Source organism: Rhizobium sp. 0TCS1.26 (genome assembly GCF_050455525.1).
Classification (GTDB): Bacteria; Pseudomonadota; Alphaproteobacteria; order Rhizobiales; family Rhizobiaceae; genus Neorhizobium.
On sequence record NZ_JBCIYV010000004.1, the window covers coordinates 220,823 to 332,372 of the forward strand.

Genomic DNA, 111,550 nt, shown 5'->3' on the forward strand with positions numbered 1-111,550 from the left:
ATCCAGGCGCCGGAACGCTTCGACGGCCGGGCAAAATAGTCGCCGAGGAACAGCGCCTTGAGGCTGCCCTCCTCGTCGCGCACCTCGAACACCCGCACGTCCGGATGATAGGCGGCAACGCCCTTCAGCTCGGTGATCGTCACGCCGAACAGCCGGGTGGCGACGTCGAAGCAGGCCTCGATGATCTTTTCGAGCTGCAGATAGGGTTTGAGCTCGGCCTCGGAGAAATCGAACATCCGCTCGCGCAGCTTTTCGGCGTAATATCGCCAGTCCCATGGCTGGATCGGTCCGTTGATGCCGTCTTCGGCCATCAGCCCCTCGAGGTCGGACGCCTCTTCGAGCGCCTTGGCGCGCGCCTTGTTCCAGACCTTCATCAGCAGATCGTTGACGTTGTCCGGGGTCTTGGCCATCGTGTCGTCGAGCTTGTAGGCAGCAAAGCTGTCGTAGCCGAGCAGGCTTGCCTTTTCCGCCCGCAGCGCCAGCATCTCGCGGACGACGGCCACGTTGTCACGTTCTCCACCGTTCTGGCCGCGCCTCACCCAGGCCTCGAACGCCTTCTCGCGCAAGTCGCGGCGGCTGGAAAAGCTGAGGAAGGGCTCGATCACCGAGCGCGACAGGGTGACCGCATAGGATCCGTCGGTTGCTCCGCGCTCGCGCGCCGCACCGGCCATCGCATCGCGCAGGAAGGCCGGCAGACCGGCCAGATCCTCGTCCGAAGCGATCGGCAGCGACCATTCCTTCTCGTCGCCGAGCACGTTCTGGCCAAACCGGGCGCCGAGCCCCGCAAGCGTCTCGTTGATGGCCGCCAGCCGCTCCTGCTGATCCCGCGACAGCTTGGCGCCGGACCGCACGAAGCCCTTCCAGTGGCGCTCCAGCACCCGCCCCTGTTCGACCGTCAGGTCAAGGGCCTCGCGACCGTTCCACAGCGCATCGACGCGGCGAAACAGCGCCTCGTTCATGGCGATGCGCGAATAATGGCGCGACATCTTCGGCGCGATGTCGCGCTCCAGTGCCTGGATGACGTCGTTGGTGTGGGCGCCGGCACGATTCCAGAACAGCGCCGAGACGCGGGACAGGTCGTCGCCCGCCACCTCCAGCGCGACGATGGTGTTGTCGAAGGTCGGTGCTTCACTCTGTGCCGCGATGCCGGCGATCTCTTCGTCGTGACGGGCAAGTGCCGCATCGAAGGCTGCAGCGAAATCATCGTCGCCGACGCGGTCAAAATGCGGCATGCCGTGTTGCCCGGTCCATTCCACGAGGGCGGGATTGATGGGCGGGTGATCGGTCATGAAGTTCGTCCTCTGCTGCTGGTGCTGGTGGCCGGCATCCAAGAGAAGAGCCGTCGGATGCGGAAGCTAAGTCAAGGCAATACAAGAAATATTAACTCATTATTAAGAATTGACCCCTTGCTGACCGCTGTCTAGACCCACCATCATATCCGATGATCATGGATATCGTGTCGTGGAAATAACTTCCTTGCACTGGTCGAGCAGCTTGCTTCATCGAGAGCAGGCTCGCAACACCAGAACAGAACATCCGCAGTTTACCGTTCCCACGGATACGCAGCCCGTATTCGAGGTGGGAGGCATTGCGCCGTCGGAACTGGATTATTCCGCCGTCTCGCCACGTCTGCTGCGCGAAGTCGCCTTGCAGAAATATGTCGCCGGCCAGATTCCGCAAGACGTCTACATTGCGCTTGCCCAGGAACTGCCGATGGAGGCGGTCGATTCCGCCGGCACGGTCCTCGACCTGTCCGGTGTTACCGACGATACCGAATTCGACTTCCAGTCCTACTTCCGCGAGCAGCGTGACCTGGCATCGGCGCTCGGCGACGGCGAGAACGCTTCAACCTTCACCTCCGTGCTGGCCTTCATGCGCAGCTGAGGCGCGATCACGCACGGCGCCTGCGCCGTTCACTTTCACGAGCGTCCCTGCGGCATCGCCGGTTATTGATTGTCTGCGGCGTGAAAGATAGTCAGGGTGCCTTATCAACCGGCACGGACGTATGGGCACTCAACCAGACATGCATATTCTCGGCTTTCTGCTGACCGACGGCGCCAGGCTGCTGCGCAACGGCTTCGAGCGGCGCATTGCAGACGCCGGGCTTGGCATCACCCCCGGCGAGGCCCGCACGCTGCTCAGCGTCCACACGCTGAAGGATTGCCGGCAGATGGAGATTGCCGCACGCATGGGCGTCGAGCCCATGACCGTATGCACGTACCTCGACAAGCTGCAGGCGATGGACCTGATCGACCGCCAGCCCGACCCGACCGACCGGCGCGCCAAGCGGATTACCGTGACGCCCGCCTCCGAACCGCTGATCGCCGCGCTGCGAACCGAGATTGCCGCGGTCGTGACGCAGGCCGTAGACGGCCTGTCCGCCGAAGAAGTGGCGTGTCTCCGGCATTCGCTGGAGACGATGACCGGCAATCTGCAGGCCGAGGCTGCCCCGGCAAACGACAAGACGGTCTCTCCGTGACCGTTGCGCATGACCCCCGCAGACCGCGCATGAGCGAGCGCCGGACAACCGTTCTCGGCGCGCTGCTGACGACACTCGGGCCGATCTCCATGGCGATCTACACGCCGGCCATGCCGCAGCTGGTGCTGGCCTTCGGCACCACCGAGGCGGCGATCAAGCTCAGCCTGTCGATGTTCTTCGCCGGCTTTGCCCTTGCCCAGCTGGTTGCCGGACCGCTGTCCGACGCCCTCGGCCGCAAGCCGGTGACGCTGGCCTTCCTGGTCATCTATCTCGCCGGCTCGCTGCTGGCGGCCTTCGCCCCAACGGTGGAGTTCATTCTTGCGGCGCGGCTGATCCAAGGCATCGGCGCCTCGGTCGGCGTGGTGGTCGGCCGTGCGCTTGTCCGCGACCTGTTCAGCGGACCGGACGCCTCACGCATCCTCAACACCATCGGCATCTTCCTCGCCATCGGCCCGGCCATGGGGCCGACGCTCGGCGGTCTGATGCTGGCGGCCTTCAGCTGGCATGCCGTTTTCCTGCTGATGATCGGCTTCGGGCTGATCGCCGCCTTCTCCACCATGCGCTTCCTGCGCGAAACGGTGCTGCCGGACAGATCGCGGCTGCAGCCGGCCCGGCTGATCGGCAATTATGTCGAGGTGGCGCGCAACCCCCAGTTCCTGGCCGCAGCGATGGTGCTTAGCGGGACGATCGGCGCGCTCTATGCCCAGGCCACCATGCTGCCCTTCGTGCTGATCAACCGCGTCGGGCTGGCGCCGATGGAATTCGGCATCGGCATGCTGATGCAGTCCGGCTTCTACCTGATGGGCTCGGTGGCGCTGAAGCTCGTCGTCGGGCGGATCGGCGGCCTGCAGGCAGCGCGAACCGGCATCCTGCTCTGCGGCATCGGGGCTGTGGCGATGGCGGCCTCCGTCGCCTTCCTGGAGCCGTTCTTCCTGTCGATCATGGGACCGGTGGCGATCTGCACCTTCGGCCTTGCCTTCCTCAGCCCCTACATCATCACGCTCAGCCTGGCGCCCTTTCCGCATATTGCCGGCTCGGCCTCGGCGCTGACCGGCTTCCTGCAGATGTCGGCGGGTTTTGTCGGCGGAACCGCAGCAGCGATCGTCGGCGACCCGCTGCACGCCTTCGGCATCATCATTCCGGTCATGGAGCTCAGCGCGGTGGCCGGTTTCATCTGGCTGAGGCAGCTCTCGCGATCCAGGCCGCAGACATGAAATAGCCCGCTGTCCAGGTGGAAAGCGGGCTATTTGGGTCGACAGCAGGCGCGGTTACTTGCCGAGATTGCGCTTGGCGAGCGTGCGCAGGCGCAACGCGTTCAGCTTGATGAAGCCGGCTGCATCCTTCTGGTCGTAGGCGCCCTGGTCGTCCTCGAAGGTGACGAGCTGGTCGGAATAGAGCGACTTCGCAGACGAGCGGCCGATGACCATGACATTGCCCTTGTAGAGCTTCAGCGTCACTTCGCCCTCGACATGCTCCTGGCTCTTGTCGATCAGCGCCTGCAGCATTTCGCGCTCCGGCGAGAACCAGAAGCCGTAATAGATCAGCTCGGCGTAGCGCGGCATGATCTCGTCCTTGAGGTGAGCTGCACCACGGTCCAGCGTGATGCTCTCGATCGCGCGGTGCGCCGACAGAAGGATCGTGCCGCCGGGGGTCTCGTAGACGCCGCGGCTCTTCATGCCGACGAAGCGGTTCTCGACGAGGTCGAGGCGACCGATGCCGTTGTCGCGGCCAAGATCGTTGAGCTTGGCGAGCAGCGTTGCCGGCGACAGGCGCTCGCCGTTGATCGAGACTGCGTCGCCCTTTTCGAAGCCGACCGTGATGGTCGTCGCCTTGTCGGGGGCGGCTTCCGGCGAAATTGTCCGCATGTGGACGTATTCGGGCGCCTCGACCGAGGGATCTTCCAGAACCTTGCCTTCCGAGGAGGAGTGCAGAAGGTTGGCGTCGACCGAGAACGGCGCCTCGCCCTTCTTGTCCTTGGCGACCGGGATCTGGTTCTCCTCGGCGAACTTCAAGAGGTCGGTGCGGCTCTTGAAGGCCCAGTCGCGCCACGGCGCGATGATCTTGATGTCCGGGTTCAGCGCATAGGCCGACAGCTCGAAGCGAACCTGGTCGTTACCCTTGCCAGTGGCACCGTGGGCAATCGCATCGGCGCCGGTCTTGCGGGCGATCTCGATCAGGTGCTTGGAGATCAGCGGACGGGCGATCGACGTGCCGAGCAGGTAGACACCTTCGTAGACGGCATTGGCGCGGAACATCGGGAAGACGAAGTCGCGGACAAACTCTTCGCGGACGTCCTCGATGAAGATTTCCTTGATGCCAAGCATCTCGGCCTTCTTGCGGGCCGGCTCGAGCTCTTCACCCTGGCCGAGATCGGCGGTGAAGGTGACGACTTCGGCGCCGAGTTCGGTCTGGAGCCACTTCAGGATGATCGAGGTGTCGAGACCGCCGGAATAGGCGAGAACGACTTTCTTCACGTCTTTGGGGAGTGCCATATCGTATATGTCCGTCTGCGAGTGGTGGCGGCTTCTGGTCAAGCCGTCATAGCGGGGATGCCGCACTTTTAGCGAGTTTGCCGCATGGCGCAAGGGCGCCAACCCAGCCGTTAGAGGTGCCGGGCTACCTGCATTCTGCGGTGAAGGATGCGGATCAAGACGACGGAGCGCGATCGCTCCCGATAAATCAGGTAGTGCGATCGGTAAGACAGAGAGCAGGCACCTTCGCGGATCTCATTGATGGACTTCCCCGATCTTGTTCCGCGACATACTTCTTCCAGAACGCTGCGGATCCCAAAGGTGTAATCCTCTGCCTGATCCTGCCCCCAGCGACCCTCGGTATAGTCGTAGATCTCATCGATATCCGCACTGGCACGCGGTGATATGACCAATGTCTTCATCGCGCGGCATTGCGACGGCGCTTCTCTTCTATGAAGGCATCAAAGTCGAAAGGCTGCGGCTCACCCGATGCCTCGCCTTCCTCGATCGCGGCGCGAAGCTCTTTAAGGGATGCCTCGTCGCTTTCCTTCAGCAGCCGCAGCGCGTCTTCGACAACCTCGCTTTCGGACGCATAGAGACCTTTGTCCACCTGCTGCCTGACGAAGGAGGCCAGGTCCTCATCCACAGTGATCGATGTGATCTCGCCCATCAGGTCGGCTCCCGTTCGAGATACCGTCATGTTGACGGATAGGCGGGATGTTACCATATGCCGCCAAGCCTTCAAACACACCAGAACTTTGAACCGACGCGTCGTCGAGGAGACTTCCATGGCCATCAATCATCCCGCTCTGAAGAAGGACAACGTCGCCGTCGTCACCGGAGCCGCATCCGGCATCGGACTGGCCGCAGCCAAGCAGTTTGCCCGGCTCGGCATGTGCGTCGTGCTCGTCGATCTCGAAGGCGACAGGCTGGCGGAAGCCTGCCGCACCGTGGCGGCACTTGCCGAAGACGGCGAGACCGACGTCGTGGCGATCGGCACCGACGTGGCGCGGATCGATGAACTGCAGGCTCTGGAGCGCGCCGTCATCCAGCGCTTCGGCCGCGTACACGTGCTGATGAACAATGCCGGCATCCAGCCCGGCAGCAGCCTCTTCGGCCCGCAGGCCAACTGGGACAACGTGCTGGCGGTCAACCTGATGGGCGTCGTCAACGGCACGCGCACCTTCGCGCCGAACATGATCGGCCATGGCGAGCCGGCGCTGATCATCAATACCGGATCCAAGCAGGGCATCACCACGCCGCCCGGCGACCCCGCCTACAACGTCGCAAAGGCCGGCGTGAAGGTGTTTACCGAAGCGCTGCAGCACGAGTTGCGCAACACCGAGGGCTGCAATGTCACCGCCCATCTGCTGATCCCCGGCTTCGTCTATACCGGGCTGACCGCCAACGGCCGCACCGAAAAGCCGGCAGCCGCCTGGACGTCCGAGCAGACCGTCGACTTCATGATGGAGCGCCTCGAAGGCGGCGACTTCTACATCCTCTGCCCGGACAACGACGTGGACCGCGTGACCGACGAGAAGCGGATTGCCTGGGCCGCCGGCGACATCATCAACAACCGTCCGCCGCTGTCGCGCTGGCACAAGGATTATGCGCAGGTGTTCGCCGATCACCTGAAGCAGTAGCAACTAGCGACCGGCGCCGCCGCAAGCCGATTGCCGTGGCGCCGGGATTGGCAAGACGGGCCGGTCCGGCTAAACCTCACGCAGCCAACGCTGTCGAGGCCGCCATGGACTTCCTGCCGAACATCGCCACCCTCATCGCCTTTACCGCCGCCGGCATGCTTCTGGCGCTGACGCCGGGGCCCGACATGACCCTGTCGATCAGCCGTGCGCTGGCGCAGGGGCCGAAGCCGGCGCTGTTCGTCGTCGTCGGAACCAGCCTCGGCGTCGTCTGCCACACGCTGCTGGTGGCGTTCGGCATTTCGGCGTTGATCACTGCCTCGCCGACCGCCTTCTTCATGCTGAAGACCGGCGGCGCCGCCTATCTTCTGTGGCTGGCGATCCAGGCGATCCGCTACGGATCGAGCCTGTCGGTAGAGCGGGTCGACCAGGGCGCCAGCAGCGCGCTCGCCAATATCTCGACCGGCTTCTGGGTCAATCTGCTCAACCCCAAGGTCATCATCTTCTTCATGACCTTCCTGCCGCAGTTCGTCACCGCCGGCGATCCGGGCGTCACCCAAAAACTGATATTCCTCGGCTTCTACTTCATCGTCATCTGCATGCCGGTGAACATTGGGGCGATCCTGGCAGCCGACAGGCTGGCGGGCTGGCTGCAGGCCAACCCGAAGGTGCTGCGCGGCATCGACTACACGTTCGCCGGCGTGTTTTCGGTCTTTGCCGCAAAGATCTTCCTGACGCAGGCGCGTTGATCAAGGCGCTGCCGGCTCAGCTGAGATCCAGACCCATCTGCCAGAAATCCGCCTCCAGGCGGGTGGCATCGCGGAACACCGTCGACAGGCGCTGCATCCGCGCATCATCGACCTGCGACAGCCGCGCATTCAGCCAGTCGAGCTCTGAACGTACCAGCGCCTGATAACCGTCGCCGGCATACATCTCGATCCAGTCCGCATAGGGATTTCCGGCGACACGGGTCGACGGCTGGCTGCGGATCCACACGGCAATCTCGCCGTAGCCGATGATGCACGGCGCCAGCGCCACATGCAGGTCGAGAAGATCGCCGCTCATGCCGGCATCCAGCACATAGCGCGTATAGGCGAGCGTCGCCCGGGATTCGGCAAGCCCCGCCAGTTCCGTCTCGGGGATGCCCCATGCGGCGCAGTAGCCGACATGCAGACCGATCTCGACGTCGACGATCGCCTTCAGGCTTTCCAGCCCCTGGCGGATTTCGGACAGATCGCGGCTCTTGTAGACGGCAAGCCCCCAGGCCCGGGCGAACTGGATGAGGAACAGGTAATCTTGGCTGAGGTAATGCCGAAACGACGCCTCCGGCAGCGTGCCGTCGGCGAGCTGGCGCACGAACCGGTGCTCGCAGTAGCTGCGCCACTCGACCGCGTTTTCCGCCTTCAGACGCTCGAACGGCGACGGCATGCGGATCAATCGTCCTCGCCGTGGCCGGCGATCATCATCGCCTCGAAAGCCATCCGTTCGGTCTTGCGCATCCGCTCGGATTCGGACTTCAGCTGACCGCAAGCGGCCAGGATGTCGCGACCGCGCGGCGTGCGGATCGGCGAGGCGTAGCCGGCCTGGTTGATGAAGTCGGCGAACTTCTCGATCGTCGACCAGTCGGAACACTGGTAGTTGGTGCCCGGCCACGGGTTGAACGGAATGAGGTTGATCTTCGCCGGCACGCCCTTCAGCAGCTTGATCAGCTCCTTGGCGTCTTCCAGGCTGTCGTTGACGTCCTTCAGCATCACGTATTCGAAGGTGATGCGGCGGGCGTTCGACAGGCCGGGATAGGTGCGGCAGGCTTCGATCAGCTCCTTCAGCGGATACTTCTTGTTGATCGGCACCAGCATGTCCCGCAACTCGTCGCGCACGGCATGCAGTGAGATCGCCAGCATCACGCCGATCTCGTCGCCGGTGCGGAAGATTTCCGGCACGACGCCAGACGTGGACAGCGTCACGCGGCGCTTCGACAGCGACAGGCCATCGCCATCGGTGGCGATCAGCAGCGCCGTCTTGACGCTCTCGAAATTGTAGAGCGGCTCGCCCATGCCCATCATCACGATGTTGGAGACCTTGCGGCCCTCGGCCGGCATGATCGTCCCTTGCGGCGCCGCGCGATCGGGAAAATCGCCCAGGCGGTCGCGCGCCAGCAGCAGCTGGGCAAGGATTTCCTCGGCTGTCAGGTTGCGCACCAGGCGCTGCGTGCCGGTGTGGCAGAAGGAACAGGTGAGCGAGCAGCCGACCTGGCTCGAAATGCACAGCGTGCCGCGGCCTTCCTCCGGGATGTAGACGGTCTCGACCTCGACAGGGCGGCCGGCACCGCGCGCCGGAAAGCGCAGCAGCCACTTGCGCGTGCCGTCGTTCGACACCTGCTCCTCGACGACCTCCGGCCGGGCGATCGTGAAGTGCTGCTTCAGCACCTCGCGCAAGTCCTTGGCAATGTTGACCATCGCGTCGAAATCGGACACGCCGCGCACGTAGAGCCAGTTCCAGATCTGGCTGACGCGCATGCGTACCTGCCGATCGGAGACGCCCTTGTCGCGCAGCGCATCGGCGAGCTCGTCGCGCGTCAAGCCGATCAGCGACGGCTTCTCGGACATCAGCTCCGGGCGCGCCACCAGGGGCTTCTTCACGGTATCCGCCATCACCATGGCTTCGGAAACAGACATGCTCATGATCCCGTTGAACGGATAGGCGGCGGCGTGAAGACGCCGTTGCGATCCGTGCTGTCTCGTGTGAATGTGCGTCGGCGGCCGGCACTACAGGGGGTCGGACCGCATCTCGTGGCGCCGTTTACCATCAAATCCGCGCCGCGTCACCATCCAAGACGAAAAGGCAGACCTGCACCAGACAGGGGCCAACGCCAAACGGCCGGCACTTGCAGGCCGGCCGCATCGCACATGGGGTCATCCGCTTACTTGCAGGATTCGATCTTCTTCAGCGCCTGCGAGACGCCGGCCAGCGAATAGGCATAGTTGGTCGTCGTACCGCGCAGCGAGGTTGCCTTGACGGTCATGCTGGAGCCCGTCTTCATGGCCGCGACGAGCGCCGGCTCTTCCGCCGCATTCTCCACCCATGCCGCCCGGTCCTTGACGAACAGGACGAAACTGCGTTTGTCGATGGTGACGTTGACCTTGGAATCGGCCTTCATCGTGTAGCCCATCATCGCCTGCGGCTCGTAGGAGATGTTCTGGCCGGGCCGCTGCGAGACGATGAAGAAGATATCGCCGTGATCAACCGAGGCCGGTTCCTTGGTGGTCGGCACCGACAGCACGTAGCAGACCGTGCTGTTGCCGGACTTGTACGAATAGGCGCCCCAGTTCTTGAACTGTTCGAGCCGGGTCGGCGAAGGCGCCTGCGCCGCTGCCACGGTGACGCTGGCGAGCAGAAGGGTCGACGCGATGGCAATCTGTCTTGGAAACATTGTGTCCTGCCAGTTTTCTCATTAACGGCTGACCGCGCGGCTAGGCGCCGGGCTTGGTCGCGATCCGTTAGACTTTGACTTAATTCCGGTTACCAAACCGTCAACGACGGCAGGGCGGAGGGCAAGTCAAAGGCAGGATTTCAGTTATCCACGAACGGCGCCTTCACCCCGACCTTGCTCCACAATCTCAAATGAAACGAGGATTTGGGCGAGAGTTTGGCCGCAATCCAGCTCAGCCGGCGGCCGGATGGGCTGCGGGATCATTATCGGACGGTTCGGCAAGCGCCAGGTCGGCGGCTTCGTAGTGCCGGTCGTGAATGTGCGACTGGATGAGCCGCAGCGCAGCGGCCAGCACCGCGACGTCATCGGTGAACCCGACGAAGGCAAACATGTCCGGAACGATGTCGATCGGCAGCACGAAATAGCCGAGTGCTGCAAGCAGCACGCCACGCACGCGCGTCGGCGTCCGGCTATCCATCGCGCAGTAGTAGGCGGCGACCAGATCGCGGCTGAAGGGGACGTAGCGGACGGCGCGTTTCAGCGTCGGCCAGAATTTCGACTGGACCTGCTTTTCCTGCCGGGCCTGGGTCTTCTCGTCGCCGGGGAGAAGAATTTCACCGATTTTCACGTCGTCCATGGCAACCTCCACTCAGCCGCATGCGGCACTCGAACCCGGATATGGTCCCGACAATGCCGATCGTCAATCGCCGCCGGCCGCCTTGTCCATCGCCCTGGCCAGTGTGAAATCGCGCTCGGTCAGGCCGCCACTGTCATGTGTCGTGAGGCGGACCTCGACAGTGGAATAGACGTTCGACCACTCTGGATGATGATCGAGTTTCTCGGCGGCAAGCGCTGCCTGGGTCATGAATCCGAACGCCTGGCGGAAGCTGCCGAACTTGAATGTCCGCTGCAGCGAACGCCCATCGTCAGAAACGTTCCAGCGCGGCGATGCGGCGCTCATCTCCGCCACCCGCTCCGGCGTCAGCAGTTCGTCGCGCATCGCGATCACCTCGCCTGGACCGCCCTCAGCGGCCGATCGATTCCGCATAGTGCTCGGAGGAGCCGTAATCGACGCGGCTTTCCTGAAGGGGAAACACCTCCTCCGTCAGGTAGGGGCCGCCACCGACCGATTCCTTCGACGACATCAGAACGAAGCGGGCGGCGGTGAACGGCATGGTGTGGAAGTTGCCGCGGCCCGCCAGATAATGGACGACATCCTCGACCCGTGCCGAGCGCAGCCGTGCCAGCGTCACATGCGGCGTGAACCTGCGTGGATCAGGAGCAAGACCGATGCGCTGACAGATCCGTTCGATCTCGGCCTGCAGCGCATTCAGTTCGGGCGACGGAGAGACACCGGCCCAGATGGAATGCGGCTTCTTGGATCCGAAGGATCCGATACCGCTCAGGCTCAGCTGGATTTCTTCACGGTCGATCCGGTCGAGACGGTTGACGATCTCGTCGGCGGTACGCCCATCCACATGGCCGATGAAACGCAGCGTGATGTGGTAGTTCTCGACATCGATCCATCTCGCGCCGGGTAGACCGCCACGCAGCAGGGACAAGCTCATGGCGGCATTGCGCGGGATTTCGAGGGCGGTGAAAAGTCTCGGCATAGCGAACCTCCTCGAATCTCTTGGCGTAACCTCAACAGCGGACCACGCAACGGTGTTCCGCGCAAGTGGCATTTTCCGCTCTGCAGCATTAGTTGGCCGAGGAAAGCCCCTTCAGGAATTGCTCGACCGCCGGCAGCGACTTCTCGACCATCACGCCCACCCCGTCGGCATTCGGGTGCATGCCGTCTTGGAGCTGCAGGCCGCGCTGCGTGACCACGCCATCAAGAAAGAACGGGTAGAGCGGCACGCCATATTCCTCCGCGAGGCTGCCGTAGATCGCGTTGAAGCGGGCACCGTAGTCGCCGCCCATGTTCGGCGGCGCCATCATGCCCATCAGCAGCACCGGGATCTTGCGGTCCTTGAGGCGCGACAGCATGGCATCGAGGTTCTTCTTCGTGTCGTCCGGCGAGACGCCGCGCAGCGCATCGTTGGCGCCAAGCTCGAGGATGACCGCATCCGTGCCGTCCGGCACCGACCAGTCGATGCGTGACAGGCCACCCGCCGTCGTATCGCCGGACACGCCGGCATTGGTGATCGCGACATCGAGCCCCTTCGCCTTCAGCGCAGCCTCCAGCTGGGCCGTGTAGGACTGCGCCGGCGGCAGCTGATAACCTGCCATCAGGCTGTCGCCGAAACCGACGAGCTGCAATGTTCTGGCCGACGCCCCGGCAGCGGAGGTCATCGCCAATCCGGCAATGACAATCACGTGAAGCAGCGCTGCTTTGAATTTCATCGTGGCTTTCCCTAGATTGGTGGGATGTGCCGCACTGCGGCAAACCCGGGTGTTCCGGTCGTCTCCCCCAGATATAGGACGGGTTCTCGTGACTAAAACCATCATCGAGCTCAAGCAGGCCGATCTGACGCTGGGAAGCGCGCCGGCTGCAGTCCATGTCCTGAAGGGGATCGACCTGAAGATCGCCGAGGGCGAGGCGGTCGGCATCGTCGGTCCGTCGGGGTCGGGGAAGTCGACGCTGCTGATGGTGCTGGCCGGGCTTGAGCGGCTCGACAGCGGCGAGATCACCATTCTGGAAACGCCGCTTCACGCGCTCGGCGAGGATGCGCTTGCCGATTTCCGCGGCCGCAACATCGGCATCGTCTTCCAGTCCTTCCACCTGATCGCCAACATGACGGCGCTCGAAAACGTCGCGGTGCCGCTGGAACTCGCCAACATCAAGAACCCGTTCGACATCGCCCGCCAGGAACTGACGGCGGTCGGGCTCGGCGAGCGGCTGAACCACTATCCGGGCCAGTTGTCCGGCGGCGAACAGCAGCGCGTGGCGATCGCCCGGGCGCTTGCGCCCTCGCCCGCCGTGCTGATTGCCGACGAGCCGACCGGCAATCTCGACACAGAGACCGGCCGGCAGATCGCCGACCTGCTGTTTGCCAAGCAGGCAGAGCGCGGCACCACGCTGCTGCTGGTAACGCATGACAATGCGCTGGCGGCCCGCTGCTCCAGGCAGGTGCGCGTCCGCTCCGGCGAGATCGCCGACGACGGTACGAGTGCGCGGGCACCGCAGGCGGTTACGGCATGATCGGCGCCCTCTCCTCGCGTCTGTCCATCTCGCTTCGACTGGCGCTGCGCGAACTGCGCGGCGGGCTGTCCGGCTTCTACATCTTCCTGGCCTGCATCGCGCTCGGCACCGGCGCCATCGCCTCGGTCAATTCGGTCTCGCGGGCCATCACCGGCGCGATCGCCTCGCAGGGCCAGACGCTGCTGGCCGGCGACATGCGCTTCGAGCTCGACAATCGCGAGGCGACGCCGGAGGAGCTGGCCTTCCTGCAGCGCTACGGCGAGGTCTCCATATCGACCGGCCTGCGCTCGATGGCACGGCTGCCGGACGGATCGCAGCAGGCGCTTGTCGAGGCCAAGGCCGTCGACGAGGCCTACCCGCTCTACGGCAAGGTAACGGCCGATCCGGACCGGCCGCTGTCGCAACTGCTGGGTCGCGACGGCGATGTCTATGGCGCATTGGCAGCACCCCTGCTGCTCGAGCGCCTCGGCATCCAGCCGGGAACCGAGCTGCTGCTCGGCAACCTGAAGGTCCGCATCACGGGGACGCTGGTGACGGAGCCGGATGCCATATCGGAAGGTTTCGGCTTTGCGCCGCGCCTGCTTCTCAGCCGCGAGGCGCTGATCGCCTCCGGTCTCGTGCAGAACGGCAGCCTTGTCGAGCACGCCTACAAGATCAAGCTGACCGATCCGGCATTGCGCGGCACACTGGCCACCACCGCCAACCGCGAACTGCCGTCGGCCGGCTGGTCGATCCGCACGTCGGACCGCGCCGCGCCGTCGCTGACCGAAAATGTTGACCGGTTCTCGCAGTTCCTGACGCTGGTCGGCCTGACGGCGCTGATCGTCGGCGGCGTCGGCGTTGCAAATGCGGTACGCGCCTTCCTCGATGCTAAGCGCACGACGATCGCGACCTTCAAGTGCCTGGGCGCTCCGGCAACCGTGGTGACGCTCATCTATCTCATCCAGATCCTGCTGATCGGCATGGTCGGCATCGTCATCGGCCTGGCGATGGGCGCCGTCGCACCCTTCGTGGCGCTCGGCTTCCTGCGCGACATCCTGCCGGTGCCGGCGGAAGCGACGATCTATCCGGCAGCGCTCGGGATGGCCGCCCTGTTCGGCCTATTGACCACCTTCGCCTTCGCCATCCTGCCGCTTGGACATGCGCGGCGGGTGCCGGCAACGGCGCTGTTCCGCGACCAGAGTTTCGACCAGGCCCGCCTGCCCTCCTGGCCCTACCTCCTGGCGGGCTCGGCAGCGCTTGCCGCGCTTGCGGGACTGGCCATCTATGCCGCCGACGACCGGTTCATCGCCATCGTCTTCCTCGGTGCCGTGGCTGCGGCCTTCGTGCTTCTGCGGCTGGTGGCAGCCGGCATCGCCGCACTGGCAAGACGCAGCCCGCGGGTTAACTCTCCGGCGCTCAGGCTGGCGATCGGCAATATCCACCGTCCGGGTGCGCTCACGCCGTCCGTCGTTCTGTCGCTTGGGCTCGGGCTTGCGTTGCTCGTGACGCTGGCGCTGATCGACGGCAACCTGCGCCGCCAGCTGACCGGGACGATGATGGAGAATGCCCCGAACTTCTTCTTCGTCGACATCCAGGGCAGCGAGCGCGAAGGCTTCGTCGATATCCTGAAGCAGAATTCGCCGCAGGGGACGATCCAGCAGGTGCCGATGCTGCGCGGCCGCATCCTCGCTTTCAACGGCCAGGACGTCAGCCAGATGAACGTGCCGCCCGGCGGACGCTGGGTGCTGCGCGGCGATCGCGGCATCACCTACCAGGAGAAGCCCCCGGAGAATTCGCGGCTGGCCCAGGGCGAGTGGTGGCCGGCCGACTATGCCGGCGAGCCGCTCGTATCGTTTTCAGCAGAGGAGGCGGAGGAACTTGGCCTGAAGCTGGGTGACACCGTCACCGTCAACGTGCTCGGCCGCAACATCACCGCCAAGATTTCCAACTTCCGGCAGATCGAGTGGGAATCGCTGTCGATCAACTTCGTCATGGTGTTTTCACCCAACACTTTCCGCGGCGCGCCGCATGCCTGGCTCGCCACGCTGACGGATGCCAATGCGACGCCGGCAGACGAAGGCCGCATCCTGCGCGCCGTCACCAACGCCTATCCGACGATTACCAGCGTGCGGGTGAAGGACGCGCTGGACATCGCCGAACAGCTGGTCGGGCAGCTGGCGACCGCCATCCGTGCTGCCGCTGCCGTCGCGCTTGTCGCCTCGGTCCTGGTGCTTGCCGGTGCGCTCGCCTCCGGCAACCGCGCCCGCACCCACGACGCGGTGATCCTGAAGACGCTCGGCGGCACGCGCCGCATGCTGATGCGCGCCTTCAGCTACGAATACATGATCCTCGGCGTCGCCACGGCGATCTTCGCGCTGGCCGCCGGCAGCCTGTCCGCCTGGTTCGTCGTTGCCCGCATCATGAAGCTGCCGGTGACATTCATGCCGGACGTCGCGGTGGTCACGCTGGTCGTGGCACTGGTGCTGACGGTGGGCATCGGCCTTGCCGGCACCTGGCGGATTCTCGGCCAGAAGGCAGGCCCCGTGCTGAGAGAGCTCTGATGCCAGGGCTGCTGCGGCAGTTCCTGGATTAAATTCTTGTCACCTTGGCGAATCGGACGGCAATCAGGGCCGATTCGGGGCTCGGCCACTTGAACCGGATGACCGATGCTCGCATATTCAATGCATGCTTGCTGAGGCTCCGCAGCGGCGCCAGGTGTCCTCGATGACGCCGACACCGTAGACATTCCGGAGCTTTGAGAGGACAAAATGGCTGAACCATACAACTTCCAGAACCGTACGGCACAGCAGCGTGCCCAGACGGGCGTCGAGATCGATGCCGGCCTGCGCGCCTACATGCTGAAGGTCTACAACCTGATGGCGCTGGGCCTGGTAATCACCGGTCTTGCAGCATTCGGGACATGGCAGCTTGCGGTCGACAACGGCCAGCTGACCGCTTTCGGCACGGCTCTCTATGCCAGCCCGCTGAAGTGGGTCGTGATGCTGGCTCCGCTCGGAATGGTGTTCTTCCTGAGCTTCCGCATCAACAAGATGAGCGTTGCCGCCGCCCAGACCACCTTCTGGATCTATGCGGCGCTGATGGGCCTGTCGCTGTCGTCGATCTTCCTGGTCTTCACCGGCCAGAGCATCGTGCAGACCTTCTTCGTCACCGCAGCCTCGTTCGGCGCGCTGTCGCTCTACGGCTACACGACGAAGCGTAACCTGTCGGCCATGGGCTCGTTCCTGATCATGGGCCTGTTCGGCCTGATCATCGCCTCGGTCGTCAACATCTTCCTCGCCTCGTCGGCTCTCGGCTTCGCGATCTCGGCCATGGGCGTACTGATCTTCGCCGGTCTGACCGCCTTCGATACGCAGAAGATCAAGGAGATGTATCTCGAGGGCGACGAAGTTGCCGTGGTCGGCCGCAAGGCGATCATGGGTGCGCTGACGCTCTACCTCGACTTCGTCAACCTGTTCATGTTCCTGCTGCAGTTCATGGGCAACCGCAACAACTGATCCGGCAGACACCATGACGATTTGCGAAAGGCGGCTCCAGGGCCGCCTTTTTGCTGTCAGGATGAAGGGGCTTGCGACGCGATTTCGACCGCCGTACTCTTCAAACTGCCCCGTTCCGAATGACAGATCCCGATGCCCTTCACGCTGCGCGACGCCACTCCTGCCGATCTTCCCGCCATCACCGAGATCTACCGCGACAGCGTGCTGAACGGCACCGCGAGCTACGAGATCACGCCACCCGACATGACCGAGATGCAGGCCCGCTTCGCCGCCATCGTCGACAAGCGCTACCCTTACATCGCCGCCGTCGATGCAGACGGCACCCTGCTCGGCTATGCCTATGCCTCGGCGTTCCGCACGCGCCCCGCCTATCGCTGGCTGGTGGAGGATTCGATCTATCTGGCGCCGGAGGCGCGCGGTCGTGGGCTCGGCAAGGCGCTGCTACGGGAATTGATCGAACGGTGCACCGTGCTCGGCTTCCGCCAGATGGCCGCCGTCATCGGTGGCGCGAGCCCCGCCTCCTGCGCCCTGCATGCGGGCCTCGGCTTCGAGATGGTCGGCACGATGAAGGGCACCGGCTTCAAGCACGGACGCTGGCTGGACACGGTGTTCATGCAGCGGGCGCTCGGCGACGGAACGACGTCGGAGCCGGATGCCGGCAGCTATCCGGGATCGCTGTTTGCCGGCTGATCCGACGGTTCGACAAAGAATTCGAAGGCCAGCCGATCAGTCGATCAGCTTCAGCACCTTGTCGAAGACCTTGAGCACCTGCGGCAGTTCATGGCCGCGCTTGAGGATCTTTCCATGCGTGTTGATCACGCTGTAGGCGCCCTGCCTGGCTGCAAGCTTCGGATCCTTCTCGATCCGGTAGAGCGGCATCTCGCCGGACCGCTTGAAGACCGAGAACACCGCCTTGTCCTTCAGGTGGTCGATCGCATAGTCCTTCCACTCGCCCTCGCCGACCATTCGCCCGTAGATCCGCAGGATCGCGTCGAGTTCACGCCGGTGGAAAGTCACCGGCAGCGGATCGTGCTTCTGGCGGTACTGGTTGAGTTCGACGACGACACCTTCCGCAGACGGCCCGCGCCCGGTTAAATCCGGCTGATCGGTCATCCAAGCTCCCGGGCTTGCAACATTTCCATGACAGTTTGCCTCACCGGCCGCAAAAAGCAAGCCGCAGCAGTCCCTGTAACAAGCGTGGCGGGCGGAAGATCCATGGCAGCAGAAGGCAGAGACGCAAACCGTCGAAACTCTCCGCTTTTGGCCTGATTTCGAACAAAAGGCTGCCGGAATCGGCGACCAGTGTAACGGTCATCCAGTTGGCGCCAGGCGCCATATGGTCCGGCCTCGAGTGATGACCTTACCCCCCAGCCCCCCATCGCTCAAGGCCGGACCTTCCTCTGGAGATCCTCCCAAGCATTGCGATCTCGGATTTGCCCTGCGCGTCAGGGGCTCGGATGGCCCTTGCGTCCGACCATGACGACGGCCGCGCCGAGGATTGCCGCCGGTTCGCCGTTGGCGCCGGACGTCTGCAGCAGGATCGCGCAGCCGTCTTTCTTGGTGCTGCCCATCGATTTCGCCGGCAGGGTGATCTTCAGCGCCTTGCCGTCCCACATGCCGACGGTCTGCACGTCATAGACGTTGTGCCAGTATTCCATCTGCTTGCCGCTGTTTTCGCCGCGCAGAACCTCGACCTGTTCCTTCTTGGTGAAATAGGCGACGACAACCTCGGCCCGGCCGGCGCCGGGGCCGATATCGATCGACATCTCGTCGCCCGTCACCTCGACGCCGACGGGAATGGTCATCCCCGTCCCCTTGCCGTTCATCCTGTCGACGGCGCTGTTGATCGCCGACAGGTCCATGCCCTTGACGTGCTCGCGACCGTTGATGATCGCCTGCGGCGTATAGACACCGCTGCGGCCCATCGAATGGGCGTAGCCGTATTGGCGCTCGGTGTTTTCCTTGCTGCTCAGCGTGTCGGCCCAGCCGAGATAGTTCCAGTAATCGACGTGGTAGGAGAGCGCCACGACGTCGCCCTGCTCGACAAGCTTCTTCAGCGCCTGGTCGGCCGGCGGACAGGAGGCGCAGCCTTGCGAGGTGAAGAGCTCGACGACGCCTTTCGGGGACCGGATCTCGCCGGCGATCGCCGGGCTGCAGACCATCGCCGCCGCCGCGATCCAGGCGCAGCGTTCGGCAAGCTTCAACATTGAGGTCAGGAGAGGCATCGGATGTCTTTGTTGCGAGGGAGCATTACGGTCCATGCGTCGAACCTACCTGCCGCCCGCTTCAAGCGGAAGTCACAAGCGGGTGAGACGCAGGGTGCCGGCGGACAGTGCGCAAAGGAAAGCCGCCGGACAAGCCTGTCCGGCGGCTTTTTTCTGTCACTTCGGGTGCGGCTCAGGCAGCCAGGTCACGCAGAACCGTCTGCAGGATGCCGCCATTGTTCATGTAGATCACTTCGTCGAGCGTATCGATGCGGCAGAGGATCTTGATCTCCTTCACCGAACCGTCGGCATAGGCGATCTTGGCAGTCATCCACTCGCGCGGCTTGATCTCGCCGTCGAGGCCTTCGATCGTCACGGTCTCGTCGCCCTTGAGGTCGAGGCTCTGCCAGTTGACGCCCTCGTCGAAGACGAACGGTACGACGCCCATGCCGACCAGGTTCGAGCGGTGGATACGCTCGAAGGACTGGGCGATGACGGCGCGTACGCCAAGCAGGTTGGTGCCCTTGGCAGCCCAGTCACGCGACGAACCGTTGCCGTATTCGACGCCGGCGAAGATCACCAGCGGCGTGCCCTCGGCCTTGTACTTCATGGCCGCGTCGTAGATCGACATCTCTTCCTTCGACGGATAGTGGACGGTGTAGCCGCCTTCCTTGCCGTTCGGGCCGAGCATGAAGTTGCGGATGCGGATGTTGGCGAACGTGCCGCGCATCATCACTTCGTGATTGCCGCGGCGCGTGCCGTACTGGTTAAAGTCGGCAACGCCGACGCCGTTCTCCATCAGGTAGGCACCGGCAGGCGATGCAGCCTTAATCGAACCGGCCGGCGAGATGTGGTCGGTGGTGATCTTGTCGCCGAACAGGCCGAGCACGCGGGCGCCGACGATGTTCGAAATGCCCGAACCGGTCTTGCCCATGCCGACGAAGTAGGGCGGGTTCTGCACGTAGGTCGAGTTGTCGTCCCAGGCATAGGTCTGGCCCGGCGGGATCTGCACGGCCTGCCAGTTCTCGTCGCCCTTGAACACGTCGGCATACTTGCTCTCGTAGAGCTCGCGGGTGACGTATTTCAGGATGAATTCCTGGATCTCGTGCGAGGTCGGCCAGATGTCCTTGAGGAACACCGGATTACCGTCCTGATCATGGCCGAGGGGTTCGGTGGTCAGGTCCTTCTGCACCGTGCCTGCCAGCGCATAGGCGACGACCAGCGGCGGGGATGCCAGGTAGTTCGCCTGGACGTCCGGCGAGATGCGGCCTTCAAAGTTGCGGTTGCCCGACAGAACACCGGCCGTGATCAGGCCCTTGTCGTTGATCGTCTTCGAGATCGGTGCCGGCAGCGGACCGGAATTGCCGATGCAGGTGGTGCAGCCGAAGCCGACCAGGTTGAAGCCCAGCGCATCAAGCGAGGTCTGCAGGCCCGACTTGGCGAGATATTCGCCAACCACCTGGGACCCAGGCGCCAGCGAGGTCTTCACCCACGGAGCCGATTTCAGGCCCTTGGCAACCGCGTTGCGGGCCAGGAGGCCGGCGGCGATCAGCACCGACGGGTTGGACGTGTTGGTGCACGACGTGATGGCGGCAATCGCCACGTCGCCATGGCCGATGTCGTAGCCTTCGCCTTCGACGGCGTAGCGGGCATTCAGCTGGCCCGGCTTCTTGTAGTCGTTCTCGAGAGCCGTTGCGAAGTTCGGTGCAATGGTTTCAAGCGCCAGGCGGCCTTCCGGACGCTTGGGGCCGGCCATCGACGGCACGACGTCGCCGAGGTCGAGCTCCAGCGTGTCGGTGAAGACGAGGTTCGAGCCGTCACCGTCGCGCCACATGCCCTGCGCCTTCGAATAGGCTTCGACCAGCGCGATGCGGTCCTTGGTGCGGCCCGACATGGTGAGGTAGTTGATGGTTTCGCCATCGACGGGGAAGAAGCCGCAGGTGGCGCCGTATTCCGGACCCATGTTGCCGATGGTGGCGCGGTCGGCAAGCGACATCGAATCAAGGCCGGGGCCGAAGAATTCGACGAACTTCGAGACGACGCCCTTCTTGCGCAGCATCTGCACGACGGTGAGCACGAGGTCGGTGGCGGTGACGCCTTCCTTGACCTTGCCGGTGAGTTTGAAGCCGATGACTTCCGGCAGCAGCATGGACACCGGCTGGCCGAGCATGGCAGCTTCGGCCTCGATGCCGCCAACGCCCCAACCGAGAACGCCAAGACCGTTGATCATCGTCGTATGGCTGTCGGTGCCGACGCAGGTATCCGGATAGGCAACCGTCTCGCCGTCCTCTTCCTTGGTCCAGACCGTCTGGCCGAGGTATTCCAGATTGACCTGGTGACAGATGCCGGTGCCGGGCGGCACGACGCGGAAGTTCTTGAACGCCTGCTGGCCCCACTTGAGGAAGCGGTAGCGCTCGCCGTTGCGCTCGTATTCGAGCTCGACGTTGCGGGCAAAGGCGGTCGGCGTGCCGAATTCGTCGACGATGACCGAGTGGTCGATGACCAGGTCGACGGGGACCAGCGGGTTGATCTTTTCCGGATCGCCGCCGAGTGCCACCATGGCATCACGCATGGCAGCCAGGTCAACGACGGCGGGAACGCCGGTAAAGTCCTGCATCAGCACGCGGGCCGGGCGATAGGCGATCTCGTTCTCGACCTTGCCCTTGTTGCTGAGCCACGCGGCGACCGCCAGGATGTGATCCTTGGTGACCGACTGGCCGTCTTCGAAACGCAGCAGGTTTTCCAGCAGCACCTTCATCGAGAAGGGCAGGTTTGCCACGCCCGGCAGGCCATTGGCTTCCGCCTTCGGCAGGCTGTAATAGACGTAGTCCTTGCCGTCGACGGTCAGGATGGACCGACAATTGAAGCTGTCGAGTGATTTGGACACGGAACATATCCCCGCTGATATAGAGCCAACACGCGCGTGCGGACGCCTATGCACTTCATGCACATCAGGATGCGGGTACGACCATTTCCGCTGTCCGCACGAGAAGATAGAATCCTCAGGTCCGGCGCAATGTGAAAATCACGCCGGCCGCTGGCGTGGTTGCGAAGCTTATAGATAATTTCTAAGAAAGGTTCCAGACAGTGTTTGGGACGATCGTCAGAATTTTTTTCGGCAAGCCTCCGACCGGCGGCAAACGAAGGCGGACCTCATGCGGCTGACCGCAGAAGATCTCTCGGCACGGCGTGGCGAGGATCTGCTTTTCTCCAACATTTCCTTCAGCTTGATCGATGGCGACGCGCTGCTGCTGACTGGCCGCAACGGTTCTGGAAAGTCGACGCTGCTGCGCGTTGTGGCGGGGCTGCTGCCGGCCGTCTCGGGGCGCCTGACCTTCGATGATCCGACTGCGGCCGAGGCGCTGCGGCCGGCCGAAGCCTGCCATTATCTCGGCCACCGCAACGCCATGAAGCCGGAGCTGACGGCAGCCGAGAACCTCGGCTTCTGGAAGGCATTCTTCTCCGGCAGCCAGACCGGCCGGGGACTGACGGTCGAGGGAGCGGCGGCCGCCGTCGAGCTGGAGAGCATCCTGCATCTGCCCTTCGGCTACCTTTCGGCCGGCCAGCAGCGGCGCATGGCGTTTGCCAAGCTGCTGGTGGCGCACCGGCCTGTCTGGCTGCTCGACGAACCGACGGCAGCCCTCGACACCGCCGCCGAAGCGCTGTTCTCGCGGCTGATCCGCGATCACCTCGCCGACGGCGGGATCGTTCTCGCCGCCACCCATCAGCCGCTGGATTTTCAGGCGACGCATCGTCTGGAGATGAAGGGTTTCGAGTACGCCGAGATGGAGGTGAGCGTATGATGCAAGGCACCTCAAGGCAGTCGACAAAATCTGCCCCTCATCGGCCTGCCGGCATCTTCTCACCGTTTGAACGGGGAGAAGGACCCTTGCGGCAACGGCAGATTTTCCCCTCTCCCCGCCTGCGGGGAGACGGTTGGGGTGAGGGGCAAGCAGCCGAAAAGGCACCCTCATGATCGCCCTCCTGCTGCGCGATCTAAAGCTTTCGGTGCGCGCCGGCGGCGGTGCGTTGATCGGCGTGCTGTTCTTCCTGACGGTGGTCGCCGTCATTCCTTTCGGGGTCGGGCCGGATCTCAACCTGCTCGCCCGCATCGGACCAGCGATCGTCTGGATCGGCGCGCTGCTGTCGGCGCTTCTCGGCCTCGACCGGCTGTTCCAGACCGAGCGCGAGGACGGCTCGCTCGATCTCCTGCTGATGCAGGAGCATCCGCTGGTGCTGACGGTGCTGGTGAAATGCGTCGCGCACTGGCTGGCCAATGTTTTGCCGCTGGTGATCGCCTCGCCGCTGCTCGGCCTGTTCATGAACATGGACGAGGTGGCGATCGGCGCGGTCATGCTGACGCTTCTGGTCGGCTCCCCTGCGCTGACCTTCATCGGTGCGGTGGGCGCGGCGGTCGCCGTGACCTTGCCGCGCGGCGGCCTGCTCGTGTCGATCCTGGTGTTGCCGCTCTGCGTGCCGGTGCTGATCTTCGGCGTCAGCGCCTCCTACGCGGCGGTGATGGACCCGGCTCCCTTCCTGCCGCCCTTCATGATCCTCATCGCCATCACGATGTTTTTTGCGGTGATCGGGCCGGCCGGCGCGGCACTGGCGTTGCGCAATGCCGGCGATTGACTAGAATCAAGCAGGCGGCCGATCCCCGCCGTAGAAGGACCGCATGACCGACAGCCTCGCCATCCGCAAATTCAGCGATCTGGCCAACCCGACCCGCTTTCTGGCGCTGGCGGCGCGCATCCTGCCCTGGATGGCCGGCCTGACCGCACTGTTGTTTGCCGTCGGTCTCACATTGTCCTTCGCGTCGGAGGGCGACTATCAGCAGGGCGATACGGTCCGCATCATGTACATTCACGTGCCGGCCGCCTGGCTGTCGATGATGTGCTACACGGTGATGGCGCTGTCGGCGATCGGCACGCTGGTCTGGCGCCATCCGCTGGCCGATGTCAGCCACAGGGCCGCAGCCCCGCTCGGCGCCGCCTTCACGCTGATCGCACTCGTCACGGGCTCGCTGTGGGGCAAGCCCATGTGGGGCACCTGGTGGGTCTGGGATGCACGCCTCACCTCGGTCTTCGTGCTGTTCCTCATGTATCTCGGCATCATCGCGCTCAACCGGGCGATGGACGATCCGTCGCGGGCCGCGCGCCTCAGCGCCGTGCTGATCCTCGTCGGCTTCGTCAACATCCCGATCATCAAGTTCTCCGTCGACTGGTGGAACACGCTGCACCAGCCGGCAAGCGTCATCCGTATGGACGGCCCGACGATCGACGGCGAATTCCTGCGCCCGCTGCTGGTCATGGCTATCGCCTTCACCTGTCTGTTCTTCACCCTGCACGTAATGGCCATGCGCAACGAGATCTGGCGGCGCCGCATCGCCACCCAGCGGCGCATGGCGGCCCGCATGGCAACACGGGGAGAGTGACGGTGAGCCACGCCTTCTACGTCTATTCCGCCTACGGCATCACCGCCGCCATCACACTCGGCGCCATCTGTCGCACCTGGCTCGACGGTCGTGCCCGCCGTCGGGAACTGGCCGAACTCGAAGCCGCCGGCCTGCGCCGCCGCTCGGCTTCGCAGGCCGCCGAGGCTAGCCGCACATGACGACGAACGGAGACGCCGAAAACGATGCACCGCAGGCCGAGCCGGCCCCTCGCAGCAAGGCGCGGTATGCCCTGGCGCTGATTCCGCTGGCGGTATTTGCCGGTTTTGCCGCCGTGGCCGGAAAGATGCTCTACGACCAGGACGTCAACGGCCTCGATGTCTCCGCCATTCCCTCGGCGCTGATCGACAAGCCGGCACCGACGCTTGCGCTGCCGCCGCTCGAGGGCGCCAACCTGCCGGCGCTGACGACGCAGGCGATTGCCGGCCGGCTGACGCTGGTCAACGTATTTGCCTCCTGGTGCGTGCCCTGCCGCCAGGAGCATCCCCTGCTGAAGCAACTGGCCACGGATCCGCGCCTCACGATCGTCGGCATCAACTACAAGGACCGCAACGACAACGCCCTGCGGTTCCTCGGCGAGCTCGGCAATCCCTACAAGGCGATCGGTGTCGACCCGAACGGCAAGGCGGCGATCGACTGGGGTGTCTACGGCATCCCGGAAAGCTACCTCGTCGGCGCCGACGGGACGATCCTCTACAAGCGCGTCGGTCCCTTCGACGAGCGCAGCGTGCGCGATGATCTGCTGCCCGCAATCGCCCGTGCCGCCCAGCGCGGCTGAGTGCGCTGAACGACGATCAGTTGATCGAGACGACCCGCAGCGACGGATTGGCAGCGCCGACGCTCTGGCCCTCGACGACCACCCGGTTGCGGCCGCCGCACTTTGCATCGTAGAGCCGCGCATCGGCTCTCTGGATCGCGTCGTGGACGGAATGATCGCTGGCGGCGAGCGCCGAGACGCCGAAACTGGCCGTGATCGGCACGCCGTCGTCGTGGAAGATCCACGCTTGCGCGGCAAACGCCTCGCGCAGCCGTTCAGCAAGCACGCCTGCCTCGGCTGCCGCAAGGCCGGGCAGGAAGACGACGAACTCCTCGCCACCGAAACGAGCGGCAAGCGCCCCCACCGGTATCGTGTCTCTCAGAAGATCGGCGAACCGGCGGATGACATCGTCGCCGGCGGCATGGCCGAAGTGGTCGTTGACGCGCTTGAACCGGTCGATATCGCCAAGCACCACCGCCCCGAGAGCCCGGGACCGTGTAGCGCGGCCGCATCCGAGGTCGAAACCCCGGCGGTTGAGGAGACCGGTCAGTGGATCCTGTTCGGCAGCCGTGCGGTGCCCCAGGACCGTGTCGTGGACGATCGTTGCCAGCACCGACAGCGCTAACAGGAAGGCCAGCATGCTGGCGCCCATCTGGACATAGAAGGCATAGGAGGAGGAAAGATAGCTCTCCGTCGAGAGACCCGCCGACGCGGACGTCATGGCGACGAACAGGACAAGCCGCAGCAGCGTTTCCGCCACCACCATCGCCGCAACCGCCACCAGAACCCGATCGACCGGCAGCACCGCCCGCCGCACGACACTGGCGACCGACGCGAGCAGCAGCAGCCCGCAGGCGAGATCGCCGGCGATGATCTCCTGCCGCAGGTCTGCTGCAATCAGCACGGCATGGCCGAGAAACGGCAGGGCGAGCAACACGACGAGCAGCCGGACACGCCGCAGGCGAGGCCCACCGAGCCGGTCGGCCAGCGCCTCGCCGTAAGCGAAGAAGGCGGTGAGGAACAGGAGGTTTGCGATCATCGCCGCCAGCGGCACCGGCAGAAAGGTCAGGACCGGCATGAGGAAGGCGACCGCCGCAGACAGGTAGCCGACGCCCCACCAGGTCGCGCGCGCTGCGCTCCAGGTGCCCGCAGTCAGGAAGATGATGCCGAACACCGCCATGAAGAACGGAAGGATGAATGCGAAGTGATCTGTCATCGTCCCGTGACCATCAATGCCCGTCGTGGCGCAGACCCATAAGCGGCATCCGCTAACAATCGGAAACCGCGGCCGCCGCTGTCACGGTGACGGTTGGTCAGAGCGCTGCCTGCCAAGCTTTCACGGCCTCAACCGGCCAGACCAGCATCAGCACGTTGAGCGTGAGGTTGTCGCGGATGACGATGGCGGTGATCAGCTCGAAGGCGATGGCCAGCAGCACCGTCAGCCAGACGGGGGCGCGTGCGGCAAACAGGAAGCCGAGCGCCATGAACACCGTGTCCATCGCCGAGTTGAGGATGCTGTCACCCTCGTAGCCGATCGCCATGGTCGCCGAACGGTAGCGGTCGATGATGATCGGTGAGTTCTCCAGCAGTTCCCATGCCGCCTCTATCAGCGTCGCGAGTGCCAGCCGCTGACCAAACCCGCCCCTCCGCAGGATGGCGCGGGCGAGAAGATAGAAGAGGAAGCCGTGAATGATGTGGGACGGCGTGTACCAGTCGGAGAGATGCTGCGAATTGCCGGGCGTGTTGACGCCCGGCTCGAACAGCTTGATCGTGCCGCACGAGCAGATCCACAGCCGCCCGAGCAGATGCTCCGAGATCACCTGGACGGCGAGAATGATGCCGACGACGGCAAACCAGAAGGAGCCGCTGGTGTCGCGCTGCGGCGCCGCGGCCAGGGTCACTTGATGTCTCTGGCGCTTGGATCGGCGGTCTTGTCGACGGAGTGGCGCATGATCAGCGGCATCTGTGCAAGGGTGAAGGCGATGGTGATCGGCATCGTGCCCCAGACCTTGAAGTTGACCCAGACGGCATCGGAAAAATTGCGCCAGACGACTTCGTTGATGACGGCGAGGAACAGGAAGAACACGCCCCAGCGAAGCGTCAGCTTGCGCCAGCCTTCGTCGGTGAGCTGGAATGCTGCGTTGAACACGTAGCCGAGCAGCGACTTGCCGAACAGCAGGCCGACCAGCAGCGTCACGCCGAACAGCGTGTTGACGATGGTCGGCTTCATCTTGATGAAGGTTTCGTCCTGCAGCCAGATCGACAGGCCGCCGAACACCATCACCACGACGCCCGAGACGAAAGGCATGACCGGCAGGTGCTTGAAGACGATCTTCGAGACGACCAGCGAGATCACCGTGGCGGCCATGAACACGCCGGTCGCCACCAGCAGCGGACCGCCGAGAGCAGACAGTGCCGGAAACCGCTCGACCAGCCACTCGCCGCGCAGGTTGGCGAAGAAGAACACCAGCAACGGGCCTATTTCGAGCGCCAGCTTGAGGCCGGGATGTTCCTTTTCCTGGCGCGTCGGCGTCGTGTCGCTTTCGAAGCTCTGCATGATCTGTCTTAATCTCGATCGGAGGGTTGCGGATGCAAACCCGGTTTCTGTGTCATCAATGCGTCACGCCGGCAATGGCCGCGGCGAAATCTTCGGCTTCGAAGGGTTCCAGATCGTCAACGCCTTCGCCGACGCCGATGAAATAGACCGGCAGCTTGTGCTTGGCGGCGATGGCGACGAGGATGCCGCCGCGCGCCGTGCCGTCGAGTTTGGTCATGATCAGGCCGCCGACGCCAGCCACGTTGCGGAAGATCTCCACCTGGTTCATGGCATTCTGGCCGGTCGTCGCATCAAGCGTCTGCAGCACCGTATGCGGCGCCTCGGGATCGAGCTTGCCGAGGACGCGCACGATCTTTTCGAGCTCGGCCATCAGCTCCGTCTTGTTCTGCAGCCGGCCGGCGGTATCGATGATCAGCACGTCGCACTTCTTCTGGCGCGCCTGCTCGAAGGCATCATAGGCAAGGCCGGCCGCGTCGGCGCCGAGCTTGGTGCCGATGAATTCCGAATTGGTTCGGTCCGCCCAGATCTTCAGCTGTTCGATAGCCGCCGCACGGAAGGTATCGCCGGCCGCCAGCATGACCTTCAGGCCCGACCCCGAAAGCTTGGCGGCAAGCTTGCCGATCGTCGTCGTCTTGCCGGTGCCGTTGACGCCGACGACGAGGATGACATGCGGCTTGTGGGCGAGATCGAGTGCCAGCGGCTTGGCGACCGGCTTCAGCACCTTGGTGATCTCGCTTGCCATGATCTTCGAGACGTCCTCGCCGGTGACGTCCTTGCCGTAGCGTTCGGACGACAGGGCGCCGGTGATGCGCATGGCGGTCTCGACGCCGAGATCGGCCTGGATCAAGAGATCCTCGAGCTCTTCGAGCGTCGCATCGTCGAGCTTGCGCTTGGTGAACAGCGCCGAAATCTGGCCGGTGAGTTGCGTCGATGTCCTGAGCAGGCCGGCGCGCAGGCGCTGGAACCAGGTGAGCCGCGGCTCTGCCACGACCTCGACCGGCGCCTCCTCGACGCGCGTTGCAAAGCCCTTCGGCAGAGCGACCTCGGCAACCGGCGCCTCGCTCTGCCCCTCGGCGGCCTCCGCCTCCAGCAACGAGAGCGGCACGACACCCATGTCCGACAGCGTATCGACGGCCGGCAGCAGCGGCGGCTCTTCGCGATCCGCATCCGCGTCAGTGTCGGCAACGATCTCGACCGTCTCTGTGGCCTCATCCGCTGCCGGGCCGCCGGCCGTCTCCATCTCGAGTGCCGCCACTGGATCGGCATCGGCGAGCGGCAGGTCCTCACTGCGAGAATGCGGCTCTAGCTCAGACGCGATCTGCGCAGCTTCCTGCGGGCTCAGCCGCTGCTCGGCCTCGCTGACCGACGGGATATTCTCCTCGACGGGCTTGTCGCCGAACGTGAAGACCCTTTTGATGAAGCTGATCGCCATGAAATTCCGTTCCGTCACGCCGCGCGGGCGGCGGCAAGCTGCATGGTGAGATGTTTGCCGTTGTGGCCGGTGATCTCCACATCGACCATGGCGCGGGGCGTGAGCCCGGAGGCTTCGACCAGCGTGAAGTTTTCCGTATGCGCGAAACCGCTCATCTCCACAAGAACCGTCTGGCGCGTGGCGATCATTCGGTCGAGATGCCGCCGCTGCAACGCCTCTCCGGTAACGCGAAGCCGTGCCGCACGTTCCTTGACGAGCGCCCGGTCCAACTGCGGCATTCGGGACGCCGGCGTGCCCGGGCGGGGGCTGTAGGGAAACACGTGCAGGAAGGACAGGCCGCAGTCCTCAGCATGGCGCACGGTGTTGGCGAACATGTCCTCGGTTTCCGTCGGGAAGCCGGCGATCATGTCGGCACCGAAACTGACCTCAGGACGAAGACGGCGGACCTGTTCGACGAAAGCGAGCGCATCGCTGCTCGAATGGCGGCGCTTCATCCGCTTCAGGATCATATCGTCGCCATGCTGCAGCGACAGATGCAGATGCGGCATGAAGCGCGGCTCGTCGGCGATGAGGTCGAGGAGGTGGCGGTCAGCCTCGATGCCGTCGATCGACGACAGCCGCAGGCGCAGAATGTCCGGCACCTGGCGCAGCAGCGTCCTTGCCAGCAGGCCGAGCGTCGGCTGGCCCGGCAGGTCGCCGCCATAGCTCGTCGCGTCGACGCCGGTGAGGACGATCTCGCGGTAGCCGCTTTCGACGAGCCTGCGCGCCTGGTCGACCACCGCACCCATCGGCACCGAGCGGGAATTGCCGCGGCCGTAGGGGATGATGCAGAAGGTGCAGCGGTGATCGCAGCCGTTCTGCACCTGGATGAAGGCCCGCACGTGCCCCTCGATGTGGCGGACCATCTGCGGCGCCGTCGCCTTGACGCTCATGATGTCGTTGACGCGCAGCTTTTCCTCCGCCGCAACGCCGAAGTCCGGCAGGCTGCGATAGGAGGCCCGGTTCAGCTTTTCCTCATTGCCGAGGACCGCATCGACTTCTGGCATCTGCGAAAAGATCGCGGCTTCGGTCTGGGCGGCACAGCCGGTGACGATGATGCGGGCATGCGGATTGTCACGTCGTGCCCGGCGGATCGCCTGGCGTGCCTGGCGCACCGCCTCGCCGGTCACTGCGCAGGTATTGACGAGCACGGCATTGTTGAGCCCGGCCTTTTCGGCTTCTGCGCGCATGATCTCGGATTCGTAGGTGTTCAGCCGGCAGCCGAAGGTTATGACGTCGACGCCGCTCACCGGATGACGGCCTCCGGCGCCGCCTCGCGCTCGAAGCTTCCGGTCACGGGATCGAGACGGCCCGACCATTCCCAGGCGGCAGGTCCCGTCATCACGACGTGGTCGTCGTCGCGCCAGTCGATCGTCAGCGTTCCGCGGTTGGGGCTGGAGGCAACGGTGATCGAGACCTTGCGACCGGTGCGGCCGGTGCGGGCACCGGAGACGCCGGCGGCACAGGCAGCCGATCCGCAGGCGAGCGTCAGCCCGGCGCCGCGTTCCCAGGTGCGGGTCACCATCTGCGACGGCGAGATCACCTGGGCAAGCGTGATGTTGGCCTTTTCCGGAAACATCGGATGGTTTTCGAGGAGCGGCCCGAAGCGCTCGAGGTCGAAGCTCATCGGGTCGCGGTCGACCCAGAACACCGCATGCGGATTGCCCATCGACATGGCCGAGGGCGAATGCAGGATCGGCGCGTCGATCGGCCCGATCTGCAGCTCGATGCGGCTGGTATCGAAGAACTCTTCCGATAGCGGGATCTTGTCCCAGGCAAACACGGGCTTGCCCATGTCGACGGAGATCGTCCCGTCCTCGTGCTCCTCAGCATTCAGAATCCCGGCGACGGTCTGGAAGGTGAAGGTCTTGGCGCCGGTCTCGGCGGCCAGTGCCTGGACGACGCAGCGCGTGCCGTTGCCGCAGGCCTGCGCCTTCGTGCCGTCGCAGTTGAGGATGTCGATATAGGCGTCGGTACCGGCAAGCTTCGGATCGTGGATCGCCATGATCTGGTCGAATCCGGTATCGGCATTGCCCGCCAGTGCGATGGCAGCCGCCGGCGTGACGCGATCGGTCCGGCCGCGCATGTCGACGACCAGGATCTTGTTGCCAAGCCCGTTCATCTTCGCGAATTGGACCGTCTCTGCCATGCCTGCCACCTTCCCGGGCGCCATCGCGCCGATCTGCAGCCTATATGGCCGAAAATCACCGATAATTCCAGTGTCGGCCCGCGCTAGAGCTGCCGCCGACGCTCGACGCATGGCGCCATGACGCAGAGCAGTTCGAAGAGGATGTTCGCTCCGGCAAGCGCGGTGACGCCCGCCACATCAAAGGGCGGCGCGACCTCCACCACATCGGCACCGACGATGTTGATACCGGCGAGAAGCCGCACCAGCTGCTGCGCCTCGCGGGTGGAAAAGCCGCCGATCTCCGGCGTGCCGGTTCCCGGCGCCATCGACGGGTCGATGCTGTCGATGTCGAAGGTGACGTAGGTCGGGCCGTCGCCGGCGATCCGGCGGGCTTCGGCCATGACGTCCTTGGCGCCACGCTCGACGAACTCTTCCATGTAGATGATGCGGATACCCTGCGCCTTCGCCCAGTCATGATCGGTCGTGTCGTAGATCGAGCCGCGGATACCGATCTGCACCATGCGCTTCGGATCGAGCAGCCCCTCTTCGATGGCGCGGCGGAATGGTGTGCCGTGGGTGTATTTGTTGCCGCCGAAATAGCTGTCATTGGTATCGGTGTGCGCATCGAAATGAATGAGCCCGACCGGACGGCTTTTCGCAACGGCGCGCAGCACCGGCAGCGTCGTCAGGTGATCCCCACCGACCGAGAGCGGCACGGCACCGGCCGCGACGATGGCGGCAATGCCAGCTTCGATGCGTTGCAGACCATCCATCAGATCGATCGGGTTGACCGACACGTCGCCGACATCGGCAATGTTGGCGATCGAGAACGGCTCTACGCCGGAGACATGATGCACGCGGCGGATCAGGCTCGACTGGTTGCGCACCTCGCGCGGCCCGTGCCGGGCGCCGGCCCGGTTGGTCGTTCCTCCGTCCCAGGGGATGCCGACCAGCGCGATGTCCAGACCCTCGGCCGAGGTGACGGCAGGCAGCCGCATGAAGGTGGAGTGGCCGGCAAAGCGCGGCACTTCGGCGGCATCGACGGGCTGGTGAAACTGAGTGCTCAAGCAAGGCTCCATGCGGCGAGGAAGTCGTCTGTCTTACTGGCAGGAGTGGAGCAGAGCCTGTCGCCGCTGTAAATGCCGCACTGCGAGATCGTCCGCCTCAGACGTCTGGAACGTCGAAAGCTTCGCCCGGGCGCATCGCCCGGAACCGCTCCGGCTTCATCTCGGCTGCCGAAAGCGCATTGCCGAGGGCCGCCAGCGGCTCCTCGATGCCTTCATCCGTCAGCTTGAAGGTGCCCCAGTGGTGACCGAGGGCGTAGGAGGCGCGCGCCAGCTGCATGCCGGCCACCGCTTCCTCCGGGTTCTGGTGCTGGGCCTTCATGAACCAGCGCGGCTCGTAGGCGCCGATTGGCAGGATGGCCAGCCGGAAGGGTCCGTGCCTTTCCGAGGCTGCGCGGTAGTTTTCGCCCTGGTGAAAGCCGGTATCGCCGATGTGGTAGATCTTGCCGGCGAGCGTCTCGATGACGAAGGCGCCCCACAGCGCCATGCGGCGATCGCCGACGCCGCGCGCCGACCAGTGATGGCACGGCTCGCAGTGAAGCGTGACGTTCTTTCCGACATAGGCCGTGTCGCCCCAGTCCATGACGGTGATGCGCGGATCGTCCAGCGACGGGCCGAAGATCGCATCATTGCCGAGCGGCGTGACAAACAGCGGCCGGTGCGCCTCGTGCACACGCTTCAGCGTCACAAGGTCGAGATGGTCGTAATGGTTGTGGGTGACGATGACGACGTCGATCGTCGGCAGATCCTCGAAGCGGATGCCCGGCTGGTTGACGCGCTTCGGGCCGGCAAAGCTGACAGGGCTGGTCCGTTCCGCCCAGACCGGATCGGTGAGGATGTTCAGGCCAGCCACCTGGATCAGCATCGACGCATGGCCGGCCATGGTGACCACCATGCGGTTGCCCGAAACGCGCTTTTCCGGCACCGCGGGTTCGACGGGGCTCGGATACGCGTCCGGCCAGCCGATGCTCTTGCCGTTGAGACGCCAGCGGAGCAGGCTCATCAGGCCTTCCGGCTGCTCGCCGTTCGGGTTGAAGAAGCGGGTGCCGTCGAAATGATCGGAGGCCGGACCGGAATAATAGCGATTGGCAGCCATGGCTCTCCCCGCGGCAAAGCCCCCACCCAGAAGGGCAAGACCACCGATGCCGGCCCGTTTCATGAATTGGCGTCTTTTCATGATGAAGGTATAGGAAGCGGTCTGAGAAGCCGCAAGATAAAGCGCTGCAAACACGCAAAGCCAGGCTTTGGCATCACGCAGGCTTGATATCCGTCAAGGCAAAATCATTGCCGACGAAAAGCAGCGGAACGTCGAGGCTGCGGGCAGAGGCGTAGGCAAAGCAGTCGCCGAAATTCAGCTTTGCCGGATGGCCGACGGCACGGCCGTAGGTGCGGGCTGCAGCAAGCACTGCGTGATGCGCACCGAGCGGAATGGGCACTTCCGTGGCGCCGATCACGTCGAGAAACTGCTCGACATCCGCCTGTACTGCCAGGATGAGGGGTGCAGGCGTCGGAACCTGATCGCCGTGTTGCGAGATCGACGTCTTGCGGGCGATGGCGATGACGGCTTCGTACATGGTCAGCGACGTGTAGTGGAACGGGCCGGCAGATCCAGCCAGTTTCTGCAGGAGCTGGCTGGCGGTCGCTTCGCCCGTCAGGATGGCGACGAGCGCCGAGGCATCGAGAAACATCAGTTTCCCCACATCTCGTCCATGTAGGCCTTCTCATCAAAGGCTGCGGCATGCGAACCCATTCTTGCGACGACCCTGTCCTGGATTTCCTTCACGCGGTCGGCCAGCAGCGCCTTGTCGTCGCCGCGCTTCAGCTCGTTTTCCAGCGCCAGGCGAATGGCCTCCTCCTTGGTTTTGGCGCCCAGCTTCTGCATGACTTCCGCCGCCAGCGCATCGACCACGGGATCGCGGATGATCATCGACATCGCAAGGCATCCTTTGCGCCAACGGACAACAGAAGATCCGTTATAGCCGAAAATGCAGGCACTCGCAAAGCAGCCTGACGGGGCCAAACCCCGGGCCGCCTTGACTTTCCGGGCATCATGCTGTTTAAGCCCGGCATCTGCTGAAAGTTGACAAGACTTTAGCCGCCGACCGGGACCCATAAAGGTGTAAAGAGTTCCCGGAGGTCAACACCCGACAGCGCGATGCGCCCTCGGGTGATTTCCGGCTGTTTCTCTTGTTTTTCGGTGGCAGGAACACAACGTTGCGGCTCGACCGTCAGCGTTGAGAAGGAAGAAACGATGTTCGAAAGCCTCCAGGACCGTCTTGGCTCCATCTTGAGTGGACTGACCGGCCGTGGCGCATTGAGCGAAGCGGATGTGTCCGCCGCTCTGCGCGAGGTTCGCCGTGCGCTCTTGGAAGCGGACGTGGCGCTGGAAGTCGTGCGCTCCTTCACCGACAAGGTTCGCGAGAAGGCCGTCGGCGCCGAAGTCCTGAAGTCGATCAAGCCCGGCCAGATGGTCGTCAAGATCGTCCATGACGAGCTGGTCGAGATGCTTGGCTCGGAAGGCGTCTCCATCGACCTGCATGCGGTCGCCCCCGTCGTCATCATGATGGTCGGCCTGCAGGGCTCGGGCAAGACGACGACTTCCGGCAAGATTGCCAAGCGGCTGACCGAACGCGAGCGCAAGAAGGTCCTGATGGCCTCGCTCGACACGCGTCGTCCGGCCGCCCAGGAACAGCTGCGCCAGCTGGGCGTCCAGACCGGTATCGACACGCTGCCGGTGATCGCCGGCCAGTCGCCGACCGACATCGCCGCGCGCGCCGTGCAGGCAGCCAAGCTCGGCGGCCATGACGTCGTCATCCTCGACACCGCCGGCCGCACCCATATCGACGAGCCGCTGATGGCCGAGATGGCCGAGATCAAGGCCCGCTCCAAGCCGCACGAAATTCTGCTGGTGGCCGACAGCCTCACCGGCCAGGACGCCGTCAACCTCGCCCGCAATTTCGACGAGCGCGTCGGCATCACCGGTCTCGTGCTGACCCGCATGGACGGCGACGGTCGTGGCGGTGCAGCGCTTTCGATGCGCGCCGTCACCGGCAAGCCGATCAAGCTCATCGGTACCGGCGAGCGGATGAACGAGCTCGAGGAGTTCCATCCGCGCCGTATCGCCGACCGCATTCTCGGCATGGGCGACATCGTTTCGCTCGTCGAGAAGGCTGCCGAAAACATCGACGCGGAAAAGGCCGCGGCGATGGCCAAGAAGATGCAGTCGGGCAAGTTCGACCTGAACGACCTTGCCGACCAGCTGCGCCAGATGAAGTCGCTCGGCGGCATGGGCGGCATCATGGGGATGATGCCCGGAATGGCCGGCATGAAGGACAAGCTCGCCGCGTCCGGCATGAACGACAAGATGTTCGACCGCCAGATCGCCATCATCGGCTCGATGACCAAGGCCGAGCGCGCCAACCCGGACATGTTGAAGCATTCCCGCAAGAAGCGCATCGCCGCCGGCTCCGGCACCGACGCCGCGGAGATCAACAAGCTCCTGAAGATGCACCGCCAGATGGCCGACATGATGAAAGCCATGGGCGGTAAGGGCAAGGGCGGCATGATGAAGCAGATGATGGGCGGCCTTGCCGGCAAGATGGGTCTTGGTGGCATGGGCGGAATGGGCGGTCTCGGCGGCATGGGCGGCATGCCCGACCTGTCGAAGCTCGATCCGAAGCAGCTCGAAGCCCTGCAGAAGCAGGCAGAAGCCGCCGGCCTGCGTCCGGGTTCGATGCCGGGCCTCGGCGGCGGAATGCCGGGCCTCGGCGGCGCCAAGCTTCCGGGCCTGGGTGGAATGCCGGGTCTGCCCGGCTTCCCCAAGAAGAAGTAAGGGGTGACGGCGCAGATGAGCGATCCGAAGGTGAAGCAGCAGCTCGGCAACTACCGCCAGTCGATCGACAACATCGACGCGGCGCTGATCCACATGCTCGCCGAGCGTTTCCGCTGCACCAAGGAAGTGGGCATCCTGAAGGCCCAATACGATTTGCCGCCGGCCGACCCGGCGCGCGAGGAATACCAGATCGAACGGCTTCGCAAACTTGCCAAGGACGCTCATCTGGATCCGGATTTCGCCGAGAAGTTCCTGAACTTCGTCATCAAGGAAGTCATCCGGCATCATGAAGCCATCGCCGCTGAACACGGCGAACCGAAACAGACCGCCTGACGGCGGCCTCAACAACAGTCCAGCCCGCCGCAGATGGCGCCTGGCTCCAAACACTAGGAGTTCTACATGTCCCTGAAGATCCGTCTCGCCCGTGGTGGTTCCAAGAAGCGCCCGTACTACCACATCGTCGTTGCCGACGCCCGCGCCCCGCGCGATGGCCGCTTCATCGAGAAGCTCGGTTCGTGGAACCCGATGCTCGGCAAGGATTCGGACGCCCGCATCCAGATGGACGGCGACCGCATCAAGCATTGGGTTGCCGCCGGCGCCCAGCCGACCGACCGCGTTCTGCGCTTCATGGCCCAGGCCGGCCTGGCCGAGCGCGCCGAGCGCAGCAACCCGGACAAGGCAAAGCCGGGCAAGAAGGCCCAGGAGCGCGTTGCCGAGCGGGCCCAGAAGGCTGCCGACGCCGCTGAAGCTGCTGCTTCTGCCGAATAAGTCCGGCGCATATCCTCGTTCTTTTGGCGGGTGGCATGGCGACATGCCGCCCGTCATCTATTTTCAAGGCGCAGGATGCGCTCTACAACGCTTCAACCGAACAGGAGCGATCATGGCCAAGCTTGAGAACCCTATCCTGATGGCGACCATCGGCGCGGCCCAGGGCCTGCGCGGCGAAGTCCGGGTGCGGCCCTTCACCGGCGATCCGACCGCGCTTGCCGAATACGGTCATCTGCATGCCATGGACGGCCGCGTCTTCGAAATCCTCGAGCTGCGCGAGGCGAAGAATGTCGTCGTAGTGCGCTTCCGCGGCATCAACGACCGGACGACGGCTGAATCCCTGAACGGGCTCGAGCTCTACATCGACCGCGACAACCTGCCCGACGAGGAACTCGACGACGACGAGTTCTACTATGCCGACCTGGAAGGGCTGGAAGCCGTCGACACCGAAGGCCGCAGCTACGGCCAGGTGAGCGGCGTCTTCGATTTCGGCGCCGGCGACCTGCTCGAACTGAAGGGCCAGGGACGCCGCCCGACGCTCATTCCGTTCTCGGAAGCGGCGGTGCTGGAGATCGACCTGGAGAACGGCCGCATCATCGTCGATCCGATCGCCGCCGGGCTGATCGATACGCCCGACGATGGCGACCCGACCCGGCCCGCCGGCAAGGGTGGCAACAAGAACAGCAAGCCGGACTGATCTGAAGCCATGCCCTTCCGCGCCACCATCCTGACGCTCTACCCGGACATGTTTCCCGGCCATCTCGGCCATTCGCTGGCCGGCAAGGCGATTGAGCGTGGCCAGTGGTCGCTGGAGACGGTGCAGATCCGCGAATTCGCCGATGACCGCCACCGCACGGTCGACGACACGCCGGCCGGCGGCGGCGCCGGCATGGTCCTGAAACCCGATATCCTTGCCAAGGCGATCGATTCGGTCGCTGCCGATCCGCGGCCGAGACTGCTGATGAGCCCGCGCGGCCGCCCGCTGACGCAGAAGCGGGTGCGTGAACTGGCGGATGGGGATGGCGTGGTGATCGTCTGCGGCCGTTTCGAGGGGGTCGACCAGCGGGTGATCGATGCCCGCGGGCTCGAGGAAGTCTCTGTCGGCGACTACATCCTTTCCGGCGGCGAGCCGGCCGCCCTGACGCTCCTCGATGCGGTCGTCCGCATCCTTCCCGGCGTCATGGGCAACGATGCTTCCGGCACCCATGAGAGCTTCGAGACTGGGCTGCTGGAGCATCCGCACTACACGCGTCCGCAGGAATTCGAGGGCCGCACCATCCCGCCGGTCCTGACCTCCGGCAACCACGCGGCGATCGACAAGTGGCGGCAGGCGGAAGCGCAAAAGCTGACGGCGGAGCGCCGGCCCGACCTTCTGGCGAAGCGAACGGCAGACGTCTGATGACGCTGCTTCTCAGGCTTGAACACCTGGCGATCGCGCTCGTCGCCCTCGCCCTCTACTGGAACGGCGGCGCCGGCTGGCGCCTGTTCCTGCTGCTGGTCCTGGTGCCCGACCTCTCGATGCTCGGCTATGTTTTCGGCCCGCGCACCGGCGCCATGGCCTACAATATCGTCCACACGTTCGTCGCCCCGGGCCTGTTGCTGGCGGTGGGCTATCTGGCGGGCTGGGACCTGGCGGTTCCGGTGGCGCTCATCTGGGTCTTCCACATCGCCTTCGATCGCATGTGCGGCTACGGGCTGAAGCGGACGAGCGGATTTCACGAGACGCATCTCGGGCGGATCGGCGGCGGCAGGCAGGACTAGGATCGATCCGCGTGCCGTCAGCCGGTGACGAAGTAGTAGATCGTCAGCGCGATGCCGACGGCCACCACCAGAACCCGCATGATCGTCTGCGGCACTCGGCGCGCAAGCCAGACGCCGGCCCAGCCTCCGGCAGCCACGGCCGGGATCATCACCACCGCCTGCGGCCAGCCGACCACGCCGCCGCCGATGAACACCAGCAGCGCCATGGCGGCAATCACGGTGGCAAGCAGGTTCTTCAATGCGTTCAGGTGATGATAGCCGCCGCCAGTCGTCAGCCCCAGCACCGCCAGCATCATGATGCCCATGCCGGCGCCGAAGAAGCCGCCATAGACGGCGGTGAGAAACTGGCCGAGGATACTTGGCAGGCTGTTGGTGGCGCGTTCCTCGCTGGCCTTCGGCTTGAGCAGCGGCCCGGCGGCAAACAATGCGGTGGCCGCCATCAGCAACCAAGGCACCATGGCCCGGAACGACGGATTGTCGAGCGCCAGCAGGATCAGCGCACCGCCCAGCCCGCCGAGCAACGAGGCGATGGTAAGTACGACGGCGCCGCGCCACATCTTGGCGATCTCGTGCCGGTAGGCGAGCGTCGAGGTGACATAGCCGGGAAACTGCGCGATGGAGGAGGTGGCATTGGCCGAGATCGGCGGCAGCCCGGCAAGCGTCAGGGCGCCGAACGTCAGGAACGTGCCGCCGCCGGCAATCGCGTTGACGGCGCCGGACAGGAAGCCCGCCACGAACAGCAGCCCGATCATTGCCAATGTCATCCGGTGTCCTCCCAAACGCCTTGGCCGAGCAGATACCGGCGAAGCACCGGTCGGACAAGGGGCGGCAGGCGATATCTTTCACACCACCGCCGGCCGCAAAGGGGGTGACAAAGCCTGCGCTTTCGTGTAACTGCCCACGCGGACATGGGAGATACTCCCGTCGACCAGCAAGCAAAGAATGGCGAATTCGCTCCTGCCCCAGTGGCACGATCCCGCGGCACGTCCCAAGGATACGATGTTGAGCGCTCTGGCTGTTTGAGAAAAATTAGAGGTTAGACCGATGAACATCATCCAGCAGCTGGAAGCCGAACAGGCTGCCAAGATCGAAGCCAAGCGTACGCTTCCGGAATTCTCCCCGGGCGACACGCTGCGCGTCAACGTCACGGTTCGCGAAGGCAACCGTACCCGCGTGCAGGCCTACGAAGGCGTTTGCATCGCCCGTTCCGGCGGCGGCATCAACGAAAGCTTCACTGTCCGCAAGATTTCCTACGGCGAAGGCGTCGAGCGCGTATTCCCGGTCTACTCGCCGCTCGTCGAGAGCGTCGAAGTCGTCCGCCGCGGTAAGGTCCGTCGCGCCAAGCTGTACTACCTGCGCGATCGTCGCGGCAAGTCGGCTCGTATCGTCGAGAACACCAACACCCGTACCCGCAAGCTGAACGAAGCCGAGCGTACGGCTGCCGCTGAAGAGCGTGCACGTCTGGAAGCCGAAAAGGTTGCAGCAGCACAGGCGCTGGCAGCCGAAAAGGCAGCAGCAGAGGCAGCCGCCAAGGCCGAAGCCGAGGCAGCAGCCAAGGCTGAAGCAGAAGCCGCAACGGCTGCAGAAGCTTCCGCCGAATAAGACGCGACGTTTCCACCCATTGAAAAGGCGGCTCCGGGAGCCGCCTTTTTTGTTGTCTTCCGTCAGGCCCGCGCCGGCCCGGATCAGTGCCCTGCGCTAGGATTGCACCGACGGCCGGCCGTGGCGGGCCAGCATGCGGCCGACGACAATGACCAGCACGCCGGCCATCGCCAGGCAGGCGGACAGGAAGAACATCGGCGCGATCGTGCTGCCGGTCGCATCGCGGATCCACGGCACGACGTTCTGGGCGATGAAGCCGCCGAGATTGCCGACAGAATTGATCGCCGCGATACCGGCGGCCGCCCCGGCTCCCTTGAGGAAGCGCCCCGGAAGGCTCCAGAACACCGGCTGGCCGGCGAAGATACCGGCAGCCGCGACGCACAGCAGCGCGAACTGCACCACCGGGACCGAGATCACCGCCGAAAGCAGCAGGCAGAGCGCGCCGACGAACGCCGGGCCGACGATGTAGGGCGTCTTGTTCTCCGTCTTGTCGGCAGCGCTCGGCACCAGCCATAGCGCCAGCGCGACGATTACCCACGGAATGATGTTGATGAAGCCGTTGACGGTGTTGGAGACGCCGAACCCCTTGACGATGGTCGGCAGCCAATAGCTGAGGCCATAGGCGGCAAGCGGGAAGCCGATGTAGCAGAGCGCCATCAACAGGACGCGCGGGTTAAGGAGCGCGCGGAAACCGTTATCGGCATCCTCTGCCATGCCGGCATTTTCCGAGGCCAGGCGCTCTTCCAGCCAGCGCTTCTCGTCGGCGCTGAGGAATTTTGCCTTGGCCGGCGTATCGTCGAGATAGAAGAAGGTCACGACGCCGGCAATTACTGCCGGAACGCCGGTGGCAAGGAACACCCACTCCCAGCCCGCGTAGCCGAAGAGGCCGTCGAGATCGAGCAGCATGCCGCCGAGCGGCGCGCCGATCGCATTGGCAAGTGCGCTGAAGATCATGAACAGGCCGACCATGCGGCCGCGATAATCCTTCGGGAACCACAGGGTGAGCAGGTAGAGCACGCCCGGGAAGAACCCGGCTTCCGCAACGCCCAGCAGGAACCGCAGGATATAGAACATCGTCGGGCTGCTGGTATAGGCAAGCGCGATGGTGACGATGCCCCAGGAGACCATGATCCGGGCAAACCATTTGCTGGCACCGAACCGGCTGAGGAACAGGTTGCTCGGCACCTCGAAGAGGAAGTAGCCGATGAAGAACAGCGACGCGCCGAGCCCGTAAGCGTATTCGCTCAGACCCAGCGCATCGACCATCTGCAGCTTGGCGAAGCTGACGTTCTGGCGGTCGATGTAGGCGATCAGGTAGAGAAAGCCCAGAAAAGGCATGAGCCGCCATGTGATCTTGGCGATCAGATTTTTTTCGGAAACCAATGGAGTCACTCCAGGACAAACGCGGTGCCGCGCACCGTCTTCCAAGGAAATTAGCGGAGGCCGGACGGGCGACAAGTGACGGAGCTTACGGGGGCGAAAGTGCAATTGCCGGACTGCCGGAAAACTGCTAAATAACGCCACATGGGATCGAAATTCGGATGCCTCGCGAACCAGTTCATCGTGCTGCAGGACCATAAGCGTCTGCCGGCACGATTTTTCGCGCGCGTGTCCGGCGCCCTGTACAGCCGACTTCGGACGCGCTGAGCAGGCCTTTTGCCGGCAGCATTTGCTGCCGAGCCTTCAATTCCCTTTTTCTTCGACATCAACGGATGGCAGCCATGAGCGCACCCCGCACCCTCTACGACAAGATCTGGGACGACCACATCGTCAGCCAGGACGAAACCGGCACCTGTCTTCTCTATATCGATCGTCACCTCGTGCATGAGGTGACGAGCCCCCAGGCGTTCGAAGGCCTGAGGCTTGCCGGGCGTCAGGTCCGGGCGCCGGAAAAGACGCTCGCCGTCGTCGACCACAACGTGCCGACCACCGCCGACCGTCACGAGGGCATCAAGAACGAGGAAAGCCGCATCCAGGTGGAGGCGCTCGCCCAGAACGCCCATGATTTTGGCGTCGAGTATTATTCGGAGAAGGACGTCCGCCAGGGCATCGTCCACATCGTTGGCCCGGAACAGGGCTTCACCCTGCCCGGCATGACGATCGTCTGCGGCGACAGCCACACCTCGACGCACGGCGCCTTCGGGGCGCTGGCGCACGGCATCGGCACGTCCGAAGTCGAGCATGTTCTGGCAACCCAGACGCTGGTGCAGAAGAAGGCCAAGAACATGCTGGTGCGTGTCGACGGCCAGCTGCCGCCGGGCGTCACCGCCAAGGACATCATTCTCGCCATCATCGGCGAAATCGGCACCGCCGGCGGCACCGGCCACGTCATCGAGTTTGCCGGCGAGGCAATTCGCGCGCTGTCGATGGAAGGCCGCATGACGATCTGCAACATGACGATCGAGGGTGGCGCCCGCGCCGGCCTCATCGCACCGGACGAGACCACCTTCTCCTACATCAAGAACAAGCCGCGCGCCCCGAAGGGCCAGGCCTGGGACATGGCAGTCGACTACTGGAAGACGCTGCAGACCGACGAAGGCGCCCACTACGACAAGGTCGTCGTTCTCGATGCGGCCGCCCTGCCGCCGATCGTGTCCTGGGGCTCGTCGCCGGAAGACGTCATCTCCGTACAGGGCGTCGTGCCCAACCCGGACGAGATCGCCGACGAGAACAAGCGGACCTCCAAGTGGCGGGCGCTCGACTACATGGGCCTGAAGCCGGGCACCAAGATCACCGACATCCCCGTCGACCGGGTGTTCATCGGCTCGTGCACCAATGGCCGCATTGAAGACCTGCGGGCAGCGGCAGCCGTCGTCGACGGGCGCCGCGTCGCGCCGACGGTGTCTGCGATGGTCGTTCCGGGCTCAGGCATCGTCAAGGAACAGGCGGAAGCGGAAGGCCTCGACCGGATCTTCCTCGACGCCGGCTTCGAATGGCGCGAACCGGGCTGCTCCATGTGCCTGGCGATGAACGACGACCGGCTGAAGCCGGGCGAGCGCTGCGCCTCCACCTCGAACCGCAACTTCGAGGGTCGCCAGGGCTTCAAGGGGCGCACCCACCTCGTCTCGCCGGCCATGGCGGCCGCTGCCGCCGTCACCGGGCACTTCGTCGATATCCGCGAGTGGAAGTGACGACAGGCGCGGCTTAGAGCCTGCCGGACACATGAGCCGCCGGATGCGAAAGCGTCCGGCGGCTTTTTTACTCTGTCCTGGCTGCTGATCACGGATGCGCGGAACACGTGATTGACTGGCGCCGGCACAGCTCTACGGTGGAGGCTTTCGAACCGGTTCCCGCATGCCGCCCAACACAAGCTCTTTTCGCCTTGCCCGCAGATGCGGGACGACGCACCCATGAGCCCGACCGTCATTGCATTGGCACTGACCGCGGCCGTCCTGCATGCAAGCTGGAATGCCTTCCTGCGCTCCGGTGCCGACAGGCTGTGGTCGATCACGGTGATGGGCGTGACGGGGATCGTCTGCGCCATCCCGGTGATGCTGTGGCTGCCGCTCCCGACGCCGACAGGCTTTGCCTATATCGCAGCCTCCTCCATCCTCCAGGTGGCCTACAGCCTGTTTCTGGTGGCGGCCTACCGGCACGGCGACCTGAGCCAGGTCTACCCCGTTGTGCGCGGCTCGGTACCGCTGCTGGTGACCTTGGGCGGCGTGCTGACGGGCCAACTGCTGGCGCCTGAGCAGTTGCTCGGCGTGGCGCTGATCGCGCTCGGCATCATGAGCCTGTCGCTGGGCAAGGTGCGGGCGCCAACCTCGTCCATCCTCTGGGCGCTGCTGACCGGCCTGATCATCGCCACCTATGCGACGGTCGATTCGAACGGCGTGCGACACGTTTCCGATCCGCGCGCCTATGCGGCCTGGGTGCTGTTCACCTACGGTGTGCTGCTGATCCTCGCCTATCTCGTCATGCGCGGCAGACTGGCGATCGACCTTCACCACCGCGAGACCTGGAAGGCGCTGGGCGGCGGGATCTTCGTGCTGATCGCCTATGGCGTGGTGATCATTGCCTACTCGCTCGGACCGGCAGGCCCGATCACCGCCATCCGCGAGACGAGCGTCGTCTTTGCCATGCTGATCGGCCGGCTGTTCCTCGGAGAGACGCTGACGCCGCGACGCGTCATCGCCTGCGTGATCGTTGCGGCCGGCGCGATCGTCATCGGCCGCTGACGCTAGACAACCCGCACCACCGTGCCCCGTCGCATGACGGCGAGCAGCCGGCGCATGTCGCGAAGGCTGACCGCGACGCAGCCGGCGGTCGGCTCGTAGCCCGGGCGGATCAGGTGGAAGAAGATCGCCGAGCCACCGTAGCGTTTGCGCGCCGTGACGTTCCAGTCCATGACGAGGCAGATATCGTAGAGGCCGTCGCTACGCTGCATCTCCTCGTGGCTCGGCCTGAACGGCGCCCGCACAAGACGGTTGTAGGAAGGATGCTCCGGCTGGTCGCACCACAGCATGTCAGGGCGGATGCGCCGCATCGGCAGCGCTGTCTTCGGCAGCGGGCCTCGGTCGCCGCGCACGAAACCGGAGAGCAGCTTCATCGCAGCGATCGGCGTTGCACCGTCTCCCTCGCGCTTCAGCACGGTGCGACCGCTCCGGCCGATGGCCGCCGCAAAGGTCAGCGGGCCGCACTGGACGATCGCCCGGCTGCGGTTTCCCGGAGCCGCACGAACCGCGAGCGTCGACGGCCCACCTCTCAACTTCTTGCGACTCGATGCCATTTTTCTCACATGATTTTGCTTTGAAGATGATTTTGTTTGAATTCATAGCATGATCGGACTTACATCGAAGGACCTGTGAAGCCTGTCTGACAGGATGACGGCAGGGAAAGAGAAAGGGCACGGACGGCATGGCCGCACGCACCGTACTGCTGGTGGACGACGACGACGATCTGCGTGGAACGCTGATCGAGCAGCTTTCCCTCTATGAGGAATTCAGCCTGCTGCAGGAGCCGAATGCCAGCAAGGCAATCGCCACCGCCAAATCGCGCCAGATCGACCTCCTGATCATGGATGTCGGCCTGCCGGACATGGATGGTCGCGAAGCGGTGAAACTGCTGCGCAAGGGCGGCTTCAAGGCGCCGATCATCATGCTGACCGGTCACGACACCGACAGCGATACCATTCTCGGCCTCGAGGCCGGCGCCAACGACTATGTCACCAAGCCGTTCCGCTTCGCTGTGCTTCTGGCGCGCATGCGGGCCCAGCTTCGCCAGTACGAGCAGAGCGAGGATGCGACCTTCACTGTCGGCCCCTATCTGTTCAAGCCGAGCCAGAAGCTGTTGACCACCGACGACGGCAAGAAGATCCGCCTGACGGAGAAGGAAGCGGCGATCATCCGCTATCTCTACCGGGCCGGCCAGAAGGTCGTGACCCGCGACGTGCTGCTGGAAGAAGTCTGGGGATATAATTCCGGCGTCACGACGCACACGCTGGAGACCCATGTCTACCGGCTGCGCCAGAAGATCGAGCGGGATCCGTCCAGCGCCGAGATCCTGGTAACCGAAAACGGCGGCTACAAGATCGTCCCCTAACCCGAGGCGGGCATGGCGCTCAGCGACGACATCAGGCTCCTTTCGCAGGTGCCGCTCTTCCAGGGACTCGACGACGACCAGCTGCGGCTGGTCGCCTTCGGTGCGGAGCGTCGCAATATCGGCAAGGGACAGGCGCTGTTTCGCGAACATTCGCCGGCCGAGTGCGCCTTCGTCGTCTCACGCGGCCGCTTCGACCTCTATACCGAAGGACGCGACGGGCTGGCGGAGTTAAACAGCTCGGTCGGTCCCGGCACGCTGTTGTCCGAGCTGGCGCTGGTGACGATGGTGGAGCGCAAGTTTACCGCGGTCGCCGCCGAAGACGGCGAGGTGCTACGCGTGCCGCGCACGCTCTTCCATCGCCTGCTCGAAGAGTATCCGGCGGTGGCCCGCCTGCTGGAGGCGAGGATCAAGGAAAACCTCGTGGCGCTCGCCAAGGCCGCACAGGCGATGTCGGGACGGTTTGCCTGAAACAACATGCCGGCGACGCCAGTGTCAGATGACGCTGAGCGACCCGTCGCTCTCGAGCACGACAGCCTGCACCTTCTCAAGGCCCTCGTGGCCGTTCGCGCGAACTGCGCTCAGGATCTCACCCTCGGTTATTCTCTGCCTGCGCATTGCGCCATTGCACAAAGCCCCCTGCCGGACCAGCAGCGTCGGCTCGGACCGGATGACCTTTGCGGCGTCCTCCGAACGGACGGAGACGAACGTCACGAGGTACTGCAAGCCGATCAGCAGGGCCAGGGCGGTTATCCCCTCGGCCAGCGCGATGCTCTCCTGCAGCAGGATGGCAGAAAGCGTCGATCCAAGCGCAACCGTCACAACCAGATCGAAAGCGTTCATCTTTGCTAGGGTCCGCTTGCCGGAAATCCGCAGAAACAGCACCAGAACCACGTAGGCAAGCACGCCGACGATCACCGTCCGGGCAATGCCGGACCACCCTTGAAAGAACATTCCCTCCAAGCCCATGCATCATCCTTTCCCAAAACCATCTGGTTCGGGAACTCGACGCGGACGGTGATGTTCCTTGATCGGCTGGACGGCTTTCGCAAGGGCGACCAACCCTCCGTCAGAACTTGAACCGGGCCGTCACCGGCACGTGGTCGGAGGGGCGGTTCCAGCCGCGGGCTTCCTTCAGCACCTCGATCCTTTCGAGCGCCGGACCGAGATCGGCGGACGACCAGATATGGTCGAGCCGGCGGCCGCGGTCTGCCGCTTCCCAGTCCTTCGCCCGGTAGCTCCACCAGGTGTAGAGCTTTTCCGACGCCGGGACGTGCTGGCGCATCAGGTCGATCCAGCCGCCCTTTTCCATGATCGCGGTCAGGCCTTCGGTTTCCACCGGCGTATGGCTGACGATCTTCAGCATCTGCTTGTGCGACCAGACATCGTTTTCGAGCGGCGCGATGTTGAGGTCGCCGACGAGGATCGACGAGGCACCCGGCATGTCGGCCCGCAATGCCTTCATCTCCTCGACGAAATCCAGCTTGTGGCCGAATTTCGGATTGATCGTCCGGTCGGGCTCGTCGCCGCCCGCCGGCACGTAGAAGTTATGGATGCGGATGCGGCGTCCGCCACGCTCGAAGATCGCCGAGATGTGCCGGGCATCGCCCACGCCGCAGTAATCCTGCCGGTGATCCTCGATCAGCGGCACCTTGGAGATGGTCGCCACGCCGTGATAGCCCTTCTGCCCGTGCAGGATGATGTACGGATAGCCCATCGCCTTCAGTGGCTCGAGCGGGAACTCCTCTGCCCGGCACTTGATCTCCTGCAGGCACAGGATGTCCGGCTTTTCGCGTACGATGAACTGCTCGACGATCGGCAGCCGCAGGCGTACGGAATTGATGTTCCAGGTGGTGACGGAAAAGCTCATGGGGAGAAACCTCGACGTGATGCGCCGAGGTTTAGAGCGTCACGCGGGTAAAGGGCAAGGGCGATCGCCGCTGAACTTGGCCACCGGGCAAAAAGCCACGGGATACATCCACGGCAGCGTAGACACCCCGATGCGCCGGATCGAGGCGCACAAGGATCAGAGCTTGTGGACTTCGTCGTAGGGGATGGTGAAAACCTTGTCGTCGAAGCGGACGCCCGACTGGACATTGTAGATCATCACCGACGTGTCCTTGTTCTGCAGGTCGCTGATCGTCCACTGGCGCAGGTCGAAGGTCTTCGGATCGAACATCATGGTGATCGTCGAATCGCCGAACACCGTCTTGTTGCCGAGCACGATGGTGGTGAGATCGGATTCCTGCTTCACATCGCGGACCATCTGGTTCGACAGGTCGATGCGGTCAGCGAGCAGCAGGCTGAGCGGCGTCTTTGACAACGGATAGAGGTCCCAGGTCTTCAGCTTGAGATTGCCGATGACGACGTTCTTTCCGTCGGCGATGACGCGGATCGGCGACGGATCCTCGAAATTGAACCGCAGCTTGCCGGGACGCTCGATGAAGAACTTGCCGCCCGTCTGTTCGCCGCGCGGGCCGAACTGGACGAACTCGCCCATCATCGTCTTCACCGAGGAAAAGTGGTCGGCAATCTTCTGCGCCGCCGGGCCGGCTGCGGCCTGGGCAAGTGCGGAAGGCATGCCCACCAGGCTGCCGGCCGCAAGACCTGCAAGCCCGGCAAGAACCTGGCGGCGGGCCTGCGACACGCAGTCTTTCTGTGGCGCACGGATCGTCATGTCTCTAATCTCCTTCTCGCGTCTTATTGCGGCCAAAGGCGGCGGCTTCGTGGCCGCCAGGCACTGTTACCGCTCGATGATATCGGCCTCCGTCGGAACCAGGATCTCCCGCTTTCCGGCGTGGTTGGCGGGCCCGATCAGGCCCTCCTGCTCCATCCGCTCGATCAGCGAGGCGGCACGGTTATAGCCGATGCCGAGCCTGCGCTGGATATAAGACGTCGATGCCTTTCCGTCACGCAGGACGATGGCAACCGCCTGGTCATAAGGATCGTCGGAGTCGGAAAGATTGCCGGTGCCGGCCGGACCGCTGCCGCCCTCGCCGTCATCATCGTCGTCGGCGGTGATCGCATCGAGATACTGCGGCGACCCTTGGCTCTTCAGGTAGGAAACGATCTCCTCCACCTCGTTGTCGGAGACGAACGGTCCGTGGACGCGCTGGATACGCCCGCCGCCGGCCATGTACAGCATGTCGCCCATGCCGAGCAGCTGTTCGGCGCCCTGCTCGCCGAGAATGGTGCGGCTGTCGATCTTCGACGTGACCTGGAAGGAAATCCGGGTCGGGAAGTTGGCCTTGATCGTCCCGGTGATGACGTCAACCGACGGACGCTGGGTCGCCATGATCACGTGGATCCCGGCGGCGCGAGCCATCTGCGCCAGCCGCTGCACGGCGCCTTCGATATCCTTCCCGGCGACCATCATCAGGTCGGCCATCTCGTCGATGATGACGACGATATAGGGGATCGGCTTCAGGTCGAACTCCTCCGTCTCGTACATCGCCTCGCCGGTCTGGCGGTCGAAGCCGGTCTGTACGGTGCGCGTCAGCACCTCGCCCTTGGCGATCGCCTGCTCCACCCGGCTGTTGAAGCCATCGATGTTGCGAACGCCGATCTTTGACATCTTCTTGTAGCGCTCCTCCATCTCGCGGACCGTCCACTTCAGCGCCACTACCGCCTTCTTCGGGTCGGTGACGACGGGGGACAGGAGATGCGGAATGCCGTCATAGACCGAAAGTTCCAGCATTTTCGGGTCGATCATGATCAGCCGGCACTGCTCGGGCGACAGCCTGTAAAGCAGCGACAGGATCATCGTGTTGATGGCGACGGACTTGCCCGAGCCGGTGGTGCCGGCGACCAGCAGATGCGGCATCTTGGCCAGATCGGCAATGACAGGTTCGCCGCCGATCGTTTTGCCGAGAGCCATGGCGAGCTTCGCCTTGCTGGTATCGAAATCGCGGCTGGCGATCATCTCGCGCAGGTAGACCGTCTCGCGCGTCTGGTTCGGCAGCTCGATGCCGATCGCATTGCGTCCCGGAACCACGGCGACGCGGGCAGCGATCGCACTCATCGACCGGGCGATGTCGTCGGCAAGGCCGATGACGCGCGACGACTTGATGCCCGGGGCCGGCTCGAGTTCGTAAAGGGTGACGACCGGACCCGGCCGCACGTGGATGATCTCGCCCTTGACGCCGAAATCCTCGAGCACGCCTTCTAGCATGCGGGCATTCTGCTCCAGCGCGTCGGCCGAAAGCGTCGCATCGCGCACCGCGTGGCGGGGCTCGGCCAGCAGATGCATCGACGGTAGCTGGAAACCGTCAGGATCGATGAACGAGGCCTGCGCATCGCGCGCCAGGCGCGGACCGGGCTTCGGCGGCTGGGCCGGGGCAGAAACGCGAACGGAACGGCTGGAGGTCGCGCCACCAGTGCGTGGCGCCACGTCGAAGGGCGGCGCCTCGTCGGGCAGGATGCCGGCGGGCGTCGACGGCATGCCGTCATCGTCCTCGTCGCCGTCGATGCTGAGCGGCGGTGGCGACAGCCTGCGGCGCGCCGCCATCAGGTCTGACATCGGGCTGTCGAGCGACGGCTCCAGACGTCCGGCGGCGGTGCGGACCTTTGCCCGCACGGGTTCGTTCAGCGTGCCGAACTCGTCCTCGTTGAAATCATACGGCTCGTCGTAGGAAGCGGCCGAGCGCGGCTTGATGCGCAGCAGCCGGCGCATGCGGGCCTGGGCGGTGTACCAGTAATGGGCCATGGCGCCGAAGGCGAGGAAGCCGCCGAAGCCGCTGTCATCGTCCTCCTCGTCGGCAGCCTCTTCGTGCGCCTTGCGCCGCACCGGCGCCGGCATTTCCGCATCGTCGCCCTCTTCGTCGCGCTCTTCGTTGCGCAGCAGGCCTGCGGCAAACAGCAGGAGACCCGCGGTCGGCACGGCGCAGATGACACCGAGGATCATCGCCAGCGTGCCGGTCGGATAGGTGCCGATGAACAGGCCCGGGAAGCGCAGGATCATGTCGCCGATGACGCCGCCGATGCCGTTGGGGATCGGCCATGTGAGCGGCGCCGGGAAACAGCCGAGCGTTGCGGCACCCAGGACGGTGCCGGCGGCCCAGGATCCGAGGCGGGCCGGAAGCCGTGTAACCGGGCGTCCGACGATCAGCGCCAGCGCCCAGGACAGGATCGGCAGCAGCGCGAGGATGCTGGCCAGGCCGACGAACTGCATCATCAGATCGGCGAACGCCGCGCCTGGGAAACCGAGGATGTTCGTCGGTGCACTGCTGGTGGCGTAGGAGAAGCTCGGATCGCGGACGTTCCAGGTGGCGAGCGCGGCGACGGCCAGCGCAAGGCCGAGGAACAGCGCGAAACCGCCAAGCGCCAGGACCTGCCTTATGGCGAACGTCATCAGCGCATGGCGTGTCGAGTGCTGCGCCATTGCTGCGGAAGTGCTTCTGCCCATGATGTCTTTGCCCGCTTCACGTTGTCGACGGGGCGCACGAGGCGACGGCGGGACCGCCGCAATGCGCCCATGAGGCGGAAGCCTAGTCGAACGAGGTTAACGGCGCTTTAACCACGCGTCGAAGGGAAGTCTTTACCAGAAACAGAAACGCCCGGTGCAGGCACCGGGCGAGAGGCAGCGGCAAAGGCCGCAACCAGACCTCGGGCGGCATAGCGCCGCCCGAGGAAGGATTTTAGCTGTGGTAGGCGGCTTCGCCGTGCGAGGCGAGGTCGAGACCTTCGCGTTCGGCTTCCACCGGCACCCGCAGGCCGACGATCACGTCGACGATCTTGTAGAGGATCGCCGAGCCGATGCCGGACCACAGGACCGTGACGATGACGCCCTTGAACTGTGCCCAGACCTGGGTCGCCGTGCCGGCATAGCTGGCGGCGAAATCGGCGGTCGAGTAATCGACGATGCCTGCACCGCCAAGCGCCGGGTTGACGAACACGCCGGTCAGGATGGCACCGATGATGCCGCCGATGCCGTGCACGCCGAAGACATCAGCCGTGTCGTCGTAGCCGAACTTGTTCTTCACCGTCGAGACGAAGAAGTAGCAGACCGGCGAGACGATGAGGCCCATGATGATGGCGCCCATCGGACCCACGAAGCCTGCAGCGGGCGTCACGACGACGAGGCCGGCAACCGCACCCGATGCTGCACCCAGCATGGAGGCCTTGCCGCGCGTCAGCGTTTCGACGAGAGCCCAGGCAACCACGGCAGCAGCTGTCGCCACGAACGTGTTGAGCATGGCCAGAGCAGCGTAGGCATTGGCTTCGAGGTTGGAACCGGCATTGAAGCCGAACCAGCCGACCCACAGAAGCGCGGCGCCGACCATCGTCAGCGTCATCGAATGCGGAGCCATCATGTCCTTGCCGTAACCGGTGCGCTTTCCGACCATGATCGCGCCAACGAGACCGGCGATACCGGCATTGATGTGCACCACGGTGCCGCCGGCGAAGTCGATCGCGCCGAAGCCGAAGATCAGGCCGGTCGGGCCGTCATAGGCGCTCGGGCCGCCCCAGAACCAGACCATGTGCGCCATCGGGAAGTAGACGAAGGTCAGCCACAGGATGGTGAACAGGATGACCGCGGAGAACTTGATGCGTTCTGCGAAGGCACCGACGATCAGCGCCGGAGTGATGGCGGCAAACGTCATCTGGAAGCAGACGAACACCAGTTCCGGAATCGCCGCACCCTTGGTGAAGCTTTCCGACAGCGTGGTGGTGTCGACGCCGGCGAGGAACATCTTGGAGAAGCCGCCGACGAAGCTGTTCATCGAACCGCCGTCGGTGAAGGCCAGCGAATAGCCGTAGGCGACCCAGACGAGCATCGCCACGGCGGCGATCATCATGACCTGCATGAGGACGGAGAGCATGTTCTTGGTGCGCACGAGGCCACCGTAGAACAGCGCCAGGCCCGGCACGATCATCAGCAGGACGAGAATGGAGGAAACCATCATCCAGCCCGTATCGCCCTTGTCGACGGTCATGGCCGGCGCGGCCGCAGCGGCGGCAGGCTCGGCTGCCGTCTGCGCCCAGGCGATGGCGGGCGCGAAGAGGGCCGCCGCTGTGGCTCCCAGGCGTCCGATAGTAGACATCTTGTTGAAGTGCATAATGTGAGAACTCCCCTGATCAGCCGTGCTTAAAGGGCTTCGGTATTGGTTTCGCCGGTACGGATGCGCACGGCCTGCTCGATCGAATAGACGAAGATCTTTCCGTCACCGATCTGACCGGTCTTTGCGGCTGACGCGATGGCCTCGACGGCTTTCTCAACCATGTCGGTGGCGACTGCGATTTCGATCTTCAGCTTCGGCAGGAAGCTGACGGCGTATTCGGTGCCGCGATAGATTTCGGTATGACCCTTCTGACGACCGTAACCCTTCACCTCGGTCACGGTCAGGCCCTGGATGCCGACAGCCGTGAGGGCTTCCCGCACCTCATCGAGCTTGAATGGCTTGATAATGGCCATCACGATTTTCATGTGGTTTCCCGTCCTTTGTTGTCTCGGCGCAGTGCCGATCCCTCCTTGCTGCCGGCACATCCGTCGGCAGCAACTGCCCTTCTACATTCAAGGCCCGTGCCAGATTCTCGCCACAAATTTAAGTTGTTGAATTCGTTAATCTCTTTGCTGATCTGCAAGTTGAAATGCAAATGGGCGCCATTTAGGCGCCCATTTTTCATTCAGTTTTCAAGATTTGCCCGCGATTTATTCAGTTGCCCGTTTGCGAATCAGTCCCTCCTGAGCGACCGATGCGACGAGCTCGCCGGACCGGGTGTAGAGCGAGCCGCGCGTCATGCCGCGCGCGCCCGACGCACTGGGACTGTCCTGCGTATACAGAAGCCAGTCGTCGAGCCCGCAGGGTCGATGAAACCACATGGCATGATCGATGCTGGCGGCCTGCACCTGCGGATGGAAGATCGTCGTTCCGTGCGGATAGAGCGAGGTGTCGAGCAGCGTCATGTCCGAGAGGTAGGCGAGAACCGCCGCCTGGTAATGCCGTTCGTTGGGCACCTCGCCGGTGGTGCGCACCCAGATCTGCGCCTCGGGTTTCAGCTTCTCTTCCGAGACATAGTGCACGAGGTTCAGCGGGCGGATCTCCACGGGCCGCTTCTGCCCCCAGTAGCGCTTCACCATCTCCGGAGCCTGCGCCAGAAACATCTCCTGGAACTGCTTTTCCGACATCAGCTCTTCCGGCTGGCGCACCTGCGGCATCGTCGTCTGGTGCTCGAAGCCGGGCTCCTCGATCTGCAGCGAGACGGACATCGCGAAGATCGCCCGGCCATGCTGGATCGCCGTCACCCGGCGGGTCGAGAAGCTGGAGCCGTCGCGCAGCCGTTCCACCTGGTAGACGATCGGCACCTTCGGATCGCCCGGCAGCAGGAAGTAAGCGTGCAGCGAATGAACGAAGCGGTCGTCGGTCGTCGTCCGCTGCGCTGCCATCAGCGCTTGTGCGACCACCTGGCCGCCGAACACGCGCTGCCAGCCGACCTGCGGGCTGACGCCGCGAAACAGGTTCTCCTCCAGCCGCTCCAGATCAAGCGTGCGCAGGAGTTCGGTCATCGGCGTGACGGCATCCGGGGGCTGCGGCATTTTTCACGGTCTCCGAAGGTAGGAACAGGGTATCCGATGATCTATATGTCCCCTCAACCATTCTCAAGCGTGGCGGGAGCAAAGCAATGCTGGATATGCTGATCGTAGGCGGCGGTTACGTGGGCCTCTCGGTGGCGGTCGCGACCAAGCAGGCGGCCCCTCACCTGTCGATCGAGGTGATCGAGGCGGCTCCGGAACACGTGTGGCAGAAGGACGAGCGTGCCTCTGCAATCATCGCAGCGGCGACCCGCATGCTCGACGTACTCGGCGTCTGGGAAGAGATCGCTGCGCAGTCGCAGCCGATCAACCGGATGATCGTCACCGATTCGCGCACATCCGATCCGGTGCGCCCGGTCTACCTGACCTTCGACGGCGAGGTGGCGGAAGGCCAGCCATTCGCACACATGGTTCCGAATGTCGCGATGGTGCGGGCCCTGCGCGGCGCCTGCGAGCGGCTGGGGATCCGCATCCGCCACGGCGCCTCGGCGACCGGCTTTGTCGCCGGCCCCAACTGCGCTTCGCTGACCCTGTCGAACGGCGAGAAGATCGACACCCGGCTGGTCGTCGCATGTGACGGGGTGCGCTCGAAGCTGCGCGACATGGCCGGCATCAAGACGGTCCACTGGGATTACGGCCAGTCGGGCATCGTCACCACCGTCGAGCACGAGCGCCCGCATGAGGGCTGCGCCGAGGAACACTTCCTGCCGTCGGGGCCGTTCGCCATCCTGCCGCTCACCGGCAACCGCTCCTCGCTCGTCTGGACCGAGCGCACCGCCGATGCAGACCGGCTGGTGGCCTCCGACGACCTGTTCTTCGAGGAGGAACTGCAGCGCCGTTTCGGCTACAAGCTCGGCGCGCTGACGGTGGTCGGTGGGCGCAAGGCGTTCCCGCTTGGGCTGACGCTGTCGCGTGCCTTCGTCGCACCGCGCCTGGCGCTTGCCGGCGATGCGGCGCACGGCATTCACCCGATTTCCGGCCAGGGCCTCAACCTCGGCTTCAAGGATGTTGCGGCACTGGCCGAAACCGTGGTCGAGGCGGATCGCCTCGGCCTCGATATCGGCGCCCTCAACATTCTCGAGCGCTACCAGGAATGGCGGCGCTTCGATACCTTCCGCATGGGGGTGACCACCGACGTGCTGAACCGGCTGTTCTCCAACGACATCACGCCGATCCGCATCGCACGGGATCTGGGGCTTGGCATGGTCGAGCGTCTGCCGCGGCTCAAATCCTTCTTCATCGGCGAGGCGGCCGGCACGAAGGCGAAGAACCTGCCGCGCCTGCTGGAAGGCCGGACAATCTGATCGTCCGGGCGGGGCGAGAGAGCGTCGTTCGTCAGTCTTCGATGCGCCGGGCTTCCGACATCAGCATGATCGGGATGCCATCGCGGATCGGATAGGCGAGACGCGCGACCTCCGAGATCAGTTCGTTGGTCTCGCGGTTCAGCACCAGCCGGGTCTTGCCGAGCGGGCAGACCAGCAGATCGAGCAGCTTCGGGTCGACCTTGGAAAGCTTTTCGTCCATGGCGATCCCTATTGCAGCACGGTATCGCTGTCGCCATAACCGCTGGCAAGCAGGATTTCGGTGATGGCGATCAGTGTATCGGCGCGGGTCTTCAGGTCCGGCGCCTCGAGCAATGCCTGCTTTTCCGCCGCCCCGAACGGCGACATCATCGACAGCGAATTGACCAGCGTACGGTTGCCGGCGCGCTCGACGCTTTCCCAGTCCGCTTCAAGCTTGTTGGCATCCAGATAGGCGCGGAAGACGCGCAGCAGTTCCTGGCGATCAACCGCCGCTTCGTCGTCTTCCGACGACAGGTCGCTCATGAACGGCATGAAGCTGACGGTACGGAACGGATGGCCCTCGCCGACCTCGTCCATCACCCGGAACCGGCAGACGCCGGTGAGCGAGGCGATGTAGCGGCCGTCGCCGGTTTCGGCGAACGAGGTGATGCGGCCGATGCAGCCGACCGGCGCCAACGCCGGCCGCGACCCCTCGCCGGGTTCGCTGAGCGCCGGCTGGACCATGCCGATCAGCCGCTCGCCGGCGAGCGCCGCATCGAACATCGCCAGATAGCGCGGCTCGAAGATATTGAGCGGCAACTGCCCGGCCGGAAGCAACAGGGCGCCGGTCAGCGGAAATACCGGTATCGTCTCCGGCAGATCCTCACGCTTCACGTACCGTGCATTTCCGACATGCATGAACCTTCTCCACCCGTCAGCTGGCTGATTGCAGCTCTGTTTCTAATGTGGTGCATCCAGCCGATTCAGCAAGACGGGTAAGCCTGTCGCGACGAAGCAGGTGCCCCGCCGCGGACAAGCCGATGCGCTCAGGAAAACAGGATGGACGACAGGCGGCGGCGCGCGGTGACTGTCGCTGGATCCTTCGGACCCCAGGTCTCGAAGAACTGCACCAGCTGACGGCGCGCACCGTCGTCGTCGAAGGTGCGGTCCTTGCGCATGATCGTCAGCAGGTGATCGGCCGCCTCGTCGCGCTTGCCCTCGACATTGCGGATCTTCGCAAGGTTCAGCCGCGCCGCGTGATCGTCCGGGTTCTGCGCCAGCTGCTGCTCCAGTGCCATCGGATCGCCGAGCTTGCGGGCTTCCTCGATCTGCTGCAGCTTCAGCGCCACCGCCTGGACAGGGGCTGCCGACGACAGCTCTTCGGGCAGCGAGGCGAGCATCTGCTGGGCGCGCTCGGTTTCGCCCAGCGCGATCAGGCATTCCATCATGCCGGCCGCCGCCTTGGCATTTTCCGGATCGGCCTGCAGCACGGCGCCGAAGAGCTGGGCCGCATTCTGGACGTCTCCCGCCTGCAGGAGGCCGTTGGCTTCCTCAAGCGCCGCTTCGATCTCGGCTGCCTGATCGGCACCGGGCGGGCCGGCGATCTTGTCGATGAACTGGCGGATCTGGCTTTCCGGCACTGCACCCATGAAGCCGTCCACGGGGCGGCCATCGACGAAGGCGATGACGGCCGGGATCGACTGGATGCCGAGCTGGCCGGGGATAGACGGATGATCATCGATGTTGAGCTTGACCAGCTTGACGCGGCCCTGGCCCTCGTTGACGACCTTTTCGAGCGCCGGGGCGAGCTGCTTGCACGGGCCGCACCAGGGAGCCCAGAAATCGACCAGAACCGGCTGGCGGCGCGATTCTTCCAGCACGTCCTTCGGGAAGGCGGCGGTCGTCGTATCCTTGATATGCGCGGCCGGGCCGGATGCCGATGCAGCCGGCGCCGCCTGTTGCGGCTGGCTGCCGAAACTCATGCTGCCGCTCATCTGTCCGCCATAGCTGCCGCTGTAAGGATTGTCGGAACCGCTCATGGAAATCTCCCGGGACTGCTTAACTGCCTGCCATCTGCTCGCAAAGATCGTATGTCAGGGCGTCACTTTCAAGACAAGCGGCGTGTGGCCGGTGGCTTCCAGAAATCGCAGGAGATCGTCGCGGCCGATCGATGTGGTGGCCTCGTTGGTGAGCGGGTGGCCGTTGATGATGTGGCTGTCCATCAGCGCCTCATCGAGCACGAAGGTCACGGCGTTGTCCTGGTCGTTGATGGCTCCGAAGACGGTGACCGACCCCGGAACGACGCCGAGATAGGCGAGCATCTTTTCAGGACTGCCGAACGAGACGCGGCTCGATGCGCCGATCAGCTTGTGGACGCTCTTCAGGTCGACGGTCGCATGCTCCTCGACGGTGATGACAAAGAACCGGTCCTTCTTGTCCTTGACGAACAGGTTCTTGGTATGGGCGCCCGGGATCGCGTCGCGCAGATCTGCCGACTCGGCGACGGTGAACACCGCCGGATGGGTTTTCGTGGTGTGGGAAATGCCAAGCTCGTCGAGCAGGCGGAAAAGGTCGTCGGCGGTGCAGGCCGTTGGAGCGGAGGCAGTGTCTGTCATGGCGTGGAGAGCGGCTTTCCTGGATGAAGCGCGGCGGGCGCGGGGATTGGTGCAGTGGCCGGCACTATAGAGACGGGGGCCGCTCAGCCACAAGCCGGACCGCGCCATCGGCTGCGGCGCTTTCCGACATCGCGCGTCGGCTCCGGCATCGGCGGCCACACCGGCCCGGCATCACAAGCCCGAACGCCGCTTCTGGAAAAACCGCTCTAAAACAGGTGGTTATGAGGAGAAACGAAAAATCTCGGCTTCCATGTCATTTCCCTGTTGCATTCGAAAATCAGTTGGGCCATATACCGCCCGTCGCCGCAAGCGAGCGACCCACGGCCCAGCGATCTACCCCGGGCTGCTGGTTTGATGAGCGGGTGTAGCTCAGGGGTAGAGCACAACCTTGCCAAGGTTGGGGTCGAGGGTTCGAATCCCTTCGCCCGCTCCAAATTTCTCCATTTCACATGAGTTTAAGCGAATTCCGCTCCTGCGGAGTGCGACGCTTTCCGTAACCGGCGCGGATGTTTCCGCACCGGTTGGGTTCAGACTGGCGGACGATCAATCCGGCGTGGGACCGATGTCCATGCGCCTCGACATCTCACAGAGCGACATGGCGTTACGCCCGCTCGGCACTTGGTCCAGGCCGAGAAGCTGCGTGAATCGCTCCTGGGCTGACCGGGCCGGAGCTTCGCTGAGGACGAAGCCGCTCGATTTTTTGAGATTGGCGGGAATAACGTGGCGCCTGCTCGCGTATACAGGGACATGAGCGACAAGCGGCACCCTTTCGATGTCCTGAACCAGCTGGCGGCACTGCGCCGCTATGCGCGGTCGCTGGTGCGCAATCCCGACGATGCCGAAGATCTGGTGCACGACGCGCTGGTGCGGGCCTTCGAGCGCAAGAGCACGTTCCGCAATGGCGCAAACCTGCGCAACTGGCTGCTGTCGATCGTCCACAACACGCATATAGACCGCATCCGCCGCAGGCGATCGTCCGACGCACGTCATCAGGCGGCGGCGGAAATCTCCGAAAGCGTCCATCATTCGGATCCCGACCAGTCGATCCGGCTGAAGCAGCTGCGCAACGCCTTCTTCGCCCTTCCAGAGGAACAGCGCGACGCGCTGCACCTGGTGGCGATCGAGGGGCTTTCGTATCAGGACGCCGCAGCGACGCTCAACATCCCGGTCGGCACGCTGATGTCGCGCGTGTCGCGCGCCAGGGCACGGCTGCGCGAGTTCGAGGAAAGCGGCCGCAAGCTGCCCGACAGCACCGGCCATCTCAAACTGATCGAAGGAGGCCGCGATGACAGCCGTTGATCCGGTACAAGCCGCCGATGTGGAAGCCTATGTGGACGACCAGCTGGATGCCGGACGCCGCATCGAGGTGGAAGCCTATCTGTCCGAACATCCCGACATTGCCGCACGGGTGATGGCGGACCTGGCGATCAGGGGCGAGCTGCGCCTGGCGCTGGCCGAGCGGCATCCGCACGGTCTTCCTCAGACGCGCGAGGCGGCGCGCCGGCTGCAGGCGGCCCTGTCGCGCGGGCGGATCTTCCAGTCGCTGCAGCGGCTTGCCGCAACCGTGGTGCTGGTTGCCGCCGGCTGGGGCCTGAGCAGCCAGTTCGGCACGTTCACGGTCTCCGAGGTGGTGGCCTCCGTGCCGCCGCCGGCCTTCGTCGAGGAGGCCATCCGCGCCCACGGCACATCTGTACTGCGCGAGACGATGACGTCGCAGGCCGAGGCATCGCGCTATGACCCGACCGAGATCCGTTCGGCAACGGCGATTGTCATGCCCGAGATCCCGGATGGCTGGAAGGTCGAGGACGTGCAGGTCTTCCCCTCCGCCTTCGGTCCGAGCGTCGAGATGGCGATCAGCCACGGCAAGGATGTGCGGCTGTCGCTGTTTGCCGTTCGCCCCGGCAGCTTCAACGTCCAGCCGGTGTCGCTGGTGAAGAAGGATGCCGTCGAGGCTTCCTACTGGCAGATCGGCGAGGTGGCCTATGCGCTCGTCTCCGATACGCAGAACGCCGCTCAACTGAAGACCGAGGCCGAAAGCCTCGCTCGTTCCCTCTACTGAACAACCACAGGAGTACGCCATGAATCCGCGTTTCGGCTATAACCCGGCCGTCCAGTCGCACGCCGCACTCGACGAAAGCCTGCGCAAGCACATGCTGCGCGTCTACAACTACATGGGCCTCGGCCTCGTCATCACCGGCATCGTCGCCTTCGTCGTCTCCTCGACGCCGGCGCTCTACGTGCCGATCTTCTCCAGCCCGCTGAAGTGGGTGGTGATGCTGGCGCCGCTCGCCTTCGTCTTCTTCTTCTCGTTCAAGATCCAGACGATGTCCGCCTCGACCGCACAGATGACCTTCTGGGCCTTCTGCGCCGTCATGGGCCTGTCGCTCGCCTCGGTGTTCCTGGTGTTCACCGGCGCCAGCATCGCCCGCACCTTCTTCATCACCGCCACCATGTTCGGCGCCACCAGCCTCTACGGCTACGTCACCAAGCGCGACCTCGCCAAGTTCGGTTCGTTCCTGGTGATGGGCCTGATCGGCGTGGTGATCGCCTCGGTGGTCAATATCTTCCTCGGCTCCAGCGCCCTGCAGTTTGCCATCTCGATCATCGGCATCTTCGTGTTTATCGGCCTGACCGCCTGGGACACGCAGAACATCAAGGAGCAGTTCGCCGAGAATTTTGACCAGGAGAGTCAGCAGAAGCTTGCCGTCTTCGGCGCGCTGTCGCTGTACCTCAACTTCGTCAACATCTTCCAGCTGCTGCTGAGCCTCACCGGCCAGCGCGAAGAGTAACCGGAAGCCAGGCAGGAGACATTCATGGACCATAACGACCGTCAGGCAATTGAAGCGCTGTTCGGCAAGCTCTCGCAGGTCGAGAGCCAGTCCGGACCGCGCGATCCGGACGCGGAGCACCTGATCCGCGACCGCATCAATGCCCAGCCGGGCGCACCTTACTTCATGGCGCAGACGATCGTCGTTCAGGAGCAGGCGCTGGAACAGGCGCAGCGGCGGATCGAGGAGCTGGAGTACCAGCTTTCGGCCCGTCCGGCCTCGGGCGGCGGCTTCTTCTCGGGTATCTTCGGCAGCGGTTCGCAGCCGCAGCGGCAGGCACCCGGCGCGATGCGGGCACAGGGTATGGCGCCAGGAATGACACCCGGGATGGCTCCGATGCAGCCGCAGGCGGGTCCCCGCAATCCCTGGGGCGGCCAGCCGGCGCAAGGCTTCGGCCCCGGCTACGGCCAGGGCCAGCCATCGCGCGGTGGCGGCTTCCTGGCTGGCGCAGCACAGACGGCGATGGGCGTCGCCGGTGGCGTGCTGCTGGGCAGCGCGATTGCCGGGATGATGGGCGGCAACGAGGCGCAGGCGGCCGAACCGGCCGAGCCTGCCGCTCCCGCCGAAGAACCGGCCATGGATGATGGCGGCATGGACGACATGGAATTCTGATCGTCAACGCACTGCCGATCGCAATCCGTAACGAAATGGCCATGTTCTTGTGACATGGCCATTTCCATGACCCCTTCCCGCCTATCGTTTCAGACGGTCCTCTGACAGATGGACCTTTACCCGCAGCCGCCCGTTCCGCGTTCCGATGCGCCGGACGAAGACGATCCCGCATCCGGTGATGCCGCCGGCCGCAGCTTTTCCGAGATGCTGCGGAGCCTGGCGGACGATCCGAGCCGGGCGCGCATCTTCGTCTCCGATCTCCTGTTGCTGATGCAGGATCGCGCCTTCGGCGCGCTGCTGTTCATCTTCGCCATGCCCAACACCATTCCGACGCCGCCCGGCACCTCGGCGATCCTCGGCATTCCGCTGGTCTTCCTGTCGGCGCAGATGGCGCTCGGCCGCGCACCCTGGCTGCCGAAGCTGATCGCCGGCCGTTCGATGCTGCGCACCGACTTTGCGGCGATGATCGGCAGAACCGGACCCTGGATCGCAAGGGCAGAGCGCATGCTGAAGCCGCGGCTCTCGTTCCTCACGTCGCCGGTGGCGGAACGTCTGATCGGCTGCTTCTGTCTTATCCTGGCGATCGTGCTGGCGCTGCCAATCCCGCTTGGCAACATGCTGCCGGCGCTCGGCATCTGCCTGATCGCCTTCGGCATCCTGGAAAAGGACGGGCTGTGGATCCTTGCCGGCGTCGTGCTCGGCATCGTCTCGCTGTTTCTGGTCGCCGGCGTCGCCTATGCGCTGCTGAAAAGCCTCATCTACCTGCTGGTGACCGTCTTTTCCTGATCAGAGCGTGAAGCCGCTCAGCCGCTCGGCCAGGCGACCAATGCCCGCCGCGTCGGCATTGGCGAAGGCGAACCGCAGGAAGTCCTCCTGGCCCGACCCGAAATAGCCGCCCGGAATGCAGGAAACGCCGACCTGTCTCGCCAGCGCTTCAGCGACGGTTGCCGAGTCTATGCCGGGAAACGGATGGCGGACGAAGGCGAAATAGGCGCCGACCGCCGCCAGCTGCCACTGCGGCAGCCCCGACATTGCCGATCTGAGTGCCTCGGCACGGCGCAGGATCTCCAGCCGGTTGTCTTCCCGCCAGTCGGCCAGCAGCGGCAGAGCCTGCGCAACGGCGGCCTGGGCGGAGCGCGGCGCACAGATCTGCAGGTTGTCCATGATCTTGGCGACCTGCGCCACGAATTCCGGTCCGGCAGTGATGGCGCCCAGCCGGTGGCCGGGAATGCAGAAGCTCTTGGAGAAGCTGTAGAGCGAGACGAAGCCATCCTGCCATCCGCTCTCGCCGAACAGCGCATGCGGCGCCTGATGCGCGTCCGGCAGGAAATCACGATAGGTCTCGTCGAGGATCAGCCAGACGCCGCGGGCCTGGCAGAGCGCGAAGATCTCGCCGATCAGGGCCGGCGGATAGACGGCGCCCGTCGGATTGTTGGGCGACACCAGCGCCAGTGCCTTCACCTGCGGCGTCATCGCCGCCGCCACGTCCTCCAATGTCGGCAGGAAGCCGTTGTCGGCACCGCAGGCGACGAAGCTTGTGCGGATGCCGAGCATCGAAAGCGTGGTTTCGTGGTTGAAGTAGAAGGGCTCCGTCATCAGCACCGTGTCACCGGCGCTGGCAACCGCCATGGCGGCGCAGATGAACGCCTGATTGCAGCCCGAGGTGATGTGGATGGTATCGGCCGACAGATCGGCGCCGCAGACCTGCGAGACATGCGCCGCATAGGCGGTGCGCAGGACCGTCTCGCCCTCGATCGGACCGTAGCCCGTGTAAGCCGTTGATGATGCCGCCTCGCCGAGAAAGCCGAGCATGTCCGGATGCGCTGGATAGCCGGGGACGGCCTGCGACAGGTCGATCAGCGGCCCCTTGGCGCCGTCATAGGCGCGCGCCCAGGCCTGGACGGACGGCACGGGAGGCGGCGAGATCCGGGCGACGAGCGGGTTGAAGGCGGGGGAGGACAAGGGCATGAAGGGCGGCCTGCAATGAGATTGAACGCGCCGACTAACGGTGGAGGCAGGCCAATTGTCAATTGATTTCACGCGCTATTTGCGCCGATACTGCGCGAAACGAAGGCAGCGGCCGGCGATGCACGGCGATTGCGCATATGGGTTTGCGCGGTATGGCCGACAGCGGCATGGGAGCAGAAGATGAGCCTGGATGCAGACAAACTGGCGGCGCTGCGGGAAAAGTACGGCAGCAGCGAAAGCGGCGAGATCTTCGACCCGGCTTTCGCAAAGGTGGGCGAGAAGATCTTCAGCAACGGCACGCGTGCCGCACCCTATGCGGGCGTGCCGACCTTCCTGTCGGCGCCCTACCGGCCGGCCGAGGCTGACAATCCCGATTTCGGCGACCTGCAGGTGGCGATCACCGGCGTGCCGATGGATCTCGGCGTCACCAACCGCCCGGGCTCGCGTTTCGGCCCCCGGGCTCTGCGCAGCATCGAGCGCATCGGACCCTACAACCATGTCCTCGGCTGCGCCCCGGTCCACGACCTGCGCGTCGCGGATATCGGCGACGTGCCGTTCCGCAGCCGCTACCGGCTGGAGATGAGCCACGACGACATCGAGAAGCGCTTCAACCAGATCGTCGATGCCGGCGTGATCCCGCTTGCCGTTGGCGGCGACCATTCGATCACCCATCCGATCATGAAGGCGGTGGGCAAGCACCGACCCGTCGGCATGATCCATATCGACGCCCACTGCGATACCAGCGGCGGCTTCGACCAGACGAAGTTCCACCACGGCGGCCCGTTCCGCAACGCAGTGCTGGACGGCGTTCTCGATCCGACGCGCACCGTACAGATCGGCATTCGCGGCTCGGCAGAATATCTCTGGGAGTTTTCCTACGAGAGCGGCATGACCGTGATCCATGCCGAGGAGATAACCGGGCTTGGCATCCCGGCGATCATCGACAGGGCAAAAGCGATCGTCGGCGACGGCCCGACCTATCTTTCCTTCGATATCGACAGTCTCGATCCGGCTTTCGCGCCGGGCACCGGCACGCCGGAGGTCGGCGGCCTGACGACGCGCGAAGTGCTGGAACTCATCCGCGGCCTGAAGGGCATCAACCTCGTCGGCGCCGATGTGGTGGAGGTCGCGCCGCAATATGACGCGACGACCAATACAGCCCATGCCGGCGCGCAGGTGCTGTTCGAGATCCTCAGCCTGATGGTGTTCAGCCCGGCGATCACCGGCAAGGCTTGAGGACGACGCGCCTCAGCTCTTGGCGAACACGTAGTCGGTCTCCTGGCGCAGCACCTCGCCGGGGCGAAGGATGGCACTCGGGAAGCCATCGTGGTTGATGGCATCCGGCCAGATCTGCGTCTCGAGGCAAAGCCCGCCATACGGATGATAGACCGCGCCGCCGAGCCCCGGCACCGTCGGCTTCAGCTTGAAGCCGCAATAGAGCTGGACGCCCGGCTCTGTGGTGCGCACTTCCAGCGAGACGCCGGAGTTGACGCTGCGCACCAGTGCAACGGAACGCTTTTCCGTTCGATTTGCCGACAGGCAGAAATTGTGGTCGAAATCGACCTGCGCACCATCCTCGCCGCTCCGGCGAACAGGGCCGAGCTGGCGCAGATCCATCGGCGTGCCGTTGACCGGAACCAGGACGCCCGTCGGCACCTGCTCCTCGTCGAGCTCCAGATAGTGATCGGCAGCGATCATGATGTCGTGGCCGAGGATATCCTCGCGGCCGTCGAGGTTGAAATAGGTGTGCTGGCAGACGTTGGCGAGCGTCGGCTGATCGGTAACGCTCTCGTAGATGACGCTGAGCACGCCATCATCCTTCAGCTCATAGGTGGCGGTGACGGTGCAATTGCCGGGATAGCCGCCGCGGCCGTCCGTGTCGGTGACCTGCAGGATCACCTTGTTGTCGGAATGGGCAATGATCGTCCAGTTGGTCTTGCCGAGACCGTCGCTGCCGCCGTGCAGATGTGTCGTGCCGTGCTGGTTGAGATCGAGCTGGTATTGCTTGCCGTCGAGCGTGAACCGACCGTGCCCGATGCGGTTGGCGACGCGGCCGGGGGTTGCGCCGAAATAGGAGGAGTATTTGGGATAATCGTCGAACGTGGCAAAGCCCAGCACCAGCGGCGCCTCGTGGCCTTCCAGCCGCAGATCCTGGATAACGGCGCCCCAGGTCATCACGTGGGCGGTCAGGCCACCGCCGGAAATCTTCACCCGGTACACCGTTTCGCCCGCGGCCGTCGTGCCGAAGATTTCACCTTGCGTTGCCATGCTTATCCGTCCTGTCCTCAGTCTTCTCACCGATCTGGCGCGGCGCAAACTGCGCCAAAACCGGTTCCTTCGCAATCCTTGAAATACGCTCAGCGGGTCAGGGCGCGCATTGCCTGCTCCAGGCCGGAAAGCGTCAGCGGGTACATCCGCCCGTCGAGGATGCGCCGCATGAGAATGGCCGACTGGGTGAAATCCCACTGTGGCTCGGCGAGTGGATTGATCCAGGCGACACGCCGGAAATGCGCGGTCATCCGGCCCATCCACACCTCGCCGGCCTCCTTGTTCCAGTGCTCCACCGAGCCGCCGGGATGGCTGATCTCGTAAGGGCTCATCGTCGCGTCGCCGACGAAGATGATCCGGTAGTCAGGCCCGTAGGTCCGCAGGATTTCGGTGACCGGCAGGCGCGTCGAGCGGCGGCGGTTGTCGCGCCAGACGCTCTCGTAGAGGCAGTTGTGGAAGTAGAAGTGCTCCAGGTGCCGGAATTCCGAGCGGGCTGCCGAAAAGAGCTCCTCCACCTCGGCCACGTGATCGTCCATCGATCCGCCGACATCGAAGAACATCAGCAGCTTCACCGAATTGCGCCGCTCCGGACGCGTCTGCACATCGAGATAGCCGTGCTCCGCGGTCGAGCGGATGGTGCCGGGGAGGTCAAGCTCATCGGCGGCACCGTCGCGCACCCAGCGGCGCAGCCGCTTCAGCGCCACCTTGATGTTGCGGGTGCCGATCTCGCGGGCATCGTCGAAATCGCGAAACTCGCGGCTGTCCCAGACCTTGACCGCCCGGCGATGCCGCGACGTCTTCTGGCCGATGCGCACGCCTTCCGGATTGTAGCCATAGGCCCCGAACGGAGAGGTGCCGGCCGTGCCGATCCACTTCGAACCGCCCTGATGGCGGCCCTGCTGCTCCTCAAGCCGCTTCCTCAGCGTCTCCATCAGCGCCTCGAAGCCGCCGAGCGAAGCGACCAGCGCTTTCTCCTCGGCGCTCAGGTGCCTTTCCGCAAGCTTGCGCAGCCACTCCTCCGGCAGCGGCTCCGGCTCGTTGACCTCCATGCCGGAGATGGCCTCGACGCCGCTGAAATGGGCGGAGAACACCTGGTCGAAGCGGTCGATGTGGCGCTCGTCCTTCACCAGCGCGGCGCGGGCGAGGTAATAGAAGGCCTCGACATCGAAATCGGCAAGTCCGGCCTCCATACCCTCCAGAAGGTCCAGGAATTCCCGCAGCGTGACCGGGACCCTGGCGTCCTTCAGCTTCAGGAAGAAGGGGATGAACATGCCGGGTCCTTGCTACCGCGTGCCGATCTGCTCCAGATCGTAAGGGGTGGTCTGGTAGAGCTCGTTGATCCAGTTGCCGAACAGCAGATGCGCGTGGCTGCGCCAGCGGTTCTGCGGCGTCAGTGCCGGATCGTTATGCGGGAAGTAGTTGTACGGCATCTTGATCGGAATTCCGGCATTCACGTCGCGAAAATATTCGTCCGCCAGCGATGTGGAATCATACTCGACGTGATTGAACATGTAGAGCCGGTTGCCCTTCTTCTCGTGAACGAGACAGACGCCCATTTCTTCCGATTCCATCAGGATTTCCAGCCCGTGGACCTTTTCGATGTCGGCGCGGCGGACTTCCGTCCAGCGTGACACGGGCACCTGGAAATCATCGGAGAAGCCGTTGAGATAGATGGAGGACGGGCAGAGATTGCGGTGCCGGTAGACGCCGAACGCCTTTTCCTTCAGCTCGTGCTTCGGCACGCCGTGGAAATGATAGATGGCGGCCATCGCGCCCCAGCAGACATTGAGCGTCGAATGGACATGGGTATCGGTCCAGTCGAAGATCTGCCGCATCTCCTCCCAATAGGTGACTTCCTCGTAGGGAAGCATCTCGACCGGCGCGCCGGTGATGATGAAGCCGTCGAACTTGCGGTCCTTCACCTCTTCCCAGGTCTGGTAGAACGACAGCAGGTGCTCTTCCGAGGTGTTCTTGGCCTTGTGGCCGCCGATCCGTACCAGCGAGAACTCGACCTGCAGCGGCGAGGCACCGACCAGACGGGCCATCTGCACTTCCGTCTTGATCTTGTTCGGCATCAGGTTGAGCAGGCCGATCTGCAGCGGACGAATGTCCTGCCGCACCGCCATGGTCTCGGTCATCACCCGCACGCCCTCGTTCACCAGTGCGTCGAAGGCGGGCAAGGTATCGGGGATCTTGATCGGCATGGGCTCGAACCTACAAAAACAAAAAAACCGGCAGCGAATGGTCGCGACCGGTCCGTGGAAGGTTTCACATCTTCTCGCGGCCCTTTAGCGACTTTTTTAACGTGGCTGCAAGCCGGCCGGCCAAATCACCACGAAGAGTGTCCTCAATAGGCCTTTCGCAGCCGAAGGTCAATCAATCCGGAATGTCCGGCCTTGCCACCTATCGCTCCCGCCTCGCCATGAACGCCATGCGCTCGAAGAGATGCACGTCCTGCTCGTTCTTCAGCAATGCGCCGTGCAGCTTCGGCAGCGCGTTCTTGACGTCGCCGCGCAGCGTCTCGGGATCGACGTCGTCCGACACCAGCAGCCGGATCCAGTCGAGCGCCTCCGAGGTCGACGGCTTCTTCTTCAAGCCCGCAGTCCCGCGGATCTCGTAGAACTGGGTGAGTGCGGCGCGCACGAGGGTCTGCTTGATGCCGGGATAGTGGACGTCGACGATCCGCGACAGCGTCTCGGCATCCGGAAAGCGGATGTAATGGAAGAAGCAGCGGCGCAGGAACGCGTCCGGCAGTTCCTTCTCGTTGTTGGAGGTGATGATGACGATCGGCCGGACCTTGGCCTTCACCGTCTCGCCCGTCTCGTAGACGTGGAATTCCATGCGATCGAGTTCCTGCAGAAGGTCGTTGGGGAACTCGATGTCTGCCTTGTCGATCTCGTCGATCAGCAGCACCACCTTGGTGTCCGAGGAGAAGGCCTGCCACAGCTTGCCCTGGCGGATGTAGTTCGACACCGCGTTCACCCGCGCATCGCCGAGCTGGCTGTCGCGCAGCCGCGACACTGCGTCGTATTCGTAGAGCCCCTGCTGCGCCTTGGTCGTCGACTTGATGTTCCACTCGATCATCGGCAGATCGAGCGCCGCCGCCACCTGCCGCGCCAGTTCGGTCTTGCCGGTACCTGGCTCGCCCTTCACCAGCAGCGGCCGCTCGAGGCGGATCGCTGCATTGACCGCGACCATCAGGTCCTTGTCGGCGATGTAGTCCGCGGTACCGGTAAATTGCATGCGGTGGATGCTCCTGCAGGGTTCGAAAGGCCTGGGCGGAAGGTAATCAGCCGGCACCGGGTCCGCAAGCGGCGTCCGGACGCCTGGGGCCACAAGATTGCGCTTGTATTCCCCAGCCGATCTGCGAGGCTGGCAAAAGGTCACGAGACATCGCAGGGCCAGCCGAAGGTCGCTCCGGAGCGGCGGCCGAAGCCTTGCGTGCCGCCAGCCTTCTTCTTCCGATCAGCCAATCGATGCGGCCGACAGCCACTCCGGACAGGATGTCACTCTCGCATAGCCAGTCCCGGAAACCAGCCTCTGAGAAAGACGGTCTGCCCGCCGCCCTCGACAAACCGATCCGCCACCACATCCGATACAGCTTGCTACCCCCGCAACGCCCCTCCGCAGATGGAGCCGGGCCACAAGGACAAGATCAATGGCCAAAGGTCAGGTACGTTCGAACCGCGAAGTGCGCAAACCGAAGAAGGACAAGACGAAGGCCGCCGCAGCGCCGACTTCCACCTTCACCACCCAGTTGAAGGGCGCCGAAGCCGCCGCCCCGAAGAAGCGCTAGAGTCCTATCCATCCCGACATCGGCCGCGGCGATAGCCGCCGCGACCTTCAAGCCGCCCGCTGCCGCGTCTTCGGCCTTTCCCTTTTGCCCGAAGATGCGCTAAGGGCAGGCCATGAGTTCATCCTCCTTCACCATCCTTCTGGGCGGCCACCTGACCCTCACCGATCGGCTGCGTGCGCTTGTCGATGGAACGAGGGTCATTGCCGCCGACAGCGGCATGCGCCATGCGCAGGGCCTGGGGTTGAAGCCGGAGCTTTGGGTGGGCGATTTCGACAGCAGCGACGCCGCACTAAGCCGCATGTGGCCGGATATCGAGCGCCGCACCTACCCGGCATCGAAGGCGGCGACCGATGGCGAGATCGCCGTCGCCGAAGCCATCGCCCGGGGCGCCACCCGGCTGATCTTTGCCGGGGCCCTGGGCGGCGAACGTTCCGACCATGCACTGCAGCACTACCTCAACGGTCTCGGTCTGGTCGAGGACGGCTACGAGGTAATGCTCTCGTCCGGTGATGAGGAAGCCTATCCGATGACCGGCGGCGACCGGCTGGAACTCGACCTGCCGCAAGGTGCGCTGTTCTCGGTGCTCGGCTTCACGGCACTCGAAGGCCTGACGATCCGCAATGCGCGCTATCCGCTCACCGATTTTTCGCTGACCTTCGGGTCGTCGCGCACCATATCCAATCTGGCAGACGGGCCGATCTCCGTGACGCTGAAGAGCGGCCGGGCGATCCTGCTCGCCAGACCCTACGACCTCAGCGGAGTCTAGACGACCGAATGGCACCTCCCATCCTCAAGCTCGACGACATCAGGCTGAGCTTCGGCGGCGCGCCGCTGCTCGACGGCGCCAATCTGCAGGTGGAGCCGGGCGACCGCATCTGCCTCGTTGGCCGCAACGGCTCCGGCAAGTCGACGCTGATGAAGATTGCCGCAGGCCTGGTCGAATCCCAGTCCGGCGAGGTGTTCCGCCATCCGTCGGCGACCATCCGCTATCTGGAGCAGGCACCCGACTTCGGCAGCTATCAGACGGTCCAGGCCTATGCCGAGGCGGGCCTTGGCCCGGGCGACGACGCCTACCGCGTTACCTATCTGCTCGACCATCTGGGCCTGACCGGCCAGGAAGATCCGAACCGGCTGTCGGGCGGCGAAGCGAGACGCGCGGCGCTTGCCCGCGTGATGGCGCCGGAACCCGACATCCTGATGCTCGACGAGCCGACCAACCATCTCGACCTGCCGACGATCGAATGGCTGGAAAGCGAGCTGCAGAAGAGCCGCAGCGCCCTGGTGCTGATCTCCCATGACCGTCGCTTCCTGGAAAAGGTCTCGACCGCCACCGTCTGGCTCGATCGCGGAACGGCGCGCCGGCTAGACCGCGGCTTCGGCTATTTCGAGGAATGGCGCGACAAGGTGCTGGAAGAGGAAGAGCTGGAGCAGCACAAGCTCGGCAAGCAGATCGAGCGCGAGGAGCACTGGCTGCGCTACGGCGTGACGGCCAGGCGCAAGCGCAACATGCGCCGGCTCGGCAACCTGCAGACGCTGCGCTCCAACTACCGAGGCCACCAGGGACCGCAGGGCACCATCCAGGCCTCGGCCTCGGAGGGCAAGGAAAGCGGCAAGCTGGTGATCGAGGCGGAGGCCATCACCAAGGCCTATGGCGACCGGCAGATCGTCGCGCCGTTCTCCATCCGCGTGCATCGCGGCGACCGGATCGGTCTCGTCGGCCCCAATGGCGCCGGCAAGACGACGCTGCTGAAGATGCTGACCGGTCAGCTGGAGCCCGACAGCGGCATCATCAAGCTCGGCACCAACCTCGAGATCGCAACGCTCGACCAGAAGCGCGAGGATCTCGATCTTAACGACACGCTGGCGCACTACCTGACCGACGGACGCGGCGAGAGCCTTCTGGTGAACGGCGAGCAGCGCCACGTGGCCGGCTACATGAAGGACTTCCTGTTCCAGCCGGAGCAGATGCGCACGCCGATCAAGAACCTGTCCGGCGGCGAGCGCGCCCGTCTGATGCTGGCGCGGATCATGGCCCGGCCGTCGAACCTGCTGATCCTCGACGAGCCGACGAACGACCTCGACATCGAAACGCTGGACCTGCTGCAGGAAATCGTCGCCGGCTTCAACGGCACCGTCATCCTCGTCAGCCACGACCGCGATTTCCTCGACCGCACCGTCACCTCGACCATTGCGCCGGCAAATCCCGAGGCGCCGGACGGCCGCTGGATCGAATATGCCGGCGGCTACACGGACATGATGGCGCAGCGCAAGGGCGCGCTCGACGAGAAGCGCCGGGTGGAGCGGGCGAAGGCAGATACCGCCAGCGCCGCGGCACCCGCGTCCGATACGCCGAAGTCGAAGGTGAAGCTCTCCTACAAGCAGAAATTCGCGCTCGAAAACCTTCCCAAGGAGATGGAGAAGGTGCAGGCAGATATTGATCAGCGCGAGGCGAAGATGGCCGATGCGAGCCTGTTCACCAAGGACCCGGCAGCCTTCAACCGCCTGGCCGCCGAGCTCGAAAAGCTGCGCGCAAAACTGACGGCGATGGAGGAAGAGTGGCTGGAACTGGAGATGCTGCGCGAGGAACTCGAAGGCTAACCTAACAGTTTGTTATACTTAACAAAGAGTTAGTGCTAATAAATCTGGCCCCGTGCCGGAACATTTCCCGAAATGGCACGTTCGGTCGACACTTGGTACAGAGATTGTTCAGGTGCGTGTTCAACAGAGGGATGTCCCATGTCGGCAAATGTAGTGCGTCGTCGGCTGGAAGATGCAGCCATGAAACAACGGGTCATGATCGTCGAGGACGAATTTCTCATCGCTCTCGACGTCGCCGACACAGTGGAAAGCATGGGGTTGACGGTAAGCGGCTTTGCCAGCGGCCGGATGCATGCCCTGTCGCTTGCTCCAAATGCGGATATTGCCCTCGTCGACGTCAACCTGTCTGACGGCCCGACCGGCCCGTCGATCGGCCGCGAGCTTGCCGAACGTTTCGGCGTGACGGTGATCTTCATGACCGCCAATCCGGAACAGCTCGAGGGGCACCCGAACGGCTCTCTCGGCGTCCTCACCAAGCCGGTCATGCCGCACTCGATCGAGGAGACGCTCGATTACGCCCTCGCCAATCGTCTGGGCGGCATCGCCGCAGTGCCGCGCGACCTGCAGATCTTCCGGCACGTCCACCACTTGCAAACGCACTGACACCCGAGGCGGCGCTTGCCAAGCGCCCGCCATCCGGCTACATCTCCGCCTGCTCTAACGGGGTGCCATATCCATGGCTGAGAGGCTTTTGCCAACCCGCGGAACCTGATCCGGTTAACACCGGCGGAGGGATTAGACGGCTCGATCTTCAGCGCCTATTCCCCGTTTTGAAAAGAACAAGGAGGCGCTGATGCGCGGATCCCAGATCATTGCCATGGCATTGCTTGCAGCTCTCGGCCTTACGGCTCCGGCCACTGCCGCCGAGAAGAAGACGCTGACCGTCTACACCTATGAAAGCTTCATCTCCGAGTGGGGTCCCGGCCCAAAGGTCAAGCAGGCCTTCGAGAAGACCTGCGACTGCACGGTCAACTTCGTCGGTGTCGCCGACGGCGTGGCGCTGCTGACCCGGCTTAAGCTCGAAGGCACCACCTCCACCGCCGACGTCGCGCTGGGGCTGGATACCAACCTCATTGCCGAAGCCAAGCAGACCGGCCTCTTCGAGGCGCACGGCATCGATACCTCTGCTGCGAAGGTTCCGGGCGGTTTTGTCGACGACGTCTTCGTGCCCTACGACTACGGTCACTTCGCCGTCGTCTACGACACAGAGACGATCAAGAACCCGCCGCGCAGCCTGAAGGACCTCGTCGAGGGCGACCCGAACCAGAAGATCGCCATCGAGGATCCGCGCACGTCGACGCCGGGTCTCGGCCTGCTTCTCTGGATCCGGTCCGTCTATGGCGACGAGGCGCCGGCCGCCTGGGCAAAACTGAAGAACCGCATCCTCACCGTGACGCCGGGCTGGTCGGAAGCCTACGGCCTGTTCACCAAGGGCGAGGCACCGATGGTATTCTCCTACGTCACCTCGCCGGCCTATCACATGGTCGAGGAAAACACAGATCGCTACCAGGCCGCCGCCTTCGACGAGGGGCACTACATCCAGGTCGAAGTCTCGGGGATCCTCAAATCCTCGAAGAACAAGGATCTTGCCCGGTCCTTCCTCGCCTTCACCCTGTCGCCGGACTTCCAGGCGATCATCCCGACCACCAACTGGATGATGCCGGCCGCTGCCACGGATGAAGCCCTGCCGGAAGCCTTCGGCAGGCTCGTGCAGCCGCAGAAGACGCTACTGATGAGCCCCGACGAGGTGGCCACCAACCGCCAGGCGTGGATCCGCGAATGGCTGTCCGCGATGAGCATGAAGTAGGCCGATGCTGACGGCGGGGGAGCGAGGCCGGGGACTTGCCGCAGGCGCGGCAAGCTTTGCCACGGTCGCGCTCTTCATCCTGGCGCCCAGCATCGCCCTGGTTTCCGCTTCGCCGGCAATGCCGGGGCGCGCCATCTTCGACAGCTACACGCTGAGCCTGCTGCGCTTTACCGTGCTGCAAGCGGTGCTCTCCACACTTCTCTCCGTTGGCCTGGCGATCCCCGTCGTGCTGGCGCTCGGCCGCCGGCCGGCGTTTCCCGGTCGCGTGTGGATCCTCCGGCTGATGGCCGTCCCCATGGGGCTGCCGGTGCTGATCGGGGCGCTCGGCCTGATCGGCATCTTCGGACGCCAAGGCCTGCTGAACCGCATGCTGGCAATGCTGGGGCTCGAGCAGCCTATCGGCATCTACGGGCTGGGCGGCATCCTGCTTGCGCATGTCTTCTTCAACCTGCCGCTTGCCTGCCGGTTGATGCTGGCCGGCCTTGAGCGCCTGCCGACGGAAACCTGGCGTCTTTCCTCCAGCCTCGGCATGGGATCCTGGTCGACCTTTCGCTTCATCGAGGCGCCTGCCCTCACCCGTACCCTGCCGGGTGCCGCAGGCCTCATCTTCATGCTCTGCGCCACGAGTTTTACGCTGGTGCTGGTGCTGGGCGGCGGCCCGGCGGCAACGACGCTGGAGGTGGCGATCTACCAGGCGCTGCGCTTCGATTTCGATCCGCCGCGGGCTGTTGCCCTGTCGCTGCTGCAGATCGCGCTGACCGCCTGCGTGCTGATTGCCATCAGCCGGCTGCCTGCAGCCGACGTGACGGGCGGCGGAGAGGGGCGCGCGCCACAGCGTTTTGATGGCAAAGGGCTCGGCAGCCGGGTCTGGGACGGGCTGGCGATCCTGCTTGCCACGGTCTTCCTGATCCTGCCGCTGTCGGCGATCGTAACTGCCGGCCTGAAGGCCGATCTCTGGCGACTGCTGACCATGCCGTCCTTCCGCCAGGCGGCCGTGACGAGCCTCGCGATCGCGCTGGCGGCCGGAACCTTGGCCATTCTTGTGGCCTCCGGCATCGTGCTTGCTCGCGCCGCGATCGTCGACAGGCGCAAGCCTGCCCGGTTTCAGGCGCTGTTCTCGGGGCTGCTTGCCGGCCTCTCCTCGCTGGTTCTCCTGGTGCCGCCGGTGGTGCTTGGAACCGGGTGGTTCCTGCTGGTGCGGCCTTACACCGATGTTGCGCGTGTCGCACCGGCGCTGATCGTCGCCATCAATATGCTGATGGCACTGCCCTTCGTCGTGCGCATCCTGGAGCCGGCCTACCAGACACATGCCAGACGCACCGATCGGCTGGCGGCAAGTCTGGGGATCTCAGGCGCTGCGCGCTGGCGGCTGGTCGACTGGCCGGTGCTGCGCCGGCCACTTCTGATGGCGCTGTCCTTTGCCATGGCGCTGTCGCTCGGCGATCTCGGCGCCGTGGCGCTGTTCGGATCGCAGGACCTGACGACGCTGCCATGGCTGGTCTACAGCCGCATGGGAAGCTACCGCACCAACGATGCCGATGGCCTAGCCCTCATTCTCGGCGTCGTCTGCCTCGCATTGACGGCACTGGGGACGGCCGGCGCCGCAGACAGCAACCGACGGCCGGACATCGCAACCGGCGATCATGATCGCGAGGACGGCAGATGAGGGAAATACCAGCCGTCGAACTGAAGGACGTGAGGCTGCGGCTCGGCACCGCATCGTTCCGCTTCGACTGCGCATTTCCGGCAGGCGACATCACCGCCATCACCGGCGCGTCCGGATCCGGCAAGTCGACGCTGCTCAACCTCGTCGCCGGCTTCGAGACACCGGAGGAGGGCCGCGTGCTGATCGGTGGAGAGGAGATGACGAGCCGGCATCCGGGCGAGCGTCCGCTCTCCGTCATCTTCCAGGACAATAATCTCTTCGCCCATCTCGATGTCTATGCAAATGTCGGGCTCGGCGTCCATCCGGGCCTGCGGCTCGACGAGGCGGGCAGACGCCGGGTTTCCTCGGCGCTCGAGCGTGTTGGACTTGGCGGATACGAGAAGCGCCGACCGGGAACGCTGTCCGGCGGTGAGCGCCAGAGGGTGGCGTTTGCCCGGGCGCTGGTTCGGCATCGGCCGCTGCTTCTGCTCGACGAACCGTTCGCGGCGCTCGATCCGGCGCTGCGCCGGTCGATGGCCGAACTCCTGCTCGATCTTCACCGCGAAACGAAGATGACGGTGCTCGTGGTGACGCACGACGTGGAGGAAGTGAAACGGCTCGCCGAAAGCGTCATCTACATCGCCGACGGCACTATCCGCTTCCAGGCGCCGAAGGACGTGTTTATGCTGCACAGCGAAGATCCGGGAATCGCCAGATTCGTCGGCTCTTCATAAAGCCTCAACCACTCCGCCACATTTTAGACTTGGGTCAGTGCCATGCCGCGATGCGAAATAGGCGGGACGATTGCTTGCAGCCACACATGTTCTACTTAAATGGGGAACGAGGCAATTCGGCGAGCCAATCAGCCATCCGTAGTGACGGTCAGGAGACAGCGGCGGGAAGGCAAATGCCGCGACATGCCGGATGGCGAGCGTGAAAGAATGACGTTTCCAAGCAGACGGATCGATATCGCAGGAAGTGGCCAAACCGGCCACAAAGCAGCTACGGCCGGCACCCGGCTCAGGAGCGCCCGCATGCGCTCGCTCATATCCCTGCTGATCGCAGCAACGGCGCTGTCCAGCTGCCAGTCGGTGCTGGAGCAGACCTACAAGCCCGACGTCAAGCCGTCGTCGACCCCGCAGATCGTCGATCAGGTGCAGAAGAACGATCCGCGTGCGCAAATGGGTGCGCGCGAGCATCCGCGCATCGTTGCAAGCTACGGCGGCGAATATCATGACGCCAAGACCGAGAGGCTGGTCGCGCGCATTGCCGGTGCTCTGACCGCCGTCTCCGAAAATCCCACACAGTCTTTCCGTATCACCATTCTCAACTCGCCGGCGATCAACGCGTTTGCGCTGCCGGGCGGCTATCTCTACGTCACACGCGGATTGCTGGCACTGGCCAACGACGCCTCCGAAGTGGCGGCTGTCCTGTCGCACGAGATGGGCCACGTGACCGCCAACCACGGCATCGAGCGCCAGAAGCGCGAGGAAGCGGAAGTCATCGCCAGCCGCGTGGTCGCCGAGGTGCTGTCCAGCGATCTCGCCGGCAAGCAGGCACTGGCACGCGGCAAGCTGAGGCTCGCCGCCTTCTCCCGCCAGCAGGAGCTGCAGGCGGACGTGATCGGCGTGCGCATGCTCGGCGAGGCCGGCTACGACCCCTATTCCGCGGCGCGTTTCCTTGACTCGATGGCCGCCTATGCCCGCTATTCGGCCGTCGATCCCGACAACGACCAGAGCCTCGACTTCCTGTCGAGCCATCCGAACGCGCCGCAGCGCGTCGAGCTTGCCCGCCAGCACGCGCGTGCTTTTGGCCAGGAAGGCACCTTCGGCGATCGCGGCCGCGACTATTATCTGACCGGGATCGACGGACTTCTCTATGGCGACAGCCCGGAAGAAGGCTATGTGCGCAACGAGACCTTCCTGCATGCAGGGCTCGGCATCCGCTTCGACGTGCCGGAAGGCTTCCGCATAGACAACAAGGCTGAAGCCGTGCTGGCGACCGGTCCGGACGAGACGGCGATCCGCTTTGACGGCGTCAAGGCTGAAACCGAACAGAGCCTCACCAACTACCTGACGAGCGGCTGGGTTGCCGGCCTTCTGCCGGAAACGGTGCGCGAGACGAAGGTGAACGGCCTGCAGGCGGCCACTGCTAGGGCATCGGCCGAGCGCTGGGATTTCGATGTGACGGTGATCCGGCAGGACAAGCAGATCTTCCGCTTCCTGACCGCGGTGCCAAAGGGCAACCAGTCGCTGGAGACGACCGCCAACATTTTGCGCAACACCTTCCGCAGCATGACGCCGCAGGAAATCGCCCAGCTGAAGCCGCTGCGCGTGCGCGTGGTGACGGTTGCGCCGGGCGACAACCTGACCACCATGTCTGCGAGGATGATGGGGACCGACCGCAAGGTCGACCTGTTCAGACTGATCAATGCGCTGCCATCAGGGGCGGCATTGTCGCCCGGCCAGCGCGTCAAGATCATTTCCGAATAAAGAAGAGCCTGCCCGGCAGACCGGGCATCGGCAGGTGCTGCAGCGAGTTCGGCAGCGAGTTTCGGCGGCCAGTCCGGCCGCCGGTACGAGTGCCTGCTCAGCAGACCATTGCCATCTGCGGGTTGATGGTGACCAGCGCCGATTTCAGCTTCTCGATCGCCCGGCTTTCGATCTGGCGTACGCGTTCCTTCGAAATGCCGAGTTCCGCGCCGAGAGCCTCAAGCGTCGCGCCGTCGTCGGTCAGCCGGCGGGCGTGGATGATCTTCTTCTCGCGCTCGTTGAGCTTGGTAAGCGCGCCCTGCAGCCACTTGACCCGGCGCTCGCCGTCGATCATGCCGGAAACCTGCTCGTCCGGCAGCGGCTCTCCGCTTTCCAGCATGTCGAGCCGTTCGACGCTGTCGGTATCGCCGGCAATCGATGGCGCCTGGAGAGAGGCGTCATTTCCGGACAGTCGCGCGTCCATCGTCTGCACGTCGGCGACGCTGACGCCCAGTGCCGTGGCGATTTCCTCGTGGATTTCGCGGGCGCCGAGATTGCTGTCGCCACGCGACAGCTTGGCGCGCAGGCGGCGAAGATTGAAGAACAGCGCCTTCTGGGCAGAGCTGGTGCCGCCGCGGACGATTGACCAGTTGCGCAGAATGTAATCCTGCATGGAAGCCCGGATCCACCAGCTTGCATAGGTGGAAAAACGCACGTCGCGGGCTGGCTCGAACCTTGCCGCCGCCTCCAGCAGCCCTACATAACCCTCTTGTACGAGGTCGCTCATCGGCAGGCCGAAGCCGCGGAACTTGGAAGCCATGGCGATCACGAGACGCATATGCGCCAGTGCGATCTGGTTGCGCGCATCCTGGTCCTGGTCATCCTTCCAGCGGACAGCCAGGTCGCGCTCCTCCTCACGCGCAAGATAAGGTGCCGACATGGCAATCTTGATCATCGTGCGGTCTGCGGACATGGCATTCATCGCGCTCTCTCCATGAGACTGTGTGACCCGGCAAAAGCCTTCGTCCGATGCTGCTCCTGTTGAACTCTTCGACAGAGACAGCAGGCACGGCACGAGATAAACAGGCTTTTGGCTCCCCTTTATTCTGCATGGGGCGCCGGCTTCACGCATGCGTCCCCCTGATAGTCCGGCACCACGAAAGCTCCTGAGGCACCTCAGACTGTCTCGCCGCACCGGCGGATCAACGCGCGGCAGGAGCAAAAGTTCCCACAAAAAAACCCGGCCTGAGCCGGGTTCTTTGAATTGAAACAGGAAAGCAGCAGCTTATGCGGCTTCCTCGTGGGATTCTTCTTCGTCGAGGACCTTGTTGCGCTTGGGACCCTTGGCAAGGTTGGTTTCGACCAGACGAACCGCTTCCGTATCGGACATCTTGTTGACTGCCGCGATTTCGCGCGCCATGCGATCGAGAGCCGCTTCGTACAGCTGGCGCTCCGAATAGGACTGCTCCGGCTGGTTTTCAGCACGATACAGATCGCGCACCACTTCGGCGATGGAGATCAGATCGCCCGAATTGATCTTCGCGTCGTATTCCTGAGCGCGGCGCGACCACATCGTCCGCTTGACGCGCGCCTTGCCCTGGACAACCTTCAATGCACGCTCGACGAAATCAGTCTCGGACAGCTTGCGCATACCGATGCTGACCGCCTTGGCGACCGGCACCTTCAGGCGCATCTTGTCCTTTTCGAAATCAATCACGAACAGCTCGAGCTTCATTCCAGCCACTTCCTGTTCCTCGATCGCCGTGATAGTGCCTACGCCATGCGCGGGATATACGATCGATTCGCCGGTCTTGAAGCCGTGGCGTGCTGAAGATTTTTTCTGCTGGGTCGTCATTCGTTTAACAAACTCCCTGTTACGCACTCGGCAATCCATGTGCCGGGGCCGGGTCAGTCAGGCCCGGATGAGACGGGGGAACCGTCAGGTGACTCCATACTGGTCCGACCAAACGCGCGCGAAAACAACATCCATCGCGATCAGCGACGACAAGATCCAAAAATTGGCTTTGTCACGGGAACCGCGCAGGGTGCTCTGGTGCTTTCGTGATGTTTTTGGGCACGCGAATGCCGCTTTGTGGAACAGTTTCTATTGTCTACCACAAAAATAGGCAGAAATCAATGATTTGCTTTCGCAGATGCTCAGATGCAACGATCGAATCGCTGCCTAATCGGCAAGCAGCGACGTAGCGGAGCCTGCGCCGGTCAGTCGCCCTTGCCGGGCTCCGTCGAAAAATACTGCTCGAACTTGTTGCTGACGCCGTCCATTTCCTTGGCTTCCGGAAGGGCATCACGCTTGACGGTGATGTTCGGCCAGACCTGGGCGTAATCGGCATTGACCTTCAGCCACTTGTCCAGACCCGGTTCGGTGTCCGGCTTGATCGCCTCTGCCGGACATTCGGGCTCGCAGACGCCACAGTCGATGCATTCGTCCGGATGGATGACCAGGAAGTTCTCGCCTTCGTAGAAGCAGTCGACCGGGCATACTTCGACGCAGTCGGTATATTTGCAGCGGATGCAATTGTCGGTCACGACATACGTCATGAGGCACTCCAGAATGTCACGAATTTGCGGCAGGCTGTCGGACGAATGATTGGCAGACACGCCAAATCCAGCCGATCGAGCAGCCGACAAGTCCGGCGTTGCGACAGTGAGGTAATGCGTTTGCCCCTGGTTCGCAAGGACAAACCTTTCTAAATCCGACGGCCTGCTAGATGGTTTTCCTAGTGACCCTCATCACCGGGATCTGGAAGCAGCCGATCCGTCAGCCGCCGTTCCCGCTTTGTCGGGCGGCCCGCACCGGGCTGGCGCAGCGCCTGCTCGAAAGCGGTTAGCCTTTTTGCTTCCTCTGCCGGCGGCGTCAGATCGTCGTAGAGCAACCGGGCTTCCTCGTACGGGCCCCGCCTCTCACCGGCAGCCTTGACCTGCAGCACGAGGTCTCGCCTGTCCAGGGAAAGGTTGATCCGATCGCCCGCCTTCAGCTGAAAGCTCGGCTGCGACACGAGGACGCCATTCACCCGCACATTGTTCGAGTGGATGAACGCCTGGGCAAGCGATCGGGATTTGACCATGCGGGCAAAGAACAGCCATTTGTCGAGGCGCTGACGCGCAACTCCGGGCGGCACTTGTTCCGTCATCAGCCTACTTCTTCATTTGCTCCTTGAGAGCAGCCAGCTTGGCGAAGGGTGAATCCGGATCGATCGGCTTCTCCTTACGCGGCGGACGAGCCTCAAAGCGAGCCGGCTGCGCAGTCTTCTGCCGATCGTTGCGATCGTTCCTGTCGTTACGGTCGCCGCGTGGCGGACGATCGCCCTTGCCGTCGGGCCGGCGGTCACCGCGCGGCTTGCCGCCGTTGCGATTGCCACCATCCCGCTGACCGCCTTCACGCTGGCCACCCTCGGCACCACGGGCTGCGTGTTCGGTACGCTCGCCGCCACCGCGACGATCATCGCGTCGACCTTCGCCCGGTGCGCGGTTGGCAGGCGCCCGTCGTTCTCCCTGCGGACGACCACCGCGCTGGTTTTCGCTACGTCCGCCACCCGGACGCCACAGCAGAACCGGCTTGGGTTCTTCTTCGGCAACAGGCTCGGACGCCGGTGCCGGTTCGGCATCGGTCGTCTCGGCGGGAGCTGACTCGACACCTTCTTCCGCTGCGGCGGCTTCATCAGCGGCCGGCGCCTCGGCTGCAGCTTCAGGCTCCGCGCCAGCGACGGCTTCGACCTGCGGTTCGGAGGCAGCATCTTCTGCGGCGGTTTCGGCGACCGCTTCCGGCGCCTGAGCCTCGTCGGTCGCAGCATCCGCACTGTCAGCATCGTCAGCTTCGGAGGCCGGCGCCGTTTCTGCCGAGGCTTCTGCCGCGGGGGCAGCGCTTGCGGCGCTTGCCGACTGGCCGGCGAGGAAGGCCTGCGCCTCTTCCGGCTTTACCGCATCGGCGCGGTAGCCGAGACCTTTGAGAATTTCTTCCATGTCGTCCGGCGTCGCGCCGAGAATGGAGAGCATGGCGGTCGTCGTGGTGAAGCGTCGCCCATCATAGGCGCCTTCCGGACGCTGGCCGTTGCCCGGCTTCCACTGCAGGAGCGGCCGGATGAGATCGGCGAGGCGTTCGAGGATATCCACGCGAACAGCACGCTTGCCGAGGAAACGGAAGCCGGCGAGCTTGTAGAAGTTGCGCTCGAAGGTCGGATCGGTGACCACCGAGGTGCGGCCGGCTGCCAGCGCCGGGATGAGATCGCCATAGCCCGGCTTGTCGAGACCGTCGTTCTTCAGCGCCCAGAGCAGCGTGATCAGTTCGGCCGGGGCCGGCTTCAGCAGCGCCGGCATGAAGATGTGGTAGGCGCCAAAGCGGATGCCGTAGCGGCGCATCGAGGCGCGCGCATCCTGATCAAGCGTCTTGACGTCGTCGGCAACGTCGCGCCGGAAGAGGACACCGAGATTTTCGACGAGCTGGAACGCGAGCCCCTTGGCAAGCCCCTGCAGGTCTTCGGCACGCGACAGATCGTCAAGCGGCTTCAGGACCGTGGCGATGTGATGATTGACGAAGCGCTCGAGGCGAGCAGCCACGTGATCGCGAGCATTGCCGGTCAACTGCTCGTCGGCGAGCAGGATGAGACGCGGATGCATGATGTGATCGCCGGCCGCGAGCTTTGCCACCGGATCGCCGAGCCAGCGGACGAAACCGTCCGAGCCGACGGCGATGTCGCTATTGCCACAAGCGTAGAGCCGCGCAGCGCGAGCCTCGAACTCCAGCGACAGGGCCTTCTGGGCAGCCGTCTGCACAGCCTTGGCATCCGGCCCTTCGGCACCGGAAACAGGCGTAAACCGGAAACCGGCTAGTTGACCGACGTGGTGTCCCTCGACGAAGACATCCCCATTCACACTGATTTCAGCTTCCAGCATCGCATTCTCTCTCAGGCGCTTCATGAGCACAGATGTCCTGCGATCAACAAAGCGTTTCGTCAACCTTTCATGTAGCGCGTCCGACAACCTGTCTTCGATTTCCCGTGTCTTTTCTTGCCAGTGTGTCGGATGCGCCAACCAACCCGGACGGTTGGAGACATAAGTCCATGTTCTGATCTGGGCGATGCGGGCGGACAGCGTATCAATCTCGCCGTCGGTCCGATCGGCCCGCTGCACCTGCGTCGCCATGAAGTCTTCATTCACCGCGCCGAGCCGCACAAGATCGGAAAATATCGTCGAAATCAGGTCGGCATGCTGTGCCGGCGTGATGCGCCGGTAATCGGGAAGCGCGCAGGCTTCCCACAGCTTCTCGACATTTTCGGGCGTCGTCGCGGCATCGATGATCTCGGGATAGCGCGACAGATAGTCGAGCGCCTGGCTGTCCGTCGCCGGCAGGGCGCGGGTCAGGCCGTGGACGGTCGGCGTCGCATCGAGGCTGGCACGCAGGTCGCGGATGGAGGAAAAGTTGAGCGCCTTGGAGCGCCACTGCAAGACCTTCACCTGGTCGAAGTGGTGGCTCTGGATGCGCTCCACCAGGTCTTCGTCGAACGGCGCTACCTGGCCAGTCACCCCGAACGTGCCATCCCGCAGGTGGCGGCCGGCGCGGCCGGCAATCTGGCCCATTTCGCCGGCATTGAGATTGCGGAACTGGTATCCGTCGAACTTTCGATCCTGGGCAAAGGCGACGTGATCGACATCGAGATTGAGGCCCATCCCGATTGCATCGGTTGCCACCAGATACTCGACGTCGCCGGCCTGGTAGAGACCGACCTGGGCATTTCGAGTGCGAGGCGACAGCGCACCGAGGACCACCGCCGCCCCGCCGCGCTGACGGCGGATCAGTTCGGCGATCGCATAGACCTCGTCGGCCGAAAAGGCGACGATGGCGGTGCGCTGCGGCAGGCGGGTGATCTTTTTCTGCCCCGCATAGAAGAGGGTGGACAGGCGGGGGCGCTCGACGACGGTGATGCCGGGCAGCAGACGCTCAAGGATCGGCCGCATGGTGCCGGCGCCGAGAAGCAGGGTCTCTTCCCGTCCGCGCAGATGCAGGATCCGGTCGGTGAAGATGTGCCCCCGCTCGAGATCGCCGGCGAGCTGAACCTCGTCGATGGCGACGAACGCCGCCTTCGTCTCGCGCGGCATGGCCTCGACGGTACAGACCGAAAACCGTGCCAGATGCGGGGTGATCTTTTCCTCGCCGGTGATCAGCGCGACGTTGTGGTGCCCGACCTTCTCGACCAGCCGGCCATAGACCTCGCGCGCCAGGAGACGAAGCGGCAGGCCGATCACGCCGGATCCGTGAGCAACCATGCGCTCGATGGCATAATGGGTCTTGCCGGTATTGGTCGGGCCGAGGACCGCGGTAACGCCGCGGCCGCTCAAGATCATGGGCTGGGAATTCAAAAGCTCTGTCCGCACATCGTCTGAAGCCGCCGCGACGATGCGGCTGACACCTCACACATGGCGTTTCGAACCGGCGATGGCAAGCCGCAAGGGCTCCGGAGTGACGGCGGTAACGGAAATCCTGCCAGTTTTCTCGATGCGTGCACGTTCGGAACAGCGGGCGAACAAAGCACGGACGAATCGCTGACTCTCCTGAGTCACCCTTTGTTCCGCGCGGCTACTGGAGCTCGCAGGAGCCGGAAGCAAGCCGACCAGGCCTCCCTGGGGGCAGCCAATTCGTGATGCCATCTACAGTGATTTTGTGGCGTCACATAAATCGGACATTGGGTTGGAACAAAATCGCAGTGGTCACGTTTTCGCCGCACAAACCAACGTGTTGGAGAAGTTCGAATGCTCGGGACCATTTTGCTGATCATTGTCATTCTGCTCTTGATCGGCGCCCTGCCGAACTGGGGTCATAGCCGCAGCTGGGGTTACGGCCCGTCGGGCGGTCTCGGTCTCGTCGTCCTCATACTGATCATTCTGCTCCTGATGGGCAGAATCTAAAGTTTGCAAAACTCGATTATAACAGGGAAGGAAAGCCTCACATGAAAAAGATCCTCGCCGTTGCAGCCATGGTTGGCATGCTCGCATCGTGCACCTCGACCGAAAGAGGCACGGCCATCGGTGCCGGCACGGGTGCCGTCGTCGGCGGTGCCGTGACCAACAGCTGGGGTGGTGCAGCAGTAGGCGCCGTTGCCGGCGGCCTGGTTGGCGCCGCTGTCGGCGAGTCGCAGAAGCGTCAGGGCTATTGCGTCTACCGCGATCGCTACGGCCGCAACTACGAAGCTCGTTGCCGCTAAGCGATAACGCTGTCTAGAAAAGAGACCGGTGTGCCCCCCGCATGCCGGTCTCTTTTTGTATTGTGCCTGGAGATCAACGCACGAGGACGCCTCGTGGATCAGGTGAAGTACTGGCCGCCATTGGCGCTGATCGTCGAGCCGGTGATGAACCCGGCATCGTCGGAAACCAGGAATACGACGCAGCGTGCGATCTCTTCCGGTCTTCCGAGCCTGCCGACCGGGATCTGCGGCAGGATCCGCTCGTTCATTACCTTCTCGGGTACCGCCAGCACCATTTCTGTTGCCGTGTAACCGGGGCAGACGGCATTGACGGTGATGTTCTTCGCCGCCCCTTCGAGCGCCAACGACCGGGTAAAGCCGAGATCTCCGGCCTTGGCCGCCGAATAGTTGACCTGCCCCATCTGGCCCTTCTGTCCGTTGATCGAGGAAATGTTGACGATGCGTCCGAAGCCCCGCTCGCGCATGCCCGGCCAGATCGGATGCGTCATGTTGAAGAGGCCGCTGAGATTGGTTGCGATCACCGCGTTCCAATCACCTGGCGTCATCTTGTGGAACATCGTGTCGCGGACGATGCCGGCGTTGTTGACGAGGATCTCTACCGGACCCATCTGCGCCTCGACCTCGCCGATCCCCGTGACGCAGGCCTCGTAGGACGACACGTCCCACCTGAAGACGGGGATGCCGGTCTCCTCCTGGAAGGCGAGTGCCCGCTGCTCGTTGCCGGCATAGTTGGCCGCGACGCTGTAGCCCGCCGCCTTCAGCGCCTTCGAGATTGCCGCTCCGATACCGCGCGTGCCACCGGATATCAACGCCACTCTGGTCATGCAGCATCTCCCCCTTGCGGTTGCGACGCGCGACCCGTGCCGCGCGGTCGTCTCGATCCGGCAGCCGGTCCGGCTACAGGGCCTCCAGGCACATGGCAACACCCATGCCGCCGCCGATGCAGAGCGTTGCCAGCCCCTTGCGGGCGCCGCGCCGCTTCATTTCGAACAGCAGCGTGTTGAGCACCCGCGCGCCCGATGCGCCGATCGGATGGCCGATGGCGATCGCCCCACCGTTGACGTTGACGATCGACGGATCCCAGCCCATGTCCTTGTTGACGGCACAGGCCTGTGCGGCGAAGGCTTCGTTGGCTTCCACCAGATCGAGATCGGCGGCCGACCAGCCGGCCTTTTCCAGCGCCTTGCGCGAAGCCGGGATCGGCCCGGTGCCCATGATCTGCGGATCGACGCCGGCAGTGGCCCAGGAAACGATGCGCGCCATCGGCGAAATCCCGCGACGGACGGCCTCTTCCTCGGTCATCATCACAGTGGCCGCCGCACCGTCATTGATGCCGGAGGCGTTGGCCGCCGTCACGGTGCCGTCCTTGTCGAAGGCCGGGCGCAATTTCGTCATGCTGTCGAGCGTCACGCCGGCGCGGATATATTCGTCGGCGTCGACGGTTACGTCGCCCTTGCGGCCCTTGATGACGAACGGCACGATCTCGTCCTGAAAACGGCCGGCCTTCTGGGCGGCTTCCGCCTTGTTCTGCGAAGCGACGGCGAACTGGTCCTGCTCGTCGCGCGAGAGCTGCCACTGGCGGGCGATGTTTTCGGCGGTGATGCCCATGTGATAGCCGTAGAAGGCGTCGGTCAGGCCGTCCTTGATCATCGTGTCGATCAGCTTCATGTCGCCCATCTTGGTGCCGCCGCGCAGATGCGCGCAGTGCGGTGCCATGGACATCGATTCCTGACCACCGGCGACGATGATCTTTGCATCGCCGAGCGCGATCTGCTGCATTCCGAGGGCCACAGCCCGCAGGCCGGAGCCGCACAGCTGGTTGACGCCCCAGGCCGTCGTCTCCTGCGGCACGCCGGCCTTCATCGCCGCCTGACGGGCCGGGTTCTGGCCCTCGCCTGCCGGCAGCACCTGGCCGAGAATGACCTCGTCGACATCCGCCGCTTCGACACCGGCACGCTCCAGCGCCGCCTTGATGGCCACAGCCCCCAATTCGTGCGCTGCAACATTGGCGAAGGCTCCGTTGAAGGATCCGACTGCCGTGCGGGCCGCCGAGGCGATGACGATGGATGGCTGGCTCATGGCTGTCTCCTCAAGATGCTTTGTATTGTTGGACGCGAGACTGGCAAAGCTTTCGACGCAAGTCAAAGGGTCTGACGGAGGGGTGCAGGCGGGATGCCTGCGCAAGCGCACGATCGACAGGCCGCAAGGCCGTCTCGCATCGCACAAATGGATTGTCAGTTTCTAATTTTTAAGCGTAAGGTTGCCGTGGGAGAAATACCGAAAATACCATATTGGCGGGATCAGGAGGCAATTATGGCAAAGACGGATGGTGAGGTTGTCATTAAAAAATATGCCAACCGCCGCCTCTACAATACGGGCACCAGCACCTATGTGACGCTGGAAGACCTGGCGCAGATGGTCAAGAAGGGCCAGGAGTTCAAGGTACAGGACGCCAAGAGCGGTGACGACATCACCCACTCGGTCCTCACGCAGATCATATTCGAGCAGGAATCGAAGACCGGCAACACGCTGCTGCCCATCTCGTTCCTGCGGCAGCTGATCTCCTATTACGGCGATCAGATGCAGATGGTCGTGCCGACCTTCCTCGAGCATTCGATGAAGACGTTCGCCGATCAGCAGGCGCAGATGCGCGAGCAGATGACCCGTGCCTTCGGCGAGACGCCGCTGACCAAGAACCTGCAGGCGCCGATGCAATTGATGGAGGAGCAGGTCCGTCGCAACACCGAACTGTTCCGCCAGGCGATGCAGATGTTCACGCCGTTCAACGGTAACGGGACGGCCGAGACGTCGAAGAAGGCACCGGATGCCCGCGATCTAGACGAGCTCAAGGAGCAGCTGCGGACGCTGCAGACCCGGCTCGACAGCCTCGGAACCTAGATAAGGCGCGAGGGCCTGGGTTGGAGCGGCCGCAGGCTGCACGACCCCGGCCTTGCGGCATCTTGGCGATCAATGGCGCAGGCCAAGCATCGGGACGCTAAAGCGGGCGTCTCAAAGAAAATCCGGACAACAAAAAAGGCCGGGCAATGCCGGCCTTTCCGCTCGCAAATCCCGAATGAGGATTATGCGCTTTCCTTCGGCGTCAGAACCTGACGGCCGCGGTACATGCCGGTCTTCAGGTCGATGTGGTGCGGACGACGCAGTTCACCGGAGTTCTTGTCTTCGATGTAGGTCGGCGTCTTGAGCGCGTCAGCGGAGCGGCGCATACCGCGCTTCGACGGGCTCGTTTTTCTCTTCGGTACAGCCATTTTCGTTACTCCAAATTGTCAGGCAGGAGATGTTCGGCGGCCGTGATGGGCCGAGCTTCACATCTCTCGATCTCGGAATTTGCCGGGCTTATACATGGCGTGGCGGCGATTGACCAGTCCCTGCCGGGATTTTTTGCGCGATCGCCGGTCGGAAACGCTCGGCAACTCAGACGGCCTCTGCATGCCCCCCGGCAAAGCCTTGTCGGGCAGCGGCAGGATCTCGCGCAACGGCTCATGTGGTCGGACACATAGAAGCCCGGAGGCGGCTACCCGTACCCAGGGTACCCCAGGCACTCCAGCCCCTTCCGGCCCGAGGATCACGCCTCGTCGGCGGGAACCACCCATGTCTCGGCAAGTGACGCATCCCGCCAGGCCACCCATGCCGGATGCGCCTGCACCGCCTGGATATAGTCAATGGTTTCGGCGTCGAGATCGAAATCGTAGACGTCCAGACGGTTGACCACCGGCGCGAACATGGCATCGGCGGCCGAGAACGCTCCGAACAGGAACGGCCCGCCCGAGCGCATGCGCATGGTCTTCCAGATCTCGGTGATCCGCGCCACGTCGGTCAGGACGCCATCGGCAAGCTCGATCTTGCCCTTCTGGCGCCGCATGTTCATCGGGCAGGCGCCGCGCAGGGCCCGGAAGCCCGACAGCATTTCCATCGAGATCGACCGAGCCATGGCCCGGTCTGCCGGGTCCAGCGGCCAGATGCCCGCTTCTGGGTAGAGCTCTGCCACATATTCGATGATGGCGAGCGATTCCCAGACATGCAGGCTGCCATGCTGCAGCACCGGCACCTTGCCCGTCGGCGAGAACTCCCGGAAGCGCGGATTGCTGGCATTGTCGTCGAAGGGGATCAGCACCTCGTCGAAGGGGATATCTGCAGCCTTCATGGCAATCCACGGCCGGAACGACCATGACGAATAGTTCTTGTTGGCGATGTAGAGGACCAGACCGTCCATGATGTTCTCCCGCAGAGGTGCCCGCGATGCCAATCTAGGCGGACGTCGGCGAATCCACTAACGAGATTTGCTGCTGTCACTCATAAAGACATCTGATGTATTCGCCCGAGCCCCGCGCCCGCCGCTCGACGACCGAGGCGAGACGCTGCAGGCCGCGGCCCGGCTTGCCGGCTATCCGTGTGATCGGATTGGGCAGTGATACGGCCAGAAGCGCCGCCTGACGACGACTGAGCTTTTCTGCCGGCACCCGGAAGTGATGATGGGCCGCCGCCTCGATGCCGTAGATGCCAGGACCCCATTCGGCGACGTTGAGGTAGATTTCCATGACCCGCCGCTTCGACCAGACGAGATCCGCCCACATGGCGAGCGGGACTTCCATACCCTTGCGCAGGAAGGAGCGGCCGTTCCACAAAAACAGGTTCTTGACCGTCTGCATTGGGATTGTGCTGGCGCCGCGCGTCGGCTCGCCGTCGATGGCATCCTGCATGACGCCGCGCATCTGCACCCAGTCGACACCGTCATGGGCGCAGAACTGGCCGTCCTCGGACATCATCACCGACTGCACGAGGACCGGCGAGATGGTGTCGAAGGGCACCCATCGCCGGTCGTAACCATTCAGCGTCGCGAGCTCGCTGACCATCAGCGTCGAAACCGGGTGAATGAAGGGGAGCGCGTAGACGAGCACCAGCCCGTAGGGCAACAGCAGCAGCGCGAGGATAACGACGGCTGCCCGCCTCAACCATCCGGATAGGGGAAGGCCACGGCGCGTTGCCGGCAAGGGCTCCTCCTCTTCGGATTGCCGCTCGGGTGTAACGTCCAACATTCCCACTCGTTTTCGTAGATCCCTGCCGGATATAGACGCAGCCACAGGCGAAAGCCAGCCTGCGGCGGCGCCTCCCCCCGCTTTTCAGCAAAACCCGTTGCCAGCCCCGCCCCGTCGTGCCAATGAACCGCGCATGACGACCATCGATCCCGCCGCCTTCGACGCTCACCTTCGCGCGCGCGCCGCCCAGACGGAAGAGCTGCTGGCGGCTCTGCTGGAAGACACGCCCCTCTTCGGCGAGATCGTCCGGCCGGCAAACCTGCTGTCCGCCATGCGTCATGGCACGCTGAACGGCGGCAAGCGCCTGCGGCCCTTCCTCGTCCAGGAAGCAGCAGCGCTGTTTTCCGGCGATGCGGAGGCTGCCGCCCGCGTTGGTGCGGCGCTCGAATGTCTGCACAGCTATTCGCTGATCCACGACGACCTGCCGGCCATGGACGACGACGATCTGCGTCGCGGCCAGCCGACCGTCCACAAGGCCTTTGACGAGGCAACCGCGATCCTTGCCGGCGACAGCCTGCTGACGCTTGCCTTCGACATCATCGCCGCGCCGGAAACCCGCCTGCCGGACGACCGCAAGGTGGCGCTGGTCATGGCCCTGTCGCGGGCGGCCGGCATTGGCGGCATGGCCGGCGGACAGGCGCTCGACCTGGCGGCCGAGACGGCAGCGCCGGACGAAGACGGCATCGTCACGCTGCAGGCGATGAAGACCGGTGCATTGCTGCGCTTCGCCTGCGAGGCCGGCGCCATCCTGGCCGGGGCTGGAGCCGACGACCGCCTGCGCCTGCGCCGGTTCGGCGAGATCATCGGGCTTGCCTTCCAGCTTGCCGACGACGTGCTGGACGTGACGGCGGATGCCAAGACCATGGGCAAGGCGACCGGCAAGGATGCCGACCGCGGCAAGGCGACGCTTGTTGGCCGGCATGGCCTCGACTGGGCCGAGCAGCGGCTCGACGCCTTGGTCGAGGATGCAGTTGGCGTGCTCTCGCCCTATGGCAGCCGTGCCGACATGCTGATCGCCACCGCCCGCTTCGTGGCCGACCGCAGCAACTGACCGATCCATCAGCGCAACAACGGGTCCCATCAAAACTCGTGGCGTGATCGGCGATTGCCGATGCGCTATGGCTGGCGGCAGTTGAACGCCGGAAGCGCCCCATGACCGAGCTGATGCAGAACCTTCACCAGGTGGCCGCCGCCTACCTGCTCTATCTGGTGGCCGTCATCAGCCCGGGGCCGGCGATCGTCGCCATCATCTCGACCTCGCTGGCGCGCGGCAGGCAGGCCGGCGTGGTGATCGGGCTCGGCATCTTCGCCGGCTCGTTCACCTGGGCGATGGCGGCGGCACTCGGCCTCTCGGCGCTGCTCAGCCGCTATGGCCAAGCGCTGACGGTGCTGAAGATCGTCGGCGGGCTCTATCTTCTCTACCTCGCCTACAAGGCCGCCAGGGGAGCGCTGGCCAGACGGGATGCGACGGCATCGATCGCACCCGGCGAGACAGCGAAGCCGGAGATCGGCCTTCGCCGGACCTTCCTCATTGGCTACGCCATCCACCTCACCAATCCTAAGGCGATCTTCGCCTGGGTGGCGATCATCTCTCTCGGTCTGCCGCCGGCCGCCTCGCCGAGTGCCGTCGCCATCATCGTCGGCGGCTGCCTTGCCACCGGCTTCACCGTGTTCATGGGCTACGCCCTGCTGTTTTCGACCGAGCGCGCCGCCCGTCTCTATCGCAATGCCCGGCGCAGCATCGACGGTGTGATGGCGCTGATGTTCGGCGCCGCCGGCATCAAGATGCTGACCAGCAGTCTTTGATCCAAGCTTTAGGGATCCAATCCTCCAGAAACGCAAAAGGCGCCGCTTGCGCGACGCCTTTAGCTGTCCGAAGAGCTCGAAAAGCCTTAGTTCTGGGTGATCGGCGCGATCTGGATCTCGACGCGACGGTTCTGGGCGCGGCCGTCCGGTGTCGCGTTCGATGCGACCGGCTGCGAGGGACCGAAGCCCAGCGTCGACATGCGACGCTGATCGACACCACGTCCGCCGAGATAGTTGGCAACCGATGCCGCACGGCGCTCCGAGAGCTCCTGGTTGTGGCCGGCGCTGCCGGTCGAATCGGTGTGGCCGTTGACGTCGACGAGCGTGCGGTTGAACTTGTTCAGCACCAGCGCGACGGAATCGAGCGTCGGATAGAAGCCCGGCAGAACCTGGTCCTGATCGGTCGGGAAGGTGATGTTGGACGGCATGTTGAGGATGATGCGATCACCGACACGGGTGACCGAGATGCCCGTGCCCTGCAGCTGGGCGCGCAGTTCGGCCTCCTGCTGGTCCATGTAGTTGCCGATGGCGCCGCCCGCGAGCGCGCCGACGCCGGCACCGATCAGCGCGGCATTGCGACGACCGACCGGCGATCCACCGACGGCGAGGCCTGCAAGCGCGCCGAGACCGGCACCGAGTGCGGCACCGCCGGTGGTGTTCGACATCTTCTGCTGACCCGTGTAGGGGTCGGTGGTGGTGCAGGCTGAGAGATAGGTCGCACACATGGCGACAATCGCGAATTTCTTGATCATGGAATCAGGTCCCCGTCGTCTTGGCGACCGTTCATTTACCATGAATTGCGGCATAAGCGAGGACGGCCGGACGATCGTCCGGCAGCGTCCGCTGCTTCATTCCGCCGCGGTCTTCTGGCCGAAGCGCTTTTCGATGTAGTCGGCGACTAGCGCCTCGAAATCCGACGCGATATGCGGGCCGCGCAGCGTCAGGGCCTTCTGCCCGTCGATGAACACCGGTGCGGCCGGCGTCTCGCCCGTACCCGGCAGCGAAATGCCGATATCGGCATGCTTGCTTTCGCCAGGACCGTTGACGATGCAGCCCATCACCGCGACGTTGAGCGCCTCGACGCCCGGATATTTCTCGCGCCAGATCGGCATGTTCTTGCGGATGTCGTTCTGGATGTTCTGCGCCAGTTCCTGGAACACGGTCGAGGTGGTGCGACCGCAGCCGGGACACGCTGCAACGACTGGAATGAACTGGCGGAACCCCATGACCTGGAGCAGTTCCTGCGCCACCTGCACCTCCCGGGTGCGGTCGCCGTTCGGCTCGGGCGTCAGGGAGACACGGATCGTATCGCCGATGCCCTGCTGCAGCACGTAGCCCATGGCTGCCGACGAGGCGACGATGCCCTTGGAGCCCATGCCGGCTTCGGTGAGGCCAAGATGCAGTGCGTGGTTGGAGCGCTCCGACAGCATCGAGTAGACGGCGATGAGATCCTGCACCTGGCTGACCTTGGCGGACAGGATGATGCGGTTGCGCGCAAGGCCGATGTCCTCGGCAAGCTCGGCCGACAGGAGGGCCGACTGGCAGATCGCCTCATGCATGACCTGGCGGGCCGACAGCGGCGAGCCCGCCTCGGCATTGCGGTCCATCAGCGTCGTCAGCAGGTCCTGGTCGAGCGACCCCCAGTTGACGCCGATGCGCACCGGCTTGTCGTAGCGGATCGCCATCTCGATGATGTCGGCGAACTGCTTGTCCTTCTTGTCCTTGAAGCCGACATTGCCCGGATTGATGCGATATTTCGCCAGCGCTTCCGCACAGGCCGGATGATCGGCGAGCAGCTTGTGACCGATGTAATGGAAATCGCCGACCAGCGGCACGTCCATGCCGAGCCGCAGCAGCCGGTCGCGGATCTTCGGCACGGCTGCGGCACTTTCGTCGCGATCCACCGTGATGCGGACGATCTCCGAGCCGGCGTTGAAGAGGGCCGCCACCTGGGCGACAGTCGCATCGATATCGGCGGTATCGGTATTGGTCATCGACTGGACGACGACCGGCGCGCCGCCGCCGACAATCACACCGCCGACGTCGACGGCGACGGAGGCGCGACGGGGTTTCGGATCATAATCGGCAGGCATCAGGCTCTCTCTTATCCCGGAAAGGTGCCCCTCAGGTGGATCAACCGCAGGGGCTTGTCAACACCCGCTTGAGATCACATTACGGCGCGCTGGGTCCGGCGGCGGCCGGCCGGTCGGCATGCCGCGCCAGATGCGAAAGCCCCAGAACCACCAGGTGCAGCACCGGCAGTCCGATGAAGATCGCCGCAAGCCCGGTATGCTCGGCGATGAAGCCGATCGCCGAAGGGGCGACGAGAATTCCCGAATAGCCCATCGTCGTCACCACCGAGAGACCGATGCCCTGTGCCATGCCCGGCAGGTTTCCCGCCGCCGAAAAGGCGATCGGCACCATGTTGGAAATGCCGATGCCGGCAATCGCAAATCCGATGATCGCCATCAACGGCGTCGACGCAAATCCCGCCGTCAGCAGCCCGACGATAGAGGCGACCGTGCAGAACCTCAGCGTCCGCACCGCGCCGAACCGATCGCGCACCAGATCGCCGGCAAACCGCATCACCGCCATGGTCAGCGAGAAGGCGCCGAATGCCAGGCCCGAAGCCTGCACCGAGGCGCCGAGTTCGTTGCGGATATACAGTGCGCCCCAATCGAGGATCGCGCCTTCCGGGATCATGCTGAACAGCGCCACCATGCCGATCAGCCAGGGCAGTGCCGAGCGCGGCAGCCGCGCCCGTTCCTTGACCTCTTCGGGATGCGGCTTGTCGGCCAGCAGCATCGGCCAGCCGATCGCCACCACCAGTGCCGCAAGGACGGTGATCAGCAGTCCATGGCCAACGACGCCGAGCCAGGCAATCAGGAACCCGCCGCTCACGGAGCCGAACAGACCGCCAAGGCTCCAGAAGGCATGGCAGGACGACATGATCGAGCGGCGCATGCGGGTTTCCGTCGCCACCGCATTGGCGTTCATCGCCACGTCCATCGCCCCGATCAGGCCACCGAACAGGAAGATGGCGACGGCACCGGTCCAGACACTGCCGACCAGGCTGAGGATAAGCAGCGTCGGCAAGGCGAGAACTGCGCTGATGCGGGTCACCCAGGTCGAGCCGAAGCGGGCGATCTGAAGGCCGGCGACCGGCATCATGATGATCGAGCCGAGGCCGAAGGTGAGGATCATCAAGCCCAGCCCGCTTTCGCTGAGCGACAGCCGGCTGGCAAATTCCGGAATCTTCGGCGCCCAGGCGCCGACCAGAAAGCCGTTCATCAGGAACATCAGCGCCACGGCTGCGCGCTCGCGGGTGACCGCCGGGCTGCGGCCGGTTTGGCCATCGTTCTGGATGGATTGGTCCATTGTCGCTTCCTCCTGCCTGCATCCGCGCCGCCGCTCAGGCGAGCACGATCTCGCAGCCTCTGTCCTTTATCGTGGCGAGCCGGCTTGCATCGGCGCCGCGCTCCGTCACCAGCAGTTGATATTGCCCGGCATCCGCGAACGCATAGGGTGCGGAAGCCTCGAATTTGTCGGCGGTGGCGAGCACCATCGTCCGTCGGCTGCGCGACAGGACGAACCGCTTGAAGGCGGCATCCTCGAAGCCGAAGGCGGACAGACCGCCCTGCGCATCTATGGCGCATGTACCGATCAGGCAGAGGTCCGGGCGCAACGCCGCCATCGCCGCAATGGCATTGGCACCCACTGTTCCACCGACCATGCGATCGATCGTCCCGCCGACGAGAATGGTCTCGACGCCGAGCTTGTCGGCCAGCGCCGTGGCGATCGCCGGCGCATTGGTGATCACCGTCACCGGCAGATCCTCGCCCAGCGCCTCGGCAACGGCGAGATTGGTGCTGCCGGCATCGAGATAGACGACCGAGCGGGGCGTGATGAAGCCGACCGCCTTGCCCGCCAGGTTCCGCTTGCGATCGACCGCAACCGCCATCCGCTGGCTGAGACTGCTGCTGCCCTTGGAGACCGGCAGCGCGCCGCCATAGACGCGTTCGCAGAGGCCAGCCGCCGCCAGTTCACGCAGATCCCGGCGGATCGTATCCTCGGAAACCTTGAACTCGCTGGCCAGCGCTGCGGCGACCACCCGGCCGTTCTGGCGAAGCAGGGCGCGGATCCGCTCTTTTCGTTCGGCGAACATCAGTTCGGTCATCGATCATACCGTAGCCGGAGAATCGGCATAATCATGCATAAACCGGAACAAACACGCATGCAACCTGCGTCCGTGCGGAGAGTTCTGAAACTGCCCGTATGGATGCGCTGCAAGAAGAGAAAAAAATTTGCATTTGCACATCGGTTTTGCAGTTTTCTACCCAGCCACGCTGCACCATTTCTGCGATTGATCGTGCCCAACCGAACCGCCATTCCGCTCCAAGGAGATCACGTCATGAAGCTTTTCAAAGCGCTCGCCGCAGCCGCCCTTCTGCAGGCCGCAGCTATTCTGCCGGTGCAGGCCGGGGAAAACCTCGCCGCCATCAAATCCGCCGGCACGATCAAGATCGGCACCGAGGGCACCTATGCGCCGTTCACCTTCCACGACAAGACCGGCAAGCTCGTCGGCTTCGACGTCGAGATCGGCGAAGCGGTGGCCGCCAAGATCGGCGTCAAGGCGCAGTTCATCGAAGGCAAGTGGGATGGCCTGATCGCCGGTCTCGACGCCAAGCGCTATGACGCCGTGATCAACCAGGTCGGCATTACCGAAGCGCGCAAGCAGAAGTACGACTTCTCCGAGCCCTACATCGCCTCGAAAGCGGTGCTGATCGTTCGCGACGGCAATGACGACATCAAGTCGTTCGCCGACCTAAAGGGCAAGAAGTCGGCCCAGTCGCTGTCGAGCAATTTCGGCAAGATCGCCCAGACCGCCGGCGCCGAACTCGTCGGCACCGACGGCTTCGACCAGTCGATCCAGCTCGTTCTGACACGCCGCGCCGATGCCACCGTCAATGACAGCCTGTCCTTCCTCGACTTCAAGAAGCAGAAGCCGGATGCGCCGGTGAAGATCGTTGCCGAGCAGTCCAATGCCGATTATTCCGGCATCATCATCCGCAAGCAGGAACCGGAACTGCTCGAGGCGATCAACAAGGCGCTGGCCGACATCAAGGCGGATGGCACCTACCAGAAGATCGCCGACACGTATTTCGGGCAGGATGTATCGAAATAAGCCGAAGGCCCGTTCCCGCCCGGGAACAGTCCTCCATATCATGTGACAAGGCGGCGGCCGGCCTGGCCCCGCCTTTTTCGCGAGGCCCGCCTTCTAGCGAGGAGAGATCATCGTGCCGCACTGGCTGCAACTCATGGCGGATTCGCTGCCCTCCCTCCTCTGGGCCGGCGTGACCTTTACCGTTCCGCTGACGCTTCTGTCCTTCGCCTTCGGGCTGACGCTCGGCCTCATCACCGCCCTGACGCGGCTCTTCGCCGCCGCCCCCTTTGCCGCCATCGCCCGCTTCTACGTCTGGGTGATCCGCGGCACGCCGCTGCTCGTGCAGTTGTTCGTGATCTTTTATGGCCTGCCGAGCATCGGCATCCTGCTCGACGCCTTTCCCGCCGCGCTGATCGGCTTCACGCTCAACATCGGGGCCTACAGCTCGGAAATCATCCGTGCCGCCATATCCTCCATGCCCAAGGGCCAGTGGGAAGCCGCCTATTCGATCGGCATGTCCTGGCGCCAGACGATGATCCGCACCATCCTGCCGCAGGCAGCGCGGGTGGCCGTGCCGCCGCTCTCCAACACCTTCATCTCGCTGGTGAAGGACACCTCGCTTGCCGCGGCGATCACCGTGCCGGAACTGTTCCAGGCCGCTCAGCGCATCGTCGCAACGACCTACGAACCGCTGATCCTCTACATCGAGGCGGCACTCATCTATCTTGCCCTGAGTTCCGTGCTGTCGACGCTGCAGGCGCGGCTGGAAAAGCGCTTCGCCCGCTATGGCGGCATGCTGGAGACAAACGCATGATCGAGCTCAGCCACATCGACAAGCGTTTCGGCGACACCACCGTGCTCCATGACGTCAGCCTGCGCATGGAGGAGGGCAGCGTCACGGCGCTGGTTGGCCCCTCGGGCGGCGGCAAGAGCACGCTGCTGCGTTGCATCAACCTGCTCGAGATCCCAAGCGCTGGCCATCTGCAACTGGGCGATGTGCGTCTCGAAATCACGCCCGGACAGAAACCCGCATGGTCGGCCGTGCAGGCGATACGCCGGCAGACAGGCATGGTGTTCCAGAACTTCCAGCTGTTTCCGCATCGCACGGCGATCGAGAACGTCATGGAATCGCTGGTGACGGTGCTCAAATGGCCGAAAGCCAAAGCGCGTGAGCGGGCAATGGAACTGCTGACCAAGGTCGGCATGGCGCACAAGGCAGATGCCTGGCCAGCAACGCTGTCGGGTGGCCAGCAGCAGCGGGTGGCCATTGCCCGGGCACTGGCGCCCTCGCCACGGGTTCTGCTCTGCGACGAGCCGACATCGGCGCTCGATCCGGAGCTCGCCGCCGAAGTCGTCGAGGTTCTCGCCAAGCTTGCCGCCGAAGGCACGACCATGGTGATGGCGACGCACGACCTGCGGCTGGCCTCGAAGATCGCCGACAGGGTTGTCTTCCTCGAGGCGGGACGCGTGGTCGAAACCGGCACCGCCGAGGCGATCTTCCGCGCCCCGCAGCAGGACCGCACCCGCCAATTCGTCGCGACCGTGACCGCCGCTCAGACCCATTGAGGTCGGAGCGGCGAGAACGGCGGTCCTGATCAGTCGGCGTAGACGATCAGCAGGTCCTTGGCGTCGATCTGGTCGCCCGGCTTGACGAGCACCTCGGCAATTGTGCCGTCCTTTTCGGCGTGCAGGGCAGTTTCCATCTTCATCGCCTCGATCGACAGCAGCACGTCGCCGGCCTTCACCGCCTGCCCCGTCGACACGAACACTCGCGAGATGACGCCGGGCATCGGTGCACCGAGCTGCGTGCCATTGCCGCCTTCGGCTTTCCGCCTTGCCACCGCGCCGCCGGCGCCCTGCGTGCGGTCCGGCACCTTGATGCGCCGCGGCTGGCCGTTGAGTTCGAAGAACACCGTGACCAGACCCTGCATGTCCGCCGCACTGGCCGCCTGGTTGACGATCACCAGCGTCTTGCCCTTCTCGATATCGGCGAACAGCTCCTCGCCATCCGCCATGCCGTAGAAATAGGCGGGCGTCGGCAGAACCGAGACCGGGCCGTAGGTATCGGAGGCCAGCGCGAAATCCGTGAACACCTTGGGATACATGAGATACGAGGCGAACTCGAAATCGTCGACCGGGCGTTCCAGCTTCGCCTCGATCGCCGCGCGTTCGGCACCAAGATCGGCTTCGACGAGCAGGGAGCCAGGACGCTCCGTATAGGGCTTGTCGCCCTTCAGTGCCTTCTTCTGCAGCGCTTGCGGCCATCCGCCCGGCGGCTGACCGAGGTCGCCCTTCAGCATCGAGACCACCGAATCCGGGAAGGCGATGTCCTTATCCGGGTTCTCGACATCCGCGACGGCCAGATCCTGGCTCACCATCATCAGCGCCATGTCGCCGACTACCTTGGAGGACGGCGTCACCTTGACGATGTCGCCGAACATCTGGTTGACGTCGGCATAGGTCTGGGCGACCTCGTGCCAGCGCGTGTCGAGCCCCAGCGACCGCGCCTGCTCCTTGAGGTTGGTGAACTGCCCACCGGGCATCTCGTGCAGGTAGACTTCCGAGGCCGGTCCCTTGAGGTCGCTTTCGAAGGCCGCATACTGGTGGCGCACCGCTTCCCAGTAGAAGGAGATGCGGCGGATCCATTCCGGATCGAGCCCCGGATCCCGTTCGGTGCCGGACAGCGCCTCGACGATCGAGCCGAGGCAGGGCTGCGAGGTATTGCCGGAAAACGCGTCCATGGCGGCATCAACCGCATCAACGCCGGCATCGATCGCGGCAAGCACCGTAGCCGCCGAGATGCCCGAGGTATCATGCGTGTGGAAATGGATCGGCAGGCTGGTCGCCTCGCGCAGCGCCTTGAACAGCACGCGGGCCGCGGCCGGCTTCAACAGGCCGGCCATGTCCTTGACGGCGATGATGTGGGCGCCTGCCCGTTCCAGCTCCTGCGCCAGGCCGGTATAGTATTTGAGATCGTATTTCGGGCGGGCGCTGTTCAGCATGTCGCCGGTGTAGCAGATGGCAGCCTCGCAGAGCCGGTTCTCCTCCTGCACCGCATCCATCGAGACGCGCATGTTCTCCACCCAGTTCAGGCAGTCGAACACCCGGAACAGGTCGATGCCGCCCTTGGCCGCCTGCCGGACGAAGTACTTCACCACGTTGTCCGGATAGTTGGTGTAGCCGACGCCGTTGGCGCCGCGCAGCAGCATCTGCAGCAAGAGGTTCCGCGCACCCTCGCGGATGAGCGCCAGGCGCTCCCAAGGGTCTTCGGTGAGGAAGCGCATGGAAACGTCGAACGTCGCACCGCCCCAGCACTCCAGCGAGAAGAGATTGGGCAGCGCCCGCGCATAGACCGGCGCGATGCGGGCGATGTCATAGGTGCGCATGCGGGTGGCGAGCAGCGACTGGTGGCCGTCACGCATGGTCGTGTCGGTCATCAGCACGCGGGTCTCGGCGCGCATCCACTCGGCGAAGCCCTTTGGTCCCAGCGCATCGAGCTTCTGCTTCGTGCCATCGGGCACCGCGGCGTCGATATAGGGGACGATCGGTTTTGCCACCTTGTCCGACGGCAGCGGCCGGTTCTTCGTTTCCGGATGGCCGTTGACGGTAACGTCGGCAAGATAGGTCAGCAGCTTCGTCGCGCGGTCCTGGCGCTTCACCTGCTGGAAGAGCTCCGGCGTCGTGTCGATGAAGCGGGTCGTGTAGGTGTTGTCGCGGAAACTCGGATGGCCGATGATCGCTTCGAGGAAGGTGAGGTTGGTCGCCACCCCGCGAATGCGGAACTCCCTCAACGCCCGGTCCATGCGGCTGATCGCCTCCTGCGGCGTGCCGCCGGAGGCCGTGACCTTGACCAGCAGCGGATCGTAAAAGCGGGTGATGATCGCGCCGGTATAGGCGGTGCCGCCGTCCAGCCGGATGCCGAAGCCGGCAGCCGAACGATAGGCGGTGATGCGGCCGTAGTCGGGGATGAAGTTCTGTTCGGGATCCTCGGTGGTGATCCGGCACTGCAGCGCATGGCCGTTCAGCCGGATGTTCTCCTGGGCGGGGACACCGGATTCCGGCGTTCCGATGGTCTCGCCTTCGAGGATGTGGATCTGCGCCTTGACGATGTCGATGCCGGTGACGACCTCCGTTACCGTGTGTTCGACCTGAATGCGCGGATTGACCTCGATGAAGTAGAATTTGCCGGTATCGGCATCCATCAGGTATTCGACCGTGCCGGCGCCGATATAGTTGGTCGCCGCGGCGATCTTCAGTGAGTAGCCGGCCAATTCCTGGCGCTGCGCCTCGCCGAGATAAGGCGCAGGCGCCCGCTCGACGACCTTCTGGTTGCGCCGCTGGATCGAGCAGTCGCGCTCGAACAGGTGCACGACATTGCCGTGCGTATCGCCGAGCACCTGGCTTTCCACGTGGCGGGCCCGCTCGACGAGCTTTTCGAGGTAGACCTCGTCCTTGCCGAAGGCGGCCATTGCCTCGCGCTTGGCCTCGGTCACCTCCTTGGCCAGTTCGCCTTTCGAGCGGATGGTGCGCATGCCGCGCCCGCCGCCGCCCCAGGAGGCCTTGAGCATTACCGGGTAGCCGATCTCCTCTGCCATGCGGGCGACTTCCGCCATGTCGTCAGGCAAGGGTAGCGTCGCCGGCACAACGGGGACGCCGACAGACATGGCGATGTTGCGGGCGGCCACCTTGTTGCCGAGCTGGCGCATCGTGTCTGCCGTCGGGCCGATGAAGATGATGCCGGCTTCGTTGCAGGCTTCGACGAATTCCGGGCTTTCCGACAGGAGGCCGTAGCCGGGGTGAATGGCATCGGCGCCGGAGAGCCGCGCGACGCGGATGATCTCGGGGATCGACAGGTAGCTCTCGATCGGCCCCATATCCTTGGCGAGATGCGGCCCGCGGCCGACCTGATAGCTTTCGTCCGCCTTGAACCGATGCAGGGAAAGCTTGTCCTCCTCGGCCCAGATGGCGACGGTCTTGATGCCCAGCTCATTGGCTGCCCGGAACACGCGGATCGCGATCTCGGATCGGTTGGCCACGAGAATCTTCGAAATCTTCAAGGCGATCTCCCATACGCTTTGGCGGACATGCTGCACCCGCGAAGGGAGACTAACGGCTTTTCGGGGAAGTTCAATTTGCCAATGCGCCTGCAGCGGAATTTATGTCAGTTTCGCGTCAGGTCATCAGTCCCAGCCGGAAGGCGGTGGCGATCACGTGCTGACGGTTGCGGGCATGGAACTTCTCCTGGATGACGTTGATGTACCAGTCGACCGTGTGGCTGGAGATCTGCAACTCGCGGGCAATCTCGTTAGATGTCATGCCCTCGGCCAGCAGTTTCAGCACCTCCATCTGACGGCGCGTCAATTCGGGGTCGATGACGACCGAGGTCTCCAGATCCGCGGCGATGCCCTGCATCTCCAGAAGGCGCCAGAACATCTTGCGTCCCGCCGCGTCGAGCAGCGACATCTCGACCGGCGAAAGATCGATGGGCCGCCCGCCGATGTTGAATTGACCGATCAACCCGGTCTTGCCGTAGATCGGAAAGACGTAGCCGTCGATGAGGCCAACCTTCGACGCGTCCTGCAGCAGACGCATCATCCGCTTGCGGTAGGGGTCGTCCCGGAACGTCTGGATGGCATCGCGCCAGCGGTACGGGCGTTGGGCGCGGGCAAGCATGCGCCGGAGCGGATCTATGGAGGCATAATTCTTCGTCTTGTAGTGTTTGCGCCAGCCTTCCGGCCACCGCCCGACCATCATCATGTTCGTCAGCCGCTTGTCGGAGCGATCGTGGATCCACACGCCGTGATAGTCGAAACCGTAGCCGGACATCAGCGTCTCAAGCTCTGCAGTCAGATCTGCCTGTGTCTTCGTCTCGCTGATGAGCACCAAGAGCTGCAGAATTGAGTGAACGTTCACTCATACCCCCTGCCACCCGTGAGGTGGTCTTTTCAAAATGAGACGATGTTCGGCGACGGGTCGGCCGACACTTCGTGCCGAGCTCCCGGAGCGCCTTCAGGCGCCGGATCGACTTCCCTCAGTGGGCTCTATTCTCGCAGAGATTGCAAGTTACTTGTTGCCCTACAGCGCACGCGTTCAATATCTGCTTTGCCGCCGGGTGCCATCGTTCACGCTACATACAGGTGCTGCCTGCTAGAAGCGTGGCACGAAGTCACCATGAGGTAATGTCTTGAGCTTGTTTCAAGTTTATGCGCGCGCACTGCGATATCTGGGTTCCAGCCGGATCCGGGTATCCATGGTCGTGGTTGCCAACATCGTGCTCGCCGTCATCACCATCGCCGAACCGATCCTGTTCGGCCGTATTATCGATGCCATCTCCGGCAACGGCGACGTCACGCCCATCCTCCTGATGTGGGGCGGCTTCGGTGTCTTCAACACCATCGCCTACGTGCTCGTCGCCCGCGAGGCGGACCGGCTGGCGCATGGCCGCCGCGCCACGCTGCTGACCGAAGCCTTCGGCCGGATCATCTCCATGCCGCTCGCCTGGCACCACCAGCGCGGCACGTCAAACGCCCTGCATACGCTGCTGCGGGCGAGCGAGACGCTGTTCGGCCTGTGGCTTGAATTCATGCGCACCCATCTGGCGACAGTGGTCGCACTGGTGCTGCTGGTGCCGACGGCCTTCTCAATGGACTGGCGCCTGAGCATGGTGCTCGTCGTCCTGAGTGTCCTCTACTGGTTCATCGGCCGCATGGTGATGAACCGTACCAAGGAGGGCCAGGCCTCCGTTGAGGGCCATTACCACAACGTCTTTTCGCATGTGAGCGATTCGATCAGCAACGTCACCGTGCTGCACAGCTACAACCGCATCGAAGCCGAAACGCGGGCGCTGAAGGGCTATACGGAAAAGCTGTTGTCAGCCCAGTACCCGGTCCTCGACTGGTGGGCACTGGCCAGCGCGCTCAACCGGATGGCCTCGACCATCTCGATGCTGATCATCCTGATCATCGGCGTCTTCCTCGTTCGCGCCGGCGAAATCCGCGTCGGTGACGTCATCGCCTTCATCGGCTTCGCCAACCTCCTGATCGGCCGCCTGGACCTTCTGCGCCAGTTCGCCACGCAGATCTTCGAAGCCCGCTCGAAGCTTGAGGACTTCTTCCGCCTGGAGGATTCGGTCCAGGAGCGCGAAGAGCCGGCCGGTGCCGTCGATCTGCAGGCCGTCCGCGGCGAGGTGGAATTCCGCGACGTATCGTTCGACTTCGCCAATACCACGCAGGGCGTCCGCAACGTCTCCTTCACAGCCAAGACAGGCCAGACGGTGGCGATCGTCGGCCCCACCGGTGCCGGCAAGACGACGCTCGTCAACCTGCTGCAGCGCGTCTACGATCCGCAGAAGGGCCAGATCCTGATCGACGGCATCGACATCGCCAAGGTGACCCGCAAGTCGTTGCGCCAATCGATTGCGACCGTGTTCCAGGATGCCGGCCTGCTCAACCGCTCGATCACCGAGAATATCCGGCTCGGACGCGAGGGCGCCTCGGAAGCCGAGGTGATCGCCGCAGCCGAGGCCGCCGCTGCTACCGACTTCATCGAGAGCCGCCTTGCCGGCTACGACACCCATGTCGGCGAGCGCGGCAACCGCCTGTCGGGCGGCGAACGGCAGCGGATCGCGATCGCCCGCGCCATCCTCAAGAACGCGCCGATCCTGGTGCTCGACGAGGCGACGAGCGCGCTCGACGTCGAAACCGAGGCGCGCGTCAAGGAAGCCATCGACCGGCTGCGCCAGAACCGCACCACCTTCATCATCGCCCACCGTCTGTCGACGATCCGCGATGCGGACGTGGTGATCTTCCTCGACCGTGGCCGGATCCTCGAACAGGGCACCTATGACGAGCTGAGTGCGCTGGGCGGCCGCTTTGCCTCGCTGCTGAAGACCAGCGGTATCCTGCCCGACGAGGTGAAGCCGATGGCGACCGTCACCCAGATCTCGCAGCACGCCTGACGCAACGTCGCTCGCTGCGACCCAATTGGAAGGCCGGCCCCGCACATCGCAGGGCCGGCCTTTTTCATGTGTCATCAGTTTGCCCAGGCGATCGGCTCGATTGGCTATCCTGCTGGGGCGCCATCGACCGGTAATGCCGCGGCAACAGCCGCGAAAGCGATCGTTCTTGAGCCGAACTGCCAGGCTTGGCGAGCGGGTATCCGTCGAGGCTCCACTGACAGGTGCTGCGAGAGCAGCGGGACCCTACCTCCCCCCTAGAGCCGAGCCGCTTGCCGGCGACGGCGCTGCGCCCGGCGGCTGGCTTCCACTGGTCTGTGCAGCGCGGCGCCGGCAATGGAGCGGCCTTCCCGGCGATAGCCCCGGCTCCCCTCAGGAAGTCTCCTACACCCGAGGCAATCGCCCAGGCTGCCCGGCACCGTTCCACGACATTCCGAGCGTAGCGATAGGCTGCGCACCCAAGGAAAAGGGCCCGGCTGCGTCCGCAGCCAAGCCCTCCAGTTGTCGTTCCGCCGTTGCCGGATCAGGCGATGGCAAAGCCCTCGCCGTCGGCAACCGCCATGCCGTTGATGGTGGTTTTCGTCTGGCCCTCGGTCTTTTCCACGGTGATGGCAAAGGTGCGATCGCCAATCTTCAGCTCGGCACTGAAGCCGGGCCACTCGGAGGGAAGCGCCGGGCGGACGAAGAGCCGCTCGCCCTCACGGCGGATGCCGAGGATGCCCTCGACGGCCGCGCGGTAGAGCCAGCCGGCAGACCCGGTATACCAGGTCCAGCCGCCACGACCGGTGAGGTCGCCTTCGCCATAGACGTCGGCTGCGACGACATAGGGTTCGACCCGGTAGTGATCGGCAGCCTGACGATCGAGCGCATGGTTGACCGGGTTGAGGAGCTTGAACGCCTTCCAGGCATCATCGCCGCGTCCGAGTCCCGCCAGCGCCAGCACCACCCAGATGGCCGCATGGGTATACTGGCCACCGTTTTCGCGCACGCCCGGCGGATAGGCCTTGATGTAGCCCGGGTCCTTCGGCGTGTTGGCGAAGGCCGGCGTGAACAGGCGGATAATGCCGCCCTCCTCATCGACGAGACTGTCCATCACCGCATTCATCGCCTGCTCCGCGCGGGCCGGATCGCCTTCTCCGGACAGCACGCTCCATGACTGGCCGAGCGAATCGAGCGCGCATTCCAGATTGCCGTTGGCACCCAGCGGGCTGCCGTCGTCAAAATAGCCGCGGCGATAGTAGGTGCCGTCCCAGCCGGCCGTTTCCAGCGACTGCTTGAGCGACGCCAGATGGCTGGTCCAGGCCTGGACACGGGCGCCGTCGCCGCGCTCCTCGGCATAGGGAAGGAAGCGGCGCAGAGCGGCCGCCAGGAACCAGCCGAGCCAGACGCTCGTGCCGCGTCCGCCGATACCGACGCGGTTCATCCCGTCGTTCCAGTCGCCGCCGAGGATCAGCGGCAGTCCGTTCGAACCCGTCCGCTGGATGGCGAGGTCGAGCGCCCGGGCGGCATGCTCGTAAAGCGATGCCGTTTCAGCCGACAGCTGCGGTTTGTAGAAGGCGTCATGCTGTGTCGCCAGCAGCGCGGGACCCTCCAGGAAGGGCGTCTGCTCATCGAGGACGGCCTTGTCGCCGGTCGCCTGGATATACTGGTGCGCAGCGAAGGCCAGCCACACGACGTCGTCGGAGATCGTCGTGCGGACACCGGCGCCGCTGCCCGGAAGCCACCAATGCTGCACGTCGCCTTCGCTGAACTGGCGGCTGGCAGCGTTGACGATCTGCTTGCGGGCAAGTTCCGGCGCATGCAGCAGGAACGCCAGCGTGTCCTGCAACTGGTCGCGGAAGCCGTAGGCGCCCGATGACTGGTAGAACGCCGTGCGTGACAGGATCCGGCACCCGAGAGCCTGATAGGGCAGCCAGGTGTTGACCATGTTGTTCAGCGCCTTGTCCGGCGTCTGGACCTTCAGCCTGCCGGTAAACTCCTGCCAGAAGCCGTGGGTCTGATCGAGCACGGTCTCGAAGTTGCCGCCACGGACATCGGCTGCCAGCGCCGAGGCATCTTCACGGCTGCCGGCATCACCGAGGAAGAAGGTGATGGTCTTCTCCTCGCCCGGCGCAAGCTCGATATCGCAGGCGACCGCCGCACACGGCGCACCGTCCGGCTCAATCCCGCCGTTCAGCGGCGAACCGGAAAGGACCGCCGTCGCGGCGTGCATGCTGCCGAAGCGGCCGACGAAGTCGCGCCGGCTGGTGGTGAAGCCGGAGATTTCCGCGTCGCAGCCGAAGAACGACGTGCGGTGGAAGTCGATGCTGTAGGGGTTGGTGGCAAACAGCGTTCCGGTCGTCTCGTCGCGGCCGCTCAGTACGAACGGCAGCGTCCGCTGCGGGTTGTTGCCGAGGATCCACTCGACATAGCCGTAGACGCGCAGACGGCGAGCCTCGGTCCCGGTATTGCGCACCACCATCTTCGACAGCTTGACCGGCCGCTGGCGATCGACCGTCTGCGAGAGCGAGAGCGTCAGGCCCTCCTCCTGCGCCGTGAAGGTCGAGTAGCCAAGGCCGTGGCGGGCTTCGAAGGTGACCGACGGGCGGCGCGACAGGGCGGCGAACGGCGTCGACACCTGGCCGCTCTGCAGATCCGCCACGTAGAAGCCTTCGCCGGTCCGGTTGATGACCGGATCGTTTGACCATGGCGTCAGCTGGTAATCGCGGGAGTTCTGGCTCCAGGTGAAGCCGGCTCCCTCGGCCGAGACGTGGAAGCCGAAATTCTCGTTGGAGATGACGTTGATCCACGGCTGCGGAGTGGCACCGCCACCGTTCAGCCGCACGACATACTCATCGCCGTCGGTCGAGAACCCGCCATAGCCGTTCCAGTAGTCGAGGTCGGCCGCCGAAGTCTCGCTCGGCGCACCGAAATCGCCGGCGGACAGCAGCGCCCGCCGATCCAGTTCGGTTTCGGCGCCGCGCGGTGCGGCAAACAGCGACACGGCACGGGTGACCTGATCCTCGATCTTGCCGTTGCGTGCGTGCAGGACCACCCGCGAGGCGGCGATCAGCGTCGCCCACGTGGCTTCGTCCATCAGGTCGCGGCGAAGCGCAAACACCTGCTGGCGGCCTTCCGACAGGCCCTGCCGGCGGATGCTCTCGCTGATGTGGTCGATCGCGTGCTGCATATCCTGCGCATAGGACGCAGGCTTTTCGTTGACGATGACGAGGTCGGCCATGACGCCGCGCGAGCGCAGGTATTCCTGAGCCGACAGCGCCTCCTTGACGATGTCCATGTCCATTTCGTCGTTGACGCGCAGCGTGAGGATCGGCAGATCGCCGGAGATCGAGACGCCCCAGAGCTTGCTTTGCGAGCCGAGCCCGGCCTCGACGGTCGCCGCATCGGCACGCAGGTGCATGTCGGGATAGACGAGGTAGCGGCCAAGATGCTGGAAGGCGCCGGCCTGCTGCGAGCTGATGCCGATGTGGCGCATCTGCACCTGCACGCGGGTCCATGCCTGCGTCAGTTCCGAGCTGAACGCATCCGGGTGGCGGTAGCGCTCGATGGCGAAATCCAGTTCCTCGCGGCTCGGGGCTGCGATCGTCCAGAAGATCACGCTGACCTTCTTGCCGGCCGGCACGCGCACGACGCGCCGCATCGACAGGATCGGATCGAGCGTGAAGCCGTCGCTGCCGGAAAGCGTTGCATCGGCGTCGAAGGCCGCGGCTTCGCTCAGCGTGCGGCCGCGTCCAAGGAAGCGGCGACGGTCGGTCTCGAATTCCGTCGGACGCGCGGAGCCGGCATTGTCGGCGGCCAGATGCGCCACATGCATCAACGTTTCGTTCGGATTGCGACGGTTGCGCCAGGCGCGGATGACGTCGCCGCGCCGGCCGATCTCGGTGCGGATGAACATCCGCGAGAAAACCGGATGGGCGTTGTCGTCGTCTTCGTGGGCAATCACCGGCTCAAGGTAGGACGTGACCTCGATGAAGCGGTCCTCGCTGCCGGTGTTGAGCAGCGTCAGGCGTCGGCCTTCGGCATCGTGCTCGGTCGCCACGATGCATTCGACGGTGCTGGTCAGCGTGCCGACGGTCTTGTGGAACTCGGCCTTCTCGTCACTGAAGACGGTCTTGCTCTTTTCGCCTTCGGCGCGGCGCGGTTCGGTGGTCGTCGACCACCATTCGCCGGTTGCCGTATCGCGCAGGAACAGGAAGTTGCCCCAGCGGTCCTCGACCGGATCGGCCTTCCAGCGCGACACGGCCAGACCGTTCCAGCGCGAATAGCCGGTACCGGTTGCGGTCAGCATTGTCGAATAGTGGCCGTTGGAGAGGAACACCATCTCGCGATCGCGGCTGGCCGGATCCTGAACCGTGCGGACCTCGGGACGCAACAGGTCGGCCTGGCCCTTGCCGGGCGTTTCCGGCTCGTATTTCGAGCCCATCACCGGAACGTCGCGCGGCGCCTTTTCCTGCAACAGCAGTTCGGCGGCTTCGACTACCGGGTCCGAATGGAAGAGTTCGCGCAGCTTGCCGTTGTTGACGACGTTGGCGATCGCCGCGATCGACATGCCATGGTGGTGGGCATAATAGTTGAACACCACCGCGCACTTCTTGCCTTCCGGCACGCGCGTCGGGGTGAAATCGACCGCATCGTGGAAGCCGTATTTGCCGAGCGCGCCGACCGCCCGCAGTCTTTGCAGGTTCTCGAGCGCCTCGAGCGGCTTGTACTGGCTGGCGAGGATCGATGCATAGGGCGCGATGACGGCATTCTGGCCAAGCCCGCGCTTCAGGCCGAGCGTCGGCACGCCGAAGTTGGTGTACTGATAGTTGAGGTTATGGTCGCGGGCATTGAACGCGGCCTCCGAAATCCCCCAGGGGATGTTCAGACGGCGGCCGTGGTTCATCTGCTCCTCGACGATCAGGTTGTTCGTCTGGTTGAGGATGCCGCCCTGGCGCTCCTGCATGACGAGCGGCGGCATCAGGTATTCAAACATCGAGCCGGACCACGAGATCAGCGCGCCGCGGGCACCGATCGGCACGACCTGACGGCCGAGGCGATACCAGTGCTCGGTCGGCAGATCGCCCTTGGCGATGGCAAACAGGCTGGTCAGCCGGCATTCGGACGCCAGAAGGTCGTAGCACGCCTCGTCGAGATCGTTGCTGTCCACCCGGTAGCCGATCGACAGCAGACGGCGGTCCTTCCGGTAGAGGAAGGTGAAATCCATCGAGAAGGCCAGCTGGCGCGCCTTGTCGCGCAGCTGGATCAGCCGCTGGCGCAGCGGTTCGATATTGGTCATGTCGAAGGTCGTGTCGGCGATATGCGCCTCACAGGCCTGGACGAGCGATTCCGCCCACCGGGTGACTTCCGAGCTCTGTAACGAGCCGACTTCGTGGTCGAGATTGGCGGCCAGCTTCTGGATGTCGCGCGCCAGCACCGACAGGTTGATGATGCGGATCGAAGCGAACTCGTGCTCCCGCTTCACCGAGACCAGCGCATTGCCGAAGCCGATGATCCGCTCTTCGAGACGCCGGCGCAGCGGGCGAACGGTCTTGCGGTCGTCGGGCAGTTCATTCAGCGCTTCCGACAGGATGCCGGCAACGTCGCCGATGCCGTCCAGGCTCGCCTGCAGATGCGCTGACGGCGCCTCCGCCCATTCGCGGCAGGCCGACGACACCGCAATCAGATGGCCGGCAAGGTTGCCGCTGTCGACCGTCGAGACATAGCGCGGGCCAAGCGTCAGAAGCGTGTCGGTGTAGTACCAGTTGTACAGATGGCCGCGGAACTTCTCCATCTTGTCGACCGTGGCAACCGTCGCCTCGATGCGGCTCAGCGTTTCCTGGAAGCTGATCCAGCCGAAGTGACGGGCAGACACCACCGACAGAAGATAGACGCCGATATTTGTCGGCGAGGTACGCTTGGCAACGACCGGCTCCGGCTTTTCCTGGAAATTGTCCGGCGGCAGGAAATGCTGGTCTTCGGTGACGAAGGCTTCGTAGTAGCGCCAGGTGCGCCGCGAGATCTTGCGCAGTTCGACCGAGACGGCTTCCGGCACGAACAGCCGGTCCTCGGTTTCAGCCGACTGGCTGACATACCAGGCGACGATCGGCGAAAGGACCCAGAGCAGCACGAAGGGCAGGCCGACCAGGAAGGCGT

At 64.2% G+C, this 111,550-nt stretch carries 109 protein-coding genes, 1 tRNA gene and 2 riboswitches (2 of these 112 cut by a window edge); of the genes, 50 read left to right on the plus strand and 60 right to left on the minus strand.

Translation table 11 applies throughout. The features are described 5' to 3' along the window. On the minus strand, positions 1 to 1,289 hold the 5' portion of the coding sequence (locus AAIH46_RS18805) for a M3 family metallopeptidase (protein ID WP_430307586.1). 805 nt of this gene lie to the left of the window's left edge; only the first 1,289 of its 2,094 coding nucleotides appear in the window; it begins with the start codon at positions 1,287 to 1,289; its stop codon lies beyond the left edge, outside the window. A gap of 289 nt (positions 1,290 to 1,578) precedes the next feature. On the opposite strand from AAIH46_RS18805, the gene AAIH46_RS18810 reads away from it, so the two are divergent. The 3 genes from AAIH46_RS18810 (at position 1,579) to AAIH46_RS18820 (ending at position 3,693) form a co-directional block, all read left to right on the plus strand. Next, entirely contained in the window at positions 1,579 to 1,884 is a 306-nt protein-coding gene (locus AAIH46_RS18810) for a hypothetical protein (protein ID WP_430307587.1), read from the plus strand. A gap of 121 nt (positions 1,885 to 2,005) precedes the next feature. Then, entirely contained in the window at positions 2,006 to 2,479 is a 474-nt protein-coding gene (locus AAIH46_RS18815; RefSeq protein WP_430307588.1) for a MarR family winged helix-turn-helix transcriptional regulator, read from the plus strand. Positions 2,480 to 2,508: 29 nt separating this feature from the next. Beyond that, positions 2,509 to 3,693, plus strand: a complete 1,185-nt coding sequence (locus AAIH46_RS18820) for a multidrug effflux MFS transporter (RefSeq protein ID WP_430307589.1) — start codon at positions 2,509 to 2,511, stop codon at positions 3,691 to 3,693. A gap of 54 nt (positions 3,694 to 3,747) precedes the next feature. On the opposite strand, the gene AAIH46_RS18825 is transcribed toward AAIH46_RS18820, so the two are convergent. The 3 genes from AAIH46_RS18825 to AAIH46_RS18835 all read right to left on the minus strand — a co-directional run bounded on the left by AAIH46_RS18825 (position 3,748) and on the right by AAIH46_RS18835 (position 5,746). Beyond that, on the minus strand, positions 3,748 to 4,971 hold the full coding sequence (locus AAIH46_RS18825) for an argininosuccinate synthase (RefSeq protein WP_430307590.1): 1,224 nt from the start codon (positions 4,969 to 4,971) through the stop codon (positions 3,748 to 3,750). Positions 4,972 to 5,081: 110 nt separating this feature from the next. Continuing rightward, positions 5,082 to 5,372, minus strand: coding sequence for a type II toxin-antitoxin system RelE/ParE family toxin (locus AAIH46_RS18830; protein WP_430307591.1), 291 nt, complete (start codon positions 5,370 to 5,372; stop codon positions 5,082 to 5,084). Beyond that, positions 5,369 to 5,746, minus strand: a complete 378-nt coding sequence (locus AAIH46_RS18835; protein WP_430307592.1) for a type II toxin-antitoxin system ParD family antitoxin — start codon at positions 5,744 to 5,746, stop codon at positions 5,369 to 5,371. Before AAIH46_RS18835 ends, AAIH46_RS18830 begins: the two co-directional genes overlap by 4 nt. Here AAIH46_RS18835 and AAIH46_RS18840 point away from each other — a divergent pair. Both AAIH46_RS18840 and AAIH46_RS18845 read left to right on the plus strand, forming a co-directional pair. Continuing rightward, positions 5,739 to 6,593, plus strand: a complete 855-nt coding sequence (locus AAIH46_RS18840; protein ID WP_430307593.1) for an SDR family NAD(P)-dependent oxidoreductase — start codon at positions 5,739 to 5,741, stop codon at positions 6,591 to 6,593. The two genes, AAIH46_RS18835 and AAIH46_RS18840, sit on opposite strands and share 8 nt — an antisense overlap. A 104-nt stretch (positions 6,594 to 6,697) precedes the next feature. Further along, positions 6,698 to 7,339 carry a LysE family translocator gene (locus AAIH46_RS18845; RefSeq protein WP_430307594.1) on the plus strand — a complete coding sequence of 214 codons (642 nt, stop codon included), beginning with the start codon at positions 6,698 to 6,700 and terminating at the stop codon, positions 7,337 to 7,339. 16 nt (positions 7,340 to 7,355) lie between these two features. Here AAIH46_RS18845 and tenA read toward each other — a convergent pair whose 3' ends face one another. The 7 genes from tenA to AAIH46_RS18880 all read right to left on the minus strand — a co-directional run bounded on the left by tenA (position 7,356) and on the right by AAIH46_RS18880 (position 12,366). After that, a complete protein-coding gene (gene tenA, locus AAIH46_RS18850; RefSeq protein ID WP_430307595.1) occupies positions 7,356 to 8,018 on the minus strand; it encodes a thiaminase II in 663 nt (220 codons plus the stop codon). 5 nt (positions 8,019 to 8,023) lie between these two features. Continuing rightward, positions 8,024 to 9,265, minus strand: a complete 1,242-nt coding sequence (rlmN, locus tag AAIH46_RS18855) for a 23S rRNA (adenine(2503)-C(2))-methyltransferase RlmN (protein ID WP_430307596.1) — start codon at positions 9,263 to 9,265, stop codon at positions 8,024 to 8,026. Positions 9,266 to 9,510: 245 nt separating this feature from the next. After that, complete coding sequence (locus AAIH46_RS18860) at positions 9,511 to 10,020, minus strand: invasion associated locus B family protein (protein WP_430307597.1); 510 nt, start codon at positions 10,018 to 10,020, stop codon at positions 9,511 to 9,513. 232 nt (positions 10,021 to 10,252) lie between these two features. After that, a complete protein-coding gene (locus AAIH46_RS18865; protein ID WP_430307598.1) occupies positions 10,253 to 10,657 on the minus strand; it encodes a YkvA family protein in 405 nt (134 codons plus the stop codon). Between the two features lie 63 nt (positions 10,658 to 10,720). After that, the gene (locus tag AAIH46_RS18870; protein WP_430307599.1) at positions 10,721 to 11,020 is read right to left on the minus strand and encodes a 4a-hydroxytetrahydrobiopterin dehydratase; all 300 of its coding nucleotides are present in this window, start codon (positions 11,018 to 11,020) and stop codon (positions 10,721 to 10,723) included. A gap of 25 nt (positions 11,021 to 11,045) precedes the next feature. Beyond that, positions 11,046 to 11,633, minus strand: a complete 588-nt coding sequence (gene thpR, locus AAIH46_RS18875; RefSeq protein WP_430307600.1) for an RNA 2',3'-cyclic phosphodiesterase — start codon at positions 11,631 to 11,633, stop codon at positions 11,046 to 11,048. A gap of 88 nt (positions 11,634 to 11,721) precedes the next feature. Continuing rightward, positions 11,722 to 12,366, minus strand: a complete 645-nt coding sequence (locus AAIH46_RS18880; RefSeq protein WP_430307601.1) for an arylesterase — start codon at positions 12,364 to 12,366, stop codon at positions 11,722 to 11,724. 88 nt (positions 12,367 to 12,454) lie between these two features. On the opposite strand from AAIH46_RS18880, the gene AAIH46_RS18885 reads away from it, so the two are divergent. The 4 genes from AAIH46_RS18885 (at position 12,455) to AAIH46_RS18900 (ending at position 17,352) form a co-directional block, all read left to right on the plus strand. Further along, entirely contained in the window at positions 12,455 to 13,165 is a 711-nt protein-coding gene (locus tag AAIH46_RS18885; protein WP_430307602.1) for an ABC transporter ATP-binding protein, read from the plus strand. After that, positions 13,162 to 15,708 carry an ABC transporter permease gene (locus tag AAIH46_RS18890; protein ID WP_430307603.1) on the plus strand — a complete coding sequence of 849 codons (2,547 nt, stop codon included), beginning with the start codon at positions 13,162 to 13,164 and terminating at the stop codon, positions 15,706 to 15,708. The genes AAIH46_RS18885 and AAIH46_RS18890 overlap by 4 nt, the downstream gene beginning before the upstream one ends. Before the next feature lie 207 nt (positions 15,709 to 15,915). Then, positions 15,916 to 16,662, plus strand: a complete 747-nt coding sequence (locus tag AAIH46_RS18895) for a Bax inhibitor-1/YccA family protein (protein ID WP_430307604.1) — start codon at positions 15,916 to 15,918, stop codon at positions 16,660 to 16,662. A gap of 132 nt (positions 16,663 to 16,794) precedes the next feature. Next, complete coding sequence (locus tag AAIH46_RS18900; protein ID WP_430307605.1) at positions 16,795 to 17,352, plus strand: N-acetyltransferase family protein; 558 nt, start codon at positions 16,795 to 16,797, stop codon at positions 17,350 to 17,352. A 36-nt stretch (positions 17,353 to 17,388) separates the two neighbouring features. Here AAIH46_RS18900 and AAIH46_RS18905 read toward each other — a convergent pair whose 3' ends face one another. The 3 genes from AAIH46_RS18905 to acnA all read right to left on the minus strand — a co-directional run bounded on the left by AAIH46_RS18905 (position 17,389) and on the right by acnA (position 21,753). Next, positions 17,389 to 17,775, minus strand: coding sequence for a DUF2794 domain-containing protein (locus tag AAIH46_RS18905; protein WP_430307606.1), 387 nt, complete (start codon positions 17,773 to 17,775; stop codon positions 17,389 to 17,391). 332 nt (positions 17,776 to 18,107) lie between these two features. Continuing rightward, on the minus strand, positions 18,108 to 18,824 hold the full coding sequence (locus tag AAIH46_RS18910; protein WP_430307757.1) for a DUF1223 domain-containing protein: 717 nt from the start codon (positions 18,822 to 18,824) through the stop codon (positions 18,108 to 18,110). 235 nt (positions 18,825 to 19,059) lie between these two features. Continuing rightward, on the minus strand, positions 19,060 to 21,753 hold the full coding sequence (gene acnA / locus AAIH46_RS18915; RefSeq protein WP_430307607.1) for an aconitate hydratase AcnA: 2,694 nt from the start codon (positions 21,751 to 21,753) through the stop codon (positions 19,060 to 19,062). Between the two features lie 268 nt (positions 21,754 to 22,021). On the opposite strand from acnA, the gene ccmA reads away from it, so the two are divergent. The 5 genes from ccmA (at position 22,022) to AAIH46_RS18940 (ending at position 25,096) form a co-directional block, all read left to right on the plus strand. After that, positions 22,022 to 22,669: a heme ABC exporter ATP-binding protein CcmA gene (gene ccmA, locus AAIH46_RS18920; protein ID WP_430307608.1), complete on the plus strand. Its 648-nt coding sequence runs from the start codon at positions 22,022 to 22,024 to the stop codon at positions 22,667 to 22,669. Positions 22,670 to 22,838: 169 nt separating this feature from the next. Beyond that, positions 22,839 to 23,498 (plus strand): heme exporter protein CcmB, encoded by a 660-nt coding sequence (gene ccmB, locus AAIH46_RS18925; RefSeq protein ID WP_430307609.1) that lies wholly within the window; start codon positions 22,839 to 22,841, stop codon positions 23,496 to 23,498. Between the two features lie 43 nt (positions 23,499 to 23,541). Further along, the gene (locus AAIH46_RS18930; protein WP_430307610.1) at positions 23,542 to 24,300 is read left to right on the plus strand and encodes a heme ABC transporter permease; all 759 of its coding nucleotides are present in this window, start codon (positions 23,542 to 23,544) and stop codon (positions 24,298 to 24,300) included. Between the two features lie 2 nt (positions 24,301 to 24,302). Continuing rightward, entirely contained in the window at positions 24,303 to 24,479 is a 177-nt protein-coding gene (gene ccmD, locus AAIH46_RS18935; protein WP_430307611.1) for a heme exporter protein CcmD, read from the plus strand. Further along, positions 24,476 to 25,096, plus strand: coding sequence for a DsbE family thiol:disulfide interchange protein (locus AAIH46_RS18940; protein ID WP_430307612.1), 621 nt, complete (start codon positions 24,476 to 24,478; stop codon positions 25,094 to 25,096). Before ccmD ends, AAIH46_RS18940 begins: the two co-directional genes overlap by 4 nt. Before the next feature lie 16 nt (positions 25,097 to 25,112). Here the strand turns inward: AAIH46_RS18940 and AAIH46_RS18945 are convergent, their stop codons facing one another. From AAIH46_RS18945 to AAIH46_RS18990, 10 genes are all read right to left on the minus strand, one after another. Then, positions 25,113 to 26,291 (minus strand): diguanylate cyclase, encoded by a 1,179-nt coding sequence (locus AAIH46_RS18945; RefSeq protein ID WP_430307613.1) that lies wholly within the window; start codon positions 26,289 to 26,291, stop codon positions 25,113 to 25,115. A gap of 97 nt (positions 26,292 to 26,388) precedes the next feature. Beyond that, positions 26,389 to 26,976 carry a DUF2585 domain-containing protein gene (locus AAIH46_RS18950; RefSeq protein WP_430307614.1) on the minus strand — a complete coding sequence of 196 codons (588 nt, stop codon included), beginning with the start codon at positions 26,974 to 26,976 and terminating at the stop codon, positions 26,389 to 26,391. Then, a complete protein-coding gene (locus AAIH46_RS18955; protein WP_430307615.1) occupies positions 26,973 to 27,632 on the minus strand; it encodes a septation protein A in 660 nt (219 codons plus the stop codon). Before AAIH46_RS18955 ends, AAIH46_RS18950 begins: the two co-directional genes overlap by 4 nt. Before the next feature lie 55 nt (positions 27,633 to 27,687). Beyond that, on the minus strand, positions 27,688 to 29,064 hold the full coding sequence (gene ftsY, locus AAIH46_RS18960) for a signal recognition particle-docking protein FtsY (RefSeq protein WP_430307616.1): 1,377 nt from the start codon (positions 29,062 to 29,064) through the stop codon (positions 27,688 to 27,690). Between the two features lie 14 nt (positions 29,065 to 29,078). Next, on the minus strand, positions 29,079 to 30,353 hold the full coding sequence (mtaB, locus tag AAIH46_RS18965) for a tRNA (N(6)-L-threonylcarbamoyladenosine(37)-C(2))-methylthiotransferase MtaB (protein WP_430307617.1): 1,275 nt from the start codon (positions 30,351 to 30,353) through the stop codon (positions 29,079 to 29,081). Next, positions 30,350 to 31,252 carry a diaminopimelate epimerase gene (gene dapF, locus AAIH46_RS18970; protein ID WP_430307618.1) on the minus strand — a complete coding sequence of 301 codons (903 nt, stop codon included), beginning with the start codon at positions 31,250 to 31,252 and terminating at the stop codon, positions 30,350 to 30,352. The genes mtaB and dapF overlap by 4 nt, the downstream gene beginning before the upstream one ends. Positions 31,253 to 31,335: 83 nt before the next feature. Then, on the minus strand, positions 31,336 to 32,298 hold the full coding sequence (gene speB, locus AAIH46_RS18975) for an agmatinase (RefSeq protein ID WP_430307619.1): 963 nt from the start codon (positions 32,296 to 32,298) through the stop codon (positions 31,336 to 31,338). A gap of 97 nt (positions 32,299 to 32,395) precedes the next feature. Continuing rightward, the gene (locus AAIH46_RS18980; protein WP_430307620.1) at positions 32,396 to 33,454 is read right to left on the minus strand and encodes an MBL fold metallo-hydrolase; all 1,059 of its coding nucleotides are present in this window, start codon (positions 33,452 to 33,454) and stop codon (positions 32,396 to 32,398) included. A gap of 91 nt (positions 33,455 to 33,545) precedes the next feature. Then, a complete protein-coding gene (locus AAIH46_RS18985; protein WP_430307621.1) occupies positions 33,546 to 33,983 on the minus strand; it encodes a type II toxin-antitoxin system VapC family toxin in 438 nt (145 codons plus the stop codon). Beyond that, positions 33,983 to 34,228: a type II toxin-antitoxin system VapB family antitoxin gene (locus AAIH46_RS18990; protein ID WP_430307622.1), complete on the minus strand. Its 246-nt coding sequence runs from the start codon at positions 34,226 to 34,228 to the stop codon at positions 33,983 to 33,985. Before AAIH46_RS18990 ends, AAIH46_RS18985 begins: the two co-directional genes overlap by 1 nt. 318 nt (positions 34,229 to 34,546) lie before the next feature. Between AAIH46_RS18990 and ffh the strand changes: the two genes are divergently transcribed. The 6 genes from ffh to AAIH46_RS19020 all read left to right on the plus strand — a co-directional run bounded on the left by ffh (position 34,547) and on the right by AAIH46_RS19020 (position 38,656). Beyond that, on the plus strand, positions 34,547 to 36,127 hold the full coding sequence (ffh, locus tag AAIH46_RS18995; protein WP_430307623.1) for a signal recognition particle protein: 1,581 nt from the start codon (positions 34,547 to 34,549) through the stop codon (positions 36,125 to 36,127). Between the two features lie 15 nt (positions 36,128 to 36,142). Continuing rightward, positions 36,143 to 36,460, plus strand: a complete 318-nt coding sequence (locus AAIH46_RS19000) for a chorismate mutase (protein ID WP_430307758.1) — start codon at positions 36,143 to 36,145, stop codon at positions 36,458 to 36,460. Positions 36,461 to 36,526: 66 nt separating this feature from the next. Continuing rightward, positions 36,527 to 36,895: a 30S ribosomal protein S16 gene (rpsP, locus tag AAIH46_RS19005; RefSeq protein WP_430307624.1), complete on the plus strand. Its 369-nt coding sequence runs from the start codon at positions 36,527 to 36,529 to the stop codon at positions 36,893 to 36,895. 112 nt (positions 36,896 to 37,007) lie between these two features. Next, positions 37,008 to 37,592, plus strand: coding sequence for a ribosome maturation factor RimM (gene rimM, locus AAIH46_RS19010; RefSeq protein WP_430307625.1), 585 nt, complete (start codon positions 37,008 to 37,010; stop codon positions 37,590 to 37,592). A gap of 9 nt (positions 37,593 to 37,601) precedes the next feature. Next, positions 37,602 to 38,294, plus strand: a complete 693-nt coding sequence (gene trmD, locus AAIH46_RS19015; RefSeq protein ID WP_430307626.1) for a tRNA (guanosine(37)-N1)-methyltransferase TrmD — start codon at positions 37,602 to 37,604, stop codon at positions 38,292 to 38,294. Next, complete coding sequence (locus AAIH46_RS19020) at positions 38,294 to 38,656, plus strand: DUF4260 domain-containing protein (protein WP_430307627.1); 363 nt, start codon at positions 38,294 to 38,296, stop codon at positions 38,654 to 38,656. The genes trmD and AAIH46_RS19020 overlap by 1 nt, the downstream gene beginning before the upstream one ends. 17 nt (positions 38,657 to 38,673) lie before the next feature. On the opposite strand, the gene AAIH46_RS19025 is transcribed toward AAIH46_RS19020, so the two are convergent. Continuing rightward, positions 38,674 to 39,420 (minus strand): sulfite exporter TauE/SafE family protein, encoded by a 747-nt coding sequence (locus AAIH46_RS19025; protein ID WP_430307628.1) that lies wholly within the window; start codon positions 39,418 to 39,420, stop codon positions 38,674 to 38,676. A gap of 280 nt (positions 39,421 to 39,700) precedes the next feature. Between AAIH46_RS19025 and rplS the strand changes: the two genes are divergently transcribed. After that, positions 39,701 to 40,258, plus strand: coding sequence for a 50S ribosomal protein L19 (rplS, locus tag AAIH46_RS19030; RefSeq protein WP_430307629.1), 558 nt, complete (start codon positions 39,701 to 39,703; stop codon positions 40,256 to 40,258). A 96-nt stretch (positions 40,259 to 40,354) separates the two neighbouring features. On the opposite strand, the gene AAIH46_RS19035 is transcribed toward rplS, so the two are convergent. Next, positions 40,355 to 41,641: an MFS transporter gene (locus AAIH46_RS19035; protein WP_430307630.1), complete on the minus strand. Its 1,287-nt coding sequence runs from the start codon at positions 41,639 to 41,641 to the stop codon at positions 40,355 to 40,357. 338 nt (positions 41,642 to 41,979) lie between these two features. Here AAIH46_RS19035 and leuC point away from each other — a divergent pair, with 338 nt between their 5' ends. Both leuC and AAIH46_RS19045 read left to right on the plus strand, forming a co-directional pair. After that, the gene (leuC, locus tag AAIH46_RS19040) at positions 41,980 to 43,389 is read left to right on the plus strand and encodes a 3-isopropylmalate dehydratase large subunit (RefSeq protein ID WP_430307631.1); all 1,410 of its coding nucleotides are present in this window, start codon (positions 41,980 to 41,982) and stop codon (positions 43,387 to 43,389) included. 219 nt (positions 43,390 to 43,608) lie between these two features. Then, positions 43,609 to 44,436 carry a DMT family transporter gene (locus tag AAIH46_RS19045; RefSeq protein ID WP_430307632.1) on the plus strand — a complete coding sequence of 276 codons (828 nt, stop codon included), beginning with the start codon at positions 43,609 to 43,611 and terminating at the stop codon, positions 44,434 to 44,436. Positions 44,437 to 44,438: 2 nt separating this feature from the next. Here the strand turns inward: AAIH46_RS19045 and AAIH46_RS19050 are convergent, their stop codons facing one another. After that, positions 44,439 to 44,987, minus strand: coding sequence for a L,D-transpeptidase family protein (locus tag AAIH46_RS19050; RefSeq protein WP_430307633.1), 549 nt, complete (start codon positions 44,985 to 44,987; stop codon positions 44,439 to 44,441). A 128-nt stretch (positions 44,988 to 45,115) separates the two neighbouring features. Here AAIH46_RS19050 and AAIH46_RS19055 point away from each other — a divergent pair, with 128 nt between their 5' ends. Next, positions 45,116 to 45,799, plus strand: a complete 684-nt coding sequence (locus AAIH46_RS19055) for a response regulator transcription factor (protein ID WP_430307634.1) — start codon at positions 45,116 to 45,118, stop codon at positions 45,797 to 45,799. 12 nt (positions 45,800 to 45,811) lie between these two features. Then, a complete protein-coding gene (locus tag AAIH46_RS19060; protein ID WP_430307635.1) occupies positions 45,812 to 46,267 on the plus strand; it encodes a cyclic nucleotide-binding domain-containing protein in 456 nt (151 codons plus the stop codon). Between the two features lie 24 nt (positions 46,268 to 46,291). On the opposite strand, the gene AAIH46_RS19065 is transcribed toward AAIH46_RS19060, so the two are convergent. The 7 genes from AAIH46_RS19065 to tesB form a co-directional block, all read right to left on the minus strand. Beyond that, complete coding sequence (locus AAIH46_RS19065) at positions 46,292 to 46,750, minus strand: DUF421 domain-containing protein (RefSeq protein WP_430307759.1); 459 nt, start codon at positions 46,748 to 46,750, stop codon at positions 46,292 to 46,294. Positions 46,751 to 46,865: 115 nt separating this feature from the next. Next, positions 46,866 to 47,666, minus strand: a complete 801-nt coding sequence (locus AAIH46_RS19070; protein ID WP_430307636.1) for an exodeoxyribonuclease III — start codon at positions 47,664 to 47,666, stop codon at positions 46,866 to 46,868. 156 nt (positions 47,667 to 47,822) lie between these two features. After that, positions 47,823 to 48,473 (minus strand): outer membrane lipoprotein carrier protein LolA, encoded by a 651-nt coding sequence (locus AAIH46_RS19075; RefSeq protein ID WP_430307637.1) that lies wholly within the window; start codon positions 48,471 to 48,473, stop codon positions 47,823 to 47,825. 66 nt (positions 48,474 to 48,539) lie between these two features. Beyond that, positions 48,540 to 51,200 carry a DNA translocase FtsK 4TM domain-containing protein gene (locus tag AAIH46_RS19080; RefSeq protein WP_430307638.1) on the minus strand — a complete coding sequence of 887 codons (2,661 nt, stop codon included), beginning with the start codon at positions 51,198 to 51,200 and terminating at the stop codon, positions 48,540 to 48,542. A 232-nt stretch (positions 51,201 to 51,432) separates the two neighbouring features. Then, entirely contained in the window at positions 51,433 to 52,854 is a 1,422-nt protein-coding gene (locus AAIH46_RS19085) for an ammonium transporter (RefSeq protein ID WP_430307639.1), read from the minus strand. Positions 52,855 to 52,883: 29 nt separating this feature from the next. Further along, positions 52,884 to 53,222 (minus strand): P-II family nitrogen regulator, encoded by a 339-nt coding sequence (locus AAIH46_RS19090; RefSeq protein WP_430307640.1) that lies wholly within the window; start codon positions 53,220 to 53,222, stop codon positions 52,884 to 52,886. Positions 53,223 to 53,447: 225 nt separating this feature from the next. Then, positions 53,448 to 54,332, minus strand: a complete 885-nt coding sequence (gene tesB / locus AAIH46_RS19095; protein ID WP_430307641.1) for an acyl-CoA thioesterase II — start codon at positions 54,330 to 54,332, stop codon at positions 53,448 to 53,450. Between the two features lie 86 nt (positions 54,333 to 54,418). Here tesB and AAIH46_RS19100 point away from each other — a divergent pair, with 86 nt between their 5' ends. Continuing rightward, positions 54,419 to 55,633 (plus strand): ubiquinone biosynthesis hydroxylase, encoded by a 1,215-nt coding sequence (locus tag AAIH46_RS19100; protein ID WP_430307642.1) that lies wholly within the window; start codon positions 54,419 to 54,421, stop codon positions 55,631 to 55,633. 31 nt (positions 55,634 to 55,664) lie between these two features. Here AAIH46_RS19100 and AAIH46_RS19105 read toward each other — a convergent pair whose 3' ends face one another. From AAIH46_RS19105 to AAIH46_RS19120, 4 genes are all read right to left on the minus strand, one after another. Next, entirely contained in the window at positions 55,665 to 55,853 is a 189-nt protein-coding gene (locus tag AAIH46_RS19105) for a Trm112 family protein (protein WP_430307643.1), read from the minus strand. Positions 55,854 to 55,861: 8 nt separating this feature from the next. Beyond that, positions 55,862 to 56,530, minus strand: coding sequence for an LON peptidase substrate-binding domain-containing protein (locus AAIH46_RS19110; protein WP_430307644.1), 669 nt, complete (start codon positions 56,528 to 56,530; stop codon positions 55,862 to 55,864). A 128-nt stretch (positions 56,531 to 56,658) separates the two neighbouring features. Beyond that, positions 56,659 to 57,651, minus strand: coding sequence for a thioredoxin (gene trxA / locus AAIH46_RS19115; RefSeq protein ID WP_430307645.1), 993 nt, complete (start codon positions 57,649 to 57,651; stop codon positions 56,659 to 56,661). Between the two features lie 54 nt (positions 57,652 to 57,705). After that, the gene (locus AAIH46_RS19120; RefSeq protein ID WP_430307646.1) at positions 57,706 to 58,227 is read right to left on the minus strand and encodes a prolyl-tRNA synthetase associated domain-containing protein; all 522 of its coding nucleotides are present in this window, start codon (positions 58,225 to 58,227) and stop codon (positions 57,706 to 57,708) included. Positions 58,228 to 58,585: 358 nt separating this feature from the next. On the opposite strand from AAIH46_RS19120, the gene AAIH46_RS19125 reads away from it, so the two are divergent. The 6 genes from AAIH46_RS19125 to AAIH46_RS19150 all read left to right on the plus strand — a co-directional run bounded on the left by AAIH46_RS19125 (position 58,586) and on the right by AAIH46_RS19150 (position 62,453). Then, a tRNA-Gly gene (locus tag AAIH46_RS19125) sits at positions 58,586 to 58,660 on the plus strand. 314 nt (positions 58,661 to 58,974) lie between these two features. Next, positions 58,975 to 59,526, plus strand: a complete 552-nt coding sequence (locus AAIH46_RS19130) for a sigma-70 family RNA polymerase sigma factor (RefSeq protein ID WP_430307647.1) — start codon at positions 58,975 to 58,977, stop codon at positions 59,524 to 59,526. Beyond that, entirely contained in the window at positions 59,513 to 60,286 is a 774-nt protein-coding gene (locus AAIH46_RS19135) for an anti-sigma factor family protein (RefSeq protein ID WP_430307648.1), read from the plus strand. Before AAIH46_RS19130 ends, AAIH46_RS19135 begins: the two co-directional genes overlap by 14 nt. Positions 60,287 to 60,305: 19 nt before the next feature. Then, positions 60,306 to 61,016 carry a Bax inhibitor-1/YccA family protein gene (locus AAIH46_RS19140; protein ID WP_430307649.1) on the plus strand — a complete coding sequence of 237 codons (711 nt, stop codon included), beginning with the start codon at positions 60,306 to 60,308 and terminating at the stop codon, positions 61,014 to 61,016. Positions 61,017 to 61,040: 24 nt separating this feature from the next. Continuing rightward, the gene (locus AAIH46_RS19145; RefSeq protein ID WP_430307650.1) at positions 61,041 to 61,667 is read left to right on the plus strand and encodes a DUF2076 domain-containing protein; all 627 of its coding nucleotides are present in this window, start codon (positions 61,041 to 61,043) and stop codon (positions 61,665 to 61,667) included. 207 nt (positions 61,668 to 61,874) lie between these two features. Next, on the plus strand, positions 61,875 to 62,453 hold the full coding sequence (locus AAIH46_RS19150; RefSeq protein WP_430307760.1) for an exopolysaccharide biosynthesis protein: 579 nt from the start codon (positions 61,875 to 61,877) through the stop codon (positions 62,451 to 62,453). Here the strand turns inward: AAIH46_RS19150 and AAIH46_RS19155 are convergent, their stop codons facing one another. After that, entirely contained in the window at positions 62,454 to 63,635 is a 1,182-nt protein-coding gene (locus AAIH46_RS19155; protein ID WP_430307651.1) for an aminotransferase, read from the minus strand. A gap of 180 nt (positions 63,636 to 63,815) precedes the next feature. Here AAIH46_RS19155 and speB (AAIH46_RS19160) point away from each other — a divergent pair, with 180 nt between their 5' ends. After that, a complete protein-coding gene (gene speB / locus AAIH46_RS19160; RefSeq protein WP_430307652.1) occupies positions 63,816 to 64,871 on the plus strand; it encodes an agmatinase in 1,056 nt (351 codons plus the stop codon). Between the two features lie 12 nt (positions 64,872 to 64,883). Here the strand turns inward: speB (AAIH46_RS19160) and AAIH46_RS19165 are convergent, their stop codons facing one another. The 4 genes from AAIH46_RS19165 to AAIH46_RS19180 all read right to left on the minus strand — a co-directional run bounded on the left by AAIH46_RS19165 (position 64,884) and on the right by AAIH46_RS19180 (position 69,146). Further along, on the minus strand, positions 64,884 to 65,909 hold the full coding sequence (locus AAIH46_RS19165) for an aldose epimerase family protein (protein WP_430307761.1): 1,026 nt from the start codon (positions 65,907 to 65,909) through the stop codon (positions 64,884 to 64,886). A gap of 83 nt (positions 65,910 to 65,992) precedes the next feature. Continuing rightward, entirely contained in the window at positions 65,993 to 67,174 is a 1,182-nt protein-coding gene (locus AAIH46_RS19170; protein WP_430307653.1) for a vWA domain-containing protein, read from the minus strand. Positions 67,175 to 67,186: 12 nt separating this feature from the next. After that, positions 67,187 to 68,107 carry a homoserine O-acetyltransferase MetA gene (gene metA, locus AAIH46_RS19175; RefSeq protein ID WP_430307654.1) on the minus strand — a complete coding sequence of 307 codons (921 nt, stop codon included), beginning with the start codon at positions 68,105 to 68,107 and terminating at the stop codon, positions 67,187 to 67,189. A gap of 64 nt (positions 68,108 to 68,171) precedes the next feature. After that, positions 68,172 to 68,249: riboswitch (SAM riboswitch) on the minus strand. A gap of 57 nt (positions 68,250 to 68,306) precedes the next feature. Then, positions 68,307 to 69,146: an AAA family ATPase gene (locus tag AAIH46_RS19180; RefSeq protein WP_430307655.1), complete on the minus strand. Its 840-nt coding sequence runs from the start codon at positions 69,144 to 69,146 to the stop codon at positions 68,307 to 68,309. A gap of 415 nt (positions 69,147 to 69,561) precedes the next feature. Between AAIH46_RS19180 and AAIH46_RS19185 the strand changes: the two genes are divergently transcribed. The 8 genes from AAIH46_RS19185 (at position 69,562) to AAIH46_RS19220 (ending at position 78,241) form a co-directional block, all read left to right on the plus strand. After that, on the plus strand, positions 69,562 to 69,699 hold the full coding sequence (locus AAIH46_RS19185; RefSeq protein ID WP_430307656.1) for a hypothetical protein: 138 nt from the start codon (positions 69,562 to 69,564) through the stop codon (positions 69,697 to 69,699). Positions 69,700 to 69,811: 112 nt separating this feature from the next. Further along, positions 69,812 to 70,465 (plus strand): thiamine diphosphokinase, encoded by a 654-nt coding sequence (locus AAIH46_RS19190; protein ID WP_430307657.1) that lies wholly within the window; start codon positions 69,812 to 69,814, stop codon positions 70,463 to 70,465. A gap of 8 nt (positions 70,466 to 70,473) precedes the next feature. After that, positions 70,474 to 72,297, plus strand: a complete 1,824-nt coding sequence (locus AAIH46_RS19195) for an ABC-F family ATP-binding cassette domain-containing protein (protein ID WP_430307658.1) — start codon at positions 70,474 to 70,476, stop codon at positions 72,295 to 72,297. A gap of 138 nt (positions 72,298 to 72,435) precedes the next feature. Beyond that, positions 72,436 to 72,900: a response regulator gene (locus tag AAIH46_RS19200; protein WP_430307659.1), complete on the plus strand. Its 465-nt coding sequence runs from the start codon at positions 72,436 to 72,438 to the stop codon at positions 72,898 to 72,900. A gap of 48 nt (positions 72,901 to 72,948) precedes the next feature. Further along, a riboswitch (TPP riboswitch) is annotated at positions 72,949 to 73,049 on the plus strand. Positions 73,050 to 73,114: 65 nt separating this feature from the next. Beyond that, entirely contained in the window at positions 73,115 to 74,104 is a 990-nt protein-coding gene (gene thiB, locus AAIH46_RS19205; RefSeq protein WP_430307762.1) for a thiamine ABC transporter substrate binding subunit, read from the plus strand. 4 nt (positions 74,105 to 74,108) lie between these two features. Continuing rightward, positions 74,109 to 75,770: a thiamine/thiamine pyrophosphate ABC transporter permease gene (gene thiP / locus AAIH46_RS19210; protein ID WP_430307660.1), complete on the plus strand. Its 1,662-nt coding sequence runs from the start codon at positions 74,109 to 74,111 to the stop codon at positions 75,768 to 75,770. Beyond that, entirely contained in the window at positions 75,767 to 76,483 is a 717-nt protein-coding gene (locus tag AAIH46_RS19215) for an ATP-binding cassette domain-containing protein (RefSeq protein WP_430307661.1), read from the plus strand. The genes thiP and AAIH46_RS19215 overlap by 4 nt, the downstream gene beginning before the upstream one ends. A 300-nt stretch (positions 76,484 to 76,783) precedes the next feature. Continuing rightward, positions 76,784 to 78,241 (plus strand): M48 family metalloprotease, encoded by a 1,458-nt coding sequence (locus AAIH46_RS19220; RefSeq protein ID WP_430307662.1) that lies wholly within the window; start codon positions 76,784 to 76,786, stop codon positions 78,239 to 78,241. A 97-nt stretch (positions 78,242 to 78,338) separates the two neighbouring features. On the opposite strand, the gene AAIH46_RS19225 is transcribed toward AAIH46_RS19220, so the two are convergent. The 5 genes from AAIH46_RS19225 to AAIH46_RS19245 form a co-directional block, all read right to left on the minus strand. Next, positions 78,339 to 79,202 carry an RNA polymerase factor sigma-32 gene (locus AAIH46_RS19225; RefSeq protein ID WP_430307663.1) on the minus strand — a complete coding sequence of 288 codons (864 nt, stop codon included), beginning with the start codon at positions 79,200 to 79,202 and terminating at the stop codon, positions 78,339 to 78,341. A 303-nt stretch (positions 79,203 to 79,505) separates the two neighbouring features. Next, the gene (locus AAIH46_RS19230; protein WP_430307763.1) at positions 79,506 to 80,075 is read right to left on the minus strand and encodes a CarD family transcriptional regulator; all 570 of its coding nucleotides are present in this window, start codon (positions 80,073 to 80,075) and stop codon (positions 79,506 to 79,508) included. A gap of 365 nt (positions 80,076 to 80,440) precedes the next feature. Beyond that, the gene (fdxA, locus tag AAIH46_RS19235; RefSeq protein WP_430307664.1) at positions 80,441 to 80,779 is read right to left on the minus strand and encodes a ferredoxin FdxA; all 339 of its coding nucleotides are present in this window, start codon (positions 80,777 to 80,779) and stop codon (positions 80,441 to 80,443) included. A gap of 179 nt (positions 80,780 to 80,958) precedes the next feature. Next, complete coding sequence (locus AAIH46_RS19240; RefSeq protein ID WP_430307665.1) at positions 80,959 to 81,372, minus strand: RNA-binding S4 domain-containing protein; 414 nt, start codon at positions 81,370 to 81,372, stop codon at positions 80,959 to 80,961. A gap of 4 nt (positions 81,373 to 81,376) precedes the next feature. Then, positions 81,377 to 84,580 (minus strand): helicase-related protein, encoded by a 3,204-nt coding sequence (locus AAIH46_RS19245; protein WP_430307666.1) that lies wholly within the window; start codon positions 84,578 to 84,580, stop codon positions 81,377 to 81,379. 405 nt (positions 84,581 to 84,985) lie between these two features. Between AAIH46_RS19245 and AAIH46_RS19250 the strand changes: the two genes are divergently transcribed. Both AAIH46_RS19250 and AAIH46_RS19255 read left to right on the plus strand, forming a co-directional pair. Beyond that, positions 84,986 to 85,141 carry a DUF3309 family protein gene (locus tag AAIH46_RS19250; protein ID WP_430307667.1) on the plus strand — a complete coding sequence of 52 codons (156 nt, stop codon included), beginning with the start codon at positions 84,986 to 84,988 and terminating at the stop codon, positions 85,139 to 85,141. Between the two features lie 41 nt (positions 85,142 to 85,182). Further along, positions 85,183 to 85,437 carry a YMGG-like glycine zipper-containing protein gene (locus tag AAIH46_RS19255; RefSeq protein WP_430307668.1) on the plus strand — a complete coding sequence of 85 codons (255 nt, stop codon included), beginning with the start codon at positions 85,183 to 85,185 and terminating at the stop codon, positions 85,435 to 85,437. A gap of 98 nt (positions 85,438 to 85,535) precedes the next feature. Here the strand turns inward: AAIH46_RS19255 and AAIH46_RS19260 are convergent, their stop codons facing one another. After that, complete coding sequence (locus AAIH46_RS19260; RefSeq protein WP_430307669.1) at positions 85,536 to 86,261, minus strand: beta-ketoacyl-ACP reductase; 726 nt, start codon at positions 86,259 to 86,261, stop codon at positions 85,536 to 85,538. A gap of 73 nt (positions 86,262 to 86,334) precedes the next feature. Further along, on the minus strand, positions 86,335 to 87,516 hold the full coding sequence (locus AAIH46_RS19265) for an acetyl-CoA C-acetyltransferase (RefSeq protein ID WP_430307670.1): 1,182 nt from the start codon (positions 87,514 to 87,516) through the stop codon (positions 86,335 to 86,337). Between the two features lie 234 nt (positions 87,517 to 87,750). Here AAIH46_RS19265 and phaR point away from each other — a divergent pair, with 234 nt between their 5' ends. Continuing rightward, positions 87,751 to 88,335 (plus strand): polyhydroxyalkanoate synthesis repressor PhaR, encoded by a 585-nt coding sequence (gene phaR, locus AAIH46_RS19270; protein WP_430307671.1) that lies wholly within the window; start codon positions 87,751 to 87,753, stop codon positions 88,333 to 88,335. A 182-nt stretch (positions 88,336 to 88,517) separates the two neighbouring features. Here phaR and rpmF read toward each other — a convergent pair whose 3' ends face one another. From rpmF to mtgA, 3 genes are all read right to left on the minus strand, one after another. Further along, the gene (gene rpmF / locus AAIH46_RS19275) at positions 88,518 to 88,703 is read right to left on the minus strand and encodes a 50S ribosomal protein L32 (protein ID WP_025425225.1); all 186 of its coding nucleotides are present in this window, start codon (positions 88,701 to 88,703) and stop codon (positions 88,518 to 88,520) included. Positions 88,704 to 89,020: 317 nt separating this feature from the next. Then, positions 89,021 to 89,668 (minus strand): glutathione S-transferase family protein, encoded by a 648-nt coding sequence (locus AAIH46_RS19280; RefSeq protein WP_430307672.1) that lies wholly within the window; start codon positions 89,666 to 89,668, stop codon positions 89,021 to 89,023. Positions 89,669 to 89,744: 76 nt separating this feature from the next. Then, positions 89,745 to 90,536, minus strand: a complete 792-nt coding sequence (gene mtgA, locus AAIH46_RS19285; protein ID WP_430307673.1) for a monofunctional biosynthetic peptidoglycan transglycosylase — start codon at positions 90,534 to 90,536, stop codon at positions 89,745 to 89,747. An 88-nt stretch (positions 90,537 to 90,624) separates the two neighbouring features. Here mtgA and AAIH46_RS19290 point away from each other — a divergent pair, with 88 nt between their 5' ends. Then, complete coding sequence (locus AAIH46_RS19290) at positions 90,625 to 91,542, plus strand: polyprenyl synthetase family protein (RefSeq protein WP_430307674.1); 918 nt, start codon at positions 90,625 to 90,627, stop codon at positions 91,540 to 91,542. Between the two features lie 101 nt (positions 91,543 to 91,643). Further along, positions 91,644 to 92,297 carry a LysE family translocator gene (locus tag AAIH46_RS19295; RefSeq protein WP_430307675.1) on the plus strand — a complete coding sequence of 218 codons (654 nt, stop codon included), beginning with the start codon at positions 91,644 to 91,646 and terminating at the stop codon, positions 92,295 to 92,297. 86 nt (positions 92,298 to 92,383) lie between these two features. On the opposite strand, the gene AAIH46_RS19300 is transcribed toward AAIH46_RS19295, so the two are convergent. From AAIH46_RS19300 to AAIH46_RS19315, 4 genes are all read right to left on the minus strand, one after another. Then, complete coding sequence (locus tag AAIH46_RS19300) at positions 92,384 to 93,049, minus strand: OmpA family protein (protein WP_430307676.1); 666 nt, start codon at positions 93,047 to 93,049, stop codon at positions 92,384 to 92,386. A 96-nt stretch (positions 93,050 to 93,145) separates the two neighbouring features. Continuing rightward, complete coding sequence (ispG, locus tag AAIH46_RS19305) at positions 93,146 to 94,390, minus strand: flavodoxin-dependent (E)-4-hydroxy-3-methylbut-2-enyl-diphosphate synthase (RefSeq protein WP_430307677.1); 1,245 nt, start codon at positions 94,388 to 94,390, stop codon at positions 93,146 to 93,148. 79 nt (positions 94,391 to 94,469) lie between these two features. Next, a complete protein-coding gene (locus AAIH46_RS19310; protein WP_430307678.1) occupies positions 94,470 to 95,675 on the minus strand; it encodes an MFS transporter in 1,206 nt (401 codons plus the stop codon). A 34-nt stretch (positions 95,676 to 95,709) separates the two neighbouring features. Beyond that, the gene (locus AAIH46_RS19315; protein WP_430307679.1) at positions 95,710 to 96,474 is read right to left on the minus strand and encodes a DeoR/GlpR family DNA-binding transcription regulator; all 765 of its coding nucleotides are present in this window, start codon (positions 96,472 to 96,474) and stop codon (positions 95,710 to 95,712) included. A 234-nt stretch (positions 96,475 to 96,708) separates the two neighbouring features. Here AAIH46_RS19315 and AAIH46_RS19320 point away from each other — a divergent pair, with 234 nt between their 5' ends. The 3 genes from AAIH46_RS19320 (at position 96,709) to AAIH46_RS19330 (ending at position 99,027) form a co-directional block, all read left to right on the plus strand. Beyond that, a complete protein-coding gene (locus AAIH46_RS19320) occupies positions 96,709 to 97,482 on the plus strand; it encodes an amino acid ABC transporter substrate-binding protein (protein ID WP_430307680.1) in 774 nt (257 codons plus the stop codon). Between the two features lie 112 nt (positions 97,483 to 97,594). Next, complete coding sequence (locus AAIH46_RS19325) at positions 97,595 to 98,275, plus strand: amino acid ABC transporter permease (protein ID WP_430307681.1); 681 nt, start codon at positions 97,595 to 97,597, stop codon at positions 98,273 to 98,275. Beyond that, positions 98,272 to 99,027: an amino acid ABC transporter ATP-binding protein gene (locus tag AAIH46_RS19330; RefSeq protein ID WP_430307682.1), complete on the plus strand. Its 756-nt coding sequence runs from the start codon at positions 98,272 to 98,274 to the stop codon at positions 99,025 to 99,027. The genes AAIH46_RS19325 and AAIH46_RS19330 overlap by 4 nt, the downstream gene beginning before the upstream one ends. A gap of 29 nt (positions 99,028 to 99,056) precedes the next feature. Here AAIH46_RS19330 and pyc read toward each other — a convergent pair whose 3' ends face one another. Then, on the minus strand, positions 99,057 to 102,518 hold the full coding sequence (gene pyc, locus AAIH46_RS19335) for a pyruvate carboxylase (RefSeq protein WP_430307683.1): 3,462 nt from the start codon (positions 102,516 to 102,518) through the stop codon (positions 99,057 to 99,059). A 115-nt stretch (positions 102,519 to 102,633) separates the two neighbouring features. Continuing rightward, a complete protein-coding gene (locus AAIH46_RS19340; RefSeq protein ID WP_430307684.1) occupies positions 102,634 to 103,374 on the minus strand; it encodes a LuxR family transcriptional regulator in 741 nt (246 codons plus the stop codon). Positions 103,375 to 103,645: 271 nt separating this feature from the next. Here AAIH46_RS19340 and AAIH46_RS19345 point away from each other — a divergent pair, with 271 nt between their 5' ends. Continuing rightward, complete coding sequence (locus AAIH46_RS19345; protein ID WP_430307685.1) at positions 103,646 to 105,418, plus strand: glucan ABC transporter ATP-binding protein/ permease; 1,773 nt, start codon at positions 103,646 to 103,648, stop codon at positions 105,416 to 105,418. A gap of 520 nt (positions 105,419 to 105,938) precedes the next feature. Here AAIH46_RS19345 and AAIH46_RS19350 read toward each other — a convergent pair. After that, positions 105,939 to 111,550 carry the 3' portion of a GH36-type glycosyl hydrolase domain-containing protein gene (locus AAIH46_RS19350; RefSeq protein ID WP_430307686.1) on the minus strand. Its footprint extends 2,863 nt past the window's final position, so the window shows 5,612 of its 8,475 coding nt (coding positions 2,864-8,475); its start codon lies off the right edge, out of view; it ends in the stop codon at positions 105,939 to 105,941.

Excerpts from the sequence above, each read along its gene's own strand:
- AAIH46_RS19050 (WP_430307633.1), bottom strand. The coding sequence starts at position 44,987 with ATGGCATCGAGTCGCAAGAAGTTGAGAGGTGGGCCGTCGACGCTCGCG.
- AAIH46_RS19020 (WP_430307627.1), top strand. The coding sequence starts at position 38,294 with ATGACGCTGCTTCTCAGGCTTGAACACCTGGCGATCGCGCTCGTCGCC.
- AAIH46_RS18930 (WP_430307610.1), top strand. The coding sequence starts at position 23,542 with ATGACCGACAGCCTCGCCATCCGCAAATTCAGCGATCTGGCCAACCCG.
- AAIH46_RS19225 (WP_430307663.1), bottom strand. The coding sequence starts at position 79,202 with ATGAATGCCATGTCCGCAGACCGCACGATGATCAAGATTGCCATGTCG.
- AAIH46_RS19090 (WP_430307640.1), bottom strand. The coding sequence starts at position 53,222 with ATGAAAATCGTGATGGCCATTATCAAGCCATTCAAGCTCGATGAGGTG.
- AAIH46_RS18990 (WP_430307622.1), bottom strand. The coding sequence starts at position 34,228 with ATGTCGATGATCATCCGCGATCCCGTGGTCGATGCGCTGGCGGCGGAA.
- AAIH46_RS19080 (WP_430307638.1), bottom strand. The coding sequence starts at position 51,200 with ATGGGCAGAAGCACTTCCGCAGCAATGGCGCAGCACTCGACACGCCAT.
- AAIH46_RS18820 (WP_430307589.1), top strand. The coding sequence starts at position 2,509 with ATGAGCGAGCGCCGGACAACCGTTCTCGGCGCGCTGCTGACGACACTC.
- AAIH46_RS19025 (WP_430307628.1), bottom strand. The coding sequence starts at position 39,420 with ATGACATTGGCAATGATCGGGCTGCTGTTCGTGGCGGGCTTCCTGTCC.
- AAIH46_RS19170 (WP_430307653.1), bottom strand. The coding sequence starts at position 67,174 with ATGTTCATCCCCTTCTTCCTGAAGCTGAAGGACGCCAGGGTCCCGGTC.
- AAIH46_RS18825 (WP_430307590.1), bottom strand. The coding sequence starts at position 4,971 with ATGGCACTCCCCAAAGACGTGAAGAAAGTCGTTCTCGCCTATTCCGGC.
- thiB (WP_430307762.1), top strand. The coding sequence starts at position 73,115 with ATGGCATTGCTTGCAGCTCTCGGCCTTACGGCTCCGGCCACTGCCGCC.
- AAIH46_RS18870 (WP_430307599.1), bottom strand. The coding sequence starts at position 11,020 with ATGCGCGACGAACTGCTGACGCCGGAGCGGGTGGCGGAGATGAGCGCC.
- rplS (WP_430307629.1), top strand. The coding sequence starts at position 39,701 with ATGAACATCATCCAGCAGCTGGAAGCCGAACAGGCTGCCAAGATCGAA.
- AAIH46_RS19290 (WP_430307674.1), top strand. The coding sequence starts at position 90,625 with ATGACGACCATCGATCCCGCCGCCTTCGACGCTCACCTTCGCGCGCGC.
- AAIH46_RS19310 (WP_430307678.1), bottom strand. The coding sequence starts at position 95,675 with ATGGACCAATCCATCCAGAACGATGGCCAAACCGGCCGCAGCCCGGCG.
- AAIH46_RS19190 (WP_430307657.1), top strand. The coding sequence starts at position 69,812 with ATGAGTTCATCCTCCTTCACCATCCTTCTGGGCGGCCACCTGACCCTC.
- ispG (WP_430307677.1), bottom strand. The coding sequence starts at position 94,390 with ATGCCTGCCGATTATGATCCGAAACCCCGTCGCGCCTCCGTCGCCGTC.
- rpmF (WP_025425225.1), bottom strand. The coding sequence starts at position 88,703 with ATGGCTGTACCGAAGAGAAAAACGAGCCCGTCGAAGCGCGGTATGCGC.
- AAIH46_RS18985 (WP_430307621.1), bottom strand. The coding sequence starts at position 33,983 with ATGTTTCTCGATGCCTCGGCGCTCGTCGCCATCCTGACGGGCGAAGCG.
- rpsP (WP_430307624.1), top strand. The coding sequence starts at position 36,527 with ATGTCCCTGAAGATCCGTCTCGCCCGTGGTGGTTCCAAGAAGCGCCCG.
- AAIH46_RS19105 (WP_430307643.1), bottom strand. The coding sequence starts at position 55,853 with ATGGACGAAAAGCTTTCCAAGGTCGACCCGAAGCTGCTCGATCTGCTG.
- AAIH46_RS19070 (WP_430307636.1), bottom strand. The coding sequence starts at position 47,666 with ATGAGCTTTTCCGTCACCACCTGGAACATCAATTCCGTACGCCTGCGG.
- AAIH46_RS19140 (WP_430307649.1), top strand. The coding sequence starts at position 60,306 with ATGAATCCGCGTTTCGGCTATAACCCGGCCGTCCAGTCGCACGCCGCA.
- AAIH46_RS19295 (WP_430307675.1), top strand. The coding sequence starts at position 91,644 with ATGACCGAGCTGATGCAGAACCTTCACCAGGTGGCCGCCGCCTACCTG.
- AAIH46_RS18955 (WP_430307615.1), bottom strand. The coding sequence starts at position 27,632 with ATGCAGAGCTTCGAAAGCGACACGACGCCGACGCGCCAGGAAAAGGAA.
- AAIH46_RS18945 (WP_430307613.1), bottom strand. The coding sequence starts at position 26,291 with ATGACAGATCACTTCGCATTCATCCTTCCGTTCTTCATGGCGGTGTTC.
- AAIH46_RS19195 (WP_430307658.1), top strand. The coding sequence starts at position 70,474 with ATGGCACCTCCCATCCTCAAGCTCGACGACATCAGGCTGAGCTTCGGC.
- AAIH46_RS19085 (WP_430307639.1), bottom strand. The coding sequence starts at position 52,854 with ATGCACTTCAACAAGATGTCTACTATCGGACGCCTGGGAGCCACAGCG.
- AAIH46_RS18905 (WP_430307606.1), bottom strand. The coding sequence starts at position 17,775 with ATGACCGATCAGCCGGATTTAACCGGGCGCGGGCCGTCTGCGGAAGGT.
- AAIH46_RS18880 (WP_430307601.1), bottom strand. The coding sequence starts at position 12,366 with ATGAAATTCAAAGCAGCGCTGCTTCACGTGATTGTCATTGCCGGATTG.
- tesB (WP_430307641.1), bottom strand. The coding sequence starts at position 54,332 with ATGCCGCAGCCCCCGGATGCCGTCACGCCGATGACCGAACTCCTGCGC.
- AAIH46_RS19155 (WP_430307651.1), bottom strand. The coding sequence starts at position 63,635 with ATGCCCTTGTCCTCCCCCGCCTTCAACCCGCTCGTCGCCCGGATCTCG.
- metA (WP_430307654.1), bottom strand. The coding sequence starts at position 68,107 with ATGCCGATCAAGATCCCCGATACCTTGCCCGCCTTCGACGCACTGGTG.
- AAIH46_RS18860 (WP_430307597.1), bottom strand. The coding sequence starts at position 10,020 with ATGTTTCCAAGACAGATTGCCATCGCGTCGACCCTTCTGCTCGCCAGC.
- AAIH46_RS19185 (WP_430307656.1), top strand. The coding sequence starts at position 69,562 with ATGGCCAAAGGTCAGGTACGTTCGAACCGCGAAGTGCGCAAACCGAAG.
- AAIH46_RS19075 (WP_430307637.1), bottom strand. The coding sequence starts at position 48,473 with ATGACGATCCGTGCGCCACAGAAAGACTGCGTGTCGCAGGCCCGCCGC.
- thpR (WP_430307600.1), bottom strand. The coding sequence starts at position 11,633 with ATGCCGAGACTTTTCACCGCCCTCGAAATCCCGCGCAATGCCGCCATG.
- AAIH46_RS19265 (WP_430307670.1), bottom strand. The coding sequence starts at position 87,516 with ATGAGCCAGCCATCCATCGTCATCGCCTCGGCGGCCCGCACGGCAGTC.
- AAIH46_RS18835 (WP_430307592.1), bottom strand. The coding sequence starts at position 5,746 with ATGGCCATGGAAGTCTCCTCGACGACGCGTCGGTTCAAAGTTCTGGTG.
- AAIH46_RS18845 (WP_430307594.1), top strand. The coding sequence starts at position 6,698 with ATGGACTTCCTGCCGAACATCGCCACCCTCATCGCCTTTACCGCCGCC.
- AAIH46_RS19200 (WP_430307659.1), top strand. The coding sequence starts at position 72,436 with ATGTCGGCAAATGTAGTGCGTCGTCGGCTGGAAGATGCAGCCATGAAA.
- phaR (WP_430307671.1), top strand. The coding sequence starts at position 87,751 with ATGGCAAAGACGGATGGTGAGGTTGTCATTAAAAAATATGCCAACCGC.
- trxA (WP_430307645.1), bottom strand. The coding sequence starts at position 57,651 with ATGAGCGGTTCCGACAATCCTTACAGCGGCAGCTATGGCGGACAGATG.
- AAIH46_RS18890 (WP_430307603.1), top strand. The coding sequence starts at position 13,162 with ATGATCGGCGCCCTCTCCTCGCGTCTGTCCATCTCGCTTCGACTGGCG.
- AAIH46_RS18815 (WP_430307588.1), top strand. The coding sequence starts at position 2,006 with ATGGGCACTCAACCAGACATGCATATTCTCGGCTTTCTGCTGACCGAC.
- AAIH46_RS18900 (WP_430307605.1), top strand. The coding sequence starts at position 16,795 with ATGCCCTTCACGCTGCGCGACGCCACTCCTGCCGATCTTCCCGCCATC.
- AAIH46_RS18840 (WP_430307593.1), top strand. The coding sequence starts at position 5,739 with ATGGCCATCAATCATCCCGCTCTGAAGAAGGACAACGTCGCCGTCGTC.
- AAIH46_RS18830 (WP_430307591.1), bottom strand. The coding sequence starts at position 5,372 with ATGAAGACATTGGTCATATCACCGCGTGCCAGTGCGGATATCGATGAG.
- AAIH46_RS18895 (WP_430307604.1), top strand. The coding sequence starts at position 15,916 with ATGGCTGAACCATACAACTTCCAGAACCGTACGGCACAGCAGCGTGCC.
- trmD (WP_430307626.1), top strand. The coding sequence starts at position 37,602 with ATGCCCTTCCGCGCCACCATCCTGACGCTCTACCCGGACATGTTTCCC.
- AAIH46_RS19065 (WP_430307759.1), bottom strand. The coding sequence starts at position 46,750 with ATGTTCTTTCAAGGGTGGTCCGGCATTGCCCGGACGGTGATCGTCGGC.
- AAIH46_RS19215 (WP_430307661.1), top strand. The coding sequence starts at position 75,767 with ATGAGGGAAATACCAGCCGTCGAACTGAAGGACGTGAGGCTGCGGCTC.
- AAIH46_RS19120 (WP_430307646.1), bottom strand. The coding sequence starts at position 58,227 with ATGACAGACACTGCCTCCGCTCCAACGGCCTGCACCGCCGACGACCTT.
- AAIH46_RS19045 (WP_430307632.1), top strand. The coding sequence starts at position 43,609 with ATGAGCCCGACCGTCATTGCATTGGCACTGACCGCGGCCGTCCTGCAT.
- AAIH46_RS19280 (WP_430307672.1), bottom strand. The coding sequence starts at position 89,668 with ATGGACGGTCTGGTCCTCTACATCGCCAACAAGAACTATTCGTCATGG.
- ffh (WP_430307623.1), top strand. The coding sequence starts at position 34,547 with ATGTTCGAAAGCCTCCAGGACCGTCTTGGCTCCATCTTGAGTGGACTG.
- AAIH46_RS19330 (WP_430307682.1), top strand. The coding sequence starts at position 98,272 with ATGATCGAGCTCAGCCACATCGACAAGCGTTTCGGCGACACCACCGTG.
- AAIH46_RS19180 (WP_430307655.1), bottom strand. The coding sequence starts at position 69,146 with ATGCAATTTACCGGTACCGCGGACTACATCGCCGACAAGGACCTGATG.
- ccmB (WP_430307609.1), top strand. The coding sequence starts at position 22,839 with ATGATCGCCCTCCTGCTGCGCGATCTAAAGCTTTCGGTGCGCGCCGGC.
- AAIH46_RS18910 (WP_430307757.1), bottom strand. The coding sequence starts at position 18,824 with ATGGTCTGCAGCCCGGCGATCGCCGGCGAGATCCGGTCCCCGAAAGGC.
- AAIH46_RS19300 (WP_430307676.1), bottom strand. The coding sequence starts at position 93,049 with ATGATCAAGAAATTCGCGATTGTCGCCATGTGTGCGACCTATCTCTCA.
- AAIH46_RS19220 (WP_430307662.1), top strand. The coding sequence starts at position 76,784 with ATGCGCTCGCTCATATCCCTGCTGATCGCAGCAACGGCGCTGTCCAGC.
- tenA (WP_430307595.1), bottom strand. The coding sequence starts at position 8,018 with ATGCCGTCGCCGTTCGAGCGTCTGAAGGCGGAAAACGCGGTCGAGTGG.
- leuC (WP_430307631.1), top strand. The coding sequence starts at position 41,980 with ATGAGCGCACCCCGCACCCTCTACGACAAGATCTGGGACGACCACATC.
- AAIH46_RS19260 (WP_430307669.1), bottom strand. The coding sequence starts at position 86,261 with ATGACCAGAGTGGCGTTGATATCCGGTGGCACGCGCGGTATCGGAGCG.
- AAIH46_RS19135 (WP_430307648.1), top strand. The coding sequence starts at position 59,513 with ATGACAGCCGTTGATCCGGTACAAGCCGCCGATGTGGAAGCCTATGTG.
- AAIH46_RS19240 (WP_430307665.1), bottom strand. The coding sequence starts at position 81,372 with ATGACGGAACAAGTGCCGCCCGGAGTTGCGCGTCAGCGCCTCGACAAA.
- AAIH46_RS19055 (WP_430307634.1), top strand. The coding sequence starts at position 45,116 with ATGGCCGCACGCACCGTACTGCTGGTGGACGACGACGACGATCTGCGT.
- AAIH46_RS19320 (WP_430307680.1), top strand. The coding sequence starts at position 96,709 with ATGAAGCTTTTCAAAGCGCTCGCCGCAGCCGCCCTTCTGCAGGCCGCA.
- AAIH46_RS19060 (WP_430307635.1), top strand. The coding sequence starts at position 45,812 with ATGGCGCTCAGCGACGACATCAGGCTCCTTTCGCAGGTGCCGCTCTTC.
- AAIH46_RS18980 (WP_430307620.1), bottom strand. The coding sequence starts at position 33,454 with ATGAAACGGGCCGGCATCGGTGGTCTTGCCCTTCTGGGTGGGGGCTTT.
- AAIH46_RS19130 (WP_430307647.1), top strand. The coding sequence starts at position 58,975 with ATGAGCGACAAGCGGCACCCTTTCGATGTCCTGAACCAGCTGGCGGCA.
- rimM (WP_430307625.1), top strand. The coding sequence starts at position 37,008 with ATGGCCAAGCTTGAGAACCCTATCCTGATGGCGACCATCGGCGCGGCC.
- rlmN (WP_430307596.1), bottom strand. The coding sequence starts at position 9,265 with ATGTCTGTTTCCGAAGCCATGGTGATGGCGGATACCGTGAAGAAGCCC.
- ftsY (WP_430307616.1), bottom strand. The coding sequence starts at position 29,064 with ATGGCGATCAGCTTCATCAAAAGGGTCTTCACGTTCGGCGACAAGCCC.
- AAIH46_RS19100 (WP_430307642.1), top strand. The coding sequence starts at position 54,419 with ATGCTGGATATGCTGATCGTAGGCGGCGGTTACGTGGGCCTCTCGGTG.
- fdxA (WP_430307664.1), bottom strand. The coding sequence starts at position 80,779 with ATGACGTATGTCGTGACCGACAATTGCATCCGCTGCAAATATACCGAC.
- AAIH46_RS18940 (WP_430307612.1), top strand. The coding sequence starts at position 24,476 with ATGACGACGAACGGAGACGCCGAAAACGATGCACCGCAGGCCGAGCCG.
- AAIH46_RS19245 (WP_430307666.1), bottom strand. The coding sequence starts at position 84,580 with ATGATCTTGAGCGGCCGCGGCGTTACCGCGGTCCTCGGCCCGACCAAT.
- dapF (WP_430307618.1), bottom strand. The coding sequence starts at position 31,252 with ATGGCAGAGACGGTCCAATTCGCGAAGATGAACGGGCTTGGCAACAAG.
- AAIH46_RS19255 (WP_430307668.1), top strand. The coding sequence starts at position 85,183 with ATGAAAAAGATCCTCGCCGTTGCAGCCATGGTTGGCATGCTCGCATCG.
- AAIH46_RS19110 (WP_430307644.1), bottom strand. The coding sequence starts at position 56,530 with ATGCATGTCGGAAATGCACGGTACGTGAAGCGTGAGGATCTGCCGGAG.
- thiP (WP_430307660.1), top strand. The coding sequence starts at position 74,109 with ATGCTGACGGCGGGGGAGCGAGGCCGGGGACTTGCCGCAGGCGCGGCA.
- speB (WP_430307652.1), top strand. The coding sequence starts at position 63,816 with ATGAGCCTGGATGCAGACAAACTGGCGGCGCTGCGGGAAAAGTACGGC.
- AAIH46_RS19230 (WP_430307763.1), bottom strand. The coding sequence starts at position 80,075 with ATGACGACCCAGCAGAAAAAATCTTCAGCACGCCACGGCTTCAAGACC.
- ccmA (WP_430307608.1), top strand. The coding sequence starts at position 22,022 with ATGCGGCTGACCGCAGAAGATCTCTCGGCACGGCGTGGCGAGGATCTG.
- AAIH46_RS19000 (WP_430307758.1), top strand. The coding sequence starts at position 36,143 with ATGAGCGATCCGAAGGTGAAGCAGCAGCTCGGCAACTACCGCCAGTCG.
- AAIH46_RS19250 (WP_430307667.1), top strand. The coding sequence starts at position 84,986 with ATGCTCGGGACCATTTTGCTGATCATTGTCATTCTGCTCTTGATCGGC.
- AAIH46_RS19145 (WP_430307650.1), top strand. The coding sequence starts at position 61,041 with ATGGACCATAACGACCGTCAGGCAATTGAAGCGCTGTTCGGCAAGCTC.
- AAIH46_RS18865 (WP_430307598.1), bottom strand. The coding sequence starts at position 10,657 with ATGGACGACGTGAAAATCGGTGAAATTCTTCTCCCCGGCGACGAGAAG.
- AAIH46_RS19315 (WP_430307679.1), bottom strand. The coding sequence starts at position 96,474 with ATGACCGAACTGATGTTCGCCGAACGAAAAGAGCGGATCCGCGCCCTG.